122 protein-coding genes, 1 tRNA gene and 1 pseudogene (2 of these 124 cut by a window edge) are annotated in these 115,343 nt (G+C 33.6%); 60 read left to right on the forward strand and 64 right to left on the reverse strand.

What is annotated here, in order from left to right:
• The 13 genes from OQK60_RS00845 to hypF all read left to right on the forward strand — a co-directional run.
• A protein-coding gene (locus OQK60_RS00845; protein WP_297683122.1) for a cation-transporting P-type ATPase crosses the window boundary here: on the forward strand, positions 1 to 585 show its end. 2,115 nt of this gene lie to the left of the window's left edge; 585 of the gene's 2,700 nt are visible here — the last part of the coding sequence; the start codon falls outside the window, past its left edge; the stop codon is at positions 583 to 585.
• Positions 586 to 616: 31 nt separating this feature from the next.
• Positions 617 to 790, forward strand: coding sequence for a hypothetical protein (locus OQK60_RS00850; protein ID WP_297683124.1), 174 nt, complete (start codon positions 617 to 619; stop codon positions 788 to 790).
• Positions 790 to 1,551 (forward strand): hydrogenase nickel incorporation protein HypB, encoded by a 762-nt coding sequence (gene hypB / locus OQK60_RS00855; RefSeq protein ID WP_297683126.1) that lies wholly within the window; start codon positions 790 to 792, stop codon positions 1,549 to 1,551. The genes OQK60_RS00850 and hypB overlap by 1 nt, the downstream gene beginning before the upstream one ends.
• Positions 1,535 to 2,323: an alpha/beta hydrolase gene (locus OQK60_RS00860; RefSeq protein WP_297683128.1), complete on the forward strand. Its 789-nt coding sequence runs from the start codon at positions 1,535 to 1,537 to the stop codon at positions 2,321 to 2,323. Before hypB ends, OQK60_RS00860 begins: the two co-directional genes overlap by 17 nt.
• A gap of 9 nt (positions 2,324 to 2,332) precedes the next feature.
• On the forward strand, positions 2,333 to 2,575 hold the full coding sequence (locus OQK60_RS00865; RefSeq protein WP_297683130.1) for a HypC/HybG/HupF family hydrogenase formation chaperone: 243 nt from the start codon (positions 2,333 to 2,335) through the stop codon (positions 2,573 to 2,575).
• Complete coding sequence (hypD, locus tag OQK60_RS00870; RefSeq protein ID WP_297683132.1) at positions 2,572 to 3,699, forward strand: hydrogenase formation protein HypD; 1,128 nt, start codon at positions 2,572 to 2,574, stop codon at positions 3,697 to 3,699. Before OQK60_RS00865 ends, hypD begins: the two co-directional genes overlap by 4 nt.
• Positions 3,696 to 4,202, forward strand: a complete 507-nt coding sequence (locus OQK60_RS00875) for a histidine phosphatase family protein (RefSeq protein WP_297683134.1) — start codon at positions 3,696 to 3,698, stop codon at positions 4,200 to 4,202. The genes hypD and OQK60_RS00875 overlap by 4 nt, the downstream gene beginning before the upstream one ends.
• A gap of 127 nt (positions 4,203 to 4,329) precedes the next feature.
• Positions 4,330 to 4,464 (forward strand): hypothetical protein, encoded by a 135-nt coding sequence (locus OQK60_RS00880; RefSeq protein ID WP_297683136.1) that lies wholly within the window; start codon positions 4,330 to 4,332, stop codon positions 4,462 to 4,464.
• 170 nt (positions 4,465 to 4,634) lie between these two features.
• Complete coding sequence (locus OQK60_RS00885) at positions 4,635 to 5,654, forward strand: aldo/keto reductase (RefSeq protein ID WP_297683138.1); 1,020 nt, start codon at positions 4,635 to 4,637, stop codon at positions 5,652 to 5,654.
• A 2-nt stretch (positions 5,655 to 5,656) separates the two neighbouring features.
• Positions 5,657 to 6,646 carry a hydrogenase expression/formation protein HypE gene (hypE, locus tag OQK60_RS00890; RefSeq protein WP_297683141.1) on the forward strand — a complete coding sequence of 330 codons (990 nt, stop codon included), beginning with the start codon at positions 5,657 to 5,659 and terminating at the stop codon, positions 6,644 to 6,646.
• A gap of 21 nt (positions 6,647 to 6,667) precedes the next feature.
• Positions 6,668 to 8,176 (forward strand): DUF3365 domain-containing protein, encoded by a 1,509-nt coding sequence (locus OQK60_RS00895; RefSeq protein ID WP_297683143.1) that lies wholly within the window; start codon positions 6,668 to 6,670, stop codon positions 8,174 to 8,176.
• A gap of 29 nt (positions 8,177 to 8,205) precedes the next feature.
• On the forward strand, positions 8,206 to 8,547 hold the full coding sequence (gene hypA / locus OQK60_RS00900; protein ID WP_297683145.1) for a hydrogenase maturation nickel metallochaperone HypA: 342 nt from the start codon (positions 8,206 to 8,208) through the stop codon (positions 8,545 to 8,547).
• A gap of 4 nt (positions 8,548 to 8,551) precedes the next feature.
• A complete protein-coding gene (gene hypF / locus OQK60_RS00905) occupies positions 8,552 to 10,774 on the forward strand; it encodes a carbamoyltransferase HypF (RefSeq protein WP_297683147.1) in 2,223 nt (740 codons plus the stop codon).
• 5 nt (positions 10,775 to 10,779) lie between these two features.
• Here the strand turns inward: hypF and OQK60_RS00910 are convergent, their stop codons facing one another.
• On the reverse strand, positions 10,780 to 11,094 hold the full coding sequence (locus tag OQK60_RS00910) for a hypothetical protein (RefSeq protein WP_297683149.1): 315 nt from the start codon (positions 11,092 to 11,094) through the stop codon (positions 10,780 to 10,782).
• A gap of 142 nt (positions 11,095 to 11,236) precedes the next feature.
• On the opposite strand from OQK60_RS00910, the gene htpG reads away from it, so the two are divergent.
• Positions 11,237 to 13,129, forward strand: coding sequence for a molecular chaperone HtpG (gene htpG / locus OQK60_RS00915; protein ID WP_297683151.1), 1,893 nt, complete (start codon positions 11,237 to 11,239; stop codon positions 13,127 to 13,129).
• An 89-nt stretch (positions 13,130 to 13,218) separates the two neighbouring features.
• Positions 13,219 to 13,725, forward strand: coding sequence for a hypothetical protein (locus OQK60_RS00920; protein WP_297683153.1), 507 nt, complete (start codon positions 13,219 to 13,221; stop codon positions 13,723 to 13,725).
• Positions 13,726 to 13,893: 168 nt separating this feature from the next.
• Here the strand turns inward: OQK60_RS00920 and OQK60_RS00925 are convergent, their stop codons facing one another.
• Positions 13,894 to 14,190, reverse strand: a complete 297-nt coding sequence (locus tag OQK60_RS00925) for a hypothetical protein (RefSeq protein WP_297683155.1) — start codon at positions 14,188 to 14,190, stop codon at positions 13,894 to 13,896.
• A 53-nt stretch (positions 14,191 to 14,243) separates the two neighbouring features.
• Positions 14,244 to 14,534 carry a DUF3817 domain-containing protein gene (locus OQK60_RS00930; protein ID WP_297683157.1) on the reverse strand — a complete coding sequence of 97 codons (291 nt, stop codon included), beginning with the start codon at positions 14,532 to 14,534 and terminating at the stop codon, positions 14,244 to 14,246.
• A gap of 145 nt (positions 14,535 to 14,679) precedes the next feature.
• Between OQK60_RS00930 and OQK60_RS00935 the strand changes: the two genes are divergently transcribed.
• From OQK60_RS00935 to OQK60_RS00945, 3 genes are read left to right on the forward strand one after another with little or no spacing between them, the layout of a single operon-like run.
• Positions 14,680 to 14,910, forward strand: a complete 231-nt coding sequence (locus tag OQK60_RS00935) for an OadG family protein (protein WP_297683159.1) — start codon at positions 14,680 to 14,682, stop codon at positions 14,908 to 14,910.
• An 8-nt stretch (positions 14,911 to 14,918) separates the two neighbouring features.
• Positions 14,919 to 16,712 (forward strand): biotin/lipoyl-containing protein, encoded by a 1,794-nt coding sequence (locus OQK60_RS00940; RefSeq protein ID WP_297683161.1) that lies wholly within the window; start codon positions 14,919 to 14,921, stop codon positions 16,710 to 16,712.
• 4 nt (positions 16,713 to 16,716) lie between these two features.
• Entirely contained in the window at positions 16,717 to 18,036 is a 1,320-nt protein-coding gene (locus OQK60_RS00945) for a sodium ion-translocating decarboxylase subunit beta (protein ID WP_297683163.1), read from the forward strand.
• A 60-nt stretch (positions 18,037 to 18,096) separates the two neighbouring features.
• Here the strand turns inward: OQK60_RS00945 and OQK60_RS00950 are convergent, their stop codons facing one another.
• Complete coding sequence (locus tag OQK60_RS00950; RefSeq protein ID WP_297683165.1) at positions 18,097 to 19,050, reverse strand: chemotaxis protein; 954 nt, start codon at positions 19,048 to 19,050, stop codon at positions 18,097 to 18,099.
• A 122-nt stretch (positions 19,051 to 19,172) separates the two neighbouring features.
• Between OQK60_RS00950 and OQK60_RS00955 the strand changes: the two genes are divergently transcribed.
• From OQK60_RS00955 to OQK60_RS00980, 6 genes are read left to right on the forward strand one after another with little or no spacing between them, the layout of a single operon-like run.
• On the forward strand, positions 19,173 to 19,970 hold the full coding sequence (locus tag OQK60_RS00955) for an HlyD family secretion protein (protein WP_297683167.1): 798 nt from the start codon (positions 19,173 to 19,175) through the stop codon (positions 19,968 to 19,970).
• A complete protein-coding gene (locus OQK60_RS00960) occupies positions 19,963 to 20,559 on the forward strand; it encodes a molybdopterin-dependent oxidoreductase (protein ID WP_297683169.1) in 597 nt (198 codons plus the stop codon). Before OQK60_RS00955 ends, OQK60_RS00960 begins: the two co-directional genes overlap by 8 nt.
• The gene (locus OQK60_RS00965) at positions 20,559 to 21,740 is read left to right on the forward strand and encodes an acetylornithine transaminase (protein ID WP_297683170.1); all 1,182 of its coding nucleotides are present in this window, start codon (positions 20,559 to 20,561) and stop codon (positions 21,738 to 21,740) included. The genes OQK60_RS00960 and OQK60_RS00965 overlap by 1 nt, the downstream gene beginning before the upstream one ends.
• Positions 21,697 to 22,917 (forward strand): TolC family protein, encoded by a 1,221-nt coding sequence (locus OQK60_RS00970; protein ID WP_297683172.1) that lies wholly within the window; start codon positions 21,697 to 21,699, stop codon positions 22,915 to 22,917. Before OQK60_RS00965 ends, OQK60_RS00970 begins: the two co-directional genes overlap by 44 nt.
• Positions 22,918 to 22,946: 29 nt before the next feature.
• Entirely contained in the window at positions 22,947 to 23,966 is a 1,020-nt protein-coding gene (locus OQK60_RS00975; protein WP_297683174.1) for an SAM-dependent methyltransferase, read from the forward strand.
• Positions 23,963 to 24,451, forward strand: coding sequence for a SprT-like domain-containing protein (locus tag OQK60_RS00980; RefSeq protein WP_297683176.1), 489 nt, complete (start codon positions 23,963 to 23,965; stop codon positions 24,449 to 24,451). Before OQK60_RS00975 ends, OQK60_RS00980 begins: the two co-directional genes overlap by 4 nt.
• On the opposite strand, the gene OQK60_RS00985 is transcribed toward OQK60_RS00980, so the two are convergent.
• The 3 genes from OQK60_RS00985 to gatC are packed head-to-tail and all read right to left on the reverse strand — an operon-like array spanning position 24,448 to position 26,161.
• A complete protein-coding gene (locus OQK60_RS00985; protein WP_297683178.1) occupies positions 24,448 to 25,530 on the reverse strand; it encodes a type IV pilus twitching motility protein PilT in 1,083 nt (360 codons plus the stop codon). The genes OQK60_RS00980 and OQK60_RS00985 overlap by 4 nt on opposite strands.
• The gene (locus OQK60_RS00990; protein ID WP_297683180.1) at positions 25,527 to 25,868 is read right to left on the reverse strand and encodes an arsenate reductase family protein; all 342 of its coding nucleotides are present in this window, start codon (positions 25,866 to 25,868) and stop codon (positions 25,527 to 25,529) included. The genes OQK60_RS00985 and OQK60_RS00990 overlap by 4 nt, the downstream gene beginning before the upstream one ends.
• A 2-nt stretch (positions 25,869 to 25,870) precedes the next feature.
• Positions 25,871 to 26,161 (reverse strand): Asp-tRNA(Asn)/Glu-tRNA(Gln) amidotransferase subunit GatC, encoded by a 291-nt coding sequence (gene gatC, locus OQK60_RS00995; RefSeq protein WP_297683182.1) that lies wholly within the window; start codon positions 26,159 to 26,161, stop codon positions 25,871 to 25,873.
• A 124-nt stretch (positions 26,162 to 26,285) separates the two neighbouring features.
• On the opposite strand from gatC, the gene OQK60_RS01000 reads away from it, so the two are divergent.
• The 10 genes from OQK60_RS01000 (at position 26,286) to OQK60_RS01045 (ending at position 36,036) form a co-directional block, all read left to right on the forward strand.
• Positions 26,286 to 26,873: a hypothetical protein gene (locus tag OQK60_RS01000; RefSeq protein ID WP_297683183.1), complete on the forward strand. Its 588-nt coding sequence runs from the start codon at positions 26,286 to 26,288 to the stop codon at positions 26,871 to 26,873.
• 4 nt (positions 26,874 to 26,877) lie between these two features.
• Positions 26,878 to 27,891: a hypothetical protein gene (locus OQK60_RS01005; protein ID WP_297683185.1), complete on the forward strand. Its 1,014-nt coding sequence runs from the start codon at positions 26,878 to 26,880 to the stop codon at positions 27,889 to 27,891.
• A 22-nt stretch (positions 27,892 to 27,913) separates the two neighbouring features.
• A complete protein-coding gene (locus tag OQK60_RS01010; protein WP_297683187.1) occupies positions 27,914 to 28,741 on the forward strand; it encodes a tyrosine-type recombinase/integrase in 828 nt (275 codons plus the stop codon).
• Positions 28,738 to 29,211: an HD domain-containing protein gene (locus tag OQK60_RS01015; protein WP_297683189.1), complete on the forward strand. Its 474-nt coding sequence runs from the start codon at positions 28,738 to 28,740 to the stop codon at positions 29,209 to 29,211. Before OQK60_RS01010 ends, OQK60_RS01015 begins: the two co-directional genes overlap by 4 nt.
• A gap of 122 nt (positions 29,212 to 29,333) precedes the next feature.
• Positions 29,334 to 29,840, forward strand: coding sequence for a hypothetical protein (locus OQK60_RS01020; RefSeq protein WP_297683191.1), 507 nt, complete (start codon positions 29,334 to 29,336; stop codon positions 29,838 to 29,840).
• Between the two features lie 10 nt (positions 29,841 to 29,850).
• Positions 29,851 to 30,564, forward strand: a complete 714-nt coding sequence (locus tag OQK60_RS01025) for a sulfite exporter TauE/SafE family protein (RefSeq protein WP_297683193.1) — start codon at positions 29,851 to 29,853, stop codon at positions 30,562 to 30,564.
• 47 nt (positions 30,565 to 30,611) lie between these two features.
• Entirely contained in the window at positions 30,612 to 31,421 is an 810-nt protein-coding gene (locus OQK60_RS01030) for an HDOD domain-containing protein (protein ID WP_297683196.1), read from the forward strand.
• A 2-nt stretch (positions 31,422 to 31,423) separates the two neighbouring features.
• A complete protein-coding gene (polA, locus tag OQK60_RS01035) occupies positions 31,424 to 34,144 on the forward strand; it encodes a DNA polymerase I (RefSeq protein WP_297683198.1) in 2,721 nt (906 codons plus the stop codon).
• A 19-nt stretch (positions 34,145 to 34,163) separates the two neighbouring features.
• Positions 34,164 to 35,375, forward strand: coding sequence for a PAS domain-containing sensor histidine kinase (locus OQK60_RS01040; RefSeq protein ID WP_297683200.1), 1,212 nt, complete (start codon positions 34,164 to 34,166; stop codon positions 35,373 to 35,375).
• Positions 35,365 to 36,036 carry a response regulator transcription factor gene (locus OQK60_RS01045; RefSeq protein ID WP_297683202.1) on the forward strand — a complete coding sequence of 224 codons (672 nt, stop codon included), beginning with the start codon at positions 35,365 to 35,367 and terminating at the stop codon, positions 36,034 to 36,036. The genes OQK60_RS01040 and OQK60_RS01045 overlap by 11 nt, the downstream gene beginning before the upstream one ends.
• On the opposite strand, the gene OQK60_RS01050 is transcribed toward OQK60_RS01045, so the two are convergent.
• Together OQK60_RS01050 and OQK60_RS01055 are read right to left on the reverse strand one after the other, a co-directional pair.
• Entirely contained in the window at positions 36,031 to 36,282 is a 252-nt protein-coding gene (locus OQK60_RS01050) for an EscU/YscU/HrcU family type III secretion system export apparatus switch protein (RefSeq protein WP_297683204.1), read from the reverse strand. The two genes, OQK60_RS01045 and OQK60_RS01050, sit on opposite strands and share 6 nt — an antisense overlap.
• Positions 36,279 to 37,874: a flagellar hook-length control protein FliK gene (locus OQK60_RS01055; protein WP_297683206.1), complete on the reverse strand. Its 1,596-nt coding sequence runs from the start codon at positions 37,872 to 37,874 to the stop codon at positions 36,279 to 36,281. The genes OQK60_RS01050 and OQK60_RS01055 overlap by 4 nt, the downstream gene beginning before the upstream one ends.
• An 81-nt stretch (positions 37,875 to 37,955) precedes the next feature.
• Between OQK60_RS01055 and OQK60_RS01060 the strand changes: the two genes are divergently transcribed.
• Positions 37,956 to 38,924, forward strand: coding sequence for a hypothetical protein (locus OQK60_RS01060; RefSeq protein WP_297683208.1), 969 nt, complete (start codon positions 37,956 to 37,958; stop codon positions 38,922 to 38,924).
• Between the two features lie 4 nt (positions 38,925 to 38,928).
• Here OQK60_RS01060 and OQK60_RS01065 read toward each other — a convergent pair whose 3' ends face one another.
• On the reverse strand, positions 38,929 to 40,632 hold the full coding sequence (locus tag OQK60_RS01065) for a nitrite/sulfite reductase (protein ID WP_297683210.1): 1,704 nt from the start codon (positions 40,630 to 40,632) through the stop codon (positions 38,929 to 38,931).
• 120 nt (positions 40,633 to 40,752) lie between these two features.
• Here OQK60_RS01065 and OQK60_RS01070 point away from each other — a divergent pair, with 120 nt between their 5' ends.
• Positions 40,753 to 43,587, forward strand: coding sequence for a ChaN family lipoprotein (locus OQK60_RS01070; RefSeq protein ID WP_297683212.1), 2,835 nt, complete (start codon positions 40,753 to 40,755; stop codon positions 43,585 to 43,587).
• Between the two features lie 4 nt (positions 43,588 to 43,591).
• On the opposite strand, the gene OQK60_RS01075 is transcribed toward OQK60_RS01070, so the two are convergent.
• Together OQK60_RS01075 and OQK60_RS01085 are read right to left on the reverse strand one after the other, a co-directional pair.
• Positions 43,592 to 44,281, reverse strand: coding sequence for an anaerobic ribonucleoside-triphosphate reductase activating protein (locus tag OQK60_RS01075; RefSeq protein WP_297683214.1), 690 nt, complete (start codon positions 44,279 to 44,281; stop codon positions 43,592 to 43,594).
• A gap of 50 nt (positions 44,282 to 44,331) precedes the next feature.
• Positions 44,332 to 46,605 (reverse strand): annotated as a pseudogene (locus OQK60_RS01085) (ribonucleoside triphosphate reductase).
• 119 nt (positions 46,606 to 46,724) lie between these two features.
• Between OQK60_RS01085 and OQK60_RS01090 the strand changes: the two are divergent.
• The 4 genes from OQK60_RS01090 to OQK60_RS01105 all read left to right on the forward strand — a co-directional run bounded on the left by OQK60_RS01090 (position 46,725) and on the right by OQK60_RS01105 (position 50,120).
• Positions 46,725 to 47,150 carry a hypothetical protein gene (locus OQK60_RS01090; RefSeq protein WP_297683220.1) on the forward strand — a complete coding sequence of 142 codons (426 nt, stop codon included), beginning with the start codon at positions 46,725 to 46,727 and terminating at the stop codon, positions 47,148 to 47,150.
• A 5-nt stretch (positions 47,151 to 47,155) separates the two neighbouring features.
• Positions 47,156 to 47,707, forward strand: a complete 552-nt coding sequence (locus OQK60_RS01095; RefSeq protein ID WP_297683222.1) for a thiamine phosphate synthase — start codon at positions 47,156 to 47,158, stop codon at positions 47,705 to 47,707.
• Between the two features lie 114 nt (positions 47,708 to 47,821).
• Entirely contained in the window at positions 47,822 to 49,690 is a 1,869-nt protein-coding gene (locus tag OQK60_RS01100; RefSeq protein WP_297683224.1) for a methyl-accepting chemotaxis protein, read from the forward strand.
• Between the two features lie 67 nt (positions 49,691 to 49,757).
• Positions 49,758 to 50,120 (forward strand): diacylglycerol kinase, encoded by a 363-nt coding sequence (locus OQK60_RS01105; RefSeq protein ID WP_297683226.1) that lies wholly within the window; start codon positions 49,758 to 49,760, stop codon positions 50,118 to 50,120.
• A 4-nt stretch (positions 50,121 to 50,124) separates the two neighbouring features.
• On the opposite strand, the gene OQK60_RS01110 is transcribed toward OQK60_RS01105, so the two are convergent.
• Complete coding sequence (locus tag OQK60_RS01110) at positions 50,125 to 51,369, reverse strand: NAD(P)/FAD-dependent oxidoreductase (protein ID WP_297683229.1); 1,245 nt, start codon at positions 51,367 to 51,369, stop codon at positions 50,125 to 50,127.
• A 41-nt stretch (positions 51,370 to 51,410) separates the two neighbouring features.
• On the opposite strand from OQK60_RS01110, the gene OQK60_RS01115 reads away from it, so the two are divergent.
• A complete protein-coding gene (locus tag OQK60_RS01115; RefSeq protein WP_297683231.1) occupies positions 51,411 to 52,076 on the forward strand; it encodes a tRNA-uridine aminocarboxypropyltransferase in 666 nt (221 codons plus the stop codon).
• Positions 52,077 to 52,131: 55 nt separating this feature from the next.
• Here OQK60_RS01115 and OQK60_RS01120 read toward each other — a convergent pair whose 3' ends face one another.
• From OQK60_RS01120 to pgsA, 3 genes are read right to left on the reverse strand one after another with little or no spacing between them, the layout of a single operon-like run.
• Positions 52,132 to 52,806 (reverse strand): YggS family pyridoxal phosphate-dependent enzyme, encoded by a 675-nt coding sequence (locus OQK60_RS01120; protein ID WP_297683233.1) that lies wholly within the window; start codon positions 52,804 to 52,806, stop codon positions 52,132 to 52,134.
• 2 nt (positions 52,807 to 52,808) lie between these two features.
• Positions 52,809 to 53,861 (reverse strand): RIP metalloprotease RseP, encoded by a 1,053-nt coding sequence (gene rseP, locus OQK60_RS01125; RefSeq protein ID WP_297683235.1) that lies wholly within the window; start codon positions 53,859 to 53,861, stop codon positions 52,809 to 52,811.
• Positions 53,861 to 54,412, reverse strand: a complete 552-nt coding sequence (gene pgsA / locus OQK60_RS01130) for a CDP-diacylglycerol--glycerol-3-phosphate 3-phosphatidyltransferase (RefSeq protein ID WP_297683237.1) — start codon at positions 54,410 to 54,412, stop codon at positions 53,861 to 53,863. The genes rseP and pgsA overlap by 1 nt, the downstream gene beginning before the upstream one ends.
• 149 nt (positions 54,413 to 54,561) lie before the next feature.
• Between pgsA and OQK60_RS01135 the strand changes: the two genes are divergently transcribed.
• Positions 54,562 to 55,803 carry a 1-acyl-sn-glycerol-3-phosphate acyltransferase gene (locus tag OQK60_RS01135; protein WP_297683239.1) on the forward strand — a complete coding sequence of 414 codons (1,242 nt, stop codon included), beginning with the start codon at positions 54,562 to 54,564 and terminating at the stop codon, positions 55,801 to 55,803.
• On the opposite strand, the gene OQK60_RS01140 is transcribed toward OQK60_RS01135, so the two are convergent.
• Positions 55,795 to 57,066: an MFS transporter gene (locus tag OQK60_RS01140; RefSeq protein ID WP_297683241.1), complete on the reverse strand. Its 1,272-nt coding sequence runs from the start codon at positions 57,064 to 57,066 to the stop codon at positions 55,795 to 55,797. The two genes, OQK60_RS01135 and OQK60_RS01140, sit on opposite strands and share 9 nt — an antisense overlap.
• A 46-nt stretch (positions 57,067 to 57,112) precedes the next feature.
• On the opposite strand from OQK60_RS01140, the gene OQK60_RS01145 reads away from it, so the two are divergent.
• From OQK60_RS01145 to OQK60_RS01160, 4 genes are all read left to right on the forward strand, one after another.
• On the forward strand, positions 57,113 to 57,865 hold the full coding sequence (locus OQK60_RS01145) for a glycerophosphodiester phosphodiesterase family protein (protein ID WP_297683243.1): 753 nt from the start codon (positions 57,113 to 57,115) through the stop codon (positions 57,863 to 57,865).
• 29 nt (positions 57,866 to 57,894) lie between these two features.
• The gene (locus OQK60_RS01150; protein WP_297683245.1) at positions 57,895 to 58,506 is read left to right on the forward strand and encodes a protein-L-isoaspartate O-methyltransferase; all 612 of its coding nucleotides are present in this window, start codon (positions 57,895 to 57,897) and stop codon (positions 58,504 to 58,506) included.
• 143 nt (positions 58,507 to 58,649) lie between these two features.
• The gene (otsB, locus tag OQK60_RS01155) at positions 58,650 to 62,603 is read left to right on the forward strand and encodes a trehalose-phosphatase (RefSeq protein ID WP_297683247.1); all 3,954 of its coding nucleotides are present in this window, start codon (positions 58,650 to 58,652) and stop codon (positions 62,601 to 62,603) included.
• A gap of 10 nt (positions 62,604 to 62,613) precedes the next feature.
• On the forward strand, positions 62,614 to 64,047 hold the full coding sequence (locus OQK60_RS01160; RefSeq protein ID WP_297683249.1) for a trehalose-6-phosphate synthase: 1,434 nt from the start codon (positions 62,614 to 62,616) through the stop codon (positions 64,045 to 64,047).
• A gap of 65 nt (positions 64,048 to 64,112) precedes the next feature.
• Here the strand turns inward: OQK60_RS01160 and OQK60_RS01165 are convergent, their stop codons facing one another.
• The 3 genes from OQK60_RS01165 to OQK60_RS01175 form a co-directional block, all read right to left on the reverse strand.
• Complete coding sequence (locus OQK60_RS01165; RefSeq protein ID WP_297683251.1) at positions 64,113 to 65,075, reverse strand: MBL fold metallo-hydrolase; 963 nt, start codon at positions 65,073 to 65,075, stop codon at positions 64,113 to 64,115.
• Positions 65,076 to 65,136: 61 nt separating this feature from the next.
• Complete coding sequence (locus OQK60_RS01170) at positions 65,137 to 65,616, reverse strand: host attachment protein (protein WP_297683253.1); 480 nt, start codon at positions 65,614 to 65,616, stop codon at positions 65,137 to 65,139.
• A 170-nt stretch (positions 65,617 to 65,786) separates the two neighbouring features.
• Entirely contained in the window at positions 65,787 to 66,395 is a 609-nt protein-coding gene (locus OQK60_RS01175; protein ID WP_297683255.1) for a DUF2459 domain-containing protein, read from the reverse strand.
• Between the two features lie 131 nt (positions 66,396 to 66,526).
• Between OQK60_RS01175 and OQK60_RS01180 the strand changes: the two genes are divergently transcribed.
• The gene (locus OQK60_RS01180; protein ID WP_297683257.1) at positions 66,527 to 67,831 is read left to right on the forward strand and encodes a nodulation protein NfeD; all 1,305 of its coding nucleotides are present in this window, start codon (positions 66,527 to 66,529) and stop codon (positions 67,829 to 67,831) included.
• A gap of 3 nt (positions 67,832 to 67,834) precedes the next feature.
• Positions 67,835 to 68,587, forward strand: coding sequence for a slipin family protein (locus tag OQK60_RS01185; RefSeq protein WP_297683259.1), 753 nt, complete (start codon positions 67,835 to 67,837; stop codon positions 68,585 to 68,587).
• An 18-nt stretch (positions 68,588 to 68,605) separates the two neighbouring features.
• Here the strand turns inward: OQK60_RS01185 and OQK60_RS01190 are convergent, their stop codons facing one another.
• Positions 68,606 to 71,017 carry a Lon protease family protein gene (locus OQK60_RS01190; RefSeq protein WP_297683261.1) on the reverse strand — a complete coding sequence of 804 codons (2,412 nt, stop codon included), beginning with the start codon at positions 71,015 to 71,017 and terminating at the stop codon, positions 68,606 to 68,608.
• A 246-nt stretch (positions 71,018 to 71,263) separates the two neighbouring features.
• Here OQK60_RS01190 and OQK60_RS01195 point away from each other — a divergent pair, with 246 nt between their 5' ends.
• On the forward strand, positions 71,264 to 71,689 hold the full coding sequence (locus OQK60_RS01195; RefSeq protein ID WP_297683263.1) for an Hsp20/alpha crystallin family protein: 426 nt from the start codon (positions 71,264 to 71,266) through the stop codon (positions 71,687 to 71,689).
• A gap of 42 nt (positions 71,690 to 71,731) precedes the next feature.
• Here the strand turns inward: OQK60_RS01195 and OQK60_RS01200 are convergent, their stop codons facing one another.
• The 31 genes from OQK60_RS01200 to OQK60_RS01350 all read right to left on the reverse strand — a co-directional run bounded on the left by OQK60_RS01200 (position 71,732) and on the right by OQK60_RS01350 (position 94,259).
• Complete coding sequence (locus OQK60_RS01200; RefSeq protein ID WP_297683265.1) at positions 71,732 to 72,055, reverse strand: MTH1187 family thiamine-binding protein; 324 nt, start codon at positions 72,053 to 72,055, stop codon at positions 71,732 to 71,734.
• 30 nt (positions 72,056 to 72,085) lie between these two features.
• On the reverse strand, positions 72,086 to 72,439 hold the full coding sequence (locus OQK60_RS01205; protein WP_297683267.1) for a DsrE family protein: 354 nt from the start codon (positions 72,437 to 72,439) through the stop codon (positions 72,086 to 72,088).
• Between the two features lie 42 nt (positions 72,440 to 72,481).
• Positions 72,482 to 72,850, reverse strand: a complete 369-nt coding sequence (locus OQK60_RS01210; protein ID WP_297683269.1) for an ankyrin repeat domain-containing protein — start codon at positions 72,848 to 72,850, stop codon at positions 72,482 to 72,484.
• 10 nt (positions 72,851 to 72,860) lie between these two features.
• A complete protein-coding gene (locus OQK60_RS01215; RefSeq protein WP_297683271.1) occupies positions 72,861 to 73,397 on the reverse strand; it encodes a hypothetical protein in 537 nt (178 codons plus the stop codon).
• Positions 73,398 to 73,507: 110 nt separating this feature from the next.
• A complete protein-coding gene (locus OQK60_RS01220; protein WP_297683273.1) occupies positions 73,508 to 74,302 on the reverse strand; it encodes an enoyl-ACP reductase in 795 nt (264 codons plus the stop codon).
• Positions 74,303 to 74,304: 2 nt separating this feature from the next.
• Positions 74,305 to 75,198 (reverse strand): 4-hydroxy-tetrahydrodipicolinate synthase, encoded by an 894-nt coding sequence (gene dapA, locus OQK60_RS01225; protein ID WP_297683275.1) that lies wholly within the window; start codon positions 75,196 to 75,198, stop codon positions 74,305 to 74,307.
• 184 nt (positions 75,199 to 75,382) lie between these two features.
• Complete coding sequence (locus OQK60_RS01230) at positions 75,383 to 76,399, reverse strand: hypothetical protein (protein ID WP_297683277.1); 1,017 nt, start codon at positions 76,397 to 76,399, stop codon at positions 75,383 to 75,385.
• 187 nt (positions 76,400 to 76,586) lie between these two features.
• Positions 76,587 to 76,931 (reverse strand): hypothetical protein, encoded by a 345-nt coding sequence (locus tag OQK60_RS01235; protein WP_297683279.1) that lies wholly within the window; start codon positions 76,929 to 76,931, stop codon positions 76,587 to 76,589.
• A 93-nt stretch (positions 76,932 to 77,024) separates the two neighbouring features.
• The gene (locus tag OQK60_RS01240) at positions 77,025 to 77,309 is read right to left on the reverse strand and encodes a J domain-containing protein (protein ID WP_297683281.1); all 285 of its coding nucleotides are present in this window, start codon (positions 77,307 to 77,309) and stop codon (positions 77,025 to 77,027) included.
• A 6-nt stretch (positions 77,310 to 77,315) separates the two neighbouring features.
• Positions 77,316 to 78,572: a pitrilysin family protein gene (locus OQK60_RS01245; protein WP_297683283.1), complete on the reverse strand. Its 1,257-nt coding sequence runs from the start codon at positions 78,570 to 78,572 to the stop codon at positions 77,316 to 77,318.
• A gap of 46 nt (positions 78,573 to 78,618) precedes the next feature.
• A complete protein-coding gene (locus tag OQK60_RS01250) occupies positions 78,619 to 79,677 on the reverse strand; it encodes a quinone-dependent dihydroorotate dehydrogenase (RefSeq protein WP_297683285.1) in 1,059 nt (352 codons plus the stop codon).
• A 57-nt stretch (positions 79,678 to 79,734) separates the two neighbouring features.
• Positions 79,735 to 80,622 carry a cation diffusion facilitator family transporter gene (locus OQK60_RS01255; RefSeq protein WP_297683287.1) on the reverse strand — a complete coding sequence of 296 codons (888 nt, stop codon included), beginning with the start codon at positions 80,620 to 80,622 and terminating at the stop codon, positions 79,735 to 79,737.
• A gap of 10 nt (positions 80,623 to 80,632) precedes the next feature.
• A complete protein-coding gene (locus OQK60_RS01260; RefSeq protein ID WP_297683288.1) occupies positions 80,633 to 80,944 on the reverse strand; it encodes a helix-hairpin-helix domain-containing protein in 312 nt (103 codons plus the stop codon).
• 35 nt (positions 80,945 to 80,979) lie between these two features.
• Positions 80,980 to 81,471, reverse strand: coding sequence for a hypothetical protein (locus OQK60_RS01265; RefSeq protein WP_297683290.1), 492 nt, complete (start codon positions 81,469 to 81,471; stop codon positions 80,980 to 80,982).
• Between the two features lie 74 nt (positions 81,472 to 81,545).
• A complete protein-coding gene (locus OQK60_RS01270) occupies positions 81,546 to 81,695 on the reverse strand; it encodes a hypothetical protein (RefSeq protein WP_297683291.1) in 150 nt (49 codons plus the stop codon).
• A complete protein-coding gene (locus tag OQK60_RS01275) occupies positions 81,695 to 81,820 on the reverse strand; it encodes a hypothetical protein (protein ID WP_297683293.1) in 126 nt (41 codons plus the stop codon). Before OQK60_RS01275 ends, OQK60_RS01270 begins: the two co-directional genes overlap by 1 nt.
• A 63-nt stretch (positions 81,821 to 81,883) precedes the next feature.
• Positions 81,884 to 82,240, reverse strand: coding sequence for a type II toxin-antitoxin system RelE/ParE family toxin (locus tag OQK60_RS01280; RefSeq protein ID WP_297683295.1), 357 nt, complete (start codon positions 82,238 to 82,240; stop codon positions 81,884 to 81,886).
• The gene (locus tag OQK60_RS01285; protein WP_297683296.1) at positions 82,237 to 82,509 is read right to left on the reverse strand and encodes a type II toxin-antitoxin system Phd/YefM family antitoxin; all 273 of its coding nucleotides are present in this window, start codon (positions 82,507 to 82,509) and stop codon (positions 82,237 to 82,239) included. Before OQK60_RS01285 ends, OQK60_RS01280 begins: the two co-directional genes overlap by 4 nt.
• A 126-nt stretch (positions 82,510 to 82,635) precedes the next feature.
• Positions 82,636 to 83,271 carry a hypothetical protein gene (locus tag OQK60_RS01290; protein WP_297683297.1) on the reverse strand — a complete coding sequence of 212 codons (636 nt, stop codon included), beginning with the start codon at positions 83,269 to 83,271 and terminating at the stop codon, positions 82,636 to 82,638.
• Between the two features lie 89 nt (positions 83,272 to 83,360).
• Positions 83,361 to 84,113, reverse strand: coding sequence for a group I intron-associated PD-(D/E)XK endonuclease (locus OQK60_RS01295; RefSeq protein ID WP_297683299.1), 753 nt, complete (start codon positions 84,111 to 84,113; stop codon positions 83,361 to 83,363).
• Complete coding sequence (locus OQK60_RS01300; RefSeq protein ID WP_297683510.1) at positions 84,106 to 85,089, reverse strand: DNA cytosine methyltransferase; 984 nt, start codon at positions 85,087 to 85,089, stop codon at positions 84,106 to 84,108. The genes OQK60_RS01295 and OQK60_RS01300 overlap by 8 nt, the downstream gene beginning before the upstream one ends.
• Positions 85,090 to 85,379: 290 nt before the next feature.
• Complete coding sequence (locus OQK60_RS01305) at positions 85,380 to 85,940, reverse strand: hypothetical protein (RefSeq protein ID WP_297683301.1); 561 nt, start codon at positions 85,938 to 85,940, stop codon at positions 85,380 to 85,382.
• Positions 85,941 to 85,943: 3 nt separating this feature from the next.
• Positions 85,944 to 86,288, reverse strand: coding sequence for a hypothetical protein (locus tag OQK60_RS01310; RefSeq protein ID WP_297683303.1), 345 nt, complete (start codon positions 86,286 to 86,288; stop codon positions 85,944 to 85,946).
• An 18-nt stretch (positions 86,289 to 86,306) separates the two neighbouring features.
• Positions 86,307 to 87,050 (reverse strand): hypothetical protein, encoded by a 744-nt coding sequence (locus OQK60_RS01315; RefSeq protein WP_297683305.1) that lies wholly within the window; start codon positions 87,048 to 87,050, stop codon positions 86,307 to 86,309.
• A gap of 83 nt (positions 87,051 to 87,133) precedes the next feature.
• On the reverse strand, positions 87,134 to 88,309 hold the full coding sequence (locus tag OQK60_RS01320; protein WP_297683307.1) for a Yip1 family protein: 1,176 nt from the start codon (positions 88,307 to 88,309) through the stop codon (positions 87,134 to 87,136).
• 159 nt (positions 88,310 to 88,468) lie between these two features.
• Positions 88,469 to 88,750 (reverse strand): hypothetical protein, encoded by a 282-nt coding sequence (locus OQK60_RS01325; protein ID WP_297683308.1) that lies wholly within the window; start codon positions 88,748 to 88,750, stop codon positions 88,469 to 88,471.
• A 72-nt stretch (positions 88,751 to 88,822) separates the two neighbouring features.
• Positions 88,823 to 89,497, reverse strand: coding sequence for a hypothetical protein (locus tag OQK60_RS01330; RefSeq protein ID WP_297683310.1), 675 nt, complete (start codon positions 89,495 to 89,497; stop codon positions 88,823 to 88,825).
• A gap of 83 nt (positions 89,498 to 89,580) precedes the next feature.
• Complete coding sequence (locus OQK60_RS01335) at positions 89,581 to 90,276, reverse strand: hypothetical protein (protein WP_297683312.1); 696 nt, start codon at positions 90,274 to 90,276, stop codon at positions 89,581 to 89,583.
• Positions 90,277 to 90,590: 314 nt separating this feature from the next.
• Positions 90,591 to 90,965, reverse strand: coding sequence for a S24 family peptidase (locus OQK60_RS01340; RefSeq protein ID WP_297683314.1), 375 nt, complete (start codon positions 90,963 to 90,965; stop codon positions 90,591 to 90,593).
• A 165-nt stretch (positions 90,966 to 91,130) separates the two neighbouring features.
• Entirely contained in the window at positions 91,131 to 93,566 is a 2,436-nt protein-coding gene (locus OQK60_RS01345; RefSeq protein ID WP_297683316.1) for an SIR2 family protein, read from the reverse strand.
• Positions 93,567 to 93,644: 78 nt separating this feature from the next.
• A complete protein-coding gene (locus OQK60_RS01350; RefSeq protein ID WP_297683318.1) occupies positions 93,645 to 94,259 on the reverse strand; it encodes a transglutaminase family protein in 615 nt (204 codons plus the stop codon).
• A gap of 302 nt (positions 94,260 to 94,561) precedes the next feature.
• Between OQK60_RS01350 and OQK60_RS01355 the strand changes: the two genes are divergently transcribed.
• The gene (locus OQK60_RS01355) at positions 94,562 to 95,530 is read left to right on the forward strand and encodes an integron integrase (protein WP_297683320.1); all 969 of its coding nucleotides are present in this window, start codon (positions 94,562 to 94,564) and stop codon (positions 95,528 to 95,530) included.
• On the opposite strand, the gene OQK60_RS01360 is transcribed toward OQK60_RS01355, so the two are convergent.
• The 6 genes from OQK60_RS01360 to OQK60_RS01385 are packed head-to-tail and all read right to left on the reverse strand — an operon-like array spanning position 95,531 to position 100,881.
• Complete coding sequence (locus OQK60_RS01360; RefSeq protein WP_297683322.1) at positions 95,531 to 96,109, reverse strand: HAD-IB family hydrolase; 579 nt, start codon at positions 96,107 to 96,109, stop codon at positions 95,531 to 95,533.
• The gene (locus OQK60_RS01365; protein WP_297683324.1) at positions 96,106 to 97,599 is read right to left on the reverse strand and encodes a glycosyltransferase family 39 protein; all 1,494 of its coding nucleotides are present in this window, start codon (positions 97,597 to 97,599) and stop codon (positions 96,106 to 96,108) included. Before OQK60_RS01365 ends, OQK60_RS01360 begins: the two co-directional genes overlap by 4 nt.
• Positions 97,596 to 98,327 carry an SDR family oxidoreductase gene (locus OQK60_RS01370; protein ID WP_297683326.1) on the reverse strand — a complete coding sequence of 244 codons (732 nt, stop codon included), beginning with the start codon at positions 98,325 to 98,327 and terminating at the stop codon, positions 97,596 to 97,598. The genes OQK60_RS01365 and OQK60_RS01370 overlap by 4 nt, the downstream gene beginning before the upstream one ends.
• On the reverse strand, positions 98,324 to 99,616 hold the full coding sequence (locus OQK60_RS01375) for an FAD-binding oxidoreductase (protein WP_297683328.1): 1,293 nt from the start codon (positions 99,614 to 99,616) through the stop codon (positions 98,324 to 98,326). Before OQK60_RS01375 ends, OQK60_RS01370 begins: the two co-directional genes overlap by 4 nt.
• A 3-nt stretch (positions 99,617 to 99,619) precedes the next feature.
• Positions 99,620 to 100,018: a GtrA family protein gene (locus tag OQK60_RS01380; RefSeq protein ID WP_297683330.1), complete on the reverse strand. Its 399-nt coding sequence runs from the start codon at positions 100,016 to 100,018 to the stop codon at positions 99,620 to 99,622.
• The gene (locus OQK60_RS01385; protein WP_297683332.1) at positions 100,015 to 100,881 is read right to left on the reverse strand and encodes a UbiA prenyltransferase family protein; all 867 of its coding nucleotides are present in this window, start codon (positions 100,879 to 100,881) and stop codon (positions 100,015 to 100,017) included. The genes OQK60_RS01380 and OQK60_RS01385 overlap by 4 nt, the downstream gene beginning before the upstream one ends.
• An 80-nt stretch (positions 100,882 to 100,961) precedes the next feature.
• On the opposite strand from OQK60_RS01385, the gene OQK60_RS01390 reads away from it, so the two are divergent.
• Positions 100,962 to 101,522 (forward strand): DJ-1 family glyoxalase III, encoded by a 561-nt coding sequence (locus OQK60_RS01390; RefSeq protein WP_297683335.1) that lies wholly within the window; start codon positions 100,962 to 100,964, stop codon positions 101,520 to 101,522.
• Between the two features lie 2 nt (positions 101,523 to 101,524).
• Here the strand turns inward: OQK60_RS01390 and OQK60_RS01395 are convergent, their stop codons facing one another.
• Entirely contained in the window at positions 101,525 to 102,073 is a 549-nt protein-coding gene (locus OQK60_RS01395) for a cytochrome c3 family protein (RefSeq protein WP_297683337.1), read from the reverse strand.
• Between the two features lie 98 nt (positions 102,074 to 102,171).
• Positions 102,172 to 103,104 (reverse strand): class I SAM-dependent methyltransferase, encoded by a 933-nt coding sequence (locus tag OQK60_RS01400; RefSeq protein WP_297683339.1) that lies wholly within the window; start codon positions 103,102 to 103,104, stop codon positions 102,172 to 102,174.
• 138 nt (positions 103,105 to 103,242) lie between these two features.
• Here OQK60_RS01400 and OQK60_RS01405 point away from each other — a divergent pair, with 138 nt between their 5' ends.
• Positions 103,243 to 103,521 carry a hypothetical protein gene (locus OQK60_RS01405; protein WP_297683341.1) on the forward strand — a complete coding sequence of 93 codons (279 nt, stop codon included), beginning with the start codon at positions 103,243 to 103,245 and terminating at the stop codon, positions 103,519 to 103,521.
• A gap of 18 nt (positions 103,522 to 103,539) precedes the next feature.
• Here OQK60_RS01405 and cysS read toward each other — a convergent pair whose 3' ends face one another.
• Both cysS and murJ read right to left on the reverse strand, forming a co-directional pair.
• A complete protein-coding gene (cysS, locus tag OQK60_RS01410) occupies positions 103,540 to 104,940 on the reverse strand; it encodes a cysteine--tRNA ligase (RefSeq protein WP_297683343.1) in 1,401 nt (466 codons plus the stop codon).
• Positions 104,927 to 106,333, reverse strand: a complete 1,407-nt coding sequence (gene murJ, locus OQK60_RS01415; protein WP_297683345.1) for a murein biosynthesis integral membrane protein MurJ — start codon at positions 106,331 to 106,333, stop codon at positions 104,927 to 104,929. Before murJ ends, cysS begins: the two co-directional genes overlap by 14 nt.
• A 100-nt stretch (positions 106,334 to 106,433) precedes the next feature.
• Here murJ and OQK60_RS01420 point away from each other — a divergent pair, with 100 nt between their 5' ends.
• From OQK60_RS01420 to OQK60_RS01455, 8 genes are all read left to right on the forward strand, one after another.
• Positions 106,434 to 108,344, forward strand: a complete 1,911-nt coding sequence (locus OQK60_RS01420) for a flagellar assembly protein A (protein WP_297683347.1) — start codon at positions 106,434 to 106,436, stop codon at positions 108,342 to 108,344.
• Positions 108,345 to 108,357: 13 nt separating this feature from the next.
• Positions 108,358 to 108,924, forward strand: a complete 567-nt coding sequence (gene ruvA / locus OQK60_RS01425) for a Holliday junction branch migration protein RuvA (RefSeq protein ID WP_297683349.1) — start codon at positions 108,358 to 108,360, stop codon at positions 108,922 to 108,924.
• A gap of 15 nt (positions 108,925 to 108,939) precedes the next feature.
• Positions 108,940 to 109,977 (forward strand): D-alanine--D-alanine ligase, encoded by a 1,038-nt coding sequence (locus tag OQK60_RS01430; RefSeq protein ID WP_297683351.1) that lies wholly within the window; start codon positions 108,940 to 108,942, stop codon positions 109,975 to 109,977.
• Positions 109,977 to 110,714 carry an alpha/beta hydrolase gene (locus OQK60_RS01435; protein WP_297683352.1) on the forward strand — a complete coding sequence of 246 codons (738 nt, stop codon included), beginning with the start codon at positions 109,977 to 109,979 and terminating at the stop codon, positions 110,712 to 110,714. Before OQK60_RS01430 ends, OQK60_RS01435 begins: the two co-directional genes overlap by 1 nt.
• Entirely contained in the window at positions 110,715 to 112,160 is a 1,446-nt protein-coding gene (murF, locus tag OQK60_RS01440) for a UDP-N-acetylmuramoyl-tripeptide--D-alanyl-D-alanine ligase (RefSeq protein WP_297683353.1), read from the forward strand.
• An 8-nt stretch (positions 112,161 to 112,168) separates the two neighbouring features.
• On the forward strand, positions 112,169 to 112,654 hold the full coding sequence (locus tag OQK60_RS01445; protein WP_297683355.1) for a TRAP transporter small permease subunit: 486 nt from the start codon (positions 112,169 to 112,171) through the stop codon (positions 112,652 to 112,654).
• Positions 112,651 to 113,934, forward strand: coding sequence for a TRAP transporter large permease subunit (locus OQK60_RS01450; protein WP_297683357.1), 1,284 nt, complete (start codon positions 112,651 to 112,653; stop codon positions 113,932 to 113,934). The genes OQK60_RS01445 and OQK60_RS01450 overlap by 4 nt, the downstream gene beginning before the upstream one ends.
• Positions 113,935 to 114,028: 94 nt before the next feature.
• Positions 114,029 to 114,520 (forward strand): HIT domain-containing protein, encoded by a 492-nt coding sequence (locus OQK60_RS01455; RefSeq protein WP_297683359.1) that lies wholly within the window; start codon positions 114,029 to 114,031, stop codon positions 114,518 to 114,520.
• Positions 114,521 to 114,663: 143 nt separating this feature from the next.
• Here OQK60_RS01455 and OQK60_RS01460 read toward each other — a convergent pair.
• Positions 114,664 to 114,738: transfer RNA gene (locus OQK60_RS01460), tRNA-Gln, on the reverse strand.
• A 100-nt stretch (positions 114,739 to 114,838) separates the two neighbouring features.
• Positions 114,839 to 115,343, reverse strand: the 3' portion of a protein-coding gene (gene proB, locus OQK60_RS01465; protein WP_297683361.1) for a glutamate 5-kinase. Its footprint extends 278 nt past the window's final position; only the last 505 of its 783 coding nucleotides appear in the window; the start codon falls outside the window, past its right edge; the stop codon is at positions 114,839 to 114,841.

The following is a 115,343-nucleotide window of genomic DNA, read 5'->3' on the forward strand; positions in this document are numbered from 1 at the left end:
GGTGAAGGACTTGTTATATTGGTTGCTATTATGTTGGGCTTGACTCTCCCAATACTTCCTGTGCAAATTTTGTGGATTAACATGTCAACAGCAATTCTTTTAGGGCTTATGCTTGTTTTTGAACCTCATGAGGATGACATAATGCTTCGTGCTCCAAGAGACCCAAAAAAATCTATTTTGACAAAAGTCATAGTCATACAGATGCTAGTAGTTGGTTTTTACATGTTGATTGCTTCATATATTATGTTTAACTATGCAATAGCAAACGGACAGAGTGTTGAGTATGCTAGAACTATTGCTGTAAATATCTTTGTTTTTGTTGAGCTTTTTTACCTCTTTTCTTGTAAAGAGCTGCAAAAATCAGTTTTTAGAACCAATATAATGAACAATAAGTTGCTTCTTTTAGGCGTTGCTCTTATGATATTTATTCAAATAACTTTTACGCATGCTAGTTTTATGAACACAATGTTTAAAAGTGAAGGTTTAGATTTTATGACATGGACACAAATATTGCTTATAGGATTTGGTGTTCTTTTTGTGGTAGAAATCAAAAGATTTATTGATAGCAAACTAGGTATTAGCTAAAATTGGTACAATATAGAAAAAGGATTTTATAATGAAGTATATAATGATATCTCAAATATTTTTAAGCGGTTTGTTCGCTCATGGTTTTGCCCATGAACATTTGCATTTTTTTGACTCTTTACATGTAGAGTATTTTGTTCTGTTTATAGCCGGATTGGTGAGTGCATTTTTCATATATGAAAAAGTGTTTAAAGGCAATCGTTAATGTGCCAAGATTGTGGATGTAGCATTACTGAGCATAGCCATGATGCAGACGAACATACTCATGATATGCAAAATGTCCATGCAAATCCACAGCTAAATAACAAAATAACCGTAGATGTAATCACAAAGATTTTAGACAAAAATGACCACGAAGCAGGGCATAATCGCGCTCACTTTGAAAAGCACGGAGTTTTGGCCATAAACCTTATGAGCAGTCCCGGCAGCGGAAAGACAGCACTACTAGAAAAGATTGCTGACATGTCGAAGTTTAAATTTGGTGTTATTGAGGGTGACTTGGAGACAAGTAGAGATGCAGACAGACTAAAAGCAAAGGGAATCCCCGCGTATCAGATACAAACAGGCTCAGCTTGTCACTTAGATGCCTTTATGGTTCATAAGGGACTTCACGATATGCCTCTCTCTGAGATAGATGTATGTTTTGTTGAAAATGTAGGCAACCTTGTCTGTCCAGCTTCATACGATGTGGGAACACATCTAAACATAGTTTTGGTGAGTGTTCCTGAGGGAAATGACAAGATAGAAAAATACCCTGTTATGTTTAGAAAAGCCGACTTGGTCCTCATCACAAAAACTGACCTTCTGCCGTATATAGATTATGATGTAGAAGCAGAGAAAAAAGAGGCGAGAAAACTAAAACCAAATGTTGACATATTGGAAATTAGCATAAAAGATGATGACTCAATCAAAAAGGTCATAGAGTGGATAGAAATCAAAAGGATGCAACATGAAAAAAACAGTTGACGGACTATCTCTCTTTATTGAGGGTAACAGCAAAAATAGAACAATTGTTTTTATACACGGTTTCCCCTTCAACCATAGCGCTTGGCAAGCACAGATTGAGATGTTTAGTGCAGATTACTACTGTATAGCGTATGATATCAGAGGACTTGGAGACTCTGTTGTTGGCGATGGGCAGTTTACGATGGAATCTTTTGTTGATGATCTCTCTACGATAATAGATAAGATGAGCTTGGACAAACCTATTTTATGCGCTCACTCTATGGGTGGGTATATCTCTCTAAGAGCGTTACAGAGAATGCAGGAGAGATTCTTGGCTGTTATTTTACTAGATACCGTTTCAGGTGCTGACAATAATGAAGGCAAATTAAAAAGAGCAGCTGCCATTAAGAAAATAAACAGTGAAGGATTGACTCCCTTTGTAAAAGATTTTATCACACTTTGTTATGGCGAGCTTTACAAGAGAGAACATTTAGAAGATTTTCAAAAGAGGATTGATTTATCGGCCTCATATAATCCTTTAGGTGTTAAAGGGTGTTTGCTGGCAATGCTAAGCAGAAATGATACAACACAATACTTAAGCAGTATAACAATTCCATCTCTTTTGATATGCGGGGAAGAGGATGCTCTTACCCCTCCTTCTGCAATGAAAGAGATGTCCCAAGAGATGAAAAACTCAGAATTTGTTTTGATAAAAAACAGTGCGCATATGAGTGCAATTGAAAATCCTGTGGATGTAAACAGTGCTATTAAATCTTTTTTAGAAAAAGTGTAGGTAAAAAATATGTGCCTTTCAATACCCTCTAAAGTAACAAAAATAGACAAAGAGAGAAATGTTGCTACTGTTGACACTATGGGTGTGAGTAGAGAAGCCAGTTTAGACCTTATGGAAGATGGAGGTGTCGAGGTGGGAGACTATGTTCTTTTACACATTGGATTTATTATGAATAAGATTGATGAAGCTGATGCTATCTCCTCACTTGAAGCATACGAAGAGGTACTTAAGATAATGGACGAAGAAGAATGAGTAAAACTCTTCAACTAAAAGAGCTCTACACAGAGTTTAGAAATCCTGATACTATAAAGTCGTATGCTTCTCTGATAAAGCAAGAGGCTAAAAAACTTGAACGCGATGTCAGTATTATGGAAGTGTGCGGAGGACATACCCATACCATTATGAAGTATGGTCTTTTACAGCTTCTTCCCAAAAATGTACACTTCATTCATGGTCCCGGCTGTCCTGTGTGTATAATGCCAAAAGAGAGAGTAGACCATGCCATAGCGCTCTCAAAACAACCTGATGTCATACTTGTCACTTTAGGCGATATGATAAAAGTACCCGGAAGTGAAGCAAGCCTGCAAGACGCAAGAGCAAAAGGTGCTGATGTAAGGTTTGTTTACTCTCCTACAGACTGTTTAAAAATAGCCGAGCAAAATCCTGATAAAACAGTTATATTTTTTGCCATAGGTTTTGAGACGACTACACCTATGACATCTGCTTTGATAAATCAGGTTATAAACAAAAATATTAAAAATATTCTGTTTCATATCAATCATGTAACAGTTCCAGAGCCAATGCGTGTTTTACTTGATGATGATGAAAATAAGATAGATGCATTTATCGGTCCTGCACATGTAAGCGTAATAACCGGAAGTAAGATTTACGATGAATTCCCAAGAGACTACAAAAAACCTGTTGTGGTAAGCGGTTTTGAACCTGTGGATGTCATACACTCTGTGCTGATGATACTTAAACAATTCAATGAAAATAGATGTGAGGTTGAGGTTGAGTACAGTAGAAGTGTAAGTCATGATGGAAATGTAGTTGCACAAAAATTAAATGACATGTTCTTTGAGAGAAGGGACACTTTTAGATGGCGGGGTGTCGGTGAGATACCTAAAAGTGCTTTAAAATTAAAAGATGAGTACTCCTACTTGGATGCTGAAGTTACTTATGCAGAAATATTGCCAAATGAAAAAATAGACGATCATAAGCTATGTATATGCGGTGATATTTTAAAAGGAAAAGCAAATCCAATAGAGTGTAAAGTCTTTGGCAATGCATGTAAACCCTCAAGCCCTCTTGGAAGCTGTATGGTCAGCAGTGAAGGAGCTTGTGCGGCTTACTATAAATATGGCGGTATATTATGAAAAAACTCTACATAATCAGACACGCAAAATCAAGCTGGAAAGATTTAGAGATTGATGATTTTGACAGACCTCTCAACAAAAGAGGCAAGCAAAATGCTCCTTTTATGGGAGAGAAACTAAAAGAAAAAGAGATTATGCCAGACATGATTATCTCAAGCCCGGCATTAAGAGCAAAAACTACAGCAGAGATAATTGCTAAAAAAATGAACTATACAAAAGAGGTATTTTTCAATCAAGATCTTTACGAAGCGGATGCAACAACTCTGCATAATATTTTGAGTAAGATTGATAATGAAAATAGTGTTGTGTTTTTGATTGGACACAATCCTGAGTTAAACATGCTAGCTGAAATATATGTCGGTTTTGATGAAAACATACCTACTTGCGGTGTTTTAGAGGTTGAGTTTAACTGCGATAGATGGATAGACATAGGAGCAAACAATGCTAGACTCGTATCGTTTGATTATCCCAAGAGATATAACGAAGTCAAAACCGATATTTAAAAAGCTTAAACAAAACCTAAAAAAATAACCTACTTATAAAACAATAAGAAGCTTAAAAGTTAAATCGGATAAAATTTGTCTGATTTAAAAATACTAGAGCGTAATGCGTTCTTAACAAGGATACACAATGAAAACATTGATTTTATTAATCGGACTAACACTAGGTGCTCTTCAAGCTGACAATATCGTAGCATACGATACTAAAAACGGCAACAATGCTGAGACTATTAAGCCTAACTACCCAAGTCAAGAACTTTACTAAAAGCTAAGTTCTTTTTCCTCTAGCTCGCCTTTTACGGCGGGCTTTTTTTTTCTTTTTTTACTCAAAATCCTCAAACATACTTTTTAATCATCCAAATATAAAAAATTATCATCAAAATCTTACTATCTGGCATACTTTTCGCTAAAATATTTAAAATGAAAAGGTTAAATATGCAATACAGATACATAGGAAAAACAGGGCTAAGAGTTACGCCGATTTGTTTGGGAACTATGAGCTTTGGTTCTTGGAGCGATGAGGCAGAGTCTTTTAAAATTATGGACAAAGCAGTAGACTTTGGTATAAACTTTTTTGATACAGCTGAGCTTTATCCTGTACCACCAAGAGCGGAGTATGCAGGTGAGACTGAGAGTATTATCGGCAGATGGCTCAAAGGCAGACAAAGAGATAAACTAATAATTGCTTCAAAGGTTGCAGGAGCGGCTAACGGCTGGTTCGTCCCGCCTATCCGCCATGGTATGACTGCTATTGATAAGTTTCATATCAAAAAGGCAGTAGAGGGAAGTCTTAAACGCCTTGGCACTGAGTATATTGATTTGTATCAGATGCATTGGCCTGATTCTATAGTGCCTATCGAAGAGTCCTTAAGAGCATTTGATGAGCTGGTACAAGAAGGCAAGGTCAGATACCTTGGAACTTCAAATGACACCGCTCACGGACTTACAAAAGCAAATGAGACATCCAAGAGATTGGGAATTTCCAGATTTGAGTCTATACAGAATAACTTCTCTTTAAACAATCCGCGCTTTTTGGATGAGCTTTCACATGTATGCAGCAAAGAAGATATTTCACTGCTTGCTTATTCGCCAATAGCCGGTGGAGTTCTTAGCGGAAAGTATAATGGAGAGTTTTACCCTGATGTTGCAAGGTTTGCAGAGTATTTAAAAAACGGCGATAAAAGAGGACTGGCTCAAAGTCACAGATTTGTAAATGAGAAATCATTGGCTACAACTGCAAGATATATGGACATAGCAAAAAAGCTTGACATGTCAGTAGTGACATTAGCTGTTGCCTACTCAAAACAGTTCTCCTTTGTAGCTTCAACTATCATCGGTGCGAGAAATGCCAAACAACTTGATGAATCGTTTGCAGCCATGGATGTAGTCTTATCTGATGAGACAATGGCCGAGATAAAAGCTGTACAACAAGAAATTATGTACCCGATGGGATAAATATGAAGCAAATAAAACTAGCACACGGAAACGGTGGAGAAGAGAACAACGAGTTAATATCAAAAATATTCTATAAAGCATTTAAAAATGAGATACTAGAAAAAAGCGAAGATGCGGCCATCATAGAAGATGGAAAACTTGCTTTTTCAACTGACAGTTTTACTGTAACACCACTGTTTTTTGCAGGAGCAGATATAGGTAAGCTTGCCGTTTGTGGAACTTGTAACGACTTGGCTATGATGGGTGCACAACCTAAATATTTGACATGTAGTGTGATTGTTGAAGAGGGATTTAGCATAGATGAGCTTAAAAAAATAGTCTCTTCCATGCAAAAAGAGCTTGAGATAAACGGTGCAAAAGTTGTAAGTGGTGACACAAAGGTAGTGCCTCGAGGAAGTGTCGATAAGATTTTTATAAATACTACAGGTATCGGTAAAGTTTTAAAAAGTGGGATAAGTTCTAACTCCATAACAGATGAAGATGCAATAATTGTGAGTCGTGATATCGGTTGTCACGGTGCGACTATTTTTGCCGCTCGTGAGGGGATTGAGCTGACAAGTGAGCTTAAGAGTGATTGTACTTCGCTCTATCCGATTGTTAAAAAACTTCTTGATGAAGATATACATGTCACGGCAATGAGAGATGCTACAAGGGGAGGGCTTAGTGCTGTTTTAAACGAATGGGCTAAGCAGTCAAATATCTGCATAGAGGTTGATGAAGATAAGATTCCCGTTTGTGATGAAGTGATGGGGCTTTGTGAACTTTTGGGTTTTGATGCGACAAGTCTCGCAAATGAGGGAACATTTCTTTTGGCTGTTAAAACACAAGATGCCAAAAAAGCATTGGAAATTCTTCAAAAGTTCAATAAAAACGCTTCTATAATAGGCAAGCTTACAGACCTGCATGTAAAAAAAGTTATTTTAAATTCAGCATGGGGTACACAAAGGTTTTTAGATATGCCCACAGGTGAACTACTGCCTAGAATATGTTAGAATGCTTACAAAGGTATTAAGATGAGCATGCATTATAAGATTTTTGTTATATTTGCTATTGTCATTACGATTATATTTTCTATAAAACTATACGATGATTATGTTCTAAGTAAAGAAATAAAAGAATTGTCGATCAAGTATGAAGCCAAAGCAATTTCTGACTTTCTTGTAGCTTTTAGAAGTACTTATCAAACTCTATTTGTTGACAATCATGTAAAATTGGACAAATCAAGCATCGAACTGCTGCCGGTTCGGGCAACAAGTGAAATATCAAAAAGATTTTCATCTTTAAATAATCAATCAAAAATTAAAACAGTCTCCGATAGACCAAGAAACCCTGTAAATATGGCTAATCCAAGACAATTAGAAGTTATGGAGTATTTTAAAAAAAATAAAGATAAAAAATCTTTGTTTAAAACAGAGGGAGACAAGTATTATTATTCACAACCTCTCTACATAACGGAGGTATGTTTAAGCTGTCATGGAGCAAAAGAGAATGCACCTAAGGTAATAAAAAACAGCTATGATTCTGCATATGATTATAAACTTGGCGAATTAAGAGGTATTATTGATGTAGAGCTCTCTCAAACAAAGCTTGGTACTATTTTGGACAGGAACAATGACAAAAGAGTAATATTTGTTTTTATCATTTTAAGTGTGATTTTAATCGTTACATTTGTATATACAAGATACAACAAAAAACTAGAAAATGAAGTAATTGGGCTAAATAAAAAATTAAAACAAAAAGTTACTGATGAAGTAGAAAAAAATAAAAACCAATATGAACAACTTATCCAAAAAACTCGTTTAGCACAAATGGGAGAGATGATAAGTATGATTGCTCATCAGTGGAGACAGCCCTTAAGTTCAATTTCTGCAATTGCAATTAACTTAAAACTTAAACTTTTACTTAAAGACGAGAACTCAGAAGCAAAAGCTACTTCAGATGAGGATAATAAATATTTTTTAAATAAACTAGAGCGTATTGAAGAGACAGTTCAAGTTTTATCTACGACCATAGATGACTTTAGAAATTTTTATAAACCAGACAAAAAATCAGTAAGAATGGGACTCAAAGATATTGTATTAAAATCATTAAATATTATTGAAGCATCATTTAAAAATTATAATATAGAAATAATTGAAGACTATAAAGATGAGCAAAAATTTGATATGTATGGAAATGAAATGATGCAAGTAATTTTAAATATATTGAAAAATGCTCAAGATAATTTTATAGAAAAAAATGTAGAAAATCCATATATTAAAATTACTGCAGAAGGTTCAACTTTATCAATCTGTGATAACGGTGGAGGGATACCAGAAGATATAATAGAACAAATATTTGATCCGTATTTTTCAACTAAAGATGAAAAGAATGGCTCAGGCTTAGGACTCTACATGTCAAAAACAATTATACAAGATCATCATGGTGGAAAATTGTATGTTGAAAATCAAGTTGATGCCCAAGGGGCAATTATTGGTGCATGTTTTAAAATAATTTTGCTTCCTAAAATGAATAAAAAATGACAGAAGCTATCGTTATAAGGTCATAAATTATGCATGAATACTCTATAGTTCAATCTTTAATTGAGAGTTGCCAAGAACATGTAAAAGCAAACGATGCTACTAGAGTGACAAAAGTGGAAGTAAAAATAGGTGTTCTTAGCGGAGTAGAACCGCATTTATTAAGAGAAGCATTTGATACATTCAAAGAAGAAACTATTTGTCACGAGGCTGAGTTTGTAATGAATATTCAAAAGGTAAAAATACATTGCAACAGCTGTAAGCAAGAGACAGAGTTAGAAAAAAATGAGTTTGTTTGTCCTAAATGTGGCAGTTATGAGCTTAATGTCCTTGATGGCGAAGAGATGTATCTTATGAGTTTGGAATTAGAGTAGTATCATGATTTTTAAAGTTGAGATAAGAGGAGTTGTTCAAGGGGTAGGGTTTCGCCCTTTTATATACAATCTCGCTACATCGATGGAGCTAAATGGTTATGTCTCAAATAACGCGCATGGCGTAATTATTGTAGTTGATACAACAAAAGATAAGGTTGATGAGTTTGTAGAGCAAATAAGAGCTAAGAGACCGCCTCTAAGTGATATTGAGTCTATAGATATTTCGCCCTCAAATGAAAAACAGACATTTAAAGATTTTACAATCAAAAAAAGTGAGAGCTCTGATGAACTTACAAGCATGATTCCCTCAGATATTGCGATGTGTAAAGAGTGTCAAGAAGAACTTGAAGACAAAAACAACAGACGATACAACTATCCCTTTATTACATGTACAAATTGTGGACCTAGATACTCAATCATAAAAAATCTGCCATACGATAGAAAAAACACATCAATGGCTGAGTTTGAGATGTGCAAAAAGTGCCAAGATGAATATAAAAATCCAAAAGACAGAAGATACCACGCTCAGCCCATAGGGTGTTTTGAGTGTGGACCTATGATTTCTCTTTTAGATAAGAGTGGTAAAAAACAAAAGATTGAAAATGTTGTAGATGAAGTCGTAAAGTTCATAGCTGATGGCAAAATAGTGGCTATTAAAGGGGTTGGCGGTTATCATCTAGTCTGTGACGCAAGAAATGAGAAGGCTGTAAAACTATTGCGTGAGAGAAAACAACGCCCATCTAAACCCTTTGCAGTGATGGTTAAAGATATCAACATGTCAAAAGAGATAGTCCACATAAATGCAAAGGAAGAGGAGTTGTTAAGTTCTAACAGACGACCTGTTGTTCTGCTTGGGAAAAACGAAAGAGAACTTCTGTGTGACTCAGTTGCTCCGAACATAAATCAGCTTGGACTATTTTTGGCCTATACTCCACTGCATCATATGATTTTGCAAAAATTAAATTGTCCGCTTGTCGCCACAAGCGCCAACATCTCAGGGGAGCCTCTTTGCATAAACTCTGAGGAGATTATGAAACTATCACATATTTGGGACTACTGCTTAGACCATGACAGAGAGATTGTAAACAGTTGTGATGATTCTGTTTTGTTTGTAGAAAATGAAAAAATATTTATGCTCAGATGTGCAAGAGGCTACTCGCCGACTTATTTAAAACTTCCAAATAAAACAGACAAAAAGATACTTTCACTTGGAGCAAATCAAAAGTCTACAGTGGCAATAACGATAGAAAATAAGGTTATTATATCCCCATATATTGCAGACTTGGAGGGACTCTCAAGCATAGAGCACTTTAAATCTCACATAGAGACACTTAAACGCATTTATGATTTTGAGCCGGATGTAGTAGTGTGTGATAAACATCCTCGTTATGAATCTACAAAATACGCCAAAGAGTTAAAAGAGAAAAATTCACATGTAGAGCTTATGCAGGTGCAACACCACTACGCACATATACTCTCTACTATGGGTCTCAACAATATAACTTCAAAGGTGTTGGGTGTCAGTTTTGACGGAACTGGATATGGCAAAGAGGGACATCTTTGGGGCGGAGAGTTTTTTGTTTGCGATGAAAAGGGCTACGAGCGAGTAGGGCATTTTAAATATTTCAAACTTCTTGGAGGTGAAATGGCCATAAAAGAGCCAAGACGAGTTGCTCTTAGTTTTTTATTTGAGTTGTACGGAGAAGATGTTTTAACGCTAAATAACCACACTACGGCCTCTTTTACACAAAGCGAATTAAAAGTTTTATATCAAGCTTGGAAAAAAGGTTTAAACTCACCGCTAAGTAGTTCATGTGGGCGATTTTTTGACGCTGTGGCTTCTATTTTAGACATTCTACATGTGTCATCTCATGAGGGCGAGAGCGGACTGCTTTTGGAGAGCTTATATGATGAGAATATAAAAGATTTCTATGAATTTAGCATACTTGAAAAAGAGATTGATTTTAGTGTGATTTTTTATCAAATACTAAAAGAAGAAGATAAAACTATAGCGGTATCTAAGTTTTTCAATACCTTAGTAGAAATTATTTTTGACATGTCAAAAAAACACGATTTACCGGTAGTTTTAGGCGGTGGTGTTTTTCAAAATAGAGTTTTACTAAGACTTATTATGAAAATAATTCCAGATGTAACAGTGCCTAGTGGTTTTGTAAGTAATGACAGTGCAATAGCCTACGGGCAGGCTATTGCAGCAGCAAGTAGATAAACTAACTAATCAGAATTATTTTCTATACACAACTCTCTTGCCGTGTACCAGTCAGCTATGCCTTTGTCGGTGTATTGGTACTCTCTTTGTTTCGTTGGAATTACGCTGTTTCTTAGTTTTGAACGAACTATTCCAACTACAATAAAGCTAAGAATCAGTACAAAAAAGGCTATAAAATAATCATACATGTACCAAGCCAAAATAGTTGTAATATATATAGAATATTTTAAAAATATCCACAATATAAAAGAGACTATTTTGCATTTTTTTGTATGAATTTTTGGTGTCGGTTCCATCATCTCTATAAAATCATTTTGCATGCAAATATTGTATCTAAATTATCTTAAAACAAAAGTGGACTAAACTAACTTTAGTCATATGGACTAAATAAACTTGATATATATTGCTTCTATTAACTTTTTTTTGATAAACTTACGAAAATTTACAAAAAGGACATTAAAAATGGCAAAACATCAGTTTCAAACAGAAGCAAATCAAATACTAAACTTAATGATTCACTCACTATACTCAAACAAAGAAATTTTTATTCGTGAGTTGGTTTCAAACGCTTCAGATGCACTGGATAAACTTAACATGTTAGTTTTAACTGACGAGAAATATAAAGATGTGACTTTCTCACCTCGTATAGATATCGTTGCAAATAAAGAGGCTAAGACTCTGACTATTAAAGACTCTGGTATCGGTATGAACGAAGAGGACCTAATGAACAATTTAGGTACCATTGCAAAATCCGGTACCAAAGCATTTTTAGAAAATCTTACAGGCGATCAAAAGCAAGATTCTAACCTAATTGGTCAGTTTGGTGTTGGTTTTTACGCTTGTTTTATGGTAGCTAATAAAGTTGAAGTTACAACTAAAAAAGCTGGCGAGGATCAAGCATTTTTATGGACTAGTGCAGGAGACGGCGAGTTTGATATAGAAAATACTACACAAGACGGTCATGGAACTACAATTGTAATGCACCTTAATGATGAGGAGAGTGAATTTTTAGAAACTTATAGAATTGAATCAGTTATCAAAAAATACTCTAACCATATCCCATTCCCAATTTTTATGGATAAGGAGAATTATATTCCGGCTGTAAAAGATGATGAAGGCAATGAGACTGAGCCTAGTAGAACTGAGATAGAAAATGAGCAGATTAACAAGGCAAATGCATTATGGACAATTGCTAAGAGCGAAATTACAGATGATGAATATAAAGATTTTTACAGTTCAATCGCTCACTCTTCAGAAGAGCCGTTAACATGGATGCATAACAAGGCTGAGGGTGCTATAGAGTACACTACACTTTTTTATATTCCAAACAAAGCTCCGATGGATATGTACAGAGTTGATTACCAGACTGGTATTAAACTCTATATCAACCGTGTATTTATTACAGATGATGAAAAAGAATTGATGCCAACTTATTTAAGATTTTTACGCGGTATAATCGATTCTAAAGATTTACCGCTTAATGTATCTCGTGAAATTTTACAATCAAATGCTGTTATGGCAAAAATCAAAAATGCATCTGTTAAAAAAGTACTTTCAGAGCTTGGCAAAATGGCTAAAAAAGATCCTAAAAAATATGATGATTTTTTCAAAGAGTTTGGTAATGTTTTAAAAGAGGGTCTTTACAGTGACTTTGGAAATCGTGAGAAGATATTAGAACTTATGAAGTTCAATACTCTTAACTCCACTGAAACTGTTATGATTGAAGATTTTATCAAAAATGTAGATGAAGATAAAAAAGAGATTTACTACATCACAGGTAAAACCTCTCTATCAATGCTTAAGAGTTCCCCGTCATTAGAGAAATTTAAAGCTAAGGGTATTGATGTTTTAATTCTTAACGAAGAAGTTGATACTATCATTTTCCCAATGGTAACTGATTATAAAGAGTACAAGCTTGTACCGGTTAGTGATGCTAAGTTTGAAGAGAGTGAAGAAGAGAAAAAAGCTGAAGAAGAGGTTGCAAAATCTTATGAAGGTTTAGCAAAAGAGTTTAAAGATGCTCTTGGCGATGCTGTAAAATCTGTTGAGACAACAACGGAACTAGTAGATTCTCCAGTTAAACTAAAAGTAGACAAAGAAGATCCGGCATACATGATGGCTCAGATGATGAAACAGATGGGACAGGGTGGTGATACACCTGAACCTGCGCCTATTTTACAGATTAATCCGAATCACGAACTTCTTATAAAGCTAAAAGATTCAGCAGACCAAAATCTTATCAACGATGCTGCACATGTACTGCTTGACCAAGCGAAACTTTTTGATGGCAGAGAGTTAGAAAATACTGCTGATTTTATTTCAAGATTAAATAGAATTATTTCTAAGGCAATATAAGTTTATTTGATGAGTGCATTAGTAGCACTCATTGAGATGTTTTTATCACATTTATATAAATAACAACTAGATTATGATATTCTTTTTACATGAAAAAAATAGGTACAGAAAAGAGAAGACCGGAGAATGCTAAACTCCGTCGCTCTATAGATAAATTACTAAATGATGGTGCTTTGTTTATGGAGAAGCATCTTCACCATTTGGAAATTTCTGATTACCGTTATGATATACAAGAGGCTGTTGTTGAATTAGATTTGGATGAAACCGTCATCCATCAGCTTGTTGAAGACTACATTATACAAATATTAAAATCAAAGATAACATTTTACAAACACATACAAGAGTTAAAGCAGGCCGAACTTCATAATATTGATATAGATTACACAAAAATTAGAGATTTGGCTCATAAAAACTTAGGGGTTGTTAGAAATCTGCGTATTAAAGATGCTCGAAAAATTTTAGAAATAATTATGATAGAAGATGACTTGGATAATCTGCGATTATGTGTAAAAGCTTTGGAGATATCAGCAATTAAATTACACCCACTCTGCGCCTATGAGACAATAAATCTGATAAAAATCAAAAATATGTTATAGACTATTTTTTGATTGACTGTGAAACTTGTTCTAATAAATTTTGAGGTTCTTTTTTAATCACTAAGTCTTTTTTCGTAGTTGGTAGAACAAAAGCAAGCAAAATAAAAATAAAAGAAAAAACTACACCGGTCAAAACCGTAAGTATAAGTTTAAGCTTGAAATCTTTCATTATGCACGACTTGTAGTCATATAAACCCAAAACTCTTTGTGAGAATGACCTTTGTCTAAAAAATACAGCTGTAAAATAGCCACTCTATAAAGTGTAATTATCATTTTTGCAAACGGGATAAACAGGCTGAGACTAACAAACAGAGACTGCTGCTTGTCTCCTTTTGACTCCATCATCTCCTGCATGCCGATATTTTTACTTAAGTAAATACCAAAAAGTATCGAGAAAATAAAATTTAATGTCAGTCCAAAAATCATATATGCTATAAAATCTTGTTCGTACATTCCAGCTATCATAAAATAAATTCCTTCTTCTTAATAATAGTAATTTTACCTAAAGAAAGCTTTTTTTATTCATAAGTTTTTATTTTACTTTTTGTAAAAAAAGTTCCAAATGGTATTAAAGAGGCAATAAAGAAAATCACACTATTTTTAAATGACCACTTACTTTCCTGCCAAGCTTTTACTAAAAGCACACAAAAGAGTATAAAAAGTATTCCATGAATCATTCCAACTACTTTTACAGCCATTGGAATATCAAGCATATACTTCATAGGCATTGCTATAAAAACCAATATTATGTATGAATAACCTTCTACTGTGTTTATAACTCCAAATTTTTTTACATTTTCATTTACCATGTGTACCCTAATCTAAATTTTTGTAGAAGTATATAATCAAAAAGTAACAGTTTGACTATTTTTTTAAATTCAATTTTTTTTTGACAACTCTATTTAAACATCTTTATCATATAATTACGCGAAATATGTAATAAAAGGTATATTAATGGAAACTAACCTCGTAATAGAGGGTTTTAAATTTATGGGTCTAGGAATGGCAACTGTATTTACATTTCTAGTTATATTGATCATCATGATGAATATGATGTCAAAGATTCTTAATAAATTTTTCCCTGAACCAAAACCGAGTGCGGGTACAAACAACAATATTCAAAATAATAATACTAAAGTGATTGCAGCAATTACTGCAGCAATTAAATATCATAGAGAAGGTTAAGGATTAATATGGCTAAAAAATTTATAGATGTAATGGATACAACTTTTAGAGACGGCTTCCAGTCAGTATTTGGCGGTCGTGTACTAATGGATGATTTTTTTCCAGCAGTAGAAGCAGCTAAAAGAGCAGGAATTAACCACTTCGAGTTTGGTGGAGGGGCGAGATTCCAATCATTATATTTCTACTTAAGAGAAGATGCGTTTGAGATGATGGACAAGTTCCGTAAAATAGTTGGACCGGATGCAAATCTTCAAACTCTTGCTCGTGGTGTAAATACCGTAATGTTAGACACCGGTTCTAAAGAGCTCATCGATTTACACGCAAAGATGTTTAAAAAGCATGGTACTACTACAATTAGAAACTTTGATGCTCTTAATGATGTTGAAAATCTTAAATATTCCGGTGAGAGAATTGTTCATCATGGATTAAAACATGAAGTTGTTGTAACAATGATGGATTTACCTCCGGGATGTAAAGGCGCGCATACAACTGAATTTTACGAAAAGACACTTCGTGAGATTTTAGATAGCGGTATTCCTTACAATAGTATCTGTTTTAAAGATGCTTCAGGTACTTCAAATCCTCAAAAAGTTTTCGAAACTATCACTATGGCTAGAAAAATAGTTCCCGAGGGAACACATCTTCGTTTGCATACTCATGAAACTGCAGGTGTAAGTGTTGCTGCTTATATGGCTGCACTAGAAGCCGGTGTTGATGGTATTGATATGGCTGCTGCTCCAGTTAGTGGCGGAACAAGCCAGCCAGATATTTTAACTATGCTTCATGCAACTAAAGGTATGGATTACGATCTTGGTGGATTAGAGATAGATAAAATACTTACTTATGAAAAAGAACTTCAACATTGTCTGTCTGATTATTTTATGCCTCCTGAAGCAACTATGGTATCTCCTATTATCCCTTTTTCACCAATGCCAGGCGGCGCACTTACTGCAAATACACAGATGATGCGTGATAATGGTATGTTTGATAAATTTCCAGAAGTGATCGCTGCGATGACGGAAGTTGTTGAAAAGGGTGGTTATGGAACATCAGTAACACCAGTTTCACAGTTTTACTTTCAACAAGCGCTTAATAATGTAATGCAAGGTCCATGGAATGCTATTGCTCCAGGTTATGGAAAAATGGTTCTTGGATATTTTGGTAAAACTCCTGTTGCTCCAGATCCGGAGATTGTAAAAATAGCTTCAGAAAAGTTAGGATTAGATCCTACAACTGAAAAAGCTCTTGATTTGGCAGATGCAGATGAAAGTAAATCTTTAGATACTTGGATTAAAAGACTTAAAGAAGAAGATATCGAGATAACTGAAGAAAATATTTTTATAGCGGCAGCTTGTCAAGACAAAGGTATCGAGTTCTTAAAAGGCAAAGGCGAATTAAATGTTCGTAAAATTTCACAAATGAAAAAAGAAGAAGGAAGTTCAAGTATGGGTAACGGAAATTATACAGTAGTAGTAGATGGTCAAAAGTTTAGTGTTCAAGTTGCAGAGGGCGATGCAGACATTCAAGTAACAGCAGTTGATGGTGAGAGCGTAGCTCCAGCAGCACCAACGGTAAAGACATCAGGTGACATTATTGAAATTAAAGCACTTCTTCCTGGCAATGTTTGGAAAATTGTTGCTAATCCGGGTCAAAGCGTAAACGAAGGCGATGTGATAATGATTTTAGAGTCTATGAAAATGGAAATTGATGTTGTAGCACCTAAGGGTGGCGTAATAAAATCAATAAATGTTGCTACAAATGATAAAGTAGTTGAAGGTCAAGTCGTAGCTGTATTAGGATAATTATATGAAGTATTTTATAATAAAATTATTTGCACTTATGCTTTTTAGCTTTGGTGCTCTTCATGCTAGTGCTCCTGCATCAACAGAAGTTGCATCAGCACATAAAGAAGAGACATACCAAAGTAAGCCATTTTCAGAGATGATAGGTGGTTTTTTGAAATCAACCGGCGTTAGTGCTATTTTAAATCCAGATCCTGATGAGCTAGATGCACATGGCAGAGAGATGAGTAACTTCCATAAATCATGGGGTCGTATAATTATGATTTTAGTTACTTTTTTTCTATTTTGGTTAGCTATTAGAAAAGGTTTTGAGCCACTATTATTATTACCTATCGCCTTTGGTGGACTTCTGGCAAATATTCCAATTGCAGGAATTGCTGGAGAGCATGGTTTTTTAGGTGTCATTTATAATATGGGTCTTGCAAATGAGATGTTTCCTATACTCATATTTATGGGTGTTGGAGCAATGACTGACTTTGGACCGCTTTTGTCAAACCCTAAAACAGCACTGCTTGGCGGAGCTGCTCAGTTTGGTATATTTGGAACACTTGTTGGTGCAGTCGCATTGACTCAAATGGGTTTTGCTGATTTTACACTTCAGCAAGCTTCGGCTATTTCTATTATTGGTGGGGCGGATGGTCCGACATCGATTTTTATCGCTACTAAACTTGCTCCTGAACTTCTTGGAGCTATCGCTGTTGCATCATATTCGTATATGGCAATGGTGCCGATTATTCAACCTCCAATCATGAAGGCTTTAACAACTGATGCAGAGAGAAAGATTAAGATGACTACACTTCGTCATGTATCTCGTTTAGAAAAATTGGTTTTTCCTATAATGGTACTTGTTCTTGCTATTTTGGTTCTTCCTGCATCTACACCGCTTATCGGTGCATTTATGTTTGGAAACTTCTTAAAAGAGTCTGGTGTTGTTGAGCGTCTTAACGATACTCTTCAAAATTCACTTATCAATACGGTAACTATTTTCTTAGGTCTTGGTGTTGGTTCAAAATTGGCGGCTAATGAGTTTTTAGTTCCAGATACAATGTTCATTATGGCTCTTGGTATTGTTGCATTCTCTGTAGGTACTGCTTCTGGTGTTATAATGGCTAAGATAATGAATCTTTTCCCTGGACATAAGGTAAATCCATTAATTGGCTCAGCAGGTGTATCTGCTGTTCCTATGGCAGCTCGTGTATCAAATAAAGTCGGTATGGAATATGACCGTAGCAATATGCTTCTAATGCATGCAATGGGTCCAAATGTTGCGGGTGTTATCGGTTCAGCGGTTGCTGCCGGTGTACTTATCTCACTGTTTCAATAAGTGATTTAACTCTCTTTACATGTAGGTATTACCTGCATGTAAAACTTACTATATTGAATTTTAAATGTGTCCACTAGAATTCATAGCTTCTACAATCAATGGTATTATGTTGTGACTCTTTGTCTTATCAATAAATCCATCTGCACCTAAACTCTCTGCTTCTCTTTTGTTGTTTGCACCAGTCATAGAACTATTTACAATGATTGGTATTGATTTGGTATATACACCATTTTTAAGTAGTTTAACAACAGTAAAGCCGGACATTTCAGGCATCTCAATATCTGTTATTATTGCTGGGATTTTTAATGCATCCTCACCAAGAGAATTTATATAATCAACAAGTAATTTTCCGTTATTGAAAATTTTAATATCAAGGTTTGCATTCTGAAAAATCTGATTTAAATGTTTTTGTGCTGTTTTGGAATCCTCTGCAACTAATACAGTTCCATTTTTCAGTTTATTAGGTATTTCTAAGTCAATTAAGTTTTCAGGAGATTCATGAACATCTACCATAGCATTAGGTATTACATCCGCTAAAAGTTTTTCATAATCAAGAACAAGACAGAGGCTGCCGTCTTCGAGTCTTGTATCATTGATAACAACACTGTCTTCGCCAAGTCTGTAGCTGTCTGGTGCATGCATTTCATTCCAGTTTTTCTTAATAACTCTAAATGCAGACATTATTCTAAGACCAATTATGACTCCATTGAAATCACATATAAGAATATTTGATTTTTTGACCTCTTCTTTAGTTAGAGTTATTTCTAACCATAGAGGAAGATTAAGTATAGGAATTTGTAAACCACGAAGAACTATACTACCTTCTAGCATGGGGTGTGATGAAGGTATTTGAGTTAAATAATGATTTTTAGATTCAACAACTTCTCTTGTTTTAAATACATTTATAGCGTAATAAGCAGAATCTGTTTTATCACTTACTCTAAATACTAAAAGTTGTACTTCATTGTTTTTTGCTAGATTTGCAGTAGCATCAACTTTATCTAAAATAGCCATTTGTACCCTTTAATTAATCTCCCAAATAATACCCAAAATAAAATCAATAATGCTTGAATATTAATATTGAAATGGTAAAATACACCTAATTATTAAGGGGTATACCCTAGAAGGCATCGTAAGTGAAAATTTTAATAATGATATTGTTGATGTTTAGTATTTCTTTTGCAAAAGTTTATTATGCAAAAGTTGAGCCATATGAGGTGAGAGAAATTTCTTCAAATGTTTCAGGAGAAGTTATATATGCTAATGAGAATTTAGTTGGAACAACCCTTTCAAAAGAGCCTTATATTCGTATTTATTCTGATGTTGATAGTAAAGAGTTGAAGTATATAAAAGACAAGTTAGAGTATATGAGAGAAATAATAAGTGCAAATGAAGGGGTGCTGGATAATTTAGAAAAGTCTCTAAATAAAAAAAGAGAAAACTATAAAAAAGTAGAATCATTAAAATTTAAATCATCTGTAGAAAAAGATAGAGAATTTTATGATTTGATTTCTAGTGAAAATCTATATTTAAATACTCAAAAAGAGATAAATAACTTAAAAATTCAGATAACAGATATGAAACTGAGAGAAGTTCAACTTCAAAAAATTTTAGAAGACAAAAATCTCACTGCTGAGGGTTTTGTCCTTTATGACATGCTTGTTAAGCCTGGACAAGTTGTAGGCGTGGCAACTCCACTTGCAAAAGTAGCAGATGTGTCAAAAGCAAAATTAATTATTTTTTTAGATGAACCCGATGTGCTAAATGCAGAGAAAAAGACCGTATATATTGATGGAGAAAAAACATCTTATAAAGTTTCAAGACTTCTAAATATAGCAGACAGTACAAATATATCTAAATATATGGCTCAAATAATTTTAAAATCTCCAAAAATATTTTCTAGACTTGTTAAAGTGGAGCTAAAAAATGATTGATAAAATATCTTCCTCAGATGTTGTAATATTATGGGGAATAGATTCACATGTTGATTCAGATGCTTTTTTTGAAGTGCTAAAAGATAAAAAAACTATAGTAATTGACCCTGTAAAAACAGAGATAGCTAAAGAAGCAGATTTACATATTGAAATAAAGTCAGATACAGATCTTTTTTTTGCAATGTTATTGAGCAGATTTTTATATATTTATGATAACTTTGACAAGGAGTTTGTTGAAAAATATGCAAGCGATTATGAAGAGTATCACGAGCTTACACAAGGTATCAGGATTGTATCTACTTTAAAAAAGATTGGTTTAGATGTAAGCGCAATTCAAAACATCATAGAGTTAATTGAAAATAAAAAAGTGATGATAGTTTGCGGTAAAGGGGTTAACAAGGATAGTCAAAGCGATGATACTGTCGAGAGTATAAATGCTATCGGTGTTATGCTGGGTCTGTTTGACAAAGAGGGGTGCGGTGTTATGCATGTTGACAAAGATGATTACAAAGATGGTTTTGATATAAAAGAGCAAAAATTTGAATTTCTAGAAGAATTTGATTTGGATATACTAAAGGATATAGAGTAATGAATATTAAAGAATTAGATAATAAATATGTTTTACCTACATACGCAAGAGCTGATGTAGAGTTTGTTAGCGGTAAAAATGCAAGACTTATAGACAGTAACGGCAAAGAATATATAGATTTTACATCAGGTATCGGTGTAGTGAGTGTTGGACATGGCAATGAGAGAGTAAGCAGTGCCATCTGTAAGCAGGTATCAGAGATTACTCACATGTCAAATCTTTACTATATCGCTCCACAGGCGAGAGCTGCACAAAAGATAGTAGAGGCGAGCGGTTACGATATGCAGTGTTTCTTTGGAAATAGTGGAGCTGAGGCAAATGAGGGAGCTATCAAAATTGCTAGAAAATTTGGTGAGAGAGACGGAGAGGTTAAGAGATACAAGATAATAACTCTTCAGCACTCGTTTCACGGCAGGACTATTACAACCGTAAAAGCGACAGGACAAGAAGCAATGCACAACTACTTTGGACCGTATCCCGATGGATTTGTATATGCTGATAATATTGCACATGTAGAGAGTCTGCTTGATGATCACACTTGTGCGGTTATGATAGAGTTAGTTCAGGGCGAAGGTGGAGTTCAACCACAAAACAAAGAAGAAGTTCAAGCTTTAGCAAAACTTCTAATGAGTAAAAATATTTTACTTATTGTTGATGAAGTTCAAACCGGCGGTTACAGAACAGGAGAATTTTTAGCTTCAAATCTTTATGAGATTGAGCCAGATATCGTAACTTTGGCAAAAGGTGTCGGCGGCGGAGTTCCAGTGGGAGTTGTTATGACATCTCTTAAAGGTATTTTGAGTGCCGGAGATCATGGTTCTACTTTTGGAGGAAACTATCTTAGCACCGCTGCTGTGTGTGAAGTTATGGATATTTTAAATGAGTACAAAAAAAGCGGAGAATTAGAGACTAATACGGCTTATTTTAACGGTGAACTTGAAAAATTTTATATGGCAAACAGAAATCTTTTTACATCCAGAGTTGGAATTGGAATGATGTGTGGTTTAAGAACAAAAAATGCCGAAACATTGACTAGTGTTATAAACAACGCAAGAGAAAATGGTGTAATGGTTCTAAAAGCAGGAAAAAATACTCTAAGATTTTTACCACCGCTAACAATAACAAAAGAGGAAATAGATGAAGGTTTTAAAGCCCTTAGTAACGCTGTTAGTTCTCTTTAGTACTTTAGTCGGCAGTGATGCAGATGAACAGTTAGACGCGTATATCTCTGACAATAAAAAAGAGCAGTTTAAATATGACTATGAGAAAAATGAGGCTGAGAGCTCTAAGCTGCGTGACTCATGGATAGCTCCTCTTAACCTAAATTATAGCTACTCTAAAAGTAATCCTTATGAAAATGAGCAGATTCAAGAGAACAGTTCAATAACGATGGATCAGCCAATCTTTCAAAGTAGCGGAATCTATTACGGCATCAAGTTTGCAGAGGCTTCTAAAATTTATGCAAACTACTCTGTAGATGCTGCAAAAAGAAAGTTAGTTAAAGATGCAATTTCGCTTTTGATGCAGATAAAGCAGATTGATTTAAAGATTGATAAGCAAAAACTTCAAATAAAAAACTCTGAGATAAATCTTGCACAAAAAAAAGAAGATTATTTAAACGGTCAACTAGATTCCGGTTTTTTGGACAATGCTATAATAGAGAGAAATATTGTTATTCAAGCCCTTTATGACATACAGACGAATAAAGAGAGACTTATCTCAAAGTTTAATGCAATTAGCGATGTGAAACATGAAAATGCTTTTGTTCCAACACTAAAATTTTTAAGTCAAGAAGAGTTTTTAGAGCATAACATTATTTTAAATATGTCTCAAAGTGAGATAGAGAAAAACAGATACAACAAAAATGTTACGGTGGCAAAATATCTTCCTCGTGTAAGTCTAACCGCAGGTTATAATTGGAGTGAGAGTCAAAATCAGCAGTATATACCAGGTTCTGCAAGTGTCTCTAACAGGACTGACTACTACAACTATGGATTTAGAGCAACTATGCCGATTGATATAAATACATTTAGAGATGTTGAATCTTCAAGAGTTGATTTTTTAAAATCAAAACTGGTTATTGAAGATAGAAAAAGAGAGTTAAATGCTATTTATGAGCAGGTTATGCAAAACATAGATAATCTTGAAAAGAAAAAGCAGCTGAGTGTAGAAAACAGAGAACTTTATGAGAGACTGTTATCAGATACACAAGAGTTGTTTAGAGCCGGATATAAGACAAACTACGATGTAGAGCTTTTACAAAATTCGGTTGAGATTCAAGGTAGAGATATAAAAATTTTTGAGATAGATAAACAACTTGAGTTATTGACTCTTTATGAGATGTACAAAGATGATTAGACCTAAAGGGCAATGCAGGGAGGCACTAAATGCCGAGTCGTAACTTTAGCGAGTATATGGGTGAGTGGCTTTATGGAGAAAATGGCTACTACGCGACTTATAAGAATATAGGAAAAAGTGGAGATTTTTACACAGCGGTAAGTACCAGCAAGTTTTTTGGCGGAAGTATAGCCAAACACATAATCTCATTAGTAGATGACGGTTTTTTATCAAAAAACGGAACCGTTTGTGAGATTGGTGCTCATCATGGGTACTTTCTAGCTGATGTGATTGAGTTTATATACACACTTAGACCAAAACTGCTCTCTACACTTAACTTTGTGATTATAGAGAGGTTTGATGAGCTTCAAGAGTTTCAAAAAAACTACTTTAATGAATCATTTGGCGATGCTGTAAAGTTGACGCACTATAAATCTTTGAGTGAGTTAAAGTGTGATAATGCTTTTTTTATTGCAAATGAGATATTTGATGCATTTCCTTGTGAGCTGTACTACAAAGGTAAAACGGCTAGAGTTGATGGACACAAAGTTGACTTTGATGAAGACAATGAGTGGGTAAAAAGCAAGGCAGAGAAATACCATAAAGACAGAGGTGAGATAGCTGTAGGATATGAAGAGTTTGCTAAAGAAATGGCTTCTACATGTAGTAAGTTTGAATTTATGAGTTTTGACTACGGAGAGATGGGTGCGAGACCTGATTTCTCACTAAGAGTATATGCTAAACATGAGGTTATCCCATTTTTTCTCACAGAGAATGAAGATGAAAACATAAAAAGAGAAGAACTCTTTGCAAAATCAGATATAACTTATGATGTGACATTTGCACATGTTAAAGATGCTTTTGAAGAGGCAGGCGTAGAGTTTATAGAGCTAAAAGCTCAAATGGTAGCATTAGTTAACATGGGTATACTGGAACTCTTAGAGATGCTTAAAGAAAATGCAGAAGAAAAGATATATGCTCAAGAGTTGGAAAAAGCCAAGATGTTGATAATGCCAAACTTTTTAGGCGAGAGATTCAAAATGATAAGGTTCAAAAAAGAGACAAAATGATAAAAAAACTAGAGAAAGTTTTTTTAATTGTTATACTTATATCAGTATTTATTCTTGCTTATAATTGGTATGAAAATTATCTCTTTAAAAATAGCGAAATATCAGATGAATATAAAGAGCTTATATTTTCTAAAGAGCAAGAAGTTTTGCATCTTATGCAGAAAAATTATGGTTTTAGTTTTAAAGTCCCATTAATTGTAACTGACAAGTTTAAAGGCAGACTTTATGGAGTGACATCGTATAATAACGGTGAAATAAAGATATATTTAAATAAAAAAGTAATGAAAGAGAGTATGGAGTATATGGTTGAGAGTGTCATAGCTCATGAATATGCTCATGCTTTGATGTTTAAGCTAGGTCATTATGGTTCTAACGGTGATGGACACTCTTCAAAATGGAAAGAAGCCTGTGTCAATCTTGGCGGAAAGAATTGCGAGCAATATGTTAATAGCGAAGATGTGGTAATGGGCAAGATGCCCTTTTAAAAAGCGTTTATTATTTTAATAAGCTCTTCTGCTCTATTTGAATTTTTTATAGCATTTTCTTTTGTTATAACTTTTTTGCGTAATAATTTTACAAGTTCATCAGTTTGTGTAGTCATATTTGTCTCATTCTGATTTAGCTGCATTTGAGAGTAAAGTTGGTGGACTTTATCTTCTCTGATTAGATTTTGAATAGCCGGATTTGATATAAGCACTTCTTGTGTAGCAACTTTACCACCACCAATTCTCGGAATTAGAGATTGAGAAATTACAGCAACTAAAGAAGAAGCTAGTTGTGCTCTAACTTGAGCTTGCTCTTCGCCGTCAAAAACATCAATAATACGGTTAATAGTACCAGGTGCAGAGTTGGTATGAAGAGTTCCAAATACAAGGTGCCCGGTTTCAGCAGCTGTCAGTGCCGCGCCAATTGTTTCAGCATCTCTCATTTCCCCAATTAGTATGATATCCGGGTCTTGTCTAAGTGAGTATTTAAGTGCAGTAGCAAAAGATGCTGTATTTTCACCGACATCTCTTTGTGAAAACAGAGATTTGACATTTTTATGCACAAATTCAACCGGATCTTCAATAGTAATAATATGTCTTCTCTCAGTCATATTAATCTCATGAAGCATAGAAGCTAGTGTTGTTGATTTACCACTACCGGTTGGACCGGTTACAAGGATGAGACCCTTTTCTTTTTTAACAAGTTGTTTAAAAATGGGGTTGTTATTGTACTGATCTAGTGTCGGTATATCAATAGGAATCATACGAAAGGCACAAGCTATACCACCAATGGTACGATAGTAGTTTGCACGAAAACGGCCGACATTATCTAACTCAAAAGAGAAGTCGAGTTCATTATACTCCTCAAAAACTTTTTTCTGTTTATCTTCGATAAGAGAATAAGCCATCTCTTCTATCTCTTTTGCATTTAAAACAGGAAGATTAAGAGGTTTTAACTCTTTATCTATTCTAATTTGCGGCTCACTTCCCGGAACAAGGTGTAAGTCTGAAGAATCAAAGTGCATAACACTTTTTAGTAGTTTTTTAATCTCTATTGGTTTAGCTGTAGCTTCACTCATAACAATTCCTTTTTATATTCTTTTTCATTATACCCTACAAGAACTTTATTTTCAAATTCTATAATCGGTCTTTTTAGCAGAAGATTCTCTCTGCAAAGCCATTCTTTTTTTTCACTATCATCTGGGTTGATTTCTTTTAGATTTAATGTTCTGTATGTAGTACTTCTTGAGTTAAAAAGAGTTTTCATATCTACATGTGAAAGCCAATATGAGACTTTTTCACATCCGACATTATCTGTTTTAAAGTCTTGCAGAGTGTACTCTAAGTTATGCGTTTTAAAAAAAGATAGCGCTTTTTTTACACTGTCACAGTTTTTAATACCGTAAATATTTATCATAACTACTCTATGATTTTAGGAACTATAAAGAAGTGGTCTGCACTTTGGGGTGCATGTTTAAGGATGTCGTCATTTATTTGCGCATTACATAAAGGAGAGTCTTCTCTAAGCATAGTTGATTCATCATTCATTGCAAATTTATCATCAACTCCATCAGTATTTAATTCACTTAAATTATCAACAAAACTAACTATTTCTGATAGCTGTTGTATGATTTCTTCTCTTTTGTCATCTGAAACTTTTAAAAATGAGAGTTTTTCTAGTCTGGTTAATAGTGCGTCATCTACTTGCATTATGAGCCTTTAAATATTTTACTAAGATTGTAACAAAAAAAATCTATCTATTTGATGAAACTTTAACAAAGTATGCGATATTATTTTGTAATTTTAAAAATTATATTATAAATAAGGAATATTTTTGAGCTTAAAAGAAAATATCAATATGGTAAAAGAGGAGTTAAACTCCGAAGAGAAGTTTTTTGAAAAAGCGGTTATGACTGAGAAGTTTGTTAAAAAATATAAAAATGTAATGATAGCTTCAGTAGTTGCAGTGGTTTTAGTTGTTGGTGCGAATATAGCTTATGATGCTAATGAAAGCTCTAAGGTAACTGCTGCAAATGTGGCACTTACAAAACTTCAAAAAGATGCCGCAGATACTCAATCTCTTGATGAATTGAAAGTTTTAAGCCCCGAACTGTATGATGTGTGGACTTTCTCTCAAGCAGTTGCTAACAAAGATTTACAAGCTTTAAAAACTCTGCAAAATTCAAAAGCATTGATTATTAATGACTTGGCAAAGTATGAATTGGCACAAGATGCTAAATCTTTAAGCAGTTATGCTTCACAAAAAGATGCAATTTTCAAAGACTTGGCATTGGTTCGAAGCGCTGTTATACTTTTTAGTGAAAACAAAATAGATGAAGCGCATAATACACTATCAAAAATATCAGTAGAGTCTTCACTGTATAAATTAGCAAATACCTTAATGCATTACGGTATAAAGTAATATTGTGAAATATATATTATTAATTTTAGTATCATTTACTGCTTTAACATTCTCTGCATGTAGTTCTAAAGAGGTCTACAAACCGGTACATGTAGTAGACGATTGGGAAAGCTCAGGAAATAGTGAAGTCACAATTAAAAATGTTGCTCCGGATGCGGCACTTGTCCAAGACAATAAGGTGCTTGTTTTAGACAGAGTTGTTGAAACAGATAGAGTACTTGATGTCAAGATTGCTCAAGAAGATAGATTGCTAGGTTACAGTGATGGCTGGGTTATAAGTTCAAATATTGACGGAAAATTAACACTTCAATACCCTGAGGACAGATCAATGGTTGAGATGTTTGACCTTAAAAAAACTGTAGCAACAGCTAGTATAAACAAAGATATACTAGCTGTTCTTTTTGCAAATAACGAAATGGCTCTATACTCAATATCTCAAAAAACTTTACTTTTAAAAGAGCAGGGTGATGCTCCTATCGCAATTAACTCTAAAATTGTAAAACCATACTTTAGAGATGACATAGTTATCTTTTCAACACTTGATGGAAAAATAGTTGTTATAAACTCTAAACTAAAAAAGAAACTAAGAACTATAATAGTAAGCAGTGAAGATCACTTTAACAATATTATTCATTTTAGTCTAGTTGACAATAAAATCATAGCTGCGACAGGACACAAAATACTTTCTATAGCAGAAAAAGAAATTAGACAAGATTATGATATAAGAAGTGTTGTAGGTGAAGATAAAACTATATATATTGCTACAAAACAGGGTGAAATAATCTCTTTAACATCAGACCTTCAGCAAAATGCAAAAATCAAGTTTCCATTTGCTCATTTTTTAGGGATGATTGCAAGTAACGGCAAATTATATGCCTTGGAAAAAGAGGGGTATATTATTGAGCTTTCAAGTGATTTACAAACTTATAGTGTTTATGAAGTAGATGTAGATGAGGGGTATGTGTATATATCAGGTAAAAAGTTTTATGTAGATGATGAGTACATTTCAGTAGAGTAGTCTGTTTGTGGAGGTTGGTACTGTGTCCAACGAACTAGAAGCTTTCATAGAGTATATAACTGTTATAAAAGCTTTGAGTAAAAAAAGTGTAGAAGCCTATAAAAGCGACTTAAGCACATTAGAAGAAAAAATTCAAAAACCTCTTATAGAGTTAGACTCAAAGATACTCTTAAACACTTTGAGTCAGTATAAAAATAAAAGAACTCTTAATAGAAAATTATCATCTGTAAACGCCTTTTTTGACTTTTGTTATAAAAATCAGTTCTCAGATGAAAAAACAAAACTAAAGTTTGCAAAGATTCCAAAACTACTCCCAAAATTTCTTTCATATACAGAGATACAAAACTCACTAAAGTTAATAGATAGAAGTTCATGGATAGGTCTTCGGGATTATGCTTTAATACTTTTTTTGTATGCCTCAGGTGCGAGGATAAGTGAGTGTTTAGCATTGAGACGAGAAGATATAGAAGGTGATTGGCTTCATATAAGACATGCAAAAGGTGAAAAAGAGCGTATTGTTCCAATTGCACATGTTGCTAAAGAAGCAATTGATATATACTTGAATGAGTTGAGCAAAGAGAATGAGTTTGTTTGGTGCAACTATAAAGGTGACAAATTGAGTCGTATATCTGCATTTAAGATAACTCAAAAATACCTTGGAGTCTCTCCGCATATTTTGCGTCACTCTTATGCAACATCCCTCATTACAGGTGGAGCAGACTTGCGGGTGGTCCAAGAGCTTTTGGGACATGCATCGCTTTTGACAACACAAATATATACACATGTACAAAAGCAGGACTTAAAAGAAACGGTTGAAGTCTGCCATCCAATGACAAAAGAAAATATATGAACAGAGTAAAAAACAGTTTTTTTTCAAAACCATTTTTAATGTCACTTTTTTTTACTCAAAACAAATGGCATCAGCATGGAGTGCTAGTTCATACCATGCGCGTTGTTTATTATACTTTAAAAGCAGGAGAATTAAAACTTTTTGCAGCTGCACTTTTACATGATATCGGCAAGCCGTCAATAGCATATAAAAAAGATGAAGAGGACATAGAGTTTCATGAGTATAGTTTTACCGATCATGAAGAGAGAAGTTATCAGATGATTAAAAACTGGAGTTTCATAAGTGATTATACAAAAAACATTGTTCGTTATCATTATCTTATCAGAGATATTAAAAAGAGTAAAAAAGAAGATTTGGCTAGATACGCAAAAAAGATTGAAATATGGAAAAGTCTGGATGATGATATAAAAATAGACTTGGATAAATTTTTACTCTTTGATGATTTGGGCAAGGGTAAAAAAAGAAGATGACTCTAACACAAATGTAACATGAATTGTGTAAAATAGTAATAATAATATTTTATATAAATCATAATAATCAAATAAATAATATATATAAATTTGATTTTTCAAATTAAAAAGGCTCATATAGAATGATAAAGAAGATTACACCAATTTTAATAATATTAGCGCTGGTTGCAATTATTGTGACACTGTTTTTGTCTCTTGCTACAAGCAAAAAAATGATACTTGTCCAAGAAGGCAATACGAAACAGATTCCAATTGAGATGAAAAAAGGCATCTATTTGGACAGTGACTGCGGTATGGTGATTGATGATTTAAAAGATACTTCTCAGGTGATTTCTAGCAGTGGAAAGAGTTGGTTTTTTCATGACCATGGCGGAATGGTAAAATGGCTTGAAGATAAAGAGTTCAAAAATAGTGCAAAAATATGGGTTAAAACAAGAGATACAAAAAAATGGATTCAAGCTCGCAAAGCGCACTACTCATTAACTGATACTACTGCAATGGGCTATGGATTTGGAGCTTATGAAAATAAGAAAGATTCATATGTAGATTTTGATACAATGCGTTTACGAATGTTAAGAGGTGAAACTCTCAATAATCCAAGTATAAGAAAACAGCTTTTAGGAAAATAATTAAGTAATTATGGAAACAGTAAATATTATAAGTATCATCAGTATTGCTTTTTTGGGTTCTTTTGGACATTGTATTGGCATGTGCGGTGGAATCGTACTAGCTTATTCAACTATCAAAATAGAACCGGCCAGTTCTAAAGTTTCTCAAGGCGGAGCACATTTACTTTATTCATTGGGCAGAGTATTTACTTATTCTATACTTGGTGCAATATTTGGAGGATTGGGCAGTGTTGTTACTTTTAGCAACACAGCAAATGGCACACTTCTAATAGTTGCAGGGATTGCTATGGTTTTAGCAGGTCTTTCTCTGATGGGCAAAGTAAAATTTCTAACTTTAATAGAACACTCTTTTTCATCTTCATCTATGTACAAGAGCATATTTAAAAAAATACTAAATTCAAAATCAAATTTTAGCTTTTTTATACTAGGAATGCTCAACGGTCTTTTACCATGCGGGTTTGTTTACTTTTTTGCCATCACGGCTGCAAGTACTGCGAGCCCCGTTTATGGTGCTTTAGTCATGGCTATATTTGGATTAAGTACGATTCCGGCTATGTTTTCACTCGGTTTTTTGGCATCACTTTCCAGAGCAACAAGTTTTAGAAATATGATGATGAGTTTATCCTCTTTTGCGGTTATACTTTATGGCTCTTATACTATATACAATGGGTATGATTATATAGCTAGAGCTGAAAAAACTTTAACAGAGTGTCATACTAAATAACTTTTAAATTTAAAGTGATATAATGATTACAAAAAAAAGGAAATAATTTGAAAAGCTCTATTATTGACAGCATAAAATCACTTCCGCCTCTTTCAACAACTATTACAGAAGTTAACAGAATATATGCAGATGATGAGTCTACGATAAGTGATATGGCCAAAGCAATAGAACATGACCCGATGATAATTGCAAATCTGCTTAAAACTGCTAATTCTCCGCTTTACGGCTTTGGTAGAGAGATTAAAAGTGCCGCTCAAGCAGTAAGTCTTTTTGGTATGGGCATGACTCGCTCAATTGCTTTAGGTAACTCAATAAGAAAACTTTTAAATGTTGATATGCAGCCATACGGCGTTACATCAGATGAGTTTGCACATATTTCATCACTTCAAGCAGCCCTTGTTCTAGGTTGGTATAATAAAATTGATAGAAAAAAAGCAGAAAAATTATATTTGGCTGCATTTTTGCAAGAGACAGGAAAAATTCTCATAGCAAGTGAAGTTATTCAAGAAGATGAGACTATAAGCTTTGCAAGTGAAATAGAAAACTCCAACAACTTGGCAATGGTTGAAAAGACTTACACAAATGCAACTGCGGGTGAAGTTACGGCAATAATCTTTGAGCATTGGGGTTTTGATACTGACTTTGTAGAGATGATTAAATATTCAGATAATCCATCGGCAGCTCCTGAAAATATAAAAGAGTTTAGTACAGCTTTAAATATTGCTAAAACAATCTTACCAATAAATTGTCCATTGTGTGAAAGGGCTGTAAATTTTGGAGTAAAAAAAGCTGAAGACGCAGGCTATGATATTTCTATTTTAAATGAAACGATAGAAACTGTGCGTGGTTCTTTATAAGAATGAGCAAAACAGTAACCATTATTGATACTTTCGGCTTTTTCTTTCGAAGTTTTTATGCACTTCCTCAACACCTAAAAAACAGAGACGGTTTTCCAACCGGTCTTTTAACCGGGTTTACAAACTTTATCTCTACTCTTCAAAAACAGCATGACAGCGACTATATTGTTTTTGCTATTGATACAAAGGGAAATACCTTTAGAAATGAGATAGACCCAAACTACAAAGCCAATCGCAAAGCACCCCCTGAGGAACTTATGATGCAGTTGCCAATAGCAATAGAGTGGATAGACAAGATGGGATATAAAACTCTGGGTCAGGTTGGGTATGAAGCAGATGACATTATAGCTACAGTTACGCATTTTGCTAGAAAGAAGGGATATAATGTAAAAGTTGTCTCTCATGATAAAGACCTTTATCAACTTATAGACGATGGTAAGGTCGTCGTAGTTGATGCTATTAAGAAAAAGAGCATGGATGAAGATGCCTGTTTTTCTAAGTATGGTATTACTCCAAAGCAGTTTATAGATTATCAGGCAATTCTTGGTGATTCTGCAGACAATGTTCCCGGAGTAAGAGGAATTGGCAAGGTAGGCGCTGAAAAACTTCTAATTGAGTATGGAACACTAGATGATATATATGCACACATAGATGAAATAAAGCCGCCAGGTGTGCAAAAAAAACTAATAGAATGTAAAGATTCTGCTTACATGTCACGAGAGCTTGTGACACTCAAGCATGATGTTTTTGATGACTTTGATTTTGAAGAGTACACAATGGATATTGAACATCCATTTTTAAACATATATGACGAGCTTGTAAAGTATGAACAAAATGCTGTTATAAGATTTTTGCATGCTAAAAATATGGTTAGTGAAGATACAAAAAAAGAAGCTGTGCAAAAAGTTGAAGTAGAGACACTCACTAGTAGAAAAATTGACTTTGAAGCAACTTTGATAACTGATGCAAAAGAGCTTGATAGAGTTCTTAATACTTTATATAAAGATACAATAGTAGCTTTTGATACAGAGACAACAGGCCTTGATTATGATAAAGATTCTCTTGTAGGTTTCAGCTTTAGTTTTAACGATAAAGAAGCTTATTATGTGCCATTTGCTCATTTTTATCTAGGTGTTCCTGAGCAGATAAGCAAAGATGAGGCTAAAAAAGCTATAAGGAAGATATTTAACTCTAAAGTAGTTGGACATAATATTAAGTTTGATTTGCATTTTGTAAGCAGATTTTTAGAAGATGACAGCTTAGACATTTATGCTGATTCTATGATACTTGCTTGGTTAATCAACCCTGAGAGCGCACTCTCACTTGACAAACTCTCAGATAAACTTTTAAATCACACTATGGTTGCCTTTAAAGATACTGTGAAAAAAGGCGAGACCTTTGCCAGTGTAGAAGTTGAAGATGCTTGTAAATACGCAGCTGAAGATGCGTTTATCACTCTAAAACTTTATAATCTTTTTTTAGAAAAACTCTCTCTTCAAAATGCTTCTCATCTTATAAAAGAGGCTTCTGATGTAGAAGTTCCATTTATAAAAACTCTTTTGAAGATGGAGAAGACAGGTATAAAAGTGGACAGTGCATTCTTAGAGAAGTTTTTGGTTGAAGTAAAAGAAACTTTGAGCGTTTTGACAAAAAATATTTACTCTTTAGCCGGAAGTGAATTTAACATTAACTCTACACAACAGCTGGGAGTTGTACTTTTTGAGACTCTGGGACTTCCCGTTGGAAAAAAGACAAAGACCGGGTACTCAACAAATGAGCAGGTTTTAAGCTCACTAAAAGATGCTCATGAGATTATTCCCATGCTTTTAGAGTACAGGGAGGTTTATAAGCTGTATTCCACCTATATAGAGCCATTGCTAAAATTAAGTCAAGATGATGAAGAGAGTCGTATCCATACTTCTTTTGTTCAAACAGGTACGGCAACCGGAAGACTAAGTTCTAAAAACCCTAACTTGCAAAATATCCCTACTAGAACTAAGCTTGGAGCAAAAATTAGAGAAGCTTTTGTCGCACCAAAAGGTAAAAAACTTGTAGGTATAGATTACTCACAAATCGAGCTTAGACTGCTTGCCCATTTCTCTGAGGATAAAGTCTTAGTAGATGCATTTGTGAATGACAAAGATATCCATATGCAGACCGCGATTGCACTTTTTGGCGAAGAGAAAGCCGCCTCAAAAAGAAATGTAGCTAAAACGGTAAACTTTGGACTTCTTTATGGAATGGGACAAAAAAAACTCTCAGACACTTTGGGTATTACTACAAAAGAAGCTAAAGAGATAATCGAGAAATATTTTGAATCATTTCCTACTGTAAGAGCTCACTTTCGTTCTATTGTAGATAATTCAAAAGAGTTTGGCTATGTCGAAACACTACTTAAGCGCCGCAGATATTTTGACTATGAAAATGCTACTCCTATGTTTAAAGCAGCTTATGAGAGAGAGTCTGTAAACAGTCTTTTTCAAGGAAGTGCATCTGATCTTATCAAGCTTTCTATGAACAAAATACATAAACTTATAGAAGATGAGAAATTAAATGCTAAGATGCTCTTACAGATTCATGATGAACTTATCTTTGAGGTCAATGAAGAAGAAGCAGAAGTTTTAGGAAATAGATTTAAATGCATAATGGAAGATATTATGAAACTCAATATTCCAATAAAAGCAAGTATGAATATTGGAGATAACTGGAGCGAGTTGAAGTAACTTAGCGGGGATTAGTCAAATGCTAAAGCAGTATAAAGAAGCTATTGAAAAAAGTAATATAATCTCTAAAACAGATGTTGATGGAGTAATAACTTTTGTAAATGATGAATTTTGCAATATTAGTGGTTATTCAAAAGACGAACTTATTGGACAAAACCACAATATTGTAAGACATCCGGATGTAAAAGCATCAAAGTTTAAACTATTATGGGACACTATTAACGCAAAAGAGACATATAAAGATACTGTTAAAAATATGGCAAAAGACGGTTCCACTTTTTATGTAAACACTACTGTAATTCCCATACTCGATGAAAATGAAAATATAGCTGAGTTTATCGCTATAAGATATGATGTAACTAAAGAAGTTCTTTTAAAAGAGGAGCTCTTGCAAAAAGAAATAGAGTATGAAGAGCTAAATAAAACTCTTGAAAAAAGAGTCGCAGAGAAGACAAGAGAGCTAAAAGAGTTAAATCAAACTTTAGAACTTCGTGTGCAAGATGAGATAGCAAAAAATGAAGAGAAACAGCGTGTAATGTTCTGGCAGTCAAGACATGCAAGCCTCGGACAGATGCTTGCAAATATTGCACATCAATGGAGACAGCCACTTACCGAGCTTAGTCTAGCTATGTTTAGCATTAAAAAAGCTGTACAAAACGATAAACCGGATGATGTAACCAAGTTTTATGACGAGAGTAAAAATATTATTAAAAACATGTCAGAAACCATAGATGATTTTACTAATTTCTTTACCCCGCAAAAAGAGAAGTATTATTTTAATATCAGCGACAGTATCCAAGAATCTATAAGGCTTTTAGATAATATGATTAATGATGAGATGATAACCCTTAAAACTAATTTGACGGACATAGATGTGCTTGGAATCGAAAATGAACTCACCCAAGTAATAATAAATTTAATTAATAATGCTAAAGATGCTTTTGTAAACAACAGCATTTTGTTGAGAGAGATGAATATAAGCACTAAAAAAGAGGATGGTTTTGCAATAATTGTAGTGCAGGATAATGCCGGCGGTATACCAAAAGAGAATCTTGAGAGAATTTTTGAGCCTTACTTTACTACAAAGCATAAAAGCCAAGGTACCGGTTTGGGTTTGTTTATGTCTAAGATGATTTGTGAGCAGGGCTTAAATGGCTTTATGGATGTAAGCAGCAAAAAAGGCGTAACAAACTTTATTATAAAAATTCCATTGGATGATTATGAAAAATAAAGCCTTAAAAGAGCTAAAAGTTCTTTTAGTTGAAGATGAAGAGAATTTAGCCAGACTTTTAAAAGGCGCAATTGGTGATAACTTTCATAGTTTTATTATCGCAAAAGATGGGGCAGAGGGTTTAGAGCTATTTACAAAAATCAATCCCGATATAGTGATTACCGATATTATGATGCCTAAGCTTTCCGGGCTTGACATGTCAAAAGAGTTAAAGAAAATTAATCCCGAAATTCCTATTATAATACTTAGTGCATTTTCTGAGAAAGAAAAGCTTTTTGATGCAATAGATATTGGTGTGACAAAGTACTTTCTTAAGCCTTTTGATCCTGATGAACTTTTAGATTATATAAGCAGTATCTCTTCAAGACTTGGCAATAAAACTCTAAAGTTAAGTGAAGGCTTTGTGTTTAATAAAACTACAAACTCTCTATACAAAAACGACAGATTTGTTCCTCTTACAAAAAACGAAGTTAAATTTTTGACTCTGCTTATTAAAGATAAAAATGAGATTATAGATGATATGGTTATAAAAGAGAATTTATGGACAGCAGATGTCAGCGATGAGAGAGTTAGAACTTTTATACGAAGGTTAAGGGCTAAAACATCTAAAAAGCTTATAAAAAATGTAAAAGGATTTGGTTATAAAATAGATATCTTATGATTTGTTTGTGACCTTATATATAAAACTAAAAACCTCTGCAACTGCTTTGTAAAGCGCCTCTGGAACCTCTTTGTCTAACTCTACTTTTGATAGTAGCTCGATTAAGTCTTCATCTTTTTTAATTGGCAGATTATGCAGCTGGGCAATTTTGATAATATTTTGGGCACTTTGTCCTTGACCTTTTGCTACCACGCGGGGTGCTGACTCTTTTTTTGCATCATATCTTAGTGCTGCTGCCTTTTTCATACTTTTACCTCAAATCCCATACCTATATCAGTTGAATTGCTCTCATAAGCAGTAGTTTTTGTTTTATTAAAAAGGCGTATCTCTCTTGGAGTTATTTGTGTATCTATTAAAGCTTTACGAAGCGTAGGAATATTCTCTTTTATAATTTTTTTAAACTCTTCATTATCAGAGTTAATATGTATGTTTAGCTGGTTTTTATCATAAAGCGTAAGTCTAAGTTTTAACTCTCCATACTCTTTTAATTTAAGCTCAATATCGCAGTAAAATTTGTCTTTTTCTGCCTGTTTTATAGTTATATTACCGTCTTCCATCTCTTGCCAAGAAAAAGGGATGTATAAAGATGATGCGTTAGATAGATGTGAGACAAGTTGGTGATAATCTATTTGAAGAACAAGTTTATCAATCTGTTTTGTTATTTCACTTTGATTTGGTGCCGCTAGTTTGACTACATCTTCACTAGCTTTATAAAGTACGGCTTTAAAATCATTAGATAAAATCTCTTTTACATGTAGCTGGGGAGATAGTTTATGAGCACTTTTAAGTAATGACAACTCATTTAGTATGGCTAAGGCAGGTTTTGAAAAGAGCGGGTCTGAGTTTTTTATGGCAATTTTTACATTTTCAATTATATTTTTAATTTCGCTAGGAACTTTTTTGTTTAAGAGTTCTTCAATTACTACTTGAGTCTTAAGAGCTGTAGGGGTTTTAAGTGTGTTTTGGTTTTGCTCGATTGTCTGTATGGTGTTAAAGATTTTATTTAAGGCATCTAAAAAACCTTTTGACTCTTTAGTAAAACTATTTTGCAAAGTCTGTATGACTTGCTGTATTGACTCTTTTAAAACGGGTAGTTTAAAGTTCTCTTTTTCTAGATTTTTTGACCCGACTAACTGTTCAAGATTGGTGAGTTTTCTTTCAAATACAGGAGTCGTAATCGGATTTGCTTGCTTTAGCTCGGATGTTATTGTCTTAACAATGTCCTGAACATTTTTGGCCAAATTTTCCAGTACTTTTGGATTTTCTTTTGCATTTTTACTAAAAACTTCATTTGTCGCATCTTTTAACACAGGCAAGGACATAAGTTCTTTTATCTGTGCATTTATTGCTTTGGTATTTGGTATGTCGCTTTTTTGGAGTATATTTGACATGTCGGTTAAATGCTTAGTGAGTTTTATTTGAGGATTTTCTACATGTTTTATTTTTGATTCTAAAAAAACACCAGAATTCTCAAGGCTTGGTTTTATATTTGTATTGTTAAGTTCTTTAATGTTTGGCAAAAACTTTTGAATAAATTTCTCAACAGGCTGCAGATTTTTATCTGATTTTAGAGAACTTAACAGCTCTTTTAGAGTTTCATTTACCTTGCCCAAACTTTTTAGAGTAGGGTTGTTTTTTACAAGTTCTAGCAGCGTTTTATCGGCACTTGGATTTTGTGAGCTTCCTTTGAGAAGTGAGGAAATTATTGATTTTAAATCCTTGCCTTTTGTTATTGCTTCAAGCTCTTTAGGCGAAGCATCTTTTAAAACTTCCGCTAAAGCTTTGTTGGTACTGGGGAGGATAATATTTAACTTTTTATCTACTGCAAAATTTATCATTTTAAAGTATATCATAAATCTTAGACTAGATAAGGAATGTTAAATGCTTCTTATCCTTCACCCAAATAAAAAGGATTGGCCATGAAGATAGATAATTATGAACTAAAGATGCATGCAGAAGCTTCTCAGAGTACTGCTATCAGCACAACTTTCATTGATACACTTGAGATAGAAAATTCTAATAGAACTCAAGAAATTCGTTCCATAGAAGAAGAACTTGAATTTACTAAAAGACTTCAATATGATTTACTAAATCAACTCATGTCACTTTTAAACAATAGAGGCTCATGTAATCGTTTAAAAAGCGTTAAAGAGATGGATTTAGAACAAGCCAACATAAGAACTCTTTCAACGAGAAGCCTAAGCATAAAAGAGCAATACACTTCATCTCAAAAATTAGATGTTAGCATGAATGGCTTTGTTCAAAGTGGTAATCAGAAAATAAAGTTAGATATAAATCTGTCATTCTCAAGCAGCTTTGTTCAGACTCACTCTATAGAAAAGACAATGTTTTATGACCCGTTGGTTATTAATTTTGATGCAGAAATGCCAGACCTTGACTCTAAGACATTTGATTTTGACATAGATATGAATGGTGAGAGTGACCAAATCTCAATGCTTAAAAAGGGAAATGGCTTTTTAGCACTTGATAAAAATGACAATGGTTTTATAGATGACGGTTATGAACTTTTTGGTACACAAAACGGCAATGGATTTTTAGACTTAAAAAGATATGATAAAGACAACAATAACTGGATTGATGAAAATGACGCTATCTTTGATAAGCTTCGTATTTGGAGCAAAACTCAAGATGAAGATACTCTTGTGGGTATTGGAGAAGTAGGTATTGGTGCTATATACCTTGGATATGCAGAGGGTAGTTTTGACATCAGAGATGAAACAAAAACTCTTGGTCGCATAAAATCAAACGGTTTTTATCTTAATGAAGACGGTTCAAGTGGTTTGATGACTCAGATAGATTTTGCAAAGCATAAAAAAGAAGCGACAAATAACACTGCGCCACTTAATGAACTTTTACAAAGTTCCTAGAAAACTAACGGAAGTTAGTTCTTTGTATACTTGGTTTATAGTGAGGGTCTTCACCCTCAATAGTCCAAAGTTTTTTAGATAGGTAGCTTACTGCATTGTGAAAGTTTTCATCTACATGTTCCCAAAAATCAAGTTCTGGAAACTCTTTTTTTAGTAACTCTTTTTCATATTCAAAACTCTCTTCTTTTTCAAGTTTTTGTAAACCGATTGATTTGTTAGTTTCAAGATTTGCTAAAAACCATAAAGATAAAAACTCTTCAGAATATTTGCTTAATATATCCTCTGCAAAAATTTCAAACTCTTCGTATCCACTTTGCTCAAATACTTTAACAATCAAGCTCACAACAGAGTTTAAATGCACAAAGGGAACCATTGAAAACAGCTGTCGTCCTGTTGATTTTCCTTCTGTATGCAGAGCGCCTAAAAAGACTCTAGTTCCACCGTCAGTATCGCCAAAGTTATTTGTTTTTAATCCTATGAGACCTATGTCAGTATGTCTGTGTCTCCCACAACCTTTTGCACAGCCGGAAAAGCCTACTTGAATCTGATGCTCGTTTATTTTGTCCAGCGGTAAGTAAGATGTCTCATCTTTTATGCTCCAAACCGCATAAGGACATAGGTTTCCGGCACATGTTAAGATTGTATCAGTGTTCGTCGGTGATTTTAATGCACTAGATGGCTCTTTTAAACCAAGTATGTAGATGTTTTGGTCAATCCCAAAACGAATCTCTGCATTGTTATTTGTAGCAAAATCTGCAATCTCTTTTATCTCTTTTGGTTCAAGTTTTGAGCAGTTTGTTTGATAGCAAAAACCGTAAGTTCCGTCTTTTAGTTCATGAAACTCTGAAAACCTTGTTCTTTCAACTATGAGTTCACCTTCGTCTTGAAAAGGTTTTTTATACTCTTCTTGGATATGAGCCTTCATAGCATCCATTCCATGTTCTTCTATCATATGAAATATTCTTGTTTTAGCACGAGTAAAACGAGAACCGTGCAGGTAAAATGCTTCAACTATGGCTTTGAAAAAATCAAATACTTCTTCTTCTTTTAAAAATATATTGGCACTCTTTGCCACCTCGGTGTTTTTACCGCCCATGTAGACATTAAAACCAAAAAGGCCATCTTTTTTTGCAAGTCCAAAGTAGATGTCATTTGCAAAAAATGAAGTCACATTTGAACGGTTACCGGAGATTCCGATGGAAACACGACGAGGGAGCATGCCGACATAACGGGGATTTTCTATAATATAATCATTCATCTGCTTTACAAGCGGGTAAACTTCTATCTCACTGTATTTTCCGCGACCGTCATAAGCATCTGTAACAATATTTCTAACATTATCACCAAAGCTTTGCCAAGTAGATACACCCATGGCATTTACCCGCTTATGGATGTCTAAAACATCATCTGCTTCTATATCATGAAGCTGAATACCTGACCTGGCTGTTAAAATAATCTTCAGACTATATTCATCAACGATATCGGCAATACTTTGAAATTGCTCAGAAGTAAGCCTTCCTCCAGGAATACGAATGCGTATAGTAAACTCATCTTCTAAAAAGTAGGTATTAAAAATTCCAAAATCTTGAAGATAAAATCTATCTGCTTCATTTAAACTGTCAAAATCAATAGAGTAAAAATCTCTGTAGTAATCAATAGGTTTTAGTTGAGCTTTGTATCGCTCTCTTTTATTTAACTTTTGTTCCATACTTATATTCTATCTAATTGTTACATTCATAAACATGATATATATCATTTTCTAAAATATAACGGTCTGTATTCTTTTTCTAGTTACAATAGCATTTCTTATACTAAAGGACACAATATTATGAAGAAATTATTTTTACTTTCAACTCTTTTGTTATCAGCAATGTATGCACATGAATGCCGTTATACCCTTGAAATTGACATGGATATAGACAAAGGTTTACTTCAAGGTCATGCTGTTATTGAAAGTGACCATCCGATGATAAAACTACTAGATACTAAAGCAAAGATTTTAGAGATAAAAAATGCGACGCTAAGTGTAGAAAACAATATGCCCAATTTAGTAAAACAAAATGATGACAAAGCTGTTGAGATAAGCTTTACCCACAATTTTAAGTCAATAAAAGGAGACGCTATTTTGCTTGATGAATGGTATCCCAAAGTTGACATAATGTGTAAATATGAAACAATTATCTCAAATCCTCAGATTATAACTATTGTAGAAGCAACAGAGGTGAAAGAGCAGAAGAATTCTAAGCATTTTATATTTGATAATCCGCTAGATACACTACATTTAATAGCGTCAAAAAACTATATTGTAAATTCTAAAAAAACTAAAAACGGCATGGATTTATCGACATATTTTTACAAAGAAGATTCATATCTTTCAAAAGATTATTTTGACAAAAGTGAAAAATATTTTAATCTTTATAAAGATATGTTTGGATTTATACCTTTTGATCGCTTTTCAGTACTAGAAACACCTTTTCCTGCCGGATATTCAATGTCTACATTTACTCTAATTGGAAAACAAATTATCTCTAAAGACTTTGTATTGGATAATTCTTTGGGACATGAAATAGCTCATCAATGGTTTGGAAATTATGTATATTCTCCAAGTGTCGGAAATTGGGCTGAGGGAATAACGACATTTTATTCTGACTATCTATTTGCCAAAAAAGAAAATAGGGCAGCTGAATACAGAAAAGATATGCTTGTAAAATATAACTCATATGTGAACGCAAACAATGAAACATCTTTGATTGAGTTTAAGAATAAAACAAAAGAGAGTAAAAATGCTATAGGGTATGGAAAAGCGGCTTTTTTCTTTTACATGTTAGAGGAAAAAATAGGAAAAAAAGCATTTGAAAAAGGAACTAGAGAACTGCTGAAAAAATACCCTTTTAAAGTAGCTACATATAAAAATCTCAGAGAAGTTTACGAAGAAGCATCAGGCAAAGAACTGCTTGATTTTTTTACAAAATGGGTCTATAAAAAAGGAGCATTAGATTTTGACATTAAAAATATCAAGCTCTCATATCTCAAAAATAGATATATCCTTGAGTTTAATGTAGTTAGTAACAATATGGTGGATTTTCTTCCTATATCCATCTGTTCGGATGAAGAGTGCTTATCGACAAAAATCGACTTAAACAAACAAAATCCGCGTGTTGAGTTAGATATTGAACCGAGTAAAATAATCGTAGATGAAAACTATGAAGTATTTAGAAAGTTACATGTAAAAGAGATTCCACCGGTTATTTCAAAGATTTTAGAAGGAAATGTTCTTGTTGTTATCGATAGAGCTGATGAGAAAAAGTTTAAAAAAATGGCACACACATTTAAAGGTTTTAAATATTCTGATGATGTAACATATGAGGAACTTAAAAATAATAATATATTTATTCTTGGCGCTAATAACTCGTTAATAAAGCGAGTAGCTATTGATTTTAAAATGCAAGGGGATACAAAGATTGAAATCTATAAAAACCCTTTAAATGACAAAAATGTTGTTGCTGTGTTTGAGATGAAAGAATTATCTTCATCAATTTTTTATAAACTCAAACATCTTGGGAAATACTCAAAAGTTGTGTTTAAAGCTTCTGAGATAGTTGAAAAAACGATAAAACCTTCTATAAACGGGGTTGAATACAAGGTAAACAGCGGCTCATATGCGATTGCGACACAGGTACAAAATTTTAATGATACGCTTAAAGATATTGCTAAAAACAAGATAGTGTTTGTTGGAGAGAATCACACAAGTTTTTCCAGTCATCTTAACCAACTCAAAGTTATAAAAGCAATGTATAAAAACAATCCAAAGCTCTCTATTGGTATGGAAATGTTTCAAAAACCATTTCAAAAATATCTTGACGCTTTTGTAGCAGGAAAGATAAGTGAAAAAGATATGCTTACTAAAACGGAATATTTTAAACGATGGAAATATGATTATGAGTTGTACAGACCTATTATGCTTTTTGCTAAAGAGAAAGGTATTCCTATCATTGCTCTAAACATTGACAGAGATATTACAAAGATGGTTGTAAGTAAAGGTCTCGATGCCTTGAGCGATAAACAGCGTGCTCAAGTTCCACCGTCAATTGATTTTTCAAATACAGAGTATAAAAAATATTTAGAAATGGTATATGCAATGCATAAATCAAAAAGTTTTAAAAATTTTGATGAGTTTTATCATGCGCAACTTCTTTGGGATGAGTCAATGGCACAAAATATAGTTGATTATATACAAAAAAATCCAAATACAAATATGACGGTATTAGCAGGTAACGGCCATGTTATGCATGGATATGGTATTCCAAGTAGAATAAAAAGACGAGGATTACAAGATTATGCTATTGCTGTTAATATGAAAAGTGCTGAGCCCGGTATTGCTGATTATATTTTATATCCATCGAGCGTAGGTACAAAAAAGGCAAAAAAACTTGGTGTTTATCTTGAATCAGATGAAGAGTTGATAATAAAAAAACTTGCTGAAAAATCTGTTGCAGCAGAAGCAGGTGTAAAAGCAGGCGATATGATTACGGCATTTAACGGTACTAAAGTTAAAAATCTATTTGAGCTTAAAAGAGAGCTTGCATTTGCAAATAAAAGTGTAAAGCTAACTCTGCTTAGAGATTCTAAAAAAATAGATGCAACAGTTGAGTTTAGTGACTAAGTCACTATCTCCAAACTATTTGTAAATCATTAGACAGAAGTGCTTTGTTAAATGTTTTTGTAGGTGCTTTAAGGTCAGCGATACTTGTAGTGGTATCTAAAAACTCTTGCAGGTAGTATTTTTCTTTGTAACCTCTACTTACTAAATCTTTTATAATGATATTTATATCGTTTTCATTCAATAAGTCACTATGTATGGTAGTTCTAGCTTCAAAATTTACGGGGCTTTGTATAAGCATATCGAGTGTTTTAGAAAACTCATCATATTTGTTTGAGTGTGTGATTTGTGTAAATTTGTCTTTTGGTGCTTTATAATCAAGTGCTATGTAGTCAAGCAGATCTAAATCAAGCAACTCTTTTACATGTAGATAATTTGTGCCGTTTGTATCTAACTTTATTTTAAATCCAAGTTTTTTTATCTCTTGGCAAAATGGTACTAAATCGTATGAACTAGCTTCCCCGCCGGACAAAACAACAGCTTCAAGAAGGTTTTGTCTAGTTTTTAAAAACTTTAAAACTTCATCGTAACTGTATATACCATCTTTGGCAAAAACTATATCTTTATTGTAGCAGTAATCACACCTCATATTACAGCCGCTAAACCATACTATGCACGCCAGATGATTAGGATAGTCTAAATGTGTAAAAGGGGTGTAATCATATATTACTTTAGCATCGCTATTGTTAAACTGCATATTATATGAACTTGTTCATATAATATGTTTTAATTAAAGCTTGGCTTTGATTAGCATGACTCTGTAAATTGTTTTCTTTGTTTATGCTCACCAGTTTTTCCTACATTGAAACTCTCAACAGGTCTGTGATAACCCATTACTCTTGTATATACGATACATTTTTGTCTTCTATCTGCATGCAGATTTAATGCTTCATTTTTGCTCATAAGTAAATCCTCCTTTGTTTAAGATGCGATAACATTTTCTTCTATTAAAATTTCTTCGTCACATTTTGGACAAAATTCATGTTCGCCTGCAATGTATCCATGTTTTGGACAAACAGAGAACAGAGGCGTAACTGTAATATACGGAAGTCTAAAGTTAGATATAACATTTTTGACTAACTTTCTACAAGCCTCTGTTGAACTGAGTTGCTCTTGCATATATAAGTGAAGAACAGTTCCGCCAGTGTATTTACACTGCAAATCATCTTGAAGTGTTAATGCTTCAAAAGGATCATTTGTTAAATCAACCGGGATTTGAGAAGAGTTAGTATAGTAAATATTCTTACCCATTCCAGCTTGAAGTATTGAGTCTCCGTATCTTTTCTTATCTTCTTTAGCAAATCTGTAAGTTGTTCCCTCAGCAGGAGTTGCTTCTAGATTGTAAAGGTTTCCTGTCTCTTCTTGATACTCAACCATTCTGTCTCTCATGTGGTTTAAGATTTCCGTTGCAAATTTGATCCCATCTTCTGAGCTAATATCAAAAGCATCAGAAGTAAAGTTTCTAATCATCTCATTTATTCCATTTACACCGATGGTTGAAAAGTGGTTGTTAAAACCTGGCAGATACCTTTTAGTGTAAGGGAACAGCCCTCTGTCGTACATCTCTTGAATAAATACTCTTTTTTTCTCTAAAGTATTTTTTGCATGATTCATAAGTTGATCGATACGAGCTATTAGAGCTTCTTTGTCACCTTTGTGTAAAAAACCAAGTCTAGCCATATTGAGTGTAACAACACCAATACTACCAGTCATCTCAGCACTACCAAAAAGACCGCCGCCACGCTTTAGAAGTTCTCTTAAGTCAAGTTGTAATCTACAACACATGCTTCTTACATGTCCTGGTTTATATGCCTCTTCATTTTCTACTAATTTTCCATCAGCATCTCGTTTGTACTGAGAACCAATAAAGTTTTGAAAGTATGATGAGCCGATTTTTGCCGTATTTTCAAAAAGTATATCTGTATTTTCTCCATACCAGTCAAAATCTTCTGTAATATTTACAGTAGGAATAGGAAAAGTAAAAGGCTGACCTGTTTTGTCGCCCTCAGTCATTACTTCATAGTAAGCTTTGTTTATTTGGTTCATCTCTTTTTGAAAATATTTATATGTCATATCCTCAAGGCTTTCACAACCACGCTCTTTAGCTATAGCCTCTAGCTCGCTATCTAATAAACCTTTAAAAAGATGAGCTTGCTTACATGTAGGGATTTGATCTTTTAAATCTTCCGGTACAGTCCAATCTATTGTAACATTTGTAAAAGGAGACTGTCCCCAGCGAGCCGGCACATTTAAGTTGTAAATGAAACTTCTTACTGCTTTTTTTATTTCATTGTATGGTAATTTGTCACGAAAAACATAAGGAGCAAGATAAGTATCAAATGATGAAAATGCCTGCGCTCCGGCCCATTCACTTTGAAGTATGCCTAAAAAGTTTGCCATTTGCCCAAGAGCTTCTCTAAAATGTCTTGGAGCATCACTCTCAACTCTTCCTCTGACACCGTTAAAGCCTTCATCAAGAAGTACTCTTAAACTCCATCCTGCACAGTAACCAGTTAGACAATCTAAATCATGAATATGATAGTCGCCATTTCTGTGAGCATAACCTTCTTCTTTAGTATATATTTTATCAAGCCAGTAGTTTGCAATAACTTTTCCGGCTGTGTTGTTTACTAGCCCGGCATTAGAGTAACCGGTATTTGAATTTGCTTTAATTCTCCAGTCAGTTCCATTTATATACTCTTCAATAGTTTGAGTAGAGTTTATATAAGTTGTGTCTTCATCAATAAGATGATCTCTTTGCATTTTGTGCATATGACGATAAAGTAAAAATGACTTCATTACATCAAAGTATCTTGCTTTGTATAACTCTTCTTCAATTAAATCTTGTATATCTTCAACAGCAACTACTCTTTTGCTTTTAAGTTTTTCAAGTACATTGAAAAATATTGAACTATCGTAATTTACATTCTGAGATTTAAAAGCTTTTTTAATAGCATCCTCAATCTTAAACGATAAGAATTCTTTATATGTGCCGTCTCTTTTTAAAATGTTTTCTACCATTGCTTACCCCTGAAATTATTAAAGGCAGTTTATAAGAAGTGAAATTAAAAACTTATAATAAAAAGTGTCACATTAGCGTCACTAAAAGCTCTGTTAATTGCTATAGGGTATAATTCTGCATGGATAAAAAAATAGAAAAAATTTTAGAAATTTGGCATAAGCGTTTTGAGTCTGAAAATCATCAATATTCTGAGTTTGAAAGTTCAGATATAGAGTATTTTGTAGGTTGTTTACTTTATAACCATTTTGCCTTCTCTAGGGCACTTGACACAATGAAAACGATTGATTTATCGTATGATTTTTTATCAGAATGTGGTGATGAATACGATGAAATTCAAGATATAGTCAAAAGTATAGAGTATGAAAAAGAAGAGGAAAAACTTGACTTTTTACAAAACTATATAAGAGAAGCAAAATCAAAATACAGTGCTGATGAGCTTTATCTGCTTAACCGTTTAGAGTATCATGTAAATGCAATGGCAGATAGATATAAAAGCGGTGTGGATGTTGTACAAGTTGATTTTCAAAACCTGAGAAACAGATAAATAATTTGAATAAGTATCTTATAACATCACGAGAGTTTTATACAGATACTCCATCAATATTTTGTAATATTTTGCATGAACAGTTTACTCAACATCTGCCCGACTATGCTTTGTATAGAGATAAATCAAACCCAAATTACGATATTCAAGCTGCTCATTTTGTAGAAGTTTGCTCACAATTTGATAACATCAAAAGTTTTATACATCAAGATGTATCTTTGGCAAAAGAGTTAAATGCCGTTGGCGTTCATTTAACATCTAAGCAGTTTGAGGAAATACAACATGCCAAAAGTCTAGGACTTCAAGTTATAATCAGCACACACACCCACCAAGAGGTTTCAAGAGCGCAGATGCTTGGCGCGGACGCTGTAACATACAGCCCAATCTTTTTTTCACCAGGAAAAGGCGAGCCCAAAGGAATAGAAGATTTAAAAGAACTCTTAAGTAAAACTAACATAAAAGTTTTTGCTCTTGGCGGAGTAGTAGAAGAGTCTCATGTAAAAATGCTAGAAGAAACGGAAGTGCATGGATTTGCTTCTATCAGGTACTTTTACTAAGCTAATATAGACATTCTTAAAGATATCAACAGCTTTTAACTAATTGTATTTATTTTAATTTGTTATTAACAAGTAATTAATTATAATTAATCAAATTAAATTAAAAGGGTTGAAATGTCTGTTTTAAAAACTTTTAGAGCACAGCTTATAGCTATGGCGGTTATATCTTTGATTTCATTTTTAATTTTAGGTCTTTTCTCATACAGCTCATCTAAAGAGACAAAAGAGTTATTTGAACTAAAAAATGAAGTTAAAAATATTCAAAACAGTGTGCTAGAATTGCGTAGAAATGAGAAAGATTTTTTGGCTAGAAAGAACCTTAAATATCAAAAAGAGTTTCAAAAGAATTTTCAAAAACTTTTGGCATCGGTTGATAAAGTTTCAGTTGGATTTGAAAAATACAGCATTAATGGAAATAAAGTTGGAGCTTTAAAAGATGTTTTACTTGAATATTCCAAAGAGTTTAATGAAATCATCACTATTCAAAAAGAGATAGGTCTTAACTCAAAAGACGGGCTTTACGGCTCACTAAGAAACAGTGTGCATAACTTGGAAGATTTGTTAAAAAAGGATTCAAACTATAAACTTCAAGTAGATATGCTTATGTTGCGTCGTGGAGAAAAAGATTTTATGCTTAGAAAAAATCTTAAATATTTAGATAAATTTAACAAATCAATTGATAGCTTTTTAAATAATGCAAAAAAAGCAAAACTTTCTGATTATGATAAAACGGTATCTCTTTTAAACGATTATAAAAAAGATTTTTATAATTTTGTAGAGGGATACAAAAAGATAGGTTTAACCCCTAAAGATGGTGCTTTAGGAAAAATGAGAGATACTATTCATACAACGGATTTGGCACTCAAAGAACTTATCGAAAATGTTAATGGTGTTATAGATGAAAGAGAGTTGCAAATAAAGAGTTTCAATATTACTATATTTTTTATATTGCTATTTATTATTGCTTCTTTTACATATTTTGTGTCAAAAAAGATAAACAAAGGGATTAAAAGTATTTCCGATGAGATTATTAAGATTGCAAAAAACAAAGATTTATCATCTCATATTCCAATTAGCGGCGAAGATGAACTTAGTATATTGGCAAAAGATTTAAACTCTATGTTTATGGAGCTTAGAAATGTAATAGAAGATGCCAAAACAAGTTCTGCCGAAAATGCATCTATATCCAATGAACTATCTACAACCTCTATGCAAGTAGGGTTAAATGTTGAATCATCAGTTAAGATAATATCTGATGCAACATATAAAACATCAGTAATATCAGATGAGATAATTCAAGCTGTTGAAGATGCAAAAAAAAGCAAAGATGAGATGCTTGAAGCAAATAGTTTGTTAAACACTGCAAGAGATGAAGTCGTCTATTTGACTTCAAAGGTTCAAAGCGGTACAGAATCTGAGATGGAACTTGCTATGAATATAGAAAATCTGACAAAAGATATGGATCAGGTAAAAGATGTACTAAATATAATATCTGACATAGCAGAACAAACAAATCTCTTAGCACTTAATGCTGCTATTGAAGCCGCTCGTGCCGGAGAACACGGAAGAGGTTTCGCTGTTGTTGCTGATGAAGTTAGAAAACTTGCAGAGAGAACGCAAAAAACATTAGTAGAGATAAACGCAACTATAAGTGTAATTGTTCAGTCAACAAACTCTGCAAGTAAGCAGATGAATTTTAACTCAAAACAGATGGATGAGTTAGTGCAAATCTCAAATGAAGTTGAAAACAAAATCAAAGCAACAGTAAGTATTGTAAATAATGCGACAGATTCAAGTGATAAAACCGTAGATGACTTTGAAAGAACAAGAGTAAGTATTGTAGCAATTTCTGAGCAAATTGGTGAGATAAACTCTATATCATCAAAGAATTCAAGAAGTGTAGAAGAGATAGCATCAGCATCAGAGCATTTAAACAGTCTCACATCATCACTTGCGGGAAAACTTGAGCAGTTTAGGACATAAGCACAGTATAAATCTTGTAGCAAACTCTCTTATTTATGATAGAATTTCACTTAAATAGGAGAATGTATTGAGAAATCAACCAAAATATAATTTTTTTAAAAACACAAGCTATGCTTTAAATGGACTCAAAGATATGATTCAAAATGAGTCTTCTTTTAAAATAGAGTTGATTATTGCAATTGTTTTAATTCCTGTTATTATTTTTCTTGATACAACGCTGGTAAATAAAGCTTTGATGTTTATTTCATTGATGCTTATGCTTATTGCGGAGACTGTTAATAGTGCAATAGAGAGAGTGGTTGACTTAGTCACGCTAGAGCATCATGAGATGGCTGGACGCGCTAAAGATGTAGGAAGTTCGATAGTGTTTTTGAGCATAGTTGTTTTTGTTGTAACTTGGGCAATTGTCATACTCGATATAGTAAATTAAAAAATTATTTTAAAAGTTTTCCAGCTAAGTAACCGCTGGCAAAACTCCATTGGAGATTGTATCCTCCACATGGACCGTCAAGGTTCATAACTTCTCCGCAAAAATATAGTCCGTCAACAATCTTGCTCTGCATAGTTTTTGGATTTATCTCTTTTAAGTTTATTCCGCCTCTAGTAATCATTGCCATTTTAAAGCCGTCGTGTCCCGTGACAGTAAGCGGTGTCCAAGCTAAAAGCGAGATGAGTTTTGCCTTTTTTGCACCAGCAATTTTAGAGTAGATTTCTTTGGGATTTATCTCTGCCAAGTTTAGTATTTCTATAGAGAGAGGCTCAGGAAGCAGGGTGCAAACATGTTTTAAAGTTTCTACATGTGGATTCTTCGCAGCTTCATTTTTCAAGTGTTTACTCAACTGCTCTTCGTTCATACCTTTTGTGAGATTTAAAAGTATTGGAACTTCACTATATTTTGAAAGCAGAGGCGTAATCTCTCTGGCAAAGTCTAAAACAACAGGACCCCTGATACCGCTTTTTGTAAAAATCAAATCTCCATTTGCCCTGAGCTTTGCATGCTTTTTAATATCTACTTTCATCTCAACTTTAGCAATAGTATCAGCACGGCAGTTCTTGACCCACTCTTCTTTTGTACGAAGAGGCATCATTGCAGGGCTTAACTCTGTGACTTTATGACCCAAATCTTTTGCCATATCGTATCCATCACCCTCAGCACCTAAAGCAGGGTAACCAAGACCTCCAGTTGCAACTATGACATTTGATGCGCCAAATGTATTATTTTGCGTTTTAAGGCCATTTAAGTGATTGTCAGAGTGCAGTATCTGTTCAACTTTTTGTGAGCATATTACTTCTACATGTAGGTTTTTCATTTCGTTCTCTAAAGCAGAGATTATAGTAGATGAACTGTGAGAAGTGGGAAAGACTCTAAAGCCGTCAGGAGCATGTGTATCAACTCCAATTTTAGAGAAAAAATCTACCAAAGCCTTATGGTCAAGTTCTGCAAGCGCATCTTGCATAAAGCGTCCGTCACGACCAAATTTGGCCATAAAGTCTTCGTTTGAGAGAGTATTTGTAAGGTTACAGCGACCTCCGCCCGTAGCTTTGAGTTTTGCGCCGATTTGTGAGAGTTTTTCTAGAAGAAGTACACTTTTTTTCTCTCTAGCTGCCGTTATTGCAGCCATCATACCTGCAGCACCGCCGCCAATAACGATAAGGTCATACTCTTTTTTTAAATTCATATGATATTTTAGTATAATTACCATTATTTTATAGGTTGGATATGCAAACACTTTTTGGTGATAGAGAAAAATGTTATAACTGCTACAGACCCAAAAGTTCTTGTATGTGCAGCCATGTACATAAAATTGATACAAATACAAAATTTATTGTACTTATGCACCCAAAAGAGTTTAAGAAAGTAAAAAACGGTACAGGCCATTTAACTCACCTCTCTTTAAACAATTCAAAACTATTTGTCGGAGTAGATTTTACAAACCATAAAGAGATAAATGAGATTATTTCTACATGTCAAAGTTATATTCTTTATCCCTCAAAAGATGCCACAAATATTAGTAATCAAAATCTACATGTCACTAGTGATACAAAAAAAGAGAGGGCTATATTTATTATTGACTCTACCTGGTCATGTTCAGTCAAGATGCTTAGAGACTCTAAAAACCTGCAAGATTTAAAACATATCAGCTTTGAAAACACAACTCTATCAGAGTTTAAGATAAAAGAACAGCCCCAAGATTATTATTTGTCTACAATAGAGTCTACATTGAGAGTTTTAGAACTTTTAAACAAGCAAAATATTGAGAAATTAGATACAAATAACTTATCTAAGTTTTTAAACCCTTTTCATAAAATGATAGAGTATCAGATAAAGTGTATAGAGAATCCGCTTAGTAATGCCGTCAGATATAAACATAAAAAAATATTATAAATAACCACACTGCTGATTAAGCAAGTGCAACTCTAAAGCATTTACTTTAGAGAAGTTACTCAGGAAATAAAACTGAGCCAAGCCTAATCATATTGGACCCGCACTCAATAGCTAACTCAAAATCACCACTCATTCCCATAGAACATATGGTTGCACCTTCAAGCTCTTTATAGATATCATAAGTTGTCTCAAAACTCTTTTTAATAACAGCTCTCTCATCGCTGTGTGCACCGATACTCATAACACCTTTTAGGTTGATGTTTGGACACTCTTTTTGAATCTGCTCATATATTTCTTTTGCAACTTCTGGCATCACTCCATGTTTAGATTCCTCTTTTGCAGAGTTTATTTGAAGTAGAGCATCCAGAGTCATATCTCTTGCCTTTAGCTTCTTTTGTAACTCCATTGCCAACTCCATTGAGTCAAGAGCATGAAATAGAGTAGGGTCTATATCAAGCAGGTTGTTTATCTTGTTCTTTTGCAGGTTTCCTACAAAGTGCCATTCAAGAGGCAACTCTTCAAGTTCTGCAGATTTTGCTTTTAAGTCTTGAACTTTATTTTCTCCAAAGGCTCTTTGTCCTATGTTGTACAGTTTTTCTATCTCTTTAGCTGTTGAGTACTTGCTAATTGCAACAATCTTGACTATGTGATATCCGCTGACTCTGACTCTTGCAAACTCAACTCTTCTTATTACATCATCTATGTAAATTTTGTATTCTTCTTGGTTCATTTTTACCCCATCAATCTATTAATATCGTTATAAACACCTAATCCCATAAGTGAAAAAAGTATGACCCACCCGGCAATAGTAAGCTTAATCATAATCGCTTCACTTACTTCTCTTTTAAATAGTAGCTCATAAAGGTTAAACATAATATGTCCACCGTCAAGAGCGGGTATCGGAAGTAGGTTTAATACTCCTAAGTTTACCGAGATAAGTGCCGCAAAAAACAAAACACTCATCCAGCCTGCATCAGTTGCATCAGATGTTAGTTTTACTATGGATATAACTCCGCCTAATTCTTTTGCAGGAACTTCACCGACTATCAGTTTTTTAAGTCCGGTAAATATCATAGTTGAAGCAAAAATAGTCTGCTGGGTTGCATAAGAGAGAGTCTCACTTGGAGTTAGTTCAAGCTTGTGTGAAACTCCGGCACTTCCAATCCCAATCATCTTTTTTTGAATCACTTCATTGAACATATTTGTTGTCTCAGTTATGGCAGGAGTAAGTACTATGTGCTCAATAAATCCAGCTCTTTGAATTTCTAAATCTAGTGAGCCGTTAGACATTTCTATTATCTCAGCCATCTCTTTCCAAGTGCTAATAGCTACACCGTTGATTGAACGAATTGTGTCATCTGTTTTTAGTCCAGCGACAAAGGCAGGTGAATCTTTAACAACTTTACCGATAACAGGAGATAAAATGTTTGGACCGCCAAGAGCAATGATAAAGTAGAGTACAAATGCTAAAACAAAGTTTGCAATCGGACCTGCTAAAAGTATGAAAATCTTTTGAAGAGGAGTCTTTACATTGTAGCTGTCTTCATCATAGCTTTTTTTTGTCGGGTCGGTGTCATCTTGTCCCTTCATCTTTACATATCCGCCAAGAGGGATGAGCGCTATCTTCCACTCAGTTCCCCATTTGTAAAACGAAGCAATCTTTCTACCAAAACCTATGCTAAAAACCTGAACATTCACACCCATCAAGCGAGCTGCATAGTAGTGACCTAGTTCATGAAAAAATATAAGTGCTGAGAGGACTAAAAGTGATACTAAAAAACTCATTAATTTTTACCTTTTAAAGATGCTTTTCTAAATCCATACAGGTATTCAAAACCTGAGTAGAGAGTAAGAGCTACCGCAAACCACAGAAGCTCCGTGCCGTAAGGCCAATGCATAAGTAAAAATCCTATTGCAAACATTTGCGCTACTGTTTTTACTTTTCCAGCCCATGAGGCTTGTACACTTATGCCTTCGCTGACTGCAACAGTACGAATCCCTGTTATAAAAAGCTCACGAATAATAATGATATAAATCGCCCATGCACTTGCTTCTCCAATCATCATAAGACCTAAAAATGCAGCGATGATTAACATTTTATCTGCAAGCGGGTCGATGATAGCACCAAGCATGGTCATTTGATTCCACTCTCTTGCTATATAACCGTCAAAAAAATCCGTAACACTTGCCAAAACAAAAAGAAGTGAAGCAAAGTAGTAGTTCCAAGTAATGTCATAACCTGCATCTGTAAAGTAATCAGGATTTAAAATAATCCAAAACATAATAGGAGCTAAAAGTATGCGTAGTGATGCCAATGCGTTTGGAAGATTTAGCAAATATATCCTTATTTTAATATTGTGACATTTTAGCTTTTTGGCTCTTAATATAGGCTTGAAAATTATCTATAAATTTATTTGTACCTTGACATTATATTTGTAACTTAGATACTATAAATATTACTTAAACAACCTATATAAGAGAAAAAATGGATTTAAAAAAAATAGAAGATAAAATCTTATCTCTATCGCCTTTCGTTAAAGAAATAGTTGTAGTTATTTATGATAATCATCCTTTTGCCGTTATGCACCCAGATTTTAAAGCACTAAAGTCTGCAAAAATAATAAATATACAAGAAGAGCTTCGCTGGTACGCAGTTGAGCTATATAATATGAAAGTAGATGAAGATGAAAAAGTACGCGGTTATCTTATCTCAAAAGAGCCTCTTGTAAAAACAGACTCAGGTGAGATAGATTTAAGTGCCATAAATGAGTTGATAAAAAACAAAAAAGTTTACACTAAAGAAGAGAGTCATGAGCCTGATGATGAGTTATACGAAGCTATTAAAGAGCATCTTAAAAACTATACAGACTCACATATATCTATATCTTCACATTTAGAGCTAGACCTTGGACTGGACTCGCTTGATTATGTGGAACTATTTGCTTTTCTTGAAGAGAGTTTTGATGTACATGTAGATGAAGTTATATTCTCAAATATTATGAAGCTAGAGGATCTTTATGAGTATGTAAAAAAGCATCATAAAAAATTTGAACCAACACAAGTAGAGTGGAAGGATATTTTAAATAAAAACGCCAATCATCAGCTGATTTATTCGCCATATATCATGTATGCATATAAAACTCTTCTTTTACCCTTGTTTAAACTCTATTTTCGTCTTGAGATAAAAGCAAAAGAGAATATTCCTGCAACGACATGTATATTTGCACCATCACACCAGAGTATGCTAGACGGTTTTATATTGGAGGCTTCTCTTCCGTATAAGATTTTAAAAAGAACATTCTTTTTAGCTTTTAAGCAAGTGTTTGGAACATGGCTGCTTGAGCCTGTTTCGAGAAATGGTCAAAGTATTTTGATTGATGCAAATATTAACCTGAAAAACTCTATGCAGCTTGTAGCTCAACCTTTAAAAGAGGGGAGTAATGTTGTGGTTTTTCCTGAAGGAGCTAGAACCAGAGATAGAGAACTCTTGGAATTTAGACCATTTTTTGCAATGCTATCTAAAGAGTATAATGTCCCGGTTGTTCCAGTAGTTATAGACGGTGGTTTTGAGGCACTAAGAACCGGTACAATCATTCCAAAACCAAAAAAAATTAAACTAACTTTTTTAGAACCAATCTATCCAGATGACTTAAGTATTGATGAGATCATGCACCTAACAAGAGAAGCTATAGCTAATGAGATGAAAAGAAATCCTGTTCTAATCTAGTGAGCTTCGTACTTCAGCAGCTATCTTTTTCTCATCTACAAAATACAGTAGTATTGCCCCTAATACAAAAAATATAGCTACCGAAGCAATAGCAACACGAGAGCTCTCACTGATAAGCGCAACCATTGCTACTAAAAGAGGTCCTAGTATTGCAGCAAATTTTCCTAAAAAATTATAAAAGGCGAAAAATTCAGCAGAGTGGTGCAGCGGAATCATCTTTGAGTAGTATGAGCGGCTTAGTGCCTGAATACCGCCTTGAACAAGTGCTATAATAACTGCAAGTATATAAAACTCATACTCTTGAGTCATTGTAGCTGACCAGAGAGTAACAAAAAAGTATACTCCAATAGCGAGGTAAATTGCTTTTTTTGTATCCCAAAATTCAGCAAGTTTGGCAAATAAAAGTGTGGCAGGAAAACCGACAAACTGCACAATAAGCAGTGAAAGAATAAGAGTGTCGGTACCAAAGCCAAGAGCCATCCCGTAATCTACTGCCATACGGATTATGGTATCAACACCATCGATATACAGCCAGTAAGCTATTAAAAATAGCAGCAGACCTTTAAGACTTTTTACTTTAGAAAAAGTATTTTTAAGTCTAAGGTATCCCTGCATTATCAGTGGCGTAGTATCTGTGTTTTCATTTTTCTTTTCATGAACAAACAGCATCAGAGGGAGTGAAAATATAAACCACCAGAGAGCTACAGTGATAAACGAAGCCTTTATCGCTTGTGCTTCATTCTCAAAACCAAATAGTGTGAAATCTTGTAACATCCATACATTTAATCCAAATAAAATACCTCCGCCAAGATATCCAAGAGCAAAACCTAGCCCTGAGACAAAATCTACATTTTTGTCATTTGATACAGAGGGCAAAAGTCCATCATAGAATGTATTTGAGCCCATAAAACCGATATTGCCAAGCACATATATAAAGGCTGCAATTTCCCACTCTCCCTTGCCAACAAAGACTAGTGCAGCAGCCATTAAAATGCCAAGATAAGCAAATAAAAACAGAAACCTTTTTTTAAGTGAAGCAGAATCGGCAATTGCCCCAAGTAGTGGAGCAATAAGTACAATGACAAAACTTGAAATTGAGTTAGCAATACCAAGTTGTGCGGTACTAACCGTTGCATCAACATCCGCACTGTAATAAGCTTTAAAAAACAGAGGAAAAAAACCTGCCATAACAGTAGTTGCGTAAGCTGAATTTGCCCAGTCGTACAGAGCCCATGAGTAAACACTTTTTTTATTATTATTCATCGGGCAATTTTACCACAAAAGCATAGAATAAATGGTAGAATAGAGGATGAATTTTTTAAAACTTTTTAATCGTATTGGTTTAATCGCCGCTCATAGAGGGGCTAACTCTATAGCTCCTGAAAATACTTTAACAGCTTTAAAAAAAAGTATAGGGTATTGTGACTTTATCGAAATTGATGTGCAGTTGAGCAAAGACTTTGTGCCAATAATTATGCATGATGATACATTGCAACGCACTTCTAATGTGCAAGAGATAGAGGCTTTTAAGTCTCGTAAACCTTATTTAGTCCATGATTTTACATTTGAAGAATTATCTACTCTTGATTATGGAAGTTGGTTTAACAAAAAGCATGAACCACTACTAACATTGAATGATGCACTTGAATTTATAAAAGATAAGCATCTTTATATGAATGTTGAGATTAAAGATATGCACAACTCATTTAGCGATGAAACAGTAGTCTCAACTGTGCTTAAAAAGATAGTAGATAAAGATTTGCAAAATCAAGTTTTAATCTCATCATTTAGACATGAGTATCTACTAATGATTAAAGAAAAAGCACCAAATATAGCAACAGCAGCTTTAGTAGAAGATGAGCATCCAAATGAGCTTATAGAGTATTTAAAAAGACTACATGTAGATGCTTACAATCTTAATGATGAACTGGTGGATGAAAAAATACTTGCAAAGCTTAAAAAGGTAGGTTTTTTTGTAAATGTATATACCGTAAATGATGCGGTTCGAGCAAAAGAACTTTTTGATATGGGTGTAAATGGAATCTTTACAGATTTTTTATAAATAACTTTCTGATATTTAAAGGAGTTAAAATGATTTCCAATAATGATCTTGTTAATCACCTTGTAAATACCGGAGCACTACGCTCTCGTAATATAACAGATGCTTTTGTACATGTAGATAGAGTAGATTTTGTCTTTGACCCGACAGCTCCGGATGTATATGCCGATTATCCCTTGCAAATCGGAAATGGACAGACCATTTCTCAGCCAACAACCGTAGCCATGATGTTGGAGATGCTCTCTCCTCGTATGGGAGATAAAATTCTAGATATTGGAAGCGGTTCTGGCTGGACAACGGCACTTCTGAGTTTTATAGTTGGAGATAGCGGCTCTGTAACAGGAGTGGAAAGAGTTTCTTATCTTGTAGAATTTGGAAGCAGAAATCTCCAAAAATATAAATTCAAAAATTCAAAAATCATTCAAGCCACAGATGAGCTAGGAGTTCCTTCTGAAAGATTTGACCGCATTTTAGTATCTGCAGCGGCAGATGAGTTTCCAAAAGAGTTAACTAAACAGTTAAAAGTTGGTGGAAAACTTGTTATTCCTGTACGAAGCTCAATTTTTGAAGTTACAAAAAAAGACAACGGTGAACTGGAAGCCATTGAACATTATGGCTTTACATTTGTACCGTTGATTTATTAAAATCTACCTTTTAGTAATTATCAACATATATTAATTTTTTTAAATAAGCGTATTATATCAATAATATAGTACAATGTATTAACAAAAAAAAATACTGATTAATAATCTTTTTTAATCTTTGTGATTAATATGAGGGGTGTTGTATGATTTTAAAAGATAAATATATAATAAAAAAGTCAGAGTATGATGCTGTTATATTTGACCTTGACGGTGTTATAACTCAAACACAAAAAACACATGCAAAAGCGTGGAAAAGGGCGTTTGATGATTTTTTTAAAAAAAGAGCAAAGGGTAGCAGCTTCATACCTTTTGATATCTCCAAAGATTATTTTCTTTATGTGGATGGAAAGCCAAGAGATGAAGGGATAAAGAGCTTTCTCGCCTCAAGAGATATAGAGCTTCCGCAAATAAGAGGCGCTAATACAACAGATATTGATACTGTAGAATCTTTGGGAAATTTAAAAAATAATTATTTTTTAGAGTTTTTATCTGAGGGTATTCAAACTTATGAAAGTTCTATAGAACTACTTTTAAAATTAAACAACTTCGGCTTTTTGACTGCCGTAGTCTCTTCTAGTAAAAACTGTAGATTTATACTTCAATCTTCAGACTTAACTTCTCATTTTGATGCTATTGTTGATGGTCTGGATCTTCAAAATCTGGATTTTAAGGGTAAACCGGAACCTGATCTTTTTTTAGAGGCTCTTAAGAGAATCGATGTTGAGCCAAGTAGAGCGATTGTGATTGAAGATGCTATAGCCGGGGTCAAAGCAGGAAAAAAAGGTAATTTTGCAAAAGTTATCGGTGTTGACAGAAATAAACAATCAAGAGAGTTAAAAAAAGCCGGAGCTGATATTGTTGTTAAAGACTTAGATGAGATTGATATTGAAGCAAAAAGCACAGAACTTCCATCGGCTCTAAAATCATTTAAAAAAATAGAGAGTCAATTTAAAGATAAAGAGGTTGTGGTCTTTTTTGACTACGATGGAACTGTAACCCCAATCGTTTCTCATCCCAAAGATGCCAAACTAAGCCAAGCAATGAAAAACACGCTTATTAAACTCTCAAATCAATGTACCTTGGCTGTGATTAGCGGCAGAGGACTTAATGACATTAAAAGTTTGGTGGGTATTAAAGGTATCTACTATGCAGGCAGTCACGGGTACGAGATTGAAGGCCCAAGTATTAAGATGGAGTATGAAGGGGCTTTAAAGTTTGTTAAAACTTTTGATTTATTGGAGAGTAAACTTACAAAACTATTAGAAAATGTAGAGGGCGCATTAGTAGAGCGAAAAAAATTCAGCATCGCGCTTCACTATAGAAATGTATCTAAAGATGAAGCACACCTTGTAGAAAATGCAGCAGATGAAGCTATAAAAAAATATCCTAAACTTCGTAAAAGCTACGGTAAAAAAGTATATGAACTACAACCGGATTTAGAGTGGAACAAAGGCAAAGCCTTGGAGTGGCTTATGCAAAAACTTCATATACAAAATATGGGAAGTAAAGTCTTTTATATAGGTGATGATATTACCGATGAAGATGCTTTTAGTGCGATTAAAACTTATGGAATAGGAATACTTGTAGGAGACCAAGCAAGAAATACAGGTGCTCAATATAAACTACGCGATACGGACCAAACTTTACATTTTTTAAAGATACTATCTTCATCTTTGCAAAATGGTAACATCTGGTCTTTAACTTATGATAACTACGCACCAAAAGAGGAAAAGTTAAGAGAGGTGCTTTGTGCGCTGGGTAATGGTTACTTTGTGACTAGGTCATCATCAATAGAATCTAAAGCTGATGATATACACTATCCAGGGACTTATATGGCGGGAGGCTATAACAGACTTAAGTCGGTGATTGGCGGCAAAGAGATTAAAAATGAGGATCTTGTAAATTTTCCAAACTGGCTGAGATTAAAATTTAGGATAAAGGGCGGGACTTGGTTTGGTATAGATGAGACTACTATTATATCCTTTCGTCAAGAACTAGATATGCAAGAAGGAGTTCTGCATAAACTTATACATTTTAGTGATGCAAAAGGAAGAGAGACTAGACTTGTAGAGAGGCGATTTGTTCATATGGGCAATAAGCATATCGCTTCAATAGAGCTAACTATTATGCCGATTAATTGGGAAGGAAGTATTGAGATAGAATCCGCAATTGACGGCAATGTTAAAAACGAAGGGGTCAAACGCTACAGAGATTTAAGCAGTGAGCATCTTAAGTGTATAGAAAAAGAGCTCCAAAATGATGTAATCTTTTTAAAGATGGAGACGGTACAGTCTAATCATACTGTTTCTATGGCAGCAAAAACAAAATTCTTTGTAAATAGTGAACCTCTTGTTGTAAAAGCTAGATTGGTTGAAGAGGGTTCTTGTATTGCAAAGCGTTTTCTTATTGAGTCTATAAGCAGCGAAGATTATATACATGTAGAAAAAAGCATGTCGCTATATTCATCAAAAGATAAAGCTATATCAAACTGTTATCTTGAGGCACAACTTGCACTAGAAGATATACAAAGGTTTGAAAACTTGCTATATACACATAAGATTGCCTGGAAGCATTTATGGAATAATTTTGATATTGATTTAAATCTTAGAGATATTAAAAAATACTATTTTTTAAAGAGAGTATTGCATCTTTATACTTTTCATCTTCTGCAAACCGCTTCGGTTCATAGTATTGATATGGATGTAGGAATCCCGGCTAGAGGATGGCATGGAGAAGCTTACCGAGGTCATATTTTTTGGGATGAAATATTTATATTTCCTTTTTTTAACTACAGACTTCCACAAATAACGCGAAGCCTTATGCTTTACCGCTATAGAAGGCTTCCCGAAGCAAGGCGTGCAGCAAAAACATTAGGATATAAAGGTGCTATGTATCCGTGGCAAAGCGGAAGTAACGGCAAAGAAGAGACGCAGATAATGCATCTCAATCCGCAATCAAACAGATGGCTTCAAGATAATACTCATCTTCAACGCCATATCAATTCTGCTATTGTCTATAATATTTGGCAGTATTATCAAGTGAGCGGAGATAGCGAGTTTTTATCTTTTTACGGTGCAGAGATGATACTTGAAATTGCTAGATTTTGGTCTTGTATTGCCACATATAACAGTGCTGAAGACAGGTATGAGATTTTAAATATTATAGGACCCGATGAGTACCATGACGCTTATCCAAATAGTGAAACTCCGGGAGTCAATAATAATGCCTATACAAATATTATGGCTGTATTTGTTCTCAATAAGGCTGTACAACTTAAAAATATACTCTCACAAGCGAACTTCAGCGAATTATGTGAAAAACTAAACATAGAACAAACAGAGATTTTAAGATGGGAAGATATACGCAAGAAAATGAAAATACCCTTTCATGATGGCAATATAATTAGTCAGTTTGAGGGCTATGAAAACCTAAAAGAGCTTGATTGGGATGCTTATCGTAGTAAATACAGCAATATTCAACGATTAGACAGAATACTAGAAGCTGAGGGTGATAGTGCCAATGATTATAAAGTTTCAAAGCAGGCTGATGTGTTGATGCTCTTTTACCTTTTTTCAAACGAAGAATTAAAAGAGCTTTTTCATCAACTTGGTTACAGATTTTCTCAAGTCATGCACAAAAAAAATGTTAAATATTATCTACAAAGAACTTCAAGCGGATCTTCTTTAAGTCAAGTTGTTCATGCTTGGGTAAGTGCACAGGTGAACAGAAAAGAGTCGTGGAAATATTTTAATGAGGCTATGTTAACAGACATAGAAGATATTCAAGGCAATACAACGCCTGAAGGAGTGCATATAGGTTCTATGGCAGGTACGATAGACATTATTCAGAGGTGTTATACAGGTTTAGAAGCCAGAGATGATATCTTATATCTTAATCCTAGCCTTCCAAAGGAATTGCAAGATATAAAGCTTAAGCTCCACTATAGAGGTCAATGGCTCAATATTGACATATATCAGGATAAGATTATTATCATGGCTCAAACTTCGAATGCGAAGGAAATAAATATGAACATAAAAGGTGAGCTTTTTATGCTTGGATGCGGTGAGACTAAAGAGATAGACTATATAAATAAGTGAAAGGAAAAATATGCAAGACTTAAAAAAAGGCAGATTGATTATTGCTTCAAACAGACTTCCTGTTATATTGAAAAAATCTATTGACAGCAGCTACAAATTGAGTCATGCATCCGGAGGGCTTGTTACAGCCATGACACCGGTGTTGAAAAAATATTCTGGAGTATGGGTTGGCTGGGCAGGAAACTATTTAGAAGAAGATGTTGGGGTCAATGAACTGCTAAAAAAAGAAGAAAAAGATTTAAATTATAAGTACAGACCTGTAGATATAAGTTTGAATGATTATGAACTTTATTATAAAGGATTTTCCAATGAAACACTCTGGCCGCTTTTTCATAATATGCCTGGCTACTGTACATTTAAACTAAACTCTTATAAAGCATATCAAAAAGTAAATAAGATATTTGCTATTACGATTATGAAAAATCTTATGGCAGATGATTTCATATGGATTCATGATTATCATTTGATTAATACAGCTATAGAGTTGAGAAAAAGTGGTATAAAAAACAATATGGCTTTTTTTCTTCATATTCCTTTTCCTCCCTTGGAGACTTTTAACCGTATGCCATGGCGCGTGGAGATTATAACTGCACTGTTGTCATACGATTTGATAGGCTTTCATACAGAGCTAGATAAGAATAATTTTTTGGAAGTTATTGAAGCATTGATAGAAGATGCTGTTTTTTATGATAAAGAGCTTGATATAACTACAGTTGTAAGTAAAAACACGAGGCACAAAGTCGGAGTCTTTCCAATCAGTATAGATTATAATGAATTTTCTACTCAAGCTGAAAGTAAAGAGGTTACAAGAATTACCAATGACATAAAGAGCAGCTATGCAGGAGAAAAATTTATTTTAGGAATAGATAGGTTAGACTACAGCAAAGGAATACCACAAAGACTTAGGGCATACAGGTCGCTTCTGGCTAAAAACCCGAAATTGAGAACAAAAATTAAATTGATGCAGATTATGATACCGAGTCGAGAAGATATAGACAAATATTCAGAGCTTAAAAGTGAGATAGAAGAACTCATAGGTGAGATAAACGGCAAGTTTAGCCAACTTGGATGGATTCCTATTCAGTACAGCTACGATTCATTAAGCAGAACAGAACTTCTTGCTTATTATAGAGCTTCTGAGATTGCTCTTGTTACTCCTTTAAAAGATGGGATGAACCTGATAGCCAAGGAGTACTGTGCTGCAAATATAGACAAAGACGGAGTGTTGATACTCAGCGAGTTTGCAGGGGCTAAATGCCAGTTTAAAGATGATGCACTCATAGTTAATCCATATGATGAAGAGTCTGTCGTCAATACTATTAAAAAAGCTCTCTCTATGAAAGCTCAAGAAAAGCGAAAACGGATGGAAAATATGCAAAATAATATTAAAAAGTTTGATGTTTTTTGGTGGGTTGACTCTTTTTTAAAGGCTGTAAAAAAGTAGACCATTCAAGATATCAGAAGAGACTTTCGGGGCTTCGGAGGCAATATTGATGAGGGTGTGTGGTATTAGTCAAGTAAAGAAATCTTAGAAAGAAATTTCTCTTTGTTTAGATAATATACATCAAAGTCATCCGCAATAAATAGCTTGCCGTCATAGTTGCACTTTATTTCATTATATATTGTATCTACATCTAAAGTATTATTTTTGTTGTATCGTGGATTTATATGGTTGGCGATTAGATTTTTTATGTTCTTTTTTTGAGCTGTGACACCAAGATCTTTTGCTGTGGTGTGCATAACCTTTTTTTGCAAGTTATCGTATACTTCTTGAGTATAGGTACACTCATGTACCAAGAGATCAAGATTTTGTAGATAATTGCCTAAAATATCAGGCTTGGAGTTGTCGCCGGCTATAATTGCAGACCTTCCGTATATCGTCTCAAGCATTAATTCTTCAGGCTCAAACTCTCTGCCTTCAAAGGTGATTCTTTTTCCTTTTTTTAATTCGCCGCAAAGAGGTGATGCTTCTAGTCCGGCTTTTTTTAGTTTTTCTTCATCAAGTTTATTGCTGATATCGTTTTCTTTGATATAAAAAGCTGAACTATCTTTAGAGTGGACAAGGGGCAAGATTTTTAGTGAAAATTTCTCAAATTCAAACTCTTGCTCATTAGTATATTCAATGATATTTAGGATATACCCAAGATTATCCTCAGAAATATCTACAGCACATTCTAAAAATTTTTTAATTCCTTTTGGACCGTAAATGCTTAGAGGGTTTAAAGCCATATCAAGCTTTTTTGTAGAGATTAGTCCCGGCAAACCATAATAATGGTCTCCATGCATATGTGTGATAAAAATAGCATCTAGTTTTCCTGTGTGTAATCTGCTTTGCATAATCTGGCGCTGTGTGCCTTCTCCGCAATCAAAAAGATACCATTTGTTATCTTGGTCCAGCTCCAATGCCAGAGCAGACACACTTCTATCTCTTGTCGGTTTTCCGGCACTTGTACCTAAAAATGTAAGTTTCAACGACTACTCCATGCAAAAATTTATAAAGTGGCGAGCTTTAAGTATTCAAACTTAGTATGTATCACTCAAAATGAGACAATAGCTTGCTTTTGTCAATTTTTGTTAAATCTGCCGGTATATTTTTCTTTAAAATCTTTTTGATCTGAGAATCTAACTTTTCGTTTAGTTTGTTATTGTCTGCTTTTGGAAAGGCGAGATGCCACTGAGGCGGTGACTCTTTTTTGATAATTGAAGCAATGTCATTGCTGATTTGTTTCAATATGCTGTTCTTTTTTTCAATTTCTGCATTATGAGATTCACCGGATGAATTACCCAATCTGCCTGCTTTATCACTCATTTGCTCGGATATCCTACTGTGTGCCGCAATATAGTCAATATCAAAAATAAGTTCCGCTACTGTGGATTCTTTTTCAGTTCCACGATGTTGCGCATGACTGACTTGCATACTCTCATGTCTGTCAACTCTTTTTATATTAGAAATTCTATATGCTTTTAGCTGCCCAAGGTCACCGACAACTATTATATGTCCGTTAAAATTCATGATAAACTCCTATTTCGTAGTTATTATACATATGATACTACTTATGAGCTTAAAATTTTTTAACACAAATAATACCTCTTTTTACCAATAGTTAAAACTTCGCTTTTGACTTGATTTTGCAAAAGCTTAAAATTTCTGCCAATTTTAAAATGACATGTAATGTATGATGATTATTTCTTATCTAAATCACTTATTTGATTAAAAAGATTATCGGTTGTAATGGTGAAAGAAGATGATATATCTACTTCCGCACTCTGTAGTGCTTGTGCTGTCCAGACATTGCATGTTTGAAATATATGGTATTTTTTACTTGAGAGATAGAAAAAGCTGTTTGGAAATAATCCGTCGGAGAGCACTATGGATTTGGAATCCTTTTTTGCAAAAGAGCTGTCTATAAATGTTAAAAGTTTTGTAAAAGCTTCTATGGATATGCTTATTTTTACCACATTCTCTTTTGAAAAAGTGCTTAAATCATGCATGCTGAGTGCTCTGACATGTAAAACACTCGAAGTAGGAATAAGCGCTGCTTTTAATGTCATCCAAAGTGATGGGTCTGAACTTTTGTAAAAATCCTCATCTCCCCAGCCGACTTCTATATATTTGTGCTTTTTAAAAAAAGGATCAACTTTCCATGCAGAACTATTTATGTCAATCATTCTCAGAACAATACCTGCATGCCATCCATGATTTACAACAAAGATATCTCTTTTGTCGTCTGCAAAAATAGAACTGGACAGGAGCAAAAATATGATCACAACTGCTGTTTTTAAAGTCTGCATATGCACCTCTTAACCACAATTATACCATCTGTATTGATTTTTTAAAACTATTTAACTTTGTTACAATTACTTGGAATATATCAGTTGATATTATGTATTATTGTTAGATAATGACAAACGAGGTATACAAAATGAAACGATTGCTGATATTAACTTTATTACTTTTTTTGTCAGTGGAGCTTTTAGCTAATACTTCTACAATTATAAAACTGCAGATACAAGGTGCTATAGGTCCAGCTGGCAGTAGTTACATTAAAGAGGGTATGGCTTATGCAGCGGGTCAAAATGCACAGGCAGTATTAATAGAGTTGGATACGCCGGGCGGCCTATCTACATCAATGCGCGAGATGATTCAAGAAATTACAAATTCTTCAATTCCGGTCATTACATATGTTTATCCAAAAGGTGCACATGCTGCTAGTGCCGGAACTTATCTTCTTTATGCTTCCCATATAGCAGCTATGGCACCAGCAACTAATCTTGGTGCTGCAACTCCTGTGCGCTTAATGCCTTCTTCTGCAAAAATTGAAGACTCAAATACAAGTACGACATCTACTCTTGAGAAAAAAGCAGTCAATGATGCTATTGCCTATATAAAAAGTTTGGCCGAGCTTAATGACCGCAATGTAACATGGGCTATATCTGCTGTTAAAGAGTCTAAAAGTTTATCTGCCGAGGATGCATTGAAGTATGGTGTTATTGATATTGTTGCCGAGGACATTAAAGAGTTGCTAGATAAACTTCAAGGCAAGATAGTAGTTATATCCGGTAAGAATATCACACTTAAAACCGAGGGTGCTATTATAGAGTTATACGAAGCTGATTGGAAGACACGCTTTTTGTCTATAATTACAAATCCAAACATTGCATATATATTTTTACTGCTTGCAATATATGGTATCTTCTTTGAACTTATGAATCCCGGTGCGATAATTCCCGGAGTTATTGGAACTATATCCGGAGTGATTGCACTTTATGCATTAAACATGATACCCTTTAATTATGCAGGCTTACTTTTAATACTTTTAGGCATTGTATTTATGATATCAGAAGTATTTATCGCAGGATTTGGAATTTTAGGTATAGGAGGTGTTATCTCCTTCGCCTTTGGCTCGTTTTTACTGTTTGATGCTGATACGCTTGGCAGCAGTGTCTCTATCCCTTTAATCATTGCTTTTAGTGTTTCAAGTCTAGCTTTTTTTATTTTAGTCGTGAGACTCTTTGTAAGCTCAAGGTCGGCCAAAGTAGTCTCAGGTGAAGAGGAGATGATTGGCACCACAGCAGAGGTAATCAAATCCAATGATAGTGGTTATTTAGTACATTGTCACGGTGAGACATGGAGTGCAACAAGTGAGACAAAGTTGTCGGTCGGGCAGAGTGTTCAGGTTGTTGAATTATCCGGTCTTATTTTAAAAGTTAAACCAATTGAGGAGTAAAAGATGTTTATTGATTTACCATTTACAGGAATATACATAGTTGTATTTGTCATTGTTTTTTTAGCAATGGCTATTCGTATTTTAAGGGAGTATCAACGCGGTGTAGTTTTTACACTTGGGCGTTTTACAGGGATAAAGGGACCTGGGCTTATTATATTGATTCCATTTATTCAACAGATGGTCAGGGTTGATCTTCGTACTATCGTTCTTGATGTTCCCACTCAAGATGTTATCTCTCATGACAATGTATCAGTACATGTCAATGCTGTGGTATATTTTCGTGTTATAGACCCTCAAAAAGCTATTATTCAGGTGGAAGATTTTTATACAGCGACAAGCCAACTTGCTCAGACAACCCTGCGCTCTGTACTTGGTGGACATGAGTTAGATGAGATGCTTGCTGAGAGAGAACGACTTAATCATGATATTCAAGAAATCCTTGATAAACAGACTGATGCATGGGGGATTAAGATATCCAATGTTGAGATTAAGCATATAGACCTTGATGAGAGTATGGTTCGTGCTATTGCTAAGCAGGCTGAAGCAGAGCGTGAGCGCCGTGCAAAAGTTATTAATGCAAAAGGTGAAGTTGAAGCCAGTGAGAACATACTTTTAGCAGCCGAGAAACTTTCTCAAAATGATTTAGCAATACAGCTTAGATATCTTCAGACAATGAGTGATATTTCTAGCGATAAAACAAATACACTTGTTTTCCCGTTTCCGACAGAGTTTAGTAAGTTTTTTAAGGGTGCTTAAAATAGCAATCTGCCAACATTACTGATGAATTTTTTTATTATCTTTTGGGTGAGAAAACTCTCTTAGTGTCTTGGAGAATTTTTCCAAATGTGCCACGACCATGCCGTTAATAGATTTTTTTGGAAATTTTCCTTTTTTATCTGCTTTGCCAGCTTCGATACCTGTTAAAATTGAAATCCCTTCATCAATGGACTTAACAGCATAAATAGCAAAACTGCCTTCTTTAACTGCCTCGACTATTTCAGGTTTTAGCATAAGATGCTTTACATTTGTGTGGGGGATAATGACACCATAAAAAGCTTTTGAATTCTTTTTCATACAGATATCAAAAAACCCTTCTATCTTTTCATTTACACCGCCGATTGGCTGAATCTCACCAAATTGGTTGACGGAACCCGTAACGGCTATATTTTGCTTTATGGGTACCTCACAAATAGATGATATGATAGCATAGAGTTCTGTTGATGAGGCACTGTCACCCTCTATCATCCCATAAGACTGCTCAAACGCTAAAGATACTGATAGGCTCAAAGGAAGCTCTTTTGCATATTTAGACCCAAGATAGGCACTCAGTATCATGACTCCTTTTGAGTGGATAGGACCACCTAGTTCTACTTTGCGCTGGATATCTATTATCTCACCTTTACCAATGCGACTTCTGGCAGTTATGCGTGATGGGATACCAAACTGATGACCGCCAATAGATATGTAGCTTAATGCATTTATCTGACCGACTTTTTCACCGCTTACATTTATCATGATGGTGCCTTCGTCTATCTGTTCATACAACTTTAACTGAATGCGGTTTTTACGCTCTATTTGACTGCTTAATGCTTTTTCAATATCATCTTTTTTAATCGATTTGTGCTTTGATTTTTTCGAGTAGTAATCAGCCTCTTTTAAAAGGTCAGCAATCGTACCGATGTGAGTAGAAAACTTCAAGCTGTGTGAGACATCTCGTGAACTCTGCTCTATGACTCTTGCAACAGCCTCAGCATTAAGTGGAAGTAGTTCGTTGTTTTTAGCGATTGTACCAATCATCCTTGCGTATAAGTCAAGATTTTTATCATTGCGCGGCATCTCATCTTCAAAGTCGGCATTGACTTTAAAAAGTTCTTTAAAATCAGGATCGTAATGGTATAAAAGATAGTATATTATTCTTTCGCCTATCAGAACAACTTTTGTATTAACGGGGATTGGTTCAGGTTCCAAAGAAGTAGTGCTGATTAGAGAGTACTCTTGTGCCATCGACTCTATTCGTATCTCTTTAGCGCGTAAAACTCGCTTTAGACCTTCGTATGCAAAAGGCTTCATAAGCAGCTTTCTGGCATCCAAAACCAGGTAACCACCACTTGCCTTGTGTAGTGCGCCAGGTTTTATCATGCTAAAGTCTGTAACAAGCGTACCAACTTGTGAAATATGTTCGACTTTACCTATAAGATTTTGATGAATCGGATTATCTTCGTATATTACAGGTGCTGATTTATTATTGTTTTGTGAAATAAAAAGATTTACTCTGTATCTGGCAAAAGAAGGGGTGTAAAATTCACGCATAAAAGGAGGAACGCTAATATCATCTGTTTTAGCTAAAAAGTCTTGTACATTATGTATTACATCCTCTTGCAGTGCATCAATATAGCTTACAATCTTTTCATAATTTTTGTATTTCAGTCTGACTTCATCTATGAGTGATTCTACAGCCTCTTGTGTAGTCTTTTTGTCTAGTTCTTTAAACTCTTTTAATATAGCTTTGTTTAGTTCACCCACTTTGTGCAGCTGCTCTTTTACAATGGCCTCAAAATCAGTCATCTTTTTTTTGATATTTTCTTTTTGTTCGCCTTCTATAGCCTGAAACTCTTGAGCAGATAGTTTTTTACCATCGACGATTGGTACAAAAGTTACGCGGGAAGGCGATGAACTATTCATAGCAACATCGTAATTTTTTGCTTCTTCTTGCAGGTAAGTAAAAATGCTTGTTTGTAAATCAATATATTTTTGGTCTATCAACTCCCTCTCATTTCGGTAGTTGTCACTTTCAAAAACTGTAGGCAGGATAGATTTTAACATGTCTATTAACTCATCTATATCATCTTTGAACGAGTATGCTTGACCGGCCGGTAGTTCTATCGCCACCGGCTTTTGATTATCTTTAAAGTTGTTTACATAACACCAATCACTTGGAGCTGCTTCAGATTTTGCTTTTGCTTGTAAAAAAGTCATTACAGTGGAGTGCTTACCACTTCCTGATGGACCCATGGCAAATAAATTATAGCCGTCTTGCTGGATATTTGTACCAAAATCAACTGCTTTTAGAGCATTTTCTTGACCTATAAATTGTTCTAGTGGTTCTAATTCTTTTGTAGTTTTAAATGAAAAAAGTGAAGTATCACATGTATTATATAGCTGTGAAGACTCTAGAGACTTAAGCATATTACCCCTTTGAACAATCAATAAAATATATTTAATCTAGGTTTATGAAAAATTATACCTCTACTTTCAAAAATAGAGCTTAAATATGCTTACAAGTTTATACAAAAAGTTATTCAATATTAATTTGTATTATTTAACTAGAATATAATAATGTAGAAATATTTACTAATTGTTAATTATAAATTATTAATATTCGTTTTAGGTTGTACGAAGTACAATCAGGTATAAATGTAAAAGGAGTTTATTATGTTTTTAACTAAATACGATCCATTTAAAGAATTAAGAGAGTTGGAGAGAAAAATCTCTGTCGGTTTTCCTTCCTTGAGTGAAGAGGGTGAATTATCTGGTTTTTCACCGGTTGTAAATACAAGAGAAGGTGAGTTCGCATACCATATAGAAGCAGATTTGCCAGGTGTAAAAAAAGAGGATATCTCTGTTGAGACAAAAGATGATATTTTAACTATCTCCGGAGAAAGAAAGCATAAAAAAGAGGTGCAAAAAGATGACTACTACAAGTTAGAGAGTAGTTATGGCAAGTTTCAAAGAAGCTTTACACTTCCAAAAGGCGTTGACGCTGAGAATATAAAAGCTTCATGTGATAACGGTGTTCTTGAAGTGACTATTCCAAAGTTAACCACAAAAAATGATAAGAAAAAAATTAAAGTTAAGTAAAGTAAACTCAAGGCGCGAGAAAGTTCGTGCCTTATTTTTTATTTAATGATTTACTTTTCTACCTATAGCTTTTTCAACTGAAGCTATTTTAGTTTTTAGTCTGTTTTTTGTATTTTTTCTGATATCAAATTTCAGAGATGAGTATACTCGCTCACAATCTTTTAGTTGTTCATAAGCCAGTTCTATAATTGCTAAGGCTTCTTTCATAGTTTTTGTTTCAACTACGGTTCCCATCGGTGTTAATTGGTATGCAACACCAGACTTGTCTATAGCATCTATTACCTTGCTGACTTGCGCAGATACAGAAGCACCTTCTCTGCCATCAGGCGATGTCGGGAACATACTAAACTCTAATAAAACACTCATTTGATTTCCTTCATTTTTTAATCAATCGTACTAAAAAGTTAGTACTTTGTCACTCTTAATTACCCAATCAGATAAAATCTGCATAGTTGAAGATATTTTATCATCGAAGTAGGGCTCATTTTTGAATATACCGCATCGTGCATTACATGTACCGCATACTTGAAGATTAACTCCATCAGCATACATTTTTTTAAGCATATCTACTAAGTCATAGTCATAACTGTCTGGTTTTGTGGTTTTGTCTCTTGCTAAATCAACTGCATTATTCATTAAAAATATATTTACATCTTCGCCATTTTTATGAAGTGTCTTTGCCAAGCGTAAAGCATTCCAAGTTACATCAGTTCCATCATAGGGCTGGTGGTTTAATATTATAGTTATCATACTTTATTCCCTGAGTTACTTATTTTCAACTTTCTTGTTTTTCTACTTTAAATACTCGTACATGTTGCTTCTCTCAAACTTTTGTGCAAGCATAGGAGCCGTAACTCCTCTAGCATTGGCAATGCTCTTATCAGCACCACTCTCAACTAGTAGAGATACTAAATCTGGCATATCATCCATAATAGCCTCCATAAGAGGAGTCCAGCCAACGCCATCAACTCTGTTAATATCTGCAGCATTTTCAAGTAAAAAACTGACCATCTCTCTTCTGTCTCTCCTGATGGCAATATGAAGAAGAGTCCATCCATACTTGTTTTGAATATTTATGTCATCTAGTTTTTCAACTTCTGTTTTAAAAGCATTAAAATCATTATCATAAACTATTTTTTCAAATTTCTCAAAGGTATTCATTTATTGCCCTTTAAAACATATTGACTATACCGTAGTCAAGTAACTCTTCGTATTGATCTGCCGTTAAAATAGTTTTAACTTTTGTTATACATCTAAGATGTGACTTGGTTAGCTCAGCTCTTAATTTTGCTATCTCATCTACTTTATCAAAAAAACTCTCAGCTTTTACATCGTTGTATTGTAATGCTATGTCACTAACTATTTCAAGCTCAAGTTTTTTGATTTTAATAGCTACTTTTGCCATTTGAGGCATTACTGTTTTTTGAATATTTACTAGTGCAGCTATCTGTTGTTTTGTTAACTCAAGGTTTGAAGAGTTTGAATTGTAAAGTGATAAGCCGACTAAAAAAGGCAGATTTTTAGTTATTAGTAAATAGCCTTTTGGAAAATCTTCTTTTGCTACAAATGGACCTGGATCACCGGCAAGTTTTTCCATTTCAACTACATCAGCAATTGGAGGCGGTAAATTGGGCGCTGCTATGGCGCTAGTTGAGAAAAGTAGAGATACTAATAGAAGGGGAGCGGTTATTTTAAATGATTTCATCATTGTTTTTCCTTTTAATGTTTTACATGTAGCGTGTATTATACATTGGTATATTAAATGATAACTTGAGTTATAGTAGTTTTAAAATCCACCTCAAAAGAGGCGGAGCTTATTTATTGAAATGAAGTTCCACCGTCAACAACGATAGTTTGTCCTGTTAACCAAGATGAGCCATTTTCACACAAGAAGATACATGCACCAGTTAGGTCTGTAGCCTCACCCATACGGCTAAGCGGTGAGCGTTTGACTACTTCACCTTTTACCTCTTCGTAATTAGGAAATGCTTTAAGTGCATCTGTGTCGATTGGACCACCGCTTACAGCATTAACACGGATATTTTTCTCACCAAGTTCAGCAGCAGCGTATTTTACCATTGTCTCAACAGCTGCTTTATTTGTGCCGTGACCCGCATAGTTTGGAGTGTAAACAAGGTTACCTGTAGAACTCATGCTTATTATGCTTCCACCGCCAACTGCTTCCATGCGCTTAGCTGCTTCTTGAGCGCCAACAACAAAAGCTTCAACAGTAGCTGTATAGATGTTGCCAAGACCTTTTGGCTTAAGTCTCATAAATGGAGCAAATCCACCAACAACAGCACGACCGGATATGATTGCATTTGAGATAAAGTAGTCAAGTCTATCGAAGTCTTCATCAAACTCTTTGTACACATCTTTGTAAGTTAACGGCTCCATGATATCTAGTTTATAAGCTTTACATTTTACGCCGTGTTTTGCTTCAATGTCAGCGATAATCTCATTTGCAGTATCTGCATTTGAAGCGTAAGTAAATGCTACATCACAACCTTTTTGGGCGAATGCATAAACGATTGCTTTACCAATACCTCGAGTTCCTCCGCTAACAAATAAAGTCTTGCCTTTCATTGTTTGTCCTGTGGTTTGTTCAGCCATTTTTATAGTCCTTTGATCTCATAATTTTTCATAACTTTTTCGATTTTTTTCATATTCTCAATGCTTGGCGCAAGAAGTGGAAGTCTATACTCTAGAGTTTCTATCAATCCTGCAATATACATAGCAGCTTTTATGGGGATAGGGTTAGCTTCACAAAACATAACCGAGTTAAGTGGGTATAACTTGTCATTTATGGCTTTTGAACCTGCAAAATCACCCTCAAGTGCTAGTTTTACTAATTCACTTTTTAAATCAGGCATTAAGTTTGAAGTAACAGAGGTTATTCCTGCTCCACCGTTTGCTAAAATTGGGTAGTCAATAGCATCATCACCAGAAAATACTTTAAGTTCAGGACGACGAGAAAGAAGTTCAACTGCACGCTCTAGGCTTCCAGTAGCTTCTTTAATTCCATATATATTTTTAACATCATCAAAAAGTCTAATAACAGTATCTGCTTCAATGTCAACAACTGTGCGACCAGGTACATTGTAAAGCATAAATGGCAAATCTGGCACCGACTCAGCAATTGCTTTGTAATGTTGGTAAAGCCCCTCTTGAGATGGTTTTACATAATAAGGTGCAACTGAAAATATAGCATCAACACCACACTCTTGTGCATTTTTTGCAGCGTTTATAGCTTCAGATGTTGAGTTGCTTCCAGCACCTGCAAGAACTTTAGTATTAGTTCCTTTACAAACTTCAACTGCAATTTCCATACATCTTTTGTCTTCATCGTATGACAAAGTAGCACTTTCGCCGGTTGTTCCAACTGGACATACCGCGTTCATGCCGTTATTTATTTGACGTTTGATTAGTGCAGCATAAGCCTGCTCATCAAGTTTCCCATTTTTAAACGGAGTGATAAGTGCTGTTGAAGAACCTGTTACAATATTCATCTAATTACCCTTGTTTTAATAATGCGCAATTATAGCTAAAAAGTTTTAAACGAAGGAAATTAAAATCATTATTGGACATAATTATCAACAATAAATATTATATATATTTACTGAGTTGAGCAAACCTTCAAAGTTTGAGAGCAACAACTCATATGTTTAATAAAATATTACACCAATACAAAAATTAAAACTGTGATTTTTTATCTCTTTTTAAAATATTTTTTGTGCTCCAGTTTAGCAGTTTTAAGTCTGCTTTTACTGCGTTTAGGTGTAAAGAATAAACAAAATCTTCATATCTAGGATCGTTTTCTTTAAACTTACATGTAGAACCGTTTTCTAGTGTCATTAAGCCTTCTTGACCAAATAGCGGGGAGTTGTTTTTAATGTAATATTTTCCAAAATATTCATCGCTCTTAGGTGGTGTCCAAAACTCTTGCCATGTAAAATTTGGACACTCGGGTATTTCTTGTTTTAAAAGATTGAGTGTTTTAGTTGCCGCATTGAAGCGTATCTCTTCTAAAGTCTCACTGTTTGTATCTATCTCATGACAAAGAAGATTATCATGCTGTAGTTCATTTAAAAGACGCTGAGTATCGGGTGCGATATAGTCTATATTGTCTTTTATCATGTGTTTATATTTATCTTTATACTCTTGCATATATGTGACGAGAGGCTTAAGTGTTTTAGGACCGATAACGCTGATAACTGTCGGACCGTGGTAAACAGGCACTACATGTGCAGGACTGGTTATGTCCTCAACCAAATGAATAAGACCTCCGATAAAAAGTAGTTTATTATAATTTTTCTCATTAGACTTTAGCCCATCTTTTAAACCTTGCCACAATCTAATATGTGATTGCTCAACTAAACCTGCACGCGACATGTCTTCTTTGTTGGGATTGTAAAAGTGCCAGTTAAATGGGCGTTTGGCTTTAGAAAAAACCTTTTCTCCCCTTAAAGAGAGCACATCGAATATATTAAATTTCAAGCCTTCATCCATTGCTATGTTTCCAGCTATAACTCTGCTTTTTGCATCTTCGACAATGTCATACATCGTATCACCTGGAAAACATTCATTGTAGATTGTTAGTGCTGTATTTAAGAGTGGTTCATGAACAGTCTTTGCTTCATAGGCTTGAGTATTTGATGAGAGTGCTATTAATGCAGCAACAAAAATCAAATAATTTTTTATCGGTCTCACTTTATTTCCTTAAAAATATAATAAATCTAATTATAAGCAAATTTTGTTTTTTAAGCCATACAAATACAAAATTACTTAGTAATGTGTTAAGTTTTAAAGTTGTGCAAGAGTTGTGTTTGAAGCATAGTTATAAAGATAGGTTTAGTAGGGTGAAATAGCAAAAGGGCAAATAAGCCCTTTTTTAAAACTATCTGCGACCACCGCCGCCACCAGGGCCCATTCCACCGCCAGAGCCCATTCCTTGTCCAGAACCCATTCCGCCGCCAGAATTCATTCTACCGCCTCTTTCAGGTACTTCGTCAGGCATTGAGAGACCACGCTCTTTGGCTCTCTCTTTCATGCGCTCATGATGTTCTTTACGAATTTGTTCTCTCTCTTGCTCATTTTTAGCTGAACGCAATTGATTTCTATGTTTATTACGCTCTTGCTGTGTCATCAGCTCAGAACCATAAACTCGATCAGCTGCAAAAACTGATGTACTTGTTAAAAGCAGGGCAGCTGCCAAAGCAGACACTATGAATGTTTTTTTCATCATAAACTCCTTGTATGTTTTAAAATATTATATATCTTTTAAACTTAAAATAGCTATTGTTTATAACATTAAATAACTTTTATGGTTGGTTTACTAGGTGTTCTTTGGTTTATGAAGCCATTCCGTGTCTCCGAGAGAAAATGGGTGCTGATTTGCGAACTCTTCTTTTGTGCATCTAAATTTAAAATTATTTATATAAGCATTTAAAATTTTATACGCTTTATTTATTTCTTGAAATTTTTCAACTGAGCCATCAGGCATGTCTGGGTGGTATTTGCGAGATAGTTTTAAGTATCTTTTTTTTATGTCATCTTTGGTTTCTACACCAATAAGCCCAAGTGTTTCTACGGCTTGTTCAAATTCTGCGTATGTAACCAAAAAAATTTACTCGCCTTTTTTGAGAATCATTGTAGTTGATTTGTTGAAGTCAAAGTACTTATTTGCAACTTCTTTAACTGATTTTTGAGTTACTTTTTCAATGTCTTCTTCGTATGTTAAAAGAGGTTGTAAGTCTCCGCGAACAAGATAACTTCCAAAAAGGTTTGCAACAGAAGTCGAGCTTTCTAGTGAGTAGATAAAATCAGCTTTAGAGTTGATTTTGACTTTGTCTAGTTCAGCTTTGGTTACTTGCTTGTTTTTTATAAGTTCTATCTGCTCAATCAGCTCTTTTTCAACATCTTCAGCTTTTACCCCTGGATTACATGTAGCTAAAAATATAAAAAGACCTGGGTCAATATTTTCCATATTATATGCATATACACTGTTTACAAGATGCTTTTTATCTACTAACTCTTTATATAGTCTTGAGCTTTTTCCAGAGAACAAAATCTCTGAGATGACACTCAGCTCAACCTGATCTTTACTTTTAAAATTAGGAATATGAAAAGTTATGGCTACCATCTCTACTTCAGAGTCCTTATATATAGTCGCTCTTTTTGGTCCATCTTGTTCAGGCTCTACAAATTTAAACTCTGGAATTTTAGTTCCATTTTTAATGCTATCAAACTCTTTTTTAGCTTTTTTAAACACTTCCTTGGGGTCAACATCACCGGTAACCATTAAGATGGCATTGTTTGGCTGATAGTAAGTCTTATGAAAGTCTTTAATATCTTGGAGTGTCCATGTTTGGATATCGTTCATAAAACCGATAGGTGTCCAGTGGTAAGGATGGTATGTATAGGCATTGTTAAACAGTGCAAAGTAAAGATAACCAAGAGGATTGTTCTCTGTTCTCCAGCGTCTCTCTTCTGCAACAACATCTCGCTCAGGTTGGAACTCTTTGTCTTTTAGCTTAAGGTTTTGCATAAGCTCAGCGTAAAGGGATAGTGACTTAGAGAGATTATCTGTGCTTGATTTTATGTAGTAGTGAGTGTAGTCAAAACTAGTCGATGCATTGTTTATACCGCCTATGCCTTTTACCTCTTTGTCAAACTGACCGGCTGGCAAATTCTTTGTAGATTTGAAGTTCATATGCTCCAACATATGAGCTATTCCGGTTTTACCCATAACTTCATTTCTGCTTCCGACTTTGTAAAATATATCTGTGCTTATAACATTAGTTGAGTTCTCTAGAGGGATTACAACTATCTGCAGTCCATTCTTTAGAGTCTTTGTTTCGTACTTTGGTAGTGATGTTGCCATTGCTAAATTTCCTAAAATTAGTATGAGTGCTATGAAAATCTTCATATTATTTTCTATCCGCACCTATAGCTTCAGTGATATTTGAGTATCCGTCAGCTTTTATGAGCTCTGTAAGCTTTTTATTGATGTTCATAATCATGTCAGGACCGTGAAAAACAAGACCGCTTAATATCTGAACAAGTGAAGCACCTGCTTTTATGCGTCTGTATGCTTCTTCTGCTGAATCTATTCCGCCAACAGAAATAAGTGTAGTTTTTCCGTAAAGCTCTTTGGCTATAGCTTCAAATATTTCAAAACTTTTTTGTTTGAGTACTGCACCGCTGAGTCCGCCTTTGTCGTAAGGACTTTTTACAAGCGAGTAGTCAACAGTCGTGTTTGTCGCGATGATACCGTCAGCTCCTTTTTCAACCGCCATAGTCGTAAGTGCTACTGCATCTTCTATCGACATGTCAGGAGCTATTTTTAGTAAAATCGGCTTATCTGTTATGGCTTTTGCCTCTGCAAAAAGTCTAGTGATGAACTCTTCGTTTTGGAGGTCGCGAAGCCCCGGAGTATTTGGTGAAGAGATATTTATGACAAGGTAGTCACCAAGAGCGTGAAGAGCTTTTATGAGAGTTGTGTAGTCGTTTATAGCCTCACTATCAGGCGTTACCTTGTTTTTACCGATATTTACACCGATAGGAGTCGTAAAAGGATAGCGCTGCTTCAATCTCTTTTGTACTTTCAGCAGACCTTCGTTGTTAAAACCCATAGCATTTTGGATAGTTTCTTCTTCTACATGTCGCCACATTCTAGGCTTTGGATTGCCTTCTTGCGCTTTAGGCGTAACTGTACCTATCTCTGTGAAACCAAATCCCAAAACCTGCATACCGCGAATCATAGTAGCGTTTTTATCAAACCCGGCACCGAGTCCGACAGGGTTTAGAAATGTACGACCAAACAGCTCTTGAGTCAAAATATCGTTTGTGACGAAGTGAGACTCTAAAAAAGAGTTAAAAGGAATCTGACAGATGTTAGGAAGTCTAAGTACACATTCCGCTACATGGTGAGCGTTTTCGGGCTGTAGTTTAAATAACAGAGGCTTTATGCTTTGATAGTTTATCATTTAGTTATCTCTTTAGCTTTATATAGTTGAGTGATTATACTGAAAAAAGGTTAAGAGTTAGCAATATTGATCTTTGCAGTGCTGCACTTCAAACTCTAAAGTAGAATGTACAATAGAAAACTGCTCTTTTAGCACTTGCTTCAAATTCTCTTTTATCTCTTGTACATTATTGAAATTTTCAAGCACTACATGGGATTCAAGAGCATTTTTATGTTCATCCAATTGCCAAAGGTGCAGATGATGAATCTCAATAACTCCGTCAATCTCTTGCATCTTTTTAGTAACATCATCTATATTGATGTTTTTAGGAGTGCCTTGCATAAGAATATGAATTGTTTGAGGTAATAGCGTTGCAGCCTGATAGAGAATATATGCCGCAATTATAAGTGTCAATATGGTATCACTCCAATACCACTCATTCATCAAGATAAGAGTACCTGCAACAATTACACCAACGGAAGCTAGTGCATCTGAGAGATTGTGTAAAAAAGCCGCACGCATATTCATGCTGTTTTTTGACATACTGTAGGTCAATATGGCTGTGATAATGTCAACAATAAGCGCAACACTCGCTACTATCACTACCATCCAACCCTCTATGATTTGTGGTTCATATAGACGCCATAATGCTTCATATATCAAGTATATACCAACAATAACAAGGGTCACAAGGTTTATAAGAGTTGCAATTATCTCAGCTCGTTTGTATCCAAAACTTTTAAAATAATCTGCTGGTTTTCTTCCTATCTTGCGTGCTACTAAGGCGATTAAAAGTGAAGCTGCATCACTAAAGTTGTGAAGTGCATCTGCAATAAGAGAGAGACTTCCAGAGATGATACCACCAATGATTTGCGCTAATGTCAAAAGCATATTGATAGCAATCGCCCAGAGTAAACGACTATCGCCCATGTTTTCTAGGTCATGATGGTGGTGGTTATGACTCAAATATCTTTCCTTATGAAAATTTCTTTGCTATCTTCGTAACATTCTCCCTGAAAGTTCGCTTTCGTTCATCTGTGAACTCCCACCATGCTTTAGGTTCTCCTCCCTCCATAAAATCAATGGCTGATATAAATACATCTATGATACATGGATCAAGCTTTTTACCAATCTTTTTACATAGTTTAGCATATAAGTCAAAAGCATCTTTTTTAATTAAAGATTGAGGAGTTTGGATACCAGCCATATTTAGATAGTGAGCCATTTTTTTGCCAATGTTTGGGAGATGCTCTAACTTTGATACTGTTTTACGATTAGGATTTTTCATTTATCAGAAGCTCCATATTTGTATATTTAAACTGTTTATTTACCGTATTTTTCTTTTCTTGCTCTCATAAAATCTTCCACTTCTTTGGCGTATTTTTCTTTTCGTTCTTTTTTAATTTTTTCTAGTTCTTTTTTGAGGCGCTCTTTGTTCTTTTTAGCTTGTTCTTCTTTTAAAAGCAAGTTGTCTTTTAGTGATTGCATAGAATGGTCTCTGTGAATATTTTTTCTAATATTTTGATTAATTATGGAAAAAATCAATACAGGCAGAAGCGACATTGATAAAAAAAGCCAGCTAAAACATGTATCTCCACAAGTAAAAGCAAAATAAATTAAATATAAAAAAAACAGCGTCGGGACTAGAGACACGATGGCTAAAAGAATATATGGTGAATATTTTTTATTTTTGTCTTTCAAATATTTTATAATTCTTAAACTAATCAAAAATGGTATAAGATGTATCCATAAAAACAGAGCCAAAAATATAAAAATAGCGCTGAAATATATAATTTTGTCTGAATCGAGTTCCATTTATTATCTTATATTAGTAGATAGGAGGTATTATATATTTAAGAAGCTTAAATATATAAGGCTTTATGTAAACTTTAATATACTTCTTTTATATGAGCAATTCTGATAAGCGTTATGACTAAAATATCATTCTCTTTTATCTTTAAATAAAGTAGTTTTTGGTTTTTTGAGTCTATTTTCTCTAGCTCTTTAAAGGCAGCTTTTGGAATAATGATTTTGAACATCAATTAAGACCAAGTCTTTGTGCTACCTCTTCAAGTGAATAAACTTCAGTTTTTCCAGCCTTTAGTTCATCAATTCTTTTGTCAGAAATCATTTCATCTATACGAATATTGATTGCTTTTTTCATAATGTTGTCAACCGCGGTGTTAAAATAGGCAATAATAAAGCAAATAAGTGACCGCTAAGTAACTTATTTGCTCCTATGATTTGTTAGCATATGTCCTCTTAGTAGTTTTTGTAATAACAACTCTTCTACATTTTGTCTTGAATCAAAAATAGCCATAATATAAACAGTGTCATTTTCAATTTTGTACATTATTCTGTAAGGTTGTGCAATCAGTTCTCTATAAATAGTTATACCTTCTTTTAGAAGTTCAGGAACCACTCTGCCTCTTAAAGAAAAAAAGTTGCTAGATTGTGCTTTTTCTTTTATTTGTTCATAAATTTTTCTTGCAGCACTTAAATTATCTTTTTTGATATAATCAACAATATTTAAAAGGTCTTCTTTTGCATTTGAAGTCCATTTAATTTTATAAATTTTACTCATTTACTAAGGAGTTCTTCAACAGAGTTAAAAACATCTTCTTCAGCATGAAGATTTCCACTTCTAATATCTTCTTCTGCAAATGAAAGAAGCTTCATTATAGCGAGAGCATTTTTCATATCTTCATAACTTTTTGGATCTTGTATAACAGCTTTAGCTTCACCATTTTGTGTGATTATCATAGGTCTATGAGTTTCATTGATATATTTTAGAACATCAGCTGCTCTACTTTTTAGATAGGTAACAGGCTTTATATCATTTACAATTTGCATAAAATCTCCTTCAGTCCTTTTATTGTACCAAATTAAGACTTAATATGCAAATGTGATGTTAACGTTTAAGGAGAGCAATATGAAACCGCTTGGGGTTTCATATTGGCTCCTGCGTTTTGTTAGACATTATTTCATACCGCATTCATGTTTCATTTTGTCAAAAATAACTATGAAATCATTTATTAAGTTGCGTGGGAATAATGTATAGTTAATTGTTTTTAATTCACTTTTATCTGTAACTAAATCTCTATTTTTTATATTCATAATCTCATCGAACTTAGTTATATTATCTCTGAGTTTTTTTGGTATGTCTACTTCTAATGTAATTTCTAATTCTTTTTGATTTTTACAATGAAATGTTAAATCGAGATCTTTTTTCATTTTATTTCGTATTGTTCTTATCATTATTAGTCCACGAATAATACTAGGTTGAGATAAATAGTTTATACAAGAATTGTTTAGTTCTGAATAATTTCCATTAGCTAGTCCTGTCATAAATTTTGTAAAATCATTTGAAATAGTGCCTTTAAACTCGTAAGCCAACTTACTAATAACAAAGTCAATTAGTTCTCTTGATATAAAAAAACTTTCTTTTATTATTGAAGTAAGCTTATGGTCGTTTTGTAAATTATCATATGAACCAACTAAACTATTTAATAAGTCTTCTGGTAAGTCTATTTCTAATTTAAATGATTCTATTTTTTGATAACATTCTTTTAGCATTTCCAGTCTGATTTCATATTTTGTAAGTTGTTGTCTCATTCAGTTCTTTCCTAATGGTGTCTAACGGTCGACTTGAACTGTAAATTTTCAGAGAAAATTTATTAGTTCCAAGGTTTTGTTATAACTTTTTAGTCTGAAGCAGTTAATTCTTTGATTACATCCCAATTTTCTTTATAATGGGGAATATCAGTTAATTTTACTTTTTGGCAATCTTCTAAACTTAATGAATCTGCCCAAGGCATTGGAACGATATAGCATATTCCAACTTGTTTATCTACAGCAACATAAATATCACAATCTTCGGATGTAATCCGCTGTCCTATGTTTGTTGCATGAGTGTGGTCTATACCTTGTCCACCTCTGTCTCTGTCTTTAAAGCTAATATTGCTTCCTGTACTAATTCCTTTAATTTGTACTCTCAAGAGTTTATTATTGTAATCAATGATTGCATCATAGCGACTACTACGGACATCAACACTACTGCAATTAAATCCTGCAAGTATTGCACGAGCAACAAAAATAAACTCAGCACTATCTCCAGCATTTGCTGTCATAACACCACTCTCTATATCATTTATATTTACAGGAAATCCATTGGTCATAGCAATATATAATGATTTTTCAATAATATGTTTTAGTTCAGTTTTGATAAACTTAAATTTTTGTTGTTTTTCATCAGATACCTTTGATGCAATTTCTTCTATATTTAAATTTGCTAATTCTTGTAAATCTAAATCTTCTGCAATTTCTGAAAAGAACTTCATACTGTAGAATTTTTTCAATTGAGCTTCAGTCAATCCATGTGAAAGAGCAATTTCTTTTACTTTGCTTTTCACATAATTTTTATCTATTAATTCTTGTACTAATTCATTTTCATCCATATTTAAGAGCTTCCTTGATTTTTTTTGCAATTGCTTCAATTACAGGGACTGTAACAGAATTACCAATTTGTTTGTATATATGTGAATTTGCAAGTTTATCACTTAAAATAAAATTATCGTCATAACCTTGAAATCTAGCACATTCTCTTGGTGTTAATTTTCTAATATCTTTATCGTCAATTATTAATGGAACATTATGACCACCGGTACCCATGTTTGCTGTTAAGGTTGGACAAAGTTTACTTTTATTTTCTCTAACATAAACTCTTCTCCATTGATAAATAGTATCTCTATTTTTCATTTCTTCTTTTAATTGCTTATAGTATCTACTATTTGTATAATAAAATTTTTCTTCTACTTCATTGTCTATTAAATCTTCTATTTTTTTAGTTAATTTTTTTGGCTTAGGAAATTCAAAATTATTAAATACTTTTTCATCCTTAAAGCCAACAATATATATTCTTTCTCTATTTTGCGGCGTATTTCCATATTCAGAACTATTTAATACTTTATTTTTGACATGAAAGCCTCTGTCTTCCAGTTCTTTCAATATTCTTTTAAAGGTGTTTCCTTTATCGTGTCCTTGTAAGTTTTTTACATTCTCTAAAAATATAATTTTTGGTTCCAAGTCATCAATAAATCTTAATATCTCAAAAAATAAATTTCCTCTGTCATCTTCAAATCCTTTTCTGTGACCAGCTACAGAAAATGCTTGACATGGAAATCCACCTGTCAATATATCAATTTTTTCAACTTCACTTGTTTTTAAATCTTTTAAATCTTTTTCAAATAATTTGTGCTTGTGATTTGCTTTATAAGTTATAGCAGCATTTTTATCTATTTCATTAGCCCATGAAATATCAAAACCGACTTTTTTAAAACCTAATTCAATTCCACCAATGCCTGCAAATAGACCACCTAAAGTTAGTTTTTTAACTTCTTGTTTTCTAATATTTGAACTAATTATTTTTGTCATACTTCTATTTTCAGCATCAAAATTGAATAACATTTGTGAATCAATCATCTTTGTCATGTAATATCCTTTTTGTGCCTACTATATCCTTAATTTTGATATTTTGTAATAAATATGACAATTTGCAATATTTATTTTATTTGTATATTTTATCTTTTTTTTCTTGAATAGTCTGTTAAGAAAATCAACTGTATATAAAAAGCTAATATGCTTTAAATAATTTTTGTGGTTATAACGTTTATCGTGAGCGATAATTTTCCCGCAGGGTAAATTATTGCGTCTCCTCGTACTTGTTATGTTCTTTTTACAGCGTAACTGCCATTGCCAAGGCTAAACAGCCTACTTTTTGAAATATCAGATTGACTCTGTTCATGGAACTGCTCAATTATTTCTTTAGTGTTTTTTAGTATCACTTCTGCATTTTTAATAGTACAAAATTTATCTATATGTGATGATAGATTTAACATAGCACCTTTTGTATTATTTTGTGGATTCTTGACCTTTTTTATAACTTGTTCACTATGTCCATGAACAATAAGGTCTCTAAATTGAAATAATGGAGTGATGATTGAGAATATATCATTATTAAAGTCGATATCTAAATGAATAATTTCAGCAAGCTTTTTTACTTTAGTTTTAAAGCAAGGGTGCTCATCTGAATCCCATTTATTCCACTCTTCATTTTGCTCAATAAATCCTTGATGATTTATATATGCTTCTAGACTAAAAGCACAAAATGAGATACATGAAACTAAATTATAAAATTGCCCCTCGTTATTTAATTTTGCACTATCAAAAAGAAACTCTGCCGTTTTATAATGATTTACAAATGTATTATGATTAAAGTAATCCATCTATTAGTTGTCTTTCATTAAAATTTTATAGATAGCTTTATCAAAATTCTCTGTTGTTGAACCATTTATTTTGTCATATTCTTCAGTCTGTTGACATATATTAATCATAACTTCTAATTTTGTCAAACCTTTTAAGTTGTGATTTCTATTTTCAGGCTTTATATTTTTAGCTAATTCTTCCATCCTATCATACATTGCTATTCCAAAAGATGGAAAGTCGCTTTCTTTATCGTTAATAAGTAATATGCATTCTTCTTTGATATTATTTTCACCTACATTTCTGATTAAGCTGGTTGCACCAACTAATAAGGCTAATAAAATTACAATTACTACAGCTATTTTCTTCATTAGTGCTCCTATGATTTGTTATGTGTAATTGTGCTTTATATTTAAATTTATATTAATATTATTCTTTTTTAGCCATTTTTCTAATTCCGTGTTAAATTCTTCATAAATACTAATAATATCTGAAACTCGCAAGTAGTCATTTTTATAGGGAAGTTTTAACATTTTCGTATTTAACTCTTCCTTGTCAAGTCCCTGTAAAAGAACTAGTTGGTTTTCTGGAGCACAATTAGTTTGCTTAAAACACCAATGGCTACCAAAATCATTAAGCATAAAATATTTTTTTGTGTCCAATTGAATAATAATCTCAAATAATCGTTTTGGAAAAAATGGATTATAAATTATATCGTTGTTAACCTCATTAAACCATTGCCAATGTAATTCTTTAGTTTTAAACTGATGAGTAATATATTTCGTACTTTCTAAATTTAGTAATGAATTATAATTAATTATAGAGAATGGTATAAAACTGCTTAATAATATTTTATCTTCTTTTTTAGATAGTAGAGTAGATGAATTGTAATTTTTTTGCATATAATTTAAATATTCTATAATTAATTTTAATTGTTCTTTTAATACTTCATTTTCTAGTCTGCTTTTTTGCCATTGAGAATAAGAAATATATGCCAAAATTAAAGTCACAACGATTGCATTAGTTCCAACAAGAGGCATTAAAAGTTTTTCAGGAATTAAACAATAAAAATAATATTCAAAGAATATTATTGATATTGACAGAAAAATTAAAAAAATTAATGTTTTTTTCATACAACCTCTTATTTTTTATACATAACGTTTATCGTGAGCAATACTAAACCGCTTTAGGTTTAGTATTACGCTCCTCGTATTTGTTATATCTTATTCTCTATTTCAAGCGTGTGATAACTACACATGATTTTCCAACCGCGGTCTTGATTACTACGATATCTTTCATATAATCTAAATTGTATTTTGTCTTTATCTATTTTAATGTGACTGATATAGTACCCTCTACCCGCCACTATAATTACATTTTTTGGAAGTTTTATATGGACTTCTTTTATAAAGTCTCCATTTTTTGAGAACTTCCATAAAATAATTTTAGATGAGTCATCGATTGATGTTCTAAATATATATTTATTTTCATTTGTTGAAAAAGTAGTTCCTATAAAATGTTGGCTAAATTCAATGGTCTCTGCTTTAACCGTATGTGATGTATTGTTGACATCAAACACGAAACTATCGCTATTAGTTTTTATACTATGATCACCATATTGAGTTGTCCACTTTTCATATTCATCCTTTTCACGCTTGTCAGATTTATCAGATGGACACACTGATTCTTCACTACTAAACAATAGTTTGCTGTTAACATCATATGTATCTTTTTCCCATCCCCAAGATTTATTATAAATTGAATCCTTGGGATAAATTATATTAAGCTCATCTGAGAATTTCAAACAAGCTTTTAATCTTTTTATTGTTCTTTGATAGTTGTCATTTTTTAAAATAATATCATCACCATCTAAATTTCCAATATAACGTGAAGAAGCATTTTTACTTATATGGTTACTTGTAAAATAAAGTTTATTTGATTGTAGATTTTTTGTAAATATTTTTTCTGTTCCACATTTCAATATTGTTTTTGCTTCTTGTTCCTTGTAGGTATTAAATACAAATACTAAACCCCAAACAACTAAAATTGTCAATAGAATTCCTGCAATTATCTTTGTTCGTTTTTTTATTTTAGGACTTCCATATTTTATTTTGAAATAAAAATAGATACTCCATGCAGAAATGTACCAAATCAATGGAATAGCAGGTGCCCATCCACCTAAAACTATAGAACCATGCATTTGCAATGCATCTCCTTGGAGCATAACAATTACATAAACCATTTCCTTTAAAACATATGGTATTAATAGTACAGCTAAAGCCCATTTTACTTTTGTTTTGCCAGATACTAATTTTGAAAAAATAATTAAAATAACTGGTAATAAAGCAATAATATATTTAAGGAAAACTCCTACTAAAAGTCCTGTTCTCATTTAAATCCTTTTGATATAACGGTCGAGTACAAAAATATGTTACCAGCTTTTGTGCTTGATTAAATTTTACAATGGGAACTAAATATCTTTAGTTCTTGAAATTTTTTTCGGCTGTGGTAACATATTTTTGTTGCTACGATTTGTTAATGGTCTTTATGTTTACTCTCTTTGCATCTTTTCCCATCTATTATTACAATAAGAACATTTACCATTATAAATATCTATTTCCATATCTTCATAACTGATTGGTTCCTCACAGTTTGGACACTCATACATAAGAAAGTCTGATATTCCTTCTTCTAGTGTATACTCCTGTTTTTCACTCAAAGTATCTATTCCTTTGTCAATAGCAAGTTTTGCTATACCTTTTGCCGCACTATCATCTATTTTATCAAGAATACTTTCTAAGTATTCTATTAATCCATCTTGTCTTTTTATCATATTTTGCTCCATTAACGTTTAAGGAGAGCAATAGTTTTCCCGCTAGGGTAAACTATTGGCTCCTGCGTTTTGTTAGTCTGGATTATAAGTAAGAAAAACACCTACACCAGTAGCAACTAAACTTAATATACTTACGATAAACGACCATAGTTCATAATTAGTTCGTTTAATATCCTCTTTTAGTATTATTTTTGTTTTTGGAAATAGTTTACCATCTTGATATTTTTGAAATGATGAATGTAAAATATATACCATTATCAGTGGAGCTAATGAAAATATATACATTTCCTTAGCTATTAAAAAAATGAAAATCATTGAAAATATACCAGTAAATATACCGTTTAAACTAGCAAAATGTTTAGAAAAATTTGTATACCATGGTTTTTTCTTTTCTAAAAAGGAGTTTACTTGCTCTATTTTCCCTAGAAACCAAGCTTCATCATGTGCATGTATTTGATAGTCTGAAACAGTTTTTCTAAAGCTTAAAAAAATTCCTCTATCTATTGTATTATCTTGTGTCCAACCTTTTACACTACATGTTAGACCATCTATCTCATTTGGTAATTCTTGTGAAAACAAATCATCTAAGTTATCTGCTCTTATCTGCACATCATCATGGTGTATACTAAATTCAAATGCATGAGTATGTTCAGGAATACCTTCTATTAGTATTTTCATTAACGATTTTACATCATCAAGTTTTAAAAGTACTACAGGAGTATCTATAATTTTTCTATATTCTTTCAATTTGTTCCTTTGTAGACTAACGTTTGAGTTGAGAAATATTTGAGCCGCAGGGCCAAATATTTCTCTCCAAGGTTTTGTTATCTTTACTCCTCAGCAACATCTATAATTTCTCCATCTTCAGTTATCTGAGGTAAAAGGTTCTCTTGATTAGCACTTGAAATAGTATTCAGTAAAGGAAGGTTGTTTCCTTTAATATTAATATTGACTGTCAAGCTAAAAAGTCCTTTTAATTCCTTGAGTAGTACTTTAGCTTTAGGTTCTAGATTGGAATAAATATTTAATTCAAATAAAGATCCTAAAATACCTTTCATTGATGTGATGTCTTGGTTAAGTTCTTGCGTTAATTTTTCTAAAATCTTATTTATTTTAATAGTTTGTTTCTCGTCAAATATATTTGAAGTATTAATTTTATCTTTTATACTATTTAGTAATGAATTTATTTCAGTTAATTCATCTTCAGTTACATCATAAATAATTGTATTAAAATGGTTATCAAAAGAGTCATTATGTGAAACAAATATAATTTCTTTGTAAATTTGTTGTAGATATCCTCTGAGGTTAGGAAGTTGATCACTTGATTTTAAGCTTTTTAAATATTTACTGCATATTTCAAGGTCATATTTTTGACAAAATATTTTTATAATTCCTATCATCTTTATCATATCAATTTCATTAATTTTTCCTGACATTACAGATTCCATATTTGTTTCAAGGTAGGTTTCTAAATGCTTGACAGGCTCTTCCATATTTGTTAAGTCTTTAAATTCTTTTATTGTCATATTTAATATTTCCTTTTAGTAAGATAACGGTCAAGCCGAGCGATACTCTGAGAAACAGTATAGCAAACTTTAGTTTGCGGTACTGATACGATAGAGTTGGAAGAGTGTTCGCTCCAGCGACTTGTTATCCGAAGCCGTAAGGCGGAGGAAAACAAGAACTTACTCGGCTTGACCGTTCATCCCTCGCCGTTGGCGAGAGATGAACGTTTGAGGAGAGCAATAGTTTTCCGCTCGCGGTAAACTATTGGCTCCTGTGTTTTGTTATGTTTACTTTTAAAATTAAAAACCCACATAGAGTAGCGTCTATAACATCATTAAAAAGTACTAAAAGATAAAACTACTTTAGCTACAACACGTACTTCGACTTCATTGTAAACTAAATGTGAAAATGCTTTATTGATGGAGACGAATGTCATACCAGTATTTTCTTGCTTAGCTTGTTTTATCCACATGCTATTATTTTGATAGACGAGATAAATTCCTTGATCCTGTACTACTCTTTGGGAGAGATCAGCCACAACCAAGGCACGGTCTTTAATAACAGGTTGCATAGATTTACCATCTACCTTTATTACAAAAAGCGACTCTTTATTTACGGATTCAGGTAGTAGATCCATAGAAAATTTTAAAACTTTTTTTTCGTTTTTTCCACCAAGAACATCCACATATTCAAGAATAACAAGGGACAAATTAATCCTTATTTTTTAATTATTAACAGATGTGTAACTATATCATTTGATTTCAATATAACGTTTAAAATGAGCCGATGAATTGCCGGCAGGTAATTTATTGGCTCCACTGTTTTGTTATGCTTTTAAAATTCCATATCGGTAAACTGATAATAAATATATCTGTTAAATATTCTCTAAAATTTCGTTTAGTTTTTGATGACAGTAATCCATTCTATTGCTTTCAGTAAAGTATCCTTTATGTAAACCATCTAGCTTTTTGGCCATATCTTGAACATATGATTTAAAATGGCTTTTATTTTTATTAGATAGTTTTGTATACTTTTCTTGAAAATAATCATTATACACTTCTACTTGTCTATATTTATATTGGTCATCATATAAGTTGGTTAATAGTTTATGTGCTTTTTTAAAATACTCCATACTTTTATTTTGGTCATGCTCTCTTAGTGAAAGTTGAATCCATAATCTTGACTGTTGAGCATCTAAATATGATGTGTCATAACCTTCATAAGCCTTTGCATAAGCAGTATCTAAACAATTTTGAGCATTATTAAAATCATCTATTGCTATCCTTGCCATTGCATATTGAAGCCAAAAATGAGGAGTTTTTTCTAGTCTATCAATACGAGTTTTTAATTGCTCATAGTATCTTATCAACATATTTGTCTTATTTTCATTAGGTAGAGAGCGTTCAATAAAAGAAAATTTAAGTAATGCCCTATAAATACTTGATTCAATATTTCCATTAGAACGTAAATTTTGGAATTTTTCTGCGACATCTAATAATTTATTTATTGTATATAGCCCTTTAAAGTGATTTTTTAATAAGTTTCTAGCATATAATGATGACTTTGTTAGAATCTTACTATTCTTTGATGGAAACAATTGAATAAAATCAGGATTTTGAGTTAACTCTGAACTAAAAATTGCATTAGATAAAGAAACTTCGGAAATAAGACTAAATGTTAAAGGTTGATTCATAATTTCCAATATACATATAGCTAAAATTGTATCTTGGTATTCCTTATTTTTAAAAAGATTTACTAATAGGTTATCAATCCTTGATTTCATTTGAGGTGCATTAAGAATATTTAGTAATGTATGAGAAATTTGTTTTTTATTTTTTTGTTCAATTATTTCAACTTTTTTCTCAGTTGAAAGACCTGCTTGCTCACCCCATAATGCAGCATTTTCCAAAATATCAGAAAAAGATATAACTTCTTCATGAGATAAAATATCAATATTTAGCTCTAATGAATTTTGAATAATTTGAAAATCATCATAGTAATGTCCATGATTTGAACTTCTAGTACTTAAAATTATTTTTATATTATCTGAGTTAATCAAGGTAATATACTTAATAATATCTAAAGAATTTTCATAATTATCAATAATAATATATATTTTTTTATTCAGTGATAACAATTTATCAATATCTTCACTGTAGTTTCCTTCAATATTATTCAGCATAAATACTGATTTACCATTAATAGTTAAGAGTGAAGCCAATTCATTTAAAAATACACTTTTCCCATTACCAAAATCACTTAAGATTGTTAAGCAATTTGTATCTTTTAAAAGTTCAATAGCCTGAGTAAGACCTTGTCTTATTATTAAATAAGGCAAATGTTGTATTCCAGTCATAGCATCATTTACATAATTATTATCTAACTTTCCATGTAATAAAAATTCTAAAATATCCTTATCTTCAATCTCTTCTGTATTATTTTCTAATTCAAAAGCATTAAAACAATCTAACCAAAATTCATGCTCAACTTTTTTAGGCATATTTTGAATTAGTTCTTTTGCAAAGCCATCTGTTCCAATAGTATATACTTTCCCAAATTCAGAAAGTTCAAATAGAGATTTCTTCGAGCTATCTTCATGAGTGATAAAAAATGTTTTTTCTTTAAAATGTTTGGATTCAAATAATATTTTTTGAATTTCAATATCATATAAAGAATATCCTACGAATACAATTGCTGAAGCCTTTTCTAAATCCTTTTTAAATGAATAGAACCAATTAGAATTTAAAAAAGAATCAGCTGATAGATAAGAAGCTGTTGATAATTTAAAACTTTCAGGAATCTCATCACTATTCAAAGAAGCAATATTACCGTTAATTTGAACACATATATTTTTCTTTTTATAATATACTTTTGGGTCTTCATTGAGAGTAATACATTCTCCAATTAATCCATTTGCTCTTAGTCCTAGCTCTATTGAATTGTCATAGTTTGTTGTATAAATTCTTCTCCATGGAATAGAACAAATATCTTTATGCGATTGATGAATACTTTTTAATGTATATTGTTCTTTTAAAAGTTCAATTAATTCAATATCATTTTTTATTCTTAAAAAATAATTTGCAGAAAATTTTAAATCACCTTCTCCATCAAATTTACCTTTTTCTGCAATTAGTTTAGCTAGCTCACTGGCTCTTGGAGGTTCTTTGCCTACTATATTTGTTGCATTACTTGAAAATCCTGCACCAGTAAATAATATTGAATTACTAGAAGATATTTTTTGTAATACTTCTTCTAAATTATCATTTGAATTAGTCAATTCTAAAACATTAATTTTTTTTATTTCTTCCATGTAACTACCCCTTATAGTTTAAATTTTAGTTTTTTATCTTGTGTAGCATAACGTTTATCGTGAGCAATAATTTTCCCGCTAGGGTAAATTATTGGTCTCCTCGTTCTTGTTATCTGTTTTAGCAAGTTCAATATCAGGAAAATTATTTATCATCTCATCATAAGTTTTAAATTTTTCTAATGTTTGAACTATTATTTCTAATGGTTTTTCATATATCTTTGGTAAATTAAATTCATTTTCTCCTAATTCAAATGCTAATTTTTCAATAGGTGGATTAAATTGTGCATTTACACCTTCTTTGTTTCCTCTTGAATCTACTTTATACCAACCATAATCTTTTAGATATATTGCATTTAATCCATGCAGACAAAAGATATCCTCTTTGTATTCACCACAGCTTAGCCTTTGATAACAAAATCCCGTAGGGATATAATTAGCTCTCAGTAAAGCTGCCAATAAGTGACTTTTTGCATAACACCATCCGGTTTTATATTTTAATACATCACTTGCTTTGCATGTGGTGGTATTATCTTTATAATCTCCAGTATGATTTATATTATCTCGTACATATTCAAAACAATTTTTTGCTATTTCTACATCTGCTTTACAATCAGTTGATAAACTCATTGCTAGTTTTTGTATGTCTTGATTTGAATAATCTATAATATTCGTTTCTTCTAAAAACTTTGTCATTTTTTTGATACTCCCATTTTCAGATAACTATTTATTGATGCCCATTGTAGTGAATACTACCTTAAATAACATTATTAATAACATAAAAAAATGTCCTATTAAAATTAAAGAAACATCTAAATTTATCAAATTATATGACAAATTGACATATTTTTAATTTGTTTTGCTTTTTTGCTCTATTATCCTTAAAAATAAAATGTCTTTTTATTACGAAATTAGCCGTTATTTAGACAAACTATTGCGTTATTTGTGTAATAATTCATTAAAAGGACATAGTGTCCCTTAAGTGATAGGAGTTAATTATGGAAATTAAAAAAAAATTACTTGATATTGTTCGTGATAAAATTAGGTTTAAGCATTATAGTATTTCCACGGAGAAAACTTATATTTATTGGATAAAGCATTACATATTATTTCATGACAAAAAGCACCCAAGAGAGATGGGAAAAGTGGAAATAGAACAATATTTAACTTCTTTGGCAGTTGAAAATAAAGTTGCACCTGCTACACAAAATCAGGCATTTTCTGCAATTTTATTTTTATACAAAGAAGTTTTAGGTGTAGATTTAAGCAATGAAAATATTCAAGCTTTAAGAGCCCAAGAAAGAAAACACATACCTGTAGTTTTAACAAAAGAAGAAGTTTTAAACGTGATTGAAAATATTACAGGTATATATCAACTTATAGTTACACTTATGTATGGTTGTGGGCTTAGGATGAGTGAGGTACTAAATTTAAGAGTTAAAGATATTGATATGGGATTTGATAAAGTTTATGTTTGGGATTCTAAATCGCTTAAAGATAGAACTGTTCCATTGCCTCAAAAGTTAAAGCAAAGATTATCAGTGCAAATTGAAGCTGTTGTAGAATTACATAAAAAAGATATAAATAACGGTTATGGAACTGTGTATATGCCTTTTGCCTTAGAAAAAAAATATCCAAAATCAAAAAGTGAAACAAAATGGCAATATTTATTTCCAATGACAAAAGTTTCTAAGGATCCCAAAAGTCAAGTTGTACGAAGGCATCATGTCCATCCAAAAACATTAGGTAGAAATATAAAGCAAGCTTCTCAAAAAGCAAATTTAAATAAACGAGTAACTTCGCATATCTTTAGACACTCTTATGCTACTCATTTGTTACAAGCGGGGATAGATTTGAGAAGTATTCAAGAGTTACTGGGGCACAAAAGTGTTGAAACTACTATGATTTATACACATGTTGTTTCAGAGATGAATAAGGCTAAAGTCATAAGTCCTTTAGATTTTTAATTAGTACCTAACAGCCTTATCAGCCATAGCTAACATCTCTGTATCGCCTGAACTGTCACCGTAGGCATATATGGTCTCATAATCTTCTACATGTAGCAGTTCTTTTACTCGGTTTTCTTTCTCTTTTCCGTGGCAGTTAGGAGTTAAAAACCTGCCTGTAAATTTGCCGTCTTTAAACTCTAATTGAGTTGATAAAAGCTCGATGTTGTTTTTATCACACCAAGGCTGCAGCCAGCACTTCATAGAAGCTGAGACTATAATGATTCTATCGCCATTTTGTCGATGTTTTTCTAGTATTGCTAATCTGTCTTTTCTCATTATTTGGTCTAGTTTTGTTAGAGAGAAGTTTTTTGCAATGGCTTTGAAGTTTTTCTCATCTACGCCTTTAAAAAATATTCTAAAAAGGTGTTCTTTTGCTACGCCGTTGTTCATCAGTTTTGTTTGCCATAAAATGAAGTATGGGATAAACTTAAGCGTGTTTAGAATGTACTTTTTTCTGCTGACACTATGTTTTAAAAACTCATCAAGTGAATCTTTTGAAGTTAGTGTTCCGTCAAAATCAAACAGTGCTAGATTCATTTGCTCTCATCATCATTATAGTATCTGTCATTAAAGTAACATTCACCCACAGGAAGCCAATCGGGTATGTTGTAAAACTTCTCTTTTTGCACATCTAGGTAAAAAGTCTTATATTTTTCGTAGTCAAACTTTTTACATGTAGCTATATAAAAATCAGCTTTTGCAATTTCTGTTTTTTTAACTTTGAACGAGCCGCAAACTTGTTTTAATTCCCTCTCGTTTATAGGTTTTTTATTGAAAAATATAATGTTTTTGTCTGAAAGAGTTCTCACATCCAGCAGTTTGTCATCCATTCTTCCATATTTGGATGTGCTAAAAAGAACCGTAAGGTCTTTGTTGCAGTGGTGAGAGAGAACCGCAGCAGTAGAGTAACTAGAAGTAAAAATCCTATCATCACTAAGTTTATCCAGCTCTTTACAAACTTCCTCAGGCTGTGTGTACATAACTATATCTGAATACTTTTTATGGTTTTCTAATAGTGATGTCGGAATCAGTAAAATGCTCATAAGTATAGCTATATGGATAAAAGTAAAAATAGCATTGTATTTGAAAAGTTTGTTTAGGCTTTTTTCATGCACAAAGGTAAAAAGTAAGAACATGTACGGAGTGAAAAGCAAGAACCAGTGCAGACCTATTTTATTTTTAAGTGAAACAATAAAAAACAGTAAAAATGCTACTGCCAAGATAGACACCAGAAGTCTTTTTAGCGGTTTTCTCTTTGTGAACTGAGTTTTAAACAGATAGTATAATCCCCAAGGTGTGAAGATGTATATTATCATCCCAAAGTAGCCAAGAACAGTTTTATAGTTATATGCATTGTTTTCAGTTCTTGCAAAGAAGTTGAACATTATATTGTTCCAGCAACTGTTATAGTTGAAGTAGAGGTTCTGTGCTACAAAGAGCAGTATGAGCAGAGTAACAACAACTACAGTTTTAGTAGCTTTTCTTTTGTACATGTAAAACGAAAATATAAGCAGTGAGAACATAAGAAATACTGCAAAATACTTACTTAAAAATGCAGCACCTAAAAAGATGCCTGCAAGCAGGGCATACCTGAACCACTCTTTTTTTTCTAAAGAGTAAAGCAAAAACATAGTTCCAAGTGAGCTAAAAAGAAGCAGAGCGATGTCGTTTGTCATAAGTGCTAAAAGCAAGTCAACCGGCGAAGCTAAAAAGACAAGTGCCGTATAGTATGCTTTTGAAGGGCGTACTTTATAAAGCAGGGCGATCTTGTAAATAACCCAGGCAACAACAAATGTCGTAGCAATAGGAAACATCCTGAAAAATATATGCGAGTCGTTTACATAACTCATCAGGTAAATCAGCCATCCAACCATAGGAGGATGATCGTAATAACCCTGATTTAGATTGTCTGCCCATTTGATAAAGTATGCTTCATCTCCCGTAAGAGGAAGCAGCGATAAAATAACAATCTTAAAGAGAAAGATTGCAATGAGGATATTGACCTCTTTTTTGTAGTATTCTCTCATATACTCATTTTCTTAAACATAAACTCTGGAATATGTTTGATAATAAGCATAACAAGCATCCAGATTGATTTTGTGTAAAGTATGTTTCTTCCGCTTTGTTGTGCTTTGTAAATGTCGTTTGCAACATCTTCAGGCTCGGCTGTTAGTTTCTCAGGAAGATCAAGGTGCTCAGTCATCTTAGTGTTAACAAAGCCCGGTTTTACAGTAAGGACTTGTACTCCGCTCTCATGTAGTCTGTTTCTAAGACCACCTAAGTATGCAGTAAATGCAGCTTTAGCACTTCCGTAGATATAGTTGGCTTTTCTGCCACGGTCACCTGCAACAGAACTGACACCAACAATAAAACCGCGTCTTTCAGTTTCAAAATCATTAGCAATAATATTTAAGATGCTGACCGCACCTGTATAGTTAACATTGATAGTTTGTAAAGACTCATTCCAATCTTTTTGAGCTAGTTTTTGCTCGACCATGTAGCCTGAAACTACTACTACGCCAAGAGGTTTTTCTTCAAGCTCTGAGTAAAACTTTTCATGCGTTTCATATGAAGTAATATCAAACTCTTTAAGCTTAACTTCTACACCGCTTCTAACTTCGATGTCTTGTTGTAAATCTTCGAGTTCTTCGGACTTTCTAGCTGCCAGATAAAGGTTGTAACCGTTCTTTGCATATACTCTTGCCACTTCTTTTGCTATATCGCTTTTTGCGCCGATTATCAGAACATAACTCATATTTGTACCCTTTTTGATTGTAATGATTGCAGTTTTTCACTCATATTATTCTCTCTTCTGAACTCTCTAAATTTCTCAATTCGTGGATAACCATGCTCAAAAGTTTCTTTGCTTACCCGTACATCTTTTGTGAGGTAAATACGACCGCCGTATTTGAGAACTATCTCATCTAAAGTATCCAGCAGTTCAAACAGACCTTCTTCTATTTTAAAGTCAAGCGCCAAAGAGTAACCCTCTATCGGAAAAGAAAGATAGTTATCGTTTTCTTTGCCATATAGTTTTAAAACAGCCAAAAATGAGCCTTTTCCGGAGTTTGAAATCTTTGTAAGAATCTCTTGCAGACCTTCGTAACTGTTCTCTTTTGGCAGTATAAACTGATACTGAGTAAAGCCGTTTTTACCATATATACGGTTCCAGTTCCCGATGGCATCAAGCGGATAAAAAAATGAGTCTATGCCTACTTTTTGTTTAGATATTCCGTTTGGAGCTTTCGCGTAGTAGAGCCAGTTGAAAGCTTTTACACTCAGAGTGTTTAGAGCAAATGATGGGAAGTTAAACGGTATGCTCAACTTCTTTTTGCTTTTATACTCCAAGTCGCCATCATCGGCAAAATCACCTACCATCAGCAGACACTTTCCGATGTTCTCATCTTTAGCCAGACAGTCTATCCATGCGACTGAGTAGGGTAACTCTTTGTTGTTCTCAAAAGCCTCAAAAGTCTCTTTTAGGTTTTTTGTTTTTATAGTTGTCTGTTTTATGAACTGTGAGTTTATCTTTTTAAGAGATATCTTTGCAGTTAGTATAACACCTGTCAGTCCCATACCGCCACATGTAGCTTTGAAAAGTTCATCGCCTTTTTTACATGTAGTAGTCTCGCCATCAGGAAGCATGATTGTAAACTCTTTTACGCATTCGCTAAAACAGCCCTCTATATGATGGTTTTTGCCATGAACATCAGAGGCAATCGCACCGCCGACTGTTATGAGCTTAGTTCCAGGTGTTACTTTTAAAAACCAACCGCGTTTTACAACTGAATCAAGTATCTCGCTTAGAAGTACGCCGGCTTGACATGTCAATATGCCGTTTTTCTCATTAAAGTCTAAAAAGTTGTTATATGGTTTTACATGTACTATATTTTCGTTTATTGCAGAGTCGCCGTAGCTTCTGCCGTTTCCAAATGGGATAAACTCGTAAGTATTTGACATGTAGCTATTTAAAGAAGTCACATCTCTTAGAGAAAATTTTTGGTTTTTGATTTTAGGGTACATTCCCCAACTAATTAAACTCATAATTTAATCCTTTTTACCATCAGTAAATACAAATGTTTTATCTAAGAAGTATTTTACTACATAACCTATGCTAAGACCAAGAACAGCTCCTGCATATTTGGCATTTTCACTCGCGAACATGTTGTCAAACCAAATCTCAAAACCCCAAAATATAAAAGTAGTAAAAACTCCCATAAGAGAGTACAAGATGAACTTCTTACCATCATCTTTTTTGCTTTTTGGAGTATGAAAGAAGATATATTTTTTATCCAGCACATATTTTAAAACAAGTCCTGCAACCGTACCTACAAACATAGCTACATACAGAGATATAAAGCCATCATAAACTAAAAAAGTAAGATACTGAAACAGTATGTTTACAATAGTCGATATTATAGCGAAGAGGGCGTATCTAAAAATCATATAAACTTAACAATCATGATAAAACTTATAAGCCAAAAGGCAATAGTGAGCTTCATAAACATATCTCTGATAACTACTTTTGTAGGAGAGCCGCTGTTTTGTTCTACAAAAGTAATCTGCATATATCTTAAAACACCAAGGATGACAAAGAATGAAGTCAGATAAAGGTAATGAGAACCAAGTCTGGCTATTACTTCAGCAGAGATAGTGTACTGGATGTAACTGACAATGACGACTCCCGCCATAAGAACCATAGCAGCATTTACAAACTCTAAGTTGTAGCCGTCTATATTTTTTCGTGTTTCTTGACCTTCTAAGGAGAGAAGTACATCATCTCTGCGTTTTGCAAGAGCTAAAAAGATAGCAAGTAAAAATGTCATAAGAATAATCCACATCGACAGCTCAATGTCTGTAACTGCAGAGCCTGCAAAAAGACGCAATACAAATCCTGTTGCTATTATGAATATATCTAAAATAGAGATGTGTTTTAGTTTTAGTGAATAGGCAATATTTAAAATAAAGTATGCAAAAAGAACAAGAAAAAGATCAAAGTTAAAAACAAAAGATATGAAAAGTGAAGACAGTGCTAAAAGTGCTATAAGCATCTTTGCAGTTTTGGCTGATACGGCTCCGCTTGCAAGAGGGCGATACTTCTTCTTTGGATGCGCTCTGTCTTCATTTATGTCCATAAGGTCGTTAAAGATATAGATACTGCTTGCAAGAATAGAAAATAAAATAAATGCTACTAAAGTATTGAGATTATTTTCAAGATTTGAAAAAGAGAACGAGAAGAGCAGGGGCATAAAAATAAATAGATTTTTTATGTATTGATGAACTCTAAAGAGTTTAAAAATTTCTCTCAATTACTTCCCCTGATAAAATTTAAAGTAGATTATATCATTTTAAGTATAAAATGGGATGAATAAATTACTTAGGAGCAATTATGAGTAGAGTTTTAGTACCACTTGCAAGAGGATTTGAAGAGATAGAAGCAGTTAGCATAATAGATGTTCTTAGACGCGCAGATATAGAGGTTTTAGTGGCTTCTTTAGATGAAAATAGAGCGGTAAAAGGTGCTAACGGTATCACTGTTATGAGCGATATGCATGTAAAAGATGTTGGAGCTGATGAGCTTGATATGATAGTTTTACCTGGCGGTGTTGAGGGAACTTATGCTCTGGCTGAGGATGCAAATGTTATTAAAATACTTCAAGAGATGGATTCAAAAGGTAAAAATATCGGAGCAATTTGTGCAGCACCATATGCACTAAATAAAGCTGGTGTGTTAAAGCAAAATTATACATGTTACCCGTCATTTGAAGAGTATATAAAAGATGATGGATATATGGGAGATAAGGCTATGGTTGTTGAAGATGGCAATGTTATGACATCTCGCGGACCTGCTACTGCTATCTGCTTTGCACTTCAAATAGTTAAAAAGTTAAAAGGCGAAGAGACTTACCTGATGCTAAAAGGCGGATTATTAGCTGATTTTTGTGAATAATTCTATCTGTCATGACATGTGAAACAAAGTGCACTGTTAGTATTGCTATGTCTAAGGTAGTTTTTATTGGTTTTATTGTGAACACTATGACAACTGATACAGACAACTTTTCCATTAGCAAGAAGATCACTTATTTTAGTTGCATCGTTCCACTCATGAAGTTGAGTGTTTTTGCTTCTTAAGCTTGATTTTCCCTCGATATACTCAGCATAAATTGGGTGACCATTTTCACGATTTATTGTAACAGAGGATTTGTGAAGCACATTTTTTGCATTCACACCATCGTGACAACTAAGGCACAGACCTGATGATTTAATTGGCGTATAGTTTTCATCTACTTCCAAATCAGACCCAGCTGTAACTATATTTTCTATTAAAAATTTATAATTGAGTGCAAAATAACCTGAATATTCGCGTAAAAATGATAAATGGCAAGTTTTACAACCATCACTATTTAAATCTTTGCCTCTTATGTCAATATCGTGCGGGTTATCCACAACTGCTGCAGAAACTAATGTTTTTAGTAGTAAAAGTATATATATTTTATGCATATTTCACCTGCCTAAAATTAGATGTCTTACACATTATACACAATTTTATATTAATTTCTATTATTTATTAATTTTTAAGTGAAAATAATTAATTACATTCAAAATAATTTATCAGATGTTTTTCTTTGAAAAACCAGATTTTTTAGTGATTTTTCTTCATTTTCACTGGCAAACTCTTTAACATTTTCAAGTCGTTTGACAAACTTGAAACTAGGTGCGAGTTCATTTATGAGCTTTATTATAAAGTCTGCATCCAAATCGGGTGAGTTTAAACATGCCAAAAGCGTGCAATTTTCTGCTGCAATTTGGGGCAATTTCATGATAAGTTTTCTATAATCTTTAGTAGCTTCGAAACTTCCTTTTTGAAAAGTTGGTGGGTCTATGATGATTAGGTCATAGGGACCTTTTTTCTTGATGCGAGAGAATGATTTTAGTATGTTGTATGGCAAGAAACCAACACCTTTTGTATCTATGTCGTTTAAATGATGATTTGCTCGTCCTGTGCTTAGTGCTCCCTTGCTCATATCTATGTTTGATACACTCTTTGCTCCGCCAAGTTTTGCAGCAATACTAAACGCACATGTATATGAAAAAAGATTTAAAACACTTTTGTCTTTTGCATTGGCTCTTATGAACTCTCTACCGTTTTTCATGTCAGGAAAGTATCCGCTGTTACGGTTTGAGAGAAGATTAAGTTTTAGCTTCATGCCGTTTTCAACTACATGTAGATTTTCTTCAAGCTCCCCGGCTATCACTTCACTCGTTGTTCCTTTTATGTATCTTCTTTGAAGAACTATAGTCTTGTGCCTAGTTTTAGAGATAAAATATATCAACATGTCAATCAGTTCAGCTTCAAGAGTCGGCTCCATCTCAAAGTAAAGAGCCACACTCAGTATATCATCTATAGAGTCAATTGTTAGATGCTTCCATTCATCATATAGCCCGCCGCGACCGTGAAAAAGTCTTTTAAACTCGTTAGTAAGTTCTTTGGAGTTTTCTTGCAAGTGTGTTTGTATATCGTTTATAGTCAAAGTAATTCTTTTATTTGTTTAATTTATATGAAATAATAGCAAATAAATATCAAAAATACTTATTTAATAAAGGATATTTTTATATTAACAAAGTATAACTTCAAAATATTTAATATTTATAATAAACATAGGATAACAATGAGTATTTCTTCTGAACATATAAACATTGAGAATAACACTAAGCAGGCCTTGCTGAAAACTTTAAACAACATAGGTGATGATTCGATTGCGGCCACTATTATGGAGCTATCTAAGTCTTACTCATCTAAACTTATAACATTTCAAGATATTATGGATAAGATTGATTCTATTTTGTATGGTGAAGACGGAGGAGAGGCAACTCTTGCAATGCTTCAATCAGTTGAAGATTTTAAGAGAGAGTTTTCTATTTCTTATTTAGATGCACAAAAAAGTTAAGACTACAGCTTTATAGACTTACACTTTTTCCCAAAAAGTGCCTTGTGGCGTATCCATTATGTTGACGCCAAAGGCTAAAATCTCATCACGAAGTTTGTCAGAAGCTTCAAAATCTTTGGCTTTTTTGGCTTCATCTCTTTTTTCTATCAACATGTCAATCTTTGCTTTTGTATCTTCCTCAATACCAAACTGAAAATACTCATACGGATTTTTAACACCAAAACCTAAGACTTTTTCTATATAAGCTAGATTAGAGATAGTCTCTTTTTTTAGTTGTTTATGCTTACCTGCAGAGTCAAGTGCCTCGTTTGCAGTTGAAATCATCTCATCGATTAGCGCTAATGCTAATGATACATTCATGTCATCACTAAGAGCAGTCAATAACTCATCTTGAAATGCTGTTTTATCAGAGTTCTGAGCTAATCCAAACAGGCGTTTTTTAAGTCTGTAAATCTTGTCTAGTCTCTTTTTTGATAATGCAAGGTCTTCTGTGTTAAAGTTGAAGTTACTTCTGTAGTGAGTACTTAGAAGGTAAAAGCGTAAAACCTCTCCGTCATACTCTTTAAGTGCATCTTTTAAAAAGAAAGAGTTTCCTAAAGACTTACTCATCTTCTCGCCGTCAATGTTTACAAAACCGTTATGCATCCAGTAGTTTGCAAGTGCGTGGTTTGTACCGCATCTAGTCTGTGCAGCTTCATTTTCATGATGTGGAAAAAGCAGGTCAGCTCCGCCACCGTGGATATCTACAGCAAATTTATTCTCAGGTTTTGCCAAGTGTTTTTCTACCATCGCAGAACACTCTAGGTGCCAACCAGGACGGCCTTTGCCAAAAGGAGATTCAAATGTGATAGTGTCATCTTTTACACTTTTCCAAAGGGCAAAATCAGCAGGGTTTTTCTTGGCAGATGAACTCTCTACACGCTGAAGTTTATCATCTTCATCTTGAACTCTATGTGATAATTTTAGGTACTCGCTGTCGCTTGAAGTATCAAAGTAAACATCGCCTTCATCAGTTGGGTAAGCGTGTTTATTGTCAATTAGTTTTGTAATCAGTTCTATCATAGCCTCAAGTGATTCCGTAGCCTTAGGCTCAATCGTAGGAAGCGATACTCCAATGGCCTGCATCTCTTTGTGAAAAGCTTCAGTATAAAAGTCTGTAATCTCTTTTATATCTTTGTTTGCTTCTTGTGCTTTTTTGATAATCTTGTCATCAATGTCAGTAATATTTCTAGCGTAAGTAACATCATAACCGTTAGCAGTTAGAACGCGCGTAAGAAGGTCAAAAACCAATGCAGACTTTGCATGCCCTAAGTGAGCGTCATCATAAACAGTCGGTCCACAGACATAAAGAGAAACTTTTCCTTCTTCTAATGGGATAAATTTCCGTTTTGTTTTTTGTACAGAATCAAATATAAGCACTAGCAAATTCCTTGAAAATTATAAGTAAAATTGTAAGTAAAATTGAGCCAACTACAAGATAGAGAGCATTTTTATTTCGAAGTATATCAAAAAAGTTTTTGACTCCAAATGCTTTGATAGTTAGAGTGAATCCTACAAAGCCGCTGATAGTACCTGCCAGAGCTAAACCGCTAGCTCCCATAGGTGATATAAGTGTCAACGCAAAAAGTATGTATGAGCCAAGAGAAAAGGTTGCTATTTTTGCAGCACGGAGCTGTTGTTCTTTTGCGTATAGCCACAGTAAAAAGAGTTTTTGAAGTCCATACGGCAGAAGTCCTATCATGTACATCTGTAAAACAAGTGTAGTATTTAAAGTATCTTCTGGTGTGAATGAACCTCTTTGAAACAGCAGCCAAGTTATCTCATGTGAAAGTACAATACCGCCTATGGCACTGGCAGTTAAAAGAAATGTTAAAAACCAAAATGCTTTTTTTAAAAAAGCTAATGCTTGAGTATCATCTTTGTTTTTTATATATCCTGCAACTCTTGGAAAAAGAGCTATTGAAGTTGCGATGGCAAAAAGAGCAAGGGGAAGCTGAAAAATACGGTTAGCATAGTAGAGGTAGCTTATGGAACCGCTTACTAAAAATGATGCTAAAAATGTATCTAAAAAAGCACTAACCTGTGGTGTTGAATTTCCCCAAATTGCAGGAAAAAACTGTTTTTTAAACTTCTTAGTCTCATTTGTAATCAGTTTTGACTTAATTTTTAAATATTTAAAGCCGCCAAATATAAGCTTAAATAGTCCAAGGTTGTATATGGCAATCATATGCACAATAAGTTGTAAAATACCGCCGATGACTACACCAAAACTAAGGTAGTAAACTATTTCTATTTGGCTTTTGTCTTGAGAAAAAAACAGAGCTAATATAAGGGAGATATTTAGCAGTGCTGTTGAAAATGCAGTAGTTGCAAAATGGTGTTTATATTGAAGTAATGTACTTAAAAATGTAACCATAAATATAAGAGGAAGATACCAAAAATTGATGGCAACAAAGGGTGATGCAATCTCTACAGTCTTATCATCAAAACCTACGGCAATTGCCTGTGTCGCAAGCCCTGGCAGAAGATTTACAAATAGAGTAATAATAAGTATGATTGACAAGAAAATTAAAAATATATTTGCTGAGAAAACAGACCTGTGTTTTGAAGAAGCATAAGCAGGAATAAAGACTTGTGTAAAAGCACCTTCGGCAAAGATGCGACGGAAGAGATTTGGCAGTTTAAAAGCAACAAAAAATATGTCACTGTATATGTTTGCACCAAGTGCCGATGCTGTAAGTAAATCTCTAAAAAATCCTAAAATCCTTGAGATTAATATTCCAAAACTATTGGTAAATATGGCTTTAAACATGGGCTTCTTTAGAATTTAATTATAACTTTTACGAAAGTTTAACAAATATTTGATTAAAATGTAGAGTTTAATTTTAAAAATTTAATATGGATTAATGTATATGGGATTATTTGGCTCAACAGACAAGCAAGCAGAACTATCTAAAACAATTCGTCCAACTGTGATAAAAACACAGAATGTTGCTAAAGAACTAATTGAAATTGCAAAGAAAAACTCTGTCAGTGTCAATAGTTTAGATTTTGACCTTTTAGAAACTGAAACATTTTCAAGAGAAAATGAAGAAAAGGGTGAAGTAGACTGGGAAGAGATAAGTGTTGAAAAGTTGCGTAGCTTAGATAATGCAACGGCAATTTTAAATCCAAAATTTGAAATAATGCAGACATACGAAATAGAAGTTTACTCCAAATCAGATGATTATGCTTTTAAAGACTTTCATGCTGCTGTTGGTGCTAATGCAACAAAGTGTAAAATTTATTTGAGTATAAAAGAGGGTTCTAAATTAACAGCTAGTCCAAGTTTTGAGAATGATTTTACAGACTACATCAATAAAAGTAAAATTCGTGCAGGAATATTAATAAACATTTTTGACAATATGGTTTCTGATTTTGTATCTAAAGTTTCAGCAATAGTAAAAGTAGAAGAAACTATGACATATGATGAAAATGAAACTATTTTAATCGCCGAATCATACGAACCAGTCCCTACTACCGATGATAATCTAATAATGCACTTTGAAAAAAAGAAGGCAATTGTTTCTGAAAATGAGAAAGTGGATTATTCAAATAGAGGATTTATACTCAGTGTTTTAGAAAATGATCTTTTGATAGAGTACATAAAACCAAAAATCGGAATAGCCGGCAGAAATTGTCGTGGAGAGTTTTTAGAGCCAACGGAGCCTTTGGTTAATCATGAGCCGACTTTTGGTGTAGATGATACTAAAATACAAACGGTAGACAATGAAAATTCTATTGAATATCGAGCCAAAGAGAGTGGGTATGTAACACTTGACGGTGCTGTCTATACAATAAAGTCAGACATGAATGTGGATACTATTGATTTTAAAACAACCGGTTCAATTTCTTCGGGACTAGACTCTGATGTATCGCTGAGCGTTAAAGAAAATGATTCGCAAAAAGATGCTATCGGCAATGGTATGACGGTAGAAGTCAGCGAGATAGATATTGGCGGAAATGTAGGTTCTAATGCAAAAATACATGCTAAGCGTGCGACGGTAGATGGGCAAACACATCAAAGTTCTGAAATAAAAGCAAATGATTTAACAATTAATGTGCATAAAGGCTTAGCAATCGGTGACAAAATAAATATAGCACGACTTGAACATGGAGAAGTTATCGGAAAACATGTTGAAATAGCTCAAGCTGCCGGTGGAGAGATAAGAGCCAAAGAGATAGAAATAGGAATTTGTCACTCTTATGTTAAAGCAACTGCTTCAAAGACAATAGAGATTAAAAAACTTCAAGGTAGCGAGAATGTTTTTACAATTGATCCATTGTTGCAAAAAAATAAAAAAGACGAACTTTGTGATAATCAACATGAGGTAGATGAGCTTAAAAAAAGTCTAAAATCAATACAGGCAGAGATAGACAAATATAAAAAGCTAATTAGAGATAATACAGCTTCTTTTAACGATATTAAAAAGAAACTGGTTCACAATAAAAACAGTGGTATTAAAATGCCGGCACCTCTTGTAAATAAATATAAACAATTTCAAAAAATGCAAGAATATTTAGAGTCTATAACTAGTGAACATAGTGCCAAAAATGACAAGCTAATGTTATTGACAACAAAAACAGCGTCTTTTCAAGATAGTATATTTGATGCAAGAATTATAAATAGAGATAGATGGCATGGGCATAATGAGTTGGTATTTAAACTTGTTGATCCCCCTATAGAGCTTAGTTACAAGCCTCCAGAAGATTCAGAAGACAAAATATTTGCTGTAGTTAATACGGAAGACGGAACATTTGAGATAAGGGCGGTACAAGAGTGAGATTTAATTTAAAATGATTGTTGGATTAAAAGGAAATATTGAGCACAAAGAACCAGGTTTTGTACATGTAGAAGTGAGTGGTGTTATATATGAAGTGTTTATATCTTTGCAAAGTTTTTCTGCTTTGGGGAGTGAGAAAGTCAAGCTTTTTACATCTCATATCATACGCGAGGATGCTCAACTACTATATGGATTTGTGGATCTTAGTGAAAAGAAGCTTTTTGAGAGGCTCATAAAAATAAGCGGGGTAGGTCCAAAAGTAGCTATGGCAATTTGTTCAACTTACACTCCTTCTCAATTTGCAACTGTTATAAGCAACAAAGATATAAACGGGGTAAAAAAAGTACCCGGCATTGGCCCTAAAAGTGCAGGTCGTATTTTAGTTGAGTTAAATGGCTTTGATATTGAACTTGTGTCTTCATCAGATGAACCAATGAATCAAGCTTATAATGAAGCGAGCGAAGCATTGGAATCTTTAGGATTTAAAAAAGATAAAATATCTAAAGCTTTAACAACATGTAGTGGCAGCGACACCGCTTCACTGGTAAAAGAAGCTCTAAAACTTCTACAAACAATTTAATCAAGGAAACATATATTGAAATTAACAATTTTATTCGGCGGCGCTAGTTTTGAGCATGAAATAAGTATAGTAAGTGCAATAACTCTAAAAGAAAAACTCTCAGATTTTGATTTAAGTTTTATTTTTTGTGATCAGGACCATACATTTTATCTAATAGAAGACTCAAAAATGAAGGCAGTTACTTTTAGTAATGGTGAACACAAAAAAATGCCGCAATTGACACTTGCCAATGGCGCATTTATCCAAAAAAGTATGTTTAGTTCAAAAGAACATGGTGGCGTGTTTTTAAACCTTATTCACGGTGCTGATGGAGAAGATGGAAGTATTGCGGCACTTCTTGACTTTTTTTCTCTTAAATATATTGGACCTAGGATAGATGCCAGCGTGTTTTCTTATGATAAAAGATATACAAAGTGGTTATGTGATGCTAGGGGTATTAAAAGTGTAAAATATGAAGAGTTAAGCATAGCTGAGCATGACCATATTGACATACCGTACCCTGTAATAATCAAACCGACTCGTCTTGGAAGCTCTATAGGTGTTAGTATCGTCAAAGATGAAAGTGAGCTTGATTATGCTTTAGATACTGCATTTGAATACGACAGCAATGTTATTGTTGAGCCATTTCTACAAGATGTAAAAGAGTATAATCTAGCCGGTTTTATGGCCAATGGAGAAATTCATTATTCTATAGTCGAAGAGCCTCAAAAAGAGGAATTTCTTGATTTTGAGAAGAAATACATGGACTTTTCAAGAAGCCAAAGAGTTTTAAAAGCGGATATAAGCAGTGCACTAGAAAAGAAACTAAAAAAGAATTTTGAAAAAGTCTATAAAAACCTGTTTGAGGGTTCACTTATAAGGTGTGATTTCTTTGTTGTGGATTCAGAGGTCTATCTTAACGAGATAAATCCTATACCGGGGTCTATGGCAAACTATCTATTTGAAGATTTTCATTCATCTTTAGAACTTCTTTCAAATTCACTTCCTCTTGTAAAAAGAGCGAAAGTAGATTATGCATATATTCACAATATCTCCAAAGCAAAAGGCAAATAATGGCTGTAAAGTCTATCCAATTTAATCATCATACTTTAGATATAAGTTATGAAATTTTAAATCCAGATGCAAAAGTTGATTTGATCATTCTTCACGGCTGGGGTAGCAATAAAGGTTTAATGAAAAAATCATTTGCACCTTATTTAAGCGGTTTTCGTCATATTTATATAGATTTACCGGGATTTGGAAACTCTACATGTAACTTGACTTTAACTACTAAAGATTATGCAAGAATTGTTGAGCTTTTGATGATTCACCTAAATGCAGCCAAAGATATAATACTCGGACACTCTTTTGGCGGTAAGGTTGCACTGTTGCTTGACCCAAAAGTACTTGTTTTAGTTTCAAGTGCGGGTATTTATGTTTCAAAACCTTTGAATGTAAAAATTAAAATAGCTATTTTTAAAGTTTTTAAAATATTTGGACTTGCAAAGTTTAGAAACTTTTTTGTAGCAGATGATGCGAAAACACTAAGCGAACCAATGTATGAAACATTTAAGAATGTTGTAAATGAAGATTTTTCGGATGAATTTTCAAAATACGAAGGCAAAGCACTTTTATGCTGGGGTGAAGACGATACGGCAACGCCACTAAGCAGCGCAAAGAAAATTAATACTCTTATTGATGATTCAAAGTTAATCACATATCCTGGCGATCATTTCTTTTTTATGAATGTTGCCAAAGATATATCTATAAATATAAAAGAAACATTTCTAAAAACACTGGAGCACAAATAAATGGATTCTTTTGAGATTTTAACAGCATTTGTTGTCAATGTACTTTTTGTAACCGTTCTTGGTTGGTATCTTATAACAAACCTGCAATGGTATGATTATAAACTCTCTCGTGTAATTTTAAAGCATCATAAACCACACTGGCATATACTGTACTTTCTTATACCGTTTATGGCTTATTACACAACGGGTAAGTTTTTTATAATTTTCTTCTTCTTTGCGGTTTTGCCGGCAATTTTTATTTGGCACAAGAAACTTGACAAGAAACTAGTTTTAACATGGAGAGTAAAAAGATTTTTAATTCTTTTAATATCTCTTGTTTTCTTTCAGGATGTACTTTGTACTCTAAAATCGGCATGTGAAACATATGGCGTATTTATGCCCTTAGCTCTTGCTTATGCCGGAAGTATTATGATTGAAGGTTTTCTCTTTATGTCGTTTAAAAAAGAGGCAAAAAAGAAGCTTAATGATATGAAAGATTTACGAATAATATGTATTACGGGAAGCTATGGCAAAACAAGTATAAAAAACTTTGTAGCGGAAATTTTAGCTAAAAAATACAAGGTATATGCTACTCCTAGAAGCGTAAATACACTTGGTGGGATTATTAAAGATATAAATGAATCCTTACCAGCTGAGACTGAAGTTTATGTTTGTGAAGCAGGCGCAAGAGAGAGCGGCGACATCTATGAAATAACAACTTTTTTAGAACCTCAAACAGTTGTTGTAGGTAAAGTAGGGCTTGCTCATATTGAGTATTTTAAAACTCTTAAAAATATTATTGCTACCAAGCTTGAGATTATGCAGTCTCCTAGACTTGAATCTGCATATATTCACACTTCCGTTACCGACGAGGCACATGAGAAAGTCTCTTTCTTCGGACATGAGATCCAAAATGTAAAATCCACTTTAGATGGAACTGATTTTGATTTAAACCTAAATGACGGTGTTTTATCTCTGCATACAAATATTCTTGGTTCGTTTCAAACTATGAATATAGATGTGGCAGTTAAAATTGCTAAAGAATTCGGACTTAGTAATGATCAGATTAAAGAAGCTGTAGCAGAGTTGACTCCGGTTGAGCATAGACTGCAAATGATAAAAACCGGCGGTAAACTCATTTTAGATGATGGCTACAACGGTAACATTGACGGAATGCTTGAGGGAGTGAGATTGTGCTCGCTTCATGATGGAAGAAAAGTTATGGTTACTCCAGGTCTTGTTGAGAGCACTGATGAGTTAAACTTAAAACTAATAGAAGCTATAAATGATGTTTTTGATATTGTAATAGTTACCGGTGCACTTAATGCTGAGCTTTTTAATAAACATCTAAAAGTCAAAAACAAAATTATGCTGCATGACAAATCTAAGATTCAAGATGTTTTAATCAAGCATACGCAAGCTGGAGACATCATTCTCTTTGCAAATGATGCACCGAATTTTATATAAGTAGATATATGAATTTAATAGATAAAAGCATAAAATATCTCGGCTATTTTACAGCTTTTATCTTGGCTATACTAGTTTTACTTGTTGTTTATGATGCAACAGCAAGATATCTATTCTCAACCGGTTCTATCGCACTTCAAGAGTTAGAATGGCACCTTTTTGACATTATCATTCTTTTTGGTATTGCATACACTCTAAAAGAGAACGCACATGTAAGAGTTGATATATTTTACGCCTCTTTTTCTGAGAAGAAAAAAGCTTTTGTAAACATCATCTCTTCGTTGTTTTTTATCTTGCCTTTTTCTTTTTTGATTATTTATATAGGTTTAGATTTCGTATCTCAGAGTTTTATTCAAAATGAGTGCTCATCAAATCCGGGTGGTTTAGAATATCGCTACCTTGTAAAAGCACTTATGCCTCTTTCTTTTGTATTTTTGTCGCTTCAAGCCATAGTTGATGCAAAAAGAAATTTTGACATGTGGAGAGCATTATGATTGCTCTATTTATGTTTGTAATAGTTTTAGCACTTCTTTTAGTTGGTATTCCGGTTGCCTTTGTTTTTGGTGCTGTATCGATAGTTTTTGCATTTTTTATCCCAGAACTTGGCTTTGAAGTTTTTTCTGTTTTGCCTTTTAGAATTTACGGAATCATGTCAAATACAACGCTTATGGCGGTTCCGCTTTTTATTACCATGGGATTATTGCTAGAAAAATCACTTATGGCAGAGCGGCTATTAACAGCAATGAGTTCACTGTTTCGCGGGGTGCGAGGCGGTTTGGCTGTGAGTGTTGTTTTGGTCGGAGCAATGCTTGCCGCTTCAACTGGAATTGTCTCGGCATCTGTTGTTATGATGAGTGTAATTGCTCTCCCCTTGATGCTAAAAGCAGGCTATGATAAAGGTCTTGCCTCTGGAACTGTGGCTGCTTCTGGGACATTAGGGCAGATAATTCCTCCATCAATCATACTAATCATTTTAGGCGATGTAATGAGCGTGAGTGTAGGCGATCTTTTTATGGGAGCAGTCTTACCAGGGCTTGTGCTTGTTGGACTATATGTGGCTTATATTTTGATTTATTCTTATTTCAAACCTGAAATTGCACCGATACCTAAAGACATAAAAAGTATTTCTACAAAAGAGGCTATTATCTCGATAGTTCCACCGCTTATTTTAATGGTTTCAGTTTTAGGAAGTATATTTGCCGGAATCGCATCTCCTACCGAATCAGCCGCATTTGGCGTTGTTGGTGCTATGTTACTGAGTCTGTTAAACAAATCACTCAACTTTGACATGTTGAAGTATGCTTCACTTGGTGCTGTTAAACTTAGCGGTATGATTTTTATGATTCTCATAGGAGCCACAGCTTTTTCGCTTGTCTTTAACGAACTTGGCGGAAGTGATTTGATACTTGAATTTTTTAGTGAAGATATTGGCGATGTATGGATATTTATAGCAATAGCGATGCTCAGCATATTTATACTCGGTTTTTTTATAGATTTTATAGAGATATCATTTATAATAGTACCTATTTTAGTGCCGGTAATGGAAGCTTTTGGCATAGACCCAATCTGGTTTGCTGTTTTGATAGCTCTAAATCTGCAAGCCTCATTTTTAACACCTCCATTTGGACTTTCGCTCTTTTTTTTAAAAGGAGCAGCAGGAAACACCATAAAAACCATGGAGATATACAAAGGAATCATTCCGTTTATTTTTCTTCAGCTTTTAGGACTACTTTTGGTTATAATATTTCCAGATTTAGTTTTTGCGTTTTTATAACTAGTTCGTAAAAGGAACAAAGTCCCTTTTACTTCGCTGGCGCCGCTGTGGCGACTAAAGATTGGCTCTTTGAGACAAAAAATAAAGGATTATTGTGGAAGATATTTTATACGCACCTTGGCGAGATGAGTATGTTACTAGCAAAAAGATTGAAGGCTGCGTTTTTTGCCATATAAGTGCTAACAAAAGTGAAGATAGTGACTTACATGTACTTTACAGAGATGAGCACTGTTTTATGGTTATGAACAAGTTTCCCTACACTCCAGGGCATTTTATGATTATCCCTCATATACATACTGATAAACTTGAAGATTTAGACAGCGAGATATGGCTGCATATGAGTTCTTTAGCACAAAAAGGAGTTAGACTCCTAAAAGAGGCTTTAAATGCTCCTGGTGTAAATATTGGTATGAATCTTGGAGCTGCCGGCGGGGCAGGGATAGCTGAACACATTCACATGCATATTGTTCCTAGATGGGAGCGTGATACTAACTTCATAACAGCTATTGCAGATACAAGAGTTTACTCTACAGATTTTGATAAAATATATAAAAAGATTAAGAGTTTGCTGCCAGAGTATATCTAGTTTTTTTTAGATTTTAGTACAAAATAAAATACTGCAGCTATAACAACAAAAACAAGAGTTCTAATAGTGAGAGTCAATCCGTCAGTTTCAGCCATATTGTGCCTTTTATCATATAAAGTATGCAATTATTGATTTTTATGTTGTGGATGGGGTAGAGGGATTCGAACCCCCGAATATCGGCACCAAAAGCCGAGGCCTTACCGCTTGGCGATACCCCATCATCGAAATGTAGATCTTTATCAAAATGATGCGGAATTTTATCAAATCGAAACTTATGCAAATCTGAAAAGAACAAAAAATAGATAACAAAAATTAATCTTATTTTTTATCTTTTTTCTCTTGCTTGTTAGTAAAGAGGGTGCCTTTATTATGAACTCCCTCTATTAAAAATTCTCTAGCAGATGTCAAATCGTAGCCATTACACAAAAACATATCTCTATTTTTATCCATAAGAAATTGGGCAGCTTTTAGTTTTGTGACTATTCCACCAGTTGCAAATTGAGAGTTTGGAGTATGCTTTTGATCTAACTCCTCATCTTTTATCTCAGTTACAAATTTTCTTATTTTTGCTTTAGGATTATCTTTAGGGTTAGAATCGTAATAACCGTCAATATCACTCAGTATTATAAGAATATCTGCGTTTGTATGGTAAGTAACATGAGCAGAGAGTTGGTCGTTGTCTCCAAATAGTTGATCTGGAGTTGTTGAGATATCATTTTCGTTAACAATAGGTAAAATATCATGCTTGAGTGTTCTCTCTATAATATCTTGAAAAATTCTAGTGTGCACTCTTGAATCAAAATCTTCCTCTGTTAAGAGTATT

Origin of the sequence: Sulfurimonas sp., from assembly GCF_026196735.1 — a bacterium.
In the GTDB taxonomy this organism is placed as follows: domain Bacteria; phylum Campylobacterota; class Campylobacteria; order Campylobacterales; family Sulfurimonadaceae; genus Sulfurimonas.

What these genes read in the sequence shown, in the direction of transcription:
- OQK60_RS00850 (WP_297683124.1), top strand. Translation starts at nt 617, where the DNA reads ATGAAGTATATAATGATATCTCAAATATTTTTAAGCGGTTTGTTCGCT.
- hypB (WP_297683126.1), top strand. Translation starts at nt 790, where the DNA reads ATGTGCCAAGATTGTGGATGTAGCATTACTGAGCATAGCCATGATGCA.
- OQK60_RS00860 (WP_297683128.1), top strand. Translation starts at nt 1,535, where the DNA reads ATGAAAAAAACAGTTGACGGACTATCTCTCTTTATTGAGGGTAACAGC.
- OQK60_RS00865 (WP_297683130.1), top strand. Translation starts at nt 2,333, where the DNA reads ATGTGCCTTTCAATACCCTCTAAAGTAACAAAAATAGACAAAGAGAGA.
- hypD (WP_297683132.1), top strand. Translation starts at nt 2,572, where the DNA reads ATGAGTAAAACTCTTCAACTAAAAGAGCTCTACACAGAGTTTAGAAAT.
- OQK60_RS00875 (WP_297683134.1), top strand. Translation starts at nt 3,696, where the DNA reads ATGAAAAAACTCTACATAATCAGACACGCAAAATCAAGCTGGAAAGAT.
- OQK60_RS00880 (WP_297683136.1), top strand. Translation starts at nt 4,330, where the DNA reads ATGAAAACATTGATTTTATTAATCGGACTAACACTAGGTGCTCTTCAA.
- OQK60_RS00885 (WP_297683138.1), top strand. Translation starts at nt 4,635, where the DNA reads ATGCAATACAGATACATAGGAAAAACAGGGCTAAGAGTTACGCCGATT.
- hypE (WP_297683141.1), top strand. Translation starts at nt 5,657, where the DNA reads ATGAAGCAAATAAAACTAGCACACGGAAACGGTGGAGAAGAGAACAAC.
- OQK60_RS00895 (WP_297683143.1), top strand. Translation starts at nt 6,668, where the DNA reads ATGAGCATGCATTATAAGATTTTTGTTATATTTGCTATTGTCATTACG.
- hypA (WP_297683145.1), top strand. Translation starts at nt 8,206, where the DNA reads ATGCATGAATACTCTATAGTTCAATCTTTAATTGAGAGTTGCCAAGAA.
- hypF (WP_297683147.1), top strand. Translation starts at nt 8,552, where the DNA reads ATGATTTTTAAAGTTGAGATAAGAGGAGTTGTTCAAGGGGTAGGGTTT.
- OQK60_RS00910 (WP_297683149.1), bottom strand. Translation starts at nt 11,094, where the DNA reads ATGCAAAATGATTTTATAGAGATGATGGAACCGACACCAAAAATTCAT.
- htpG (WP_297683151.1), top strand. Translation starts at nt 11,237, where the DNA reads ATGGCAAAACATCAGTTTCAAACAGAAGCAAATCAAATACTAAACTTA.
- OQK60_RS00920 (WP_297683153.1), top strand. Translation starts at nt 13,219, where the DNA reads ATGAAAAAAATAGGTACAGAAAAGAGAAGACCGGAGAATGCTAAACTC.
- OQK60_RS00925 (WP_297683155.1), bottom strand. Translation starts at nt 14,190, where the DNA reads ATGATAGCTGGAATGTACGAACAAGATTTTATAGCATATATGATTTTT.
- OQK60_RS00930 (WP_297683157.1), bottom strand. Translation starts at nt 14,534, where the DNA reads ATGGTAAATGAAAATGTAAAAAAATTTGGAGTTATAAACACAGTAGAA.
- OQK60_RS00935 (WP_297683159.1), top strand. Translation starts at nt 14,680, where the DNA reads ATGGAAACTAACCTCGTAATAGAGGGTTTTAAATTTATGGGTCTAGGA.
- OQK60_RS00940 (WP_297683161.1), top strand. Translation starts at nt 14,919, where the DNA reads ATGGCTAAAAAATTTATAGATGTAATGGATACAACTTTTAGAGACGGC.
- OQK60_RS00945 (WP_297683163.1), top strand. Translation starts at nt 16,717, where the DNA reads ATGAAGTATTTTATAATAAAATTATTTGCACTTATGCTTTTTAGCTTT.
- OQK60_RS00950 (WP_297683165.1), bottom strand. Translation starts at nt 19,050, where the DNA reads ATGGCTATTTTAGATAAAGTTGATGCTACTGCAAATCTAGCAAAAAAC.
- OQK60_RS00960 (WP_297683169.1), top strand. Translation starts at nt 19,963, where the DNA reads ATGATTGATAAAATATCTTCCTCAGATGTTGTAATATTATGGGGAATA.
- OQK60_RS00965 (WP_297683170.1), top strand. Translation starts at nt 20,559, where the DNA reads ATGAATATTAAAGAATTAGATAATAAATATGTTTTACCTACATACGCA.
- OQK60_RS00970 (WP_297683172.1), top strand. Translation starts at nt 21,697, where the DNA reads ATGAAGGTTTTAAAGCCCTTAGTAACGCTGTTAGTTCTCTTTAGTACT.
- OQK60_RS00975 (WP_297683174.1), top strand. Translation starts at nt 22,947, where the DNA reads ATGCCGAGTCGTAACTTTAGCGAGTATATGGGTGAGTGGCTTTATGGA.
- OQK60_RS00980 (WP_297683176.1), top strand. Translation starts at nt 23,963, where the DNA reads ATGATAAAAAAACTAGAGAAAGTTTTTTTAATTGTTATACTTATATCA.
- OQK60_RS00985 (WP_297683178.1), bottom strand. Translation starts at nt 25,530, where the DNA reads ATGAGTGAAGCTACAGCTAAACCAATAGAGATTAAAAAACTACTAAAA.
- OQK60_RS00990 (WP_297683180.1), bottom strand. Translation starts at nt 25,868, where the DNA reads ATGATAAATATTTACGGTATTAAAAACTGTGACAGTGTAAAAAAAGCG.
- gatC (WP_297683182.1), bottom strand. Translation starts at nt 26,161, where the DNA reads ATGCAAGTAGATGACGCACTATTAACCAGACTAGAAAAACTCTCATTT.
- OQK60_RS01015 (WP_297683189.1), top strand. Translation starts at nt 28,738, where the DNA reads ATGAACAGAGTAAAAAACAGTTTTTTTTCAAAACCATTTTTAATGTCA.
- OQK60_RS01020 (WP_297683191.1), top strand. Translation starts at nt 29,334, where the DNA reads ATGATAAAGAAGATTACACCAATTTTAATAATATTAGCGCTGGTTGCA.
- OQK60_RS01025 (WP_297683193.1), top strand. Translation starts at nt 29,851, where the DNA reads ATGGAAACAGTAAATATTATAAGTATCATCAGTATTGCTTTTTTGGGT.
- polA (WP_297683198.1), top strand. Translation starts at nt 31,424, where the DNA reads ATGAGCAAAACAGTAACCATTATTGATACTTTCGGCTTTTTCTTTCGA.
- OQK60_RS01040 (WP_297683200.1), top strand. Translation starts at nt 34,164, where the DNA reads ATGCTAAAGCAGTATAAAGAAGCTATTGAAAAAAGTAATATAATCTCT.
- OQK60_RS01045 (WP_297683202.1), top strand. Translation starts at nt 35,365, where the DNA reads ATGAAAAATAAAGCCTTAAAAGAGCTAAAAGTTCTTTTAGTTGAAGAT.
- OQK60_RS01050 (WP_297683204.1), bottom strand. Translation starts at nt 36,282, where the DNA reads ATGAAAAAGGCAGCAGCACTAAGATATGATGCAAAAAAAGAGTCAGCA.
- OQK60_RS01055 (WP_297683206.1), bottom strand. Translation starts at nt 37,874, where the DNA reads ATGATAAATTTTGCAGTAGATAAAAAGTTAAATATTATCCTCCCCAGT.
- OQK60_RS01060 (WP_297683208.1), top strand. Translation starts at nt 37,956, where the DNA reads ATGAAGATAGATAATTATGAACTAAAGATGCATGCAGAAGCTTCTCAG.
- OQK60_RS01065 (WP_297683210.1), bottom strand. Translation starts at nt 40,632, where the DNA reads ATGGAACAAAAGTTAAATAAAAGAGAGCGATACAAAGCTCAACTAAAA.
- OQK60_RS01070 (WP_297683212.1), top strand. Translation starts at nt 40,753, where the DNA reads ATGAAGAAATTATTTTTACTTTCAACTCTTTTGTTATCAGCAATGTAT.
- OQK60_RS01075 (WP_297683214.1), bottom strand. Translation starts at nt 44,281, where the DNA reads ATGCAGTTTAACAATAGCGATGCTAAAGTAATATATGATTACACCCCT.
- OQK60_RS01090 (WP_297683220.1), top strand. Translation starts at nt 46,725, where the DNA reads ATGGATAAAAAAATAGAAAAAATTTTAGAAATTTGGCATAAGCGTTTT.
- OQK60_RS01100 (WP_297683224.1), top strand. Translation starts at nt 47,822, where the DNA reads ATGTCTGTTTTAAAAACTTTTAGAGCACAGCTTATAGCTATGGCGGTT.
- OQK60_RS01110 (WP_297683229.1), bottom strand. Translation starts at nt 51,369, where the DNA reads ATGAATTTAAAAAAAGAGTATGACCTTATCGTTATTGGCGGCGGTGCT.
- OQK60_RS01115 (WP_297683231.1), top strand. Translation starts at nt 51,411, where the DNA reads ATGCAAACACTTTTTGGTGATAGAGAAAAATGTTATAACTGCTACAGA.
- OQK60_RS01120 (WP_297683233.1), bottom strand. Translation starts at nt 52,806, where the DNA reads ATGAACCAAGAAGAATACAAAATTTACATAGATGATGTAATAAGAAGA.
- rseP (WP_297683235.1), bottom strand. Translation starts at nt 53,861, where the DNA reads ATGAGTTTTTTAGTATCACTTTTAGTCCTCTCAGCACTTATATTTTTT.
- OQK60_RS01135 (WP_297683239.1), top strand. Translation starts at nt 54,562, where the DNA reads ATGGATTTAAAAAAAATAGAAGATAAAATCTTATCTCTATCGCCTTTC.
- OQK60_RS01140 (WP_297683241.1), bottom strand. Translation starts at nt 57,066, where the DNA reads ATGAATAATAATAAAAAAAGTGTTTACTCATGGGCTCTGTACGACTGG.
- OQK60_RS01145 (WP_297683243.1), top strand. Translation starts at nt 57,113, where the DNA reads ATGAATTTTTTAAAACTTTTTAATCGTATTGGTTTAATCGCCGCTCAT.
- OQK60_RS01150 (WP_297683245.1), top strand. Translation starts at nt 57,895, where the DNA reads ATGATTTCCAATAATGATCTTGTTAATCACCTTGTAAATACCGGAGCA.
- otsB (WP_297683247.1), top strand. Translation starts at nt 58,650, where the DNA reads ATGATTTTAAAAGATAAATATATAATAAAAAAGTCAGAGTATGATGCT.
- OQK60_RS01160 (WP_297683249.1), top strand. Translation starts at nt 62,614, where the DNA reads ATGCAAGACTTAAAAAAAGGCAGATTGATTATTGCTTCAAACAGACTT.
- OQK60_RS01170 (WP_297683253.1), bottom strand. Translation starts at nt 65,616, where the DNA reads ATGAATTTTAACGGACATATAATAGTTGTCGGTGACCTTGGGCAGCTA.
- OQK60_RS01175 (WP_297683255.1), bottom strand. Translation starts at nt 66,395, where the DNA reads ATGCAGACTTTAAAAACAGCAGTTGTGATCATATTTTTGCTCCTGTCC.
- OQK60_RS01180 (WP_297683257.1), top strand. Translation starts at nt 66,527, where the DNA reads ATGAAACGATTGCTGATATTAACTTTATTACTTTTTTTGTCAGTGGAG.
- OQK60_RS01185 (WP_297683259.1), top strand. Translation starts at nt 67,835, where the DNA reads ATGTTTATTGATTTACCATTTACAGGAATATACATAGTTGTATTTGTC.
- OQK60_RS01190 (WP_297683261.1), bottom strand. Translation starts at nt 71,017, where the DNA reads ATGCTTAAGTCTCTAGAGTCTTCACAGCTATATAATACATGTGATACT.
- OQK60_RS01195 (WP_297683263.1), top strand. Translation starts at nt 71,264, where the DNA reads ATGTTTTTAACTAAATACGATCCATTTAAAGAATTAAGAGAGTTGGAG.
- OQK60_RS01200 (WP_297683265.1), bottom strand. Translation starts at nt 72,055, where the DNA reads ATGAGTGTTTTATTAGAGTTTAGTATGTTCCCGACATCGCCTGATGGC.
- OQK60_RS01205 (WP_297683267.1), bottom strand. Translation starts at nt 72,439, where the DNA reads ATGATAACTATAATATTAAACCACCAGCCCTATGATGGAACTGATGTA.
- OQK60_RS01210 (WP_297683269.1), bottom strand. Translation starts at nt 72,850, where the DNA reads ATGAATACCTTTGAGAAATTTGAAAAAATAGTTTATGATAATGATTTT.
- OQK60_RS01215 (WP_297683271.1), bottom strand. Translation starts at nt 73,397, where the DNA reads ATGATGAAATCATTTAAAATAACCGCTCCCCTTCTATTAGTATCTCTA.
- OQK60_RS01220 (WP_297683273.1), bottom strand. Translation starts at nt 74,302, where the DNA reads ATGGCTGAACAAACCACAGGACAAACAATGAAAGGCAAGACTTTATTT.
- dapA (WP_297683275.1), bottom strand. Translation starts at nt 75,198, where the DNA reads ATGAATATTGTAACAGGTTCTTCAACAGCACTTATCACTCCGTTTAAA.
- OQK60_RS01235 (WP_297683279.1), bottom strand. Translation starts at nt 76,931, where the DNA reads ATGAAAAAAACATTCATAGTGTCTGCTTTGGCAGCTGCCCTGCTTTTA.
- OQK60_RS01245 (WP_297683283.1), bottom strand. Translation starts at nt 78,572, where the DNA reads ATGGCAACATCACTACCAAAGTACGAAACAAAGACTCTAAAGAATGGA.
- OQK60_RS01250 (WP_297683285.1), bottom strand. Translation starts at nt 79,677, where the DNA reads ATGATAAACTATCAAAGCATAAAGCCTCTGTTATTTAAACTACAGCCC.
- OQK60_RS01260 (WP_297683288.1), bottom strand. Translation starts at nt 80,944, where the DNA reads ATGAAAAATCCTAATCGTAAAACAGTATCAAAGTTAGAGCATCTCCCA.
- OQK60_RS01265 (WP_297683290.1), bottom strand. Translation starts at nt 81,471, where the DNA reads ATGGAACTCGATTCAGACAAAATTATATATTTCAGCGCTATTTTTATA.
- OQK60_RS01270 (WP_297683291.1), bottom strand. Translation starts at nt 81,695, where the DNA reads ATGTTCAAAATCATTATTCCAAAAGCTGCCTTTAAAGAGCTAGAGAAA.
- OQK60_RS01275 (WP_297683293.1), bottom strand. Translation starts at nt 81,820, where the DNA reads ATGAAAAAAGCAATCAATATTCGTATAGATGAAATGATTTCTGACAAA.
- OQK60_RS01280 (WP_297683295.1), bottom strand. Translation starts at nt 82,240, where the DNA reads ATGAGTAAAATTTATAAAATTAAATGGACTTCAAATGCAAAAGAAGAC.
- OQK60_RS01285 (WP_297683296.1), bottom strand. Translation starts at nt 82,509, where the DNA reads ATGCAAATTGTAAATGATATAAAGCCTGTTACCTATCTAAAAAGTAGA.
- OQK60_RS01290 (WP_297683297.1), bottom strand. Translation starts at nt 83,271, where the DNA reads ATGAGACAACAACTTACAAAATATGAAATCAGACTGGAAATGCTAAAA.
- OQK60_RS01295 (WP_297683299.1), bottom strand. Translation starts at nt 84,113, where the DNA reads ATGGATGAAAATGAATTAGTACAAGAATTAATAGATAAAAATTATGTG.
- OQK60_RS01300 (WP_297683510.1), bottom strand. Translation starts at nt 85,089, where the DNA reads ATGACAAAAATAATTAGTTCAAATATTAGAAAACAAGAAGTTAAAAAA.
- OQK60_RS01305 (WP_297683301.1), bottom strand. Translation starts at nt 85,940, where the DNA reads ATGGATTACTTTAATCATAATACATTTGTAAATCATTATAAAACGGCA.
- OQK60_RS01310 (WP_297683303.1), bottom strand. Translation starts at nt 86,288, where the DNA reads ATGAAGAAAATAGCTGTAGTAATTGTAATTTTATTAGCCTTATTAGTT.
- OQK60_RS01315 (WP_297683305.1), bottom strand. Translation starts at nt 87,050, where the DNA reads ATGAAAAAAACATTAATTTTTTTAATTTTTCTGTCAATATCAATAATA.
- OQK60_RS01320 (WP_297683307.1), bottom strand. Translation starts at nt 88,309, where the DNA reads ATGAGAACAGGACTTTTAGTAGGAGTTTTCCTTAAATATATTATTGCT.
- OQK60_RS01325 (WP_297683308.1), bottom strand. Translation starts at nt 88,750, where the DNA reads ATGATAAAAAGACAAGATGGATTAATAGAATACTTAGAAAGTATTCTT.
- OQK60_RS01335 (WP_297683312.1), bottom strand. Translation starts at nt 90,276, where the DNA reads ATGACAATAAAAGAATTTAAAGACTTAACAAATATGGAAGAGCCTGTC.
- OQK60_RS01345 (WP_297683316.1), bottom strand. Translation starts at nt 93,566, where the DNA reads ATGGAAGAAATAAAAAAAATTAATGTTTTAGAATTGACTAATTCAAAT.
- OQK60_RS01350 (WP_297683318.1), bottom strand. Translation starts at nt 94,259, where the DNA reads ATGACAAAGTTTTTAGAAGAAACGAATATTATAGATTATTCAAATCAA.
- OQK60_RS01355 (WP_297683320.1), top strand. Translation starts at nt 94,562, where the DNA reads ATGGAAATTAAAAAAAAATTACTTGATATTGTTCGTGATAAAATTAGG.
- OQK60_RS01360 (WP_297683322.1), bottom strand. Translation starts at nt 96,109, where the DNA reads ATGAATCTAGCACTGTTTGATTTTGACGGAACACTAACTTCAAAAGAT.
- OQK60_RS01365 (WP_297683324.1), bottom strand. Translation starts at nt 97,599, where the DNA reads ATGAGAGAATACTACAAAAAAGAGGTCAATATCCTCATTGCAATCTTT.
- OQK60_RS01370 (WP_297683326.1), bottom strand. Translation starts at nt 98,327, where the DNA reads ATGAGTTATGTTCTGATAATCGGCGCAAAAAGCGATATAGCAAAAGAA.
- OQK60_RS01375 (WP_297683328.1), bottom strand. Translation starts at nt 99,616, where the DNA reads ATGAGTTTAATTAGTTGGGGAATGTACCCTAAAATCAAAAACCAAAAA.
- OQK60_RS01380 (WP_297683330.1), bottom strand. Translation starts at nt 100,018, where the DNA reads ATGATTTTTAGATACGCCCTCTTCGCTATAATATCGACTATTGTAAAC.
- OQK60_RS01390 (WP_297683335.1), top strand. Translation starts at nt 100,962, where the DNA reads ATGAGTAGAGTTTTAGTACCACTTGCAAGAGGATTTGAAGAGATAGAA.
- OQK60_RS01395 (WP_297683337.1), bottom strand. Translation starts at nt 102,073, where the DNA reads ATGCATAAAATATATATACTTTTACTACTAAAAACATTAGTTTCTGCA.
- OQK60_RS01405 (WP_297683341.1), top strand. Translation starts at nt 103,243, where the DNA reads ATGAGTATTTCTTCTGAACATATAAACATTGAGAATAACACTAAGCAG.
- murJ (WP_297683345.1), bottom strand. Translation starts at nt 106,333, where the DNA reads ATGTTTAAAGCCATATTTACCAATAGTTTTGGAATATTAATCTCAAGG.
- OQK60_RS01420 (WP_297683347.1), top strand. Translation starts at nt 106,434, where the DNA reads ATGGGATTATTTGGCTCAACAGACAAGCAAGCAGAACTATCTAAAACA.
- ruvA (WP_297683349.1), top strand. Translation starts at nt 108,358, where the DNA reads ATGATTGTTGGATTAAAAGGAAATATTGAGCACAAAGAACCAGGTTTT.
- OQK60_RS01435 (WP_297683352.1), top strand. Translation starts at nt 109,977, where the DNA reads ATGGCTGTAAAGTCTATCCAATTTAATCATCATACTTTAGATATAAGT.
- murF (WP_297683353.1), top strand. Translation starts at nt 110,715, where the DNA reads ATGGATTCTTTTGAGATTTTAACAGCATTTGTTGTCAATGTACTTTTT.
- OQK60_RS01445 (WP_297683355.1), top strand. Translation starts at nt 112,169, where the DNA reads ATGAATTTAATAGATAAAAGCATAAAATATCTCGGCTATTTTACAGCT.
- OQK60_RS01450 (WP_297683357.1), top strand. Translation starts at nt 112,651, where the DNA reads ATGATTGCTCTATTTATGTTTGTAATAGTTTTAGCACTTCTTTTAGTT.